Consider the following 95757-nt stretch of genomic DNA (forward strand, 5'->3'; position numbering starts at 1 on the left):
ACGTCGTCGAGCGCTGCTTCAACCGGCTGAAACAGTTCCGCGCGATCGCCACTCGCTACGACAAAACCCGCGAGTCCTACCAGGCAGCCGTCACCGTCGCATCCCTGTTCCTCTGGCTAAAGCCCCTTTGAAGACACTGCCTAGGCCGTGTCGTCACCGGACGCCGCCGGGCCCCCGACACACCGCAGGGGCAGCCGACGCCGTCGTCGACTGCCCCTGTCCTGCCGCTTGGCGTCAGAACGCGCCGAGGTGCGCGAACTTCGCGAACTCGCTCTCGCCTTCCTTCGCACAGGTCGAGGTGTAGGCGGGGCCGAACGCCGCCGGGACCGCAGCGGCGGACGAGCAGTTGGACGCGTAGCTCTTGTGCCCACCGGCGAAGCGGTCGAGCTCGACGCCGCCGTCGGCCAGGGCGGCGCCGGCGCCACCCAGCAGGATGCCCGCGGCCAGGACGGAGGCGGTGAGGGCGGAGCGCATACGCATGGTTTCTCCCAATGATCTCTGGACGACGCGCCAGGAAAGGTGCGCGTTCTGGCCGTTCAACGTGACGGTGAGGTCACGGGAAACGGCACGTCACTCCAATGGCCCGCCACGGTCCTGACGGCCCGTCCGCAGGTCCCGTCAGTCCCGCAGCAGCAGCACCAGGACCGCCAGTACGACCGCGAGGGCGAGGGCGAGGAAGCCGTGGACCAGCCGGTGGTCACGGAGCACCGGCAGGAACCGGTCCAGGGCGTAGCGGCCCGGGCCGGTGAGGGCGAGGGTGACGGCCGCGGCGATGATCAGGGACTCGAACTCGACGCCGGCCTGGCCGATCACGTCGCCGGCCCATTTGACGGAGATGGCGTTGATCATGACGCCGACGATGGCGGCGGCGGACAGCGGCGTGAGCAGGCCGAGGATCAGGCCGATGCCGCCGAGCGTCTCGGTCAGGCCCGCGATCGCCGCCATGGTCTCGCCCGCCGGATAGCCGGCCTTGCTGAAGAACATGCCCGTGCCCTTGATGCCCGGGCCGTCGAACCAGCGGAACAGCTTCTGGGTTCCGTGGACGGCCATGATGCAGCCGAGCACCAGGCGCAGCACGGGCAGGCCGACGTCGAAGGGGGTGGTGCTTCCGGTCGGGGTGCGGCGGGGGGCGGGGAAGGCGGTCGTGGCCATCGGGGCCCTTTCTGTGGGGGCGGAAGGAGGCGGGCGGCGTGCCCTCCGGTGGCGCCGGTCCTGCCCAGAGTGACGAAGAACGGGGCGAAATGCCCGGCACGCGGATGTGCGAGTCGGCCGCCCGGCCCCTTCGCCGGGCCGACCGCGACGGTTTCGCCCGCCCCCGGCTCACACCGACGGAGTAGCCCCCACAGACGGCGACGGCGACGGCCACTGCCACCGGTACGGCGGGGCGCAGCCCGCTCAGCGGGTCGGGGATTCGGGCAGGAAAGGCGGATCCGGCCGGATTCGAACCGGCGTCCTCGCGGTTTTGGAGACCGCGCGCGACGACCTCTGCGCTACGGACCCGCCCTCCCGGCCATCCTAGAGACTTCCTAGCCCCGCCTGTCCACCACCGTGAGGAGCTTGCCGCTGGTCGGGCTGCGGTCCAGGGACGCCCCGTCGACCGCCTCGACCGTCAGGTCCAGCAGTCCTTCCGCCACCGCCGAGCGGAGTTCCGGATAGCCGGCCAGGAAGACCTCCCGCAGCCGTTCCGGGTCCGTCCGCCCGGTCCGCTCCACCCGTACGGTCAGCCGCTCGCGTGCCGCCGCCCCGTCGAGCCGGATCTGCAACTCGCCTCCGTACCGGCCCGGTTCCTCGGCGAGGGCCAGGAAGCGGCGGTGGTTGAGGAAGTACGTCGCCACCCGCATCACGTCACCCGTGCGCCCCCTCAGTTCGAAGCGCGGCGCGTGCCGGCCGCAGGGGCAGCGGCCGGGGACCTCCCGGCCGAGGTCGCCTATCAGGTAGCGGCCCAGATGCTGGCCGCGCCGGGCGTGCGTGGTGAACACCAGCCGCCCCGTCTCGCCCGGCGCGACCGGCCGGTCCTCGGCCAGGTCCAGGATCTCCATCGTGTGGAGGTCGGCGTGCAGGTGGTGGACGCCGCCCGTGCTCTCGGCGCACTGGTAGCCCAACGGGCCGAGGTCGGTGCTGCCGTAGGTGATCGAGCGAACGGTCTCGATGCCGAACTTCGCCTTCAGCGTGCGCTGTTGCTCCGGCGTGAAGTGCTCGCCGCCGTAGAAGACCTTGCGCAGGCCGCCGTACGCGCGCAGCGCTTCCTCCTCCGCGTGCAGCAACTGCCACAGGTAGGACGGCATGCCGAAGAGGGTGTCGGCCCCGAGGTCGATGACGGCGCGGGCCGTGGCCCGGTGGTCGGGCCCCGCGGAGAGCGGCAGCTGGACCCCGCCGAGGCGCTCCAGTACCGAGAAGAAGCTGATGAAGCTGCCGTACATGGCTCCGCAGTAGAAGAGGTTGGCCGTGCGGTCCGAGGACGGGTCGTGGCCGGCGGCGAGCAGGCCGCGCGCGGCGGCGTGCATCTGGGTGTCGTAGTCGTCGTAACTGAACACCGACAGCGCGGGCGCGCCGGTGCTGCCGCCGCTGTGGAAGTACAGCTCGGCATCCGCCCGCGCCAGCTCCCGCGCCGGCTGCTGTACGTCCTCCTTGCCGCGCAGCGGGCCCGTGGGCCGCGGCAGGACGACGGGCCGGGCCAGGTCGTCCAGGCAGGCGGTCGTGGCGAAGCGGGCCGGGTCGGCCCGGACCGCGACGCGGCGGCTGTAGCGCTGGAGGGCGTAGACGCCGTCGTGCGGCTCGCCCGCGTAGCTCTCCAGCATGGAGCCGACCGGCGTGACCCGGGTGACGCCCGCGGCCAGCGCGGTGCGGGACAGCTCGGCGATGTCCGTCCGGCTGCCCGCGATGCCCGCCGTCTGGAGGTAGCGGCGCATCGGGCGCAGGGTGGCGATCATCCGCTCGCGGGGCAGCGGTTTGACCCACACGCTGCGGTGCAGCGGCGACGCCGTGAGCGGGGAGCGGGTGTCGGCCATGACCCGCCACGAGCCGTCGGCCGCCGCGAACACCCGGGTCAGACCAAGGTGTTCCTCCAGCCGGGCCATCAGCTCCGTGGTGGTCAGCTCGGCGTCCTCGGCGGGATCCGGTGCGCCCGCCGCGGCGGGGGCGACGGCCGGCGGCCGGGCCCCGAGGACCACGGCGAACCGCTCGGCGAACGCGAACACCTCCTTCTCGTCCCCGGTGTCGAGGTACACCACCTGGGGGCTGGAACAGGCCTGCTGCTCGTGCAGGCACACGTCGGCCGCGAGGGCGTCGAGCGTGCGGGTGTCCGTCCAGGCGTCGCGCGTCAGGTACGCGAAGGAGATCCGGTGCCCCCACTCCACCAGCCGGCAGCCGGCCGGCACATGGGGGGCCACCCCCGCGACGGCTCCTTCCCCGCCCCACACGGCGACGGCGTCCGCGGGCGCGCACATGAGGCGCAGCCACTCCTGCCGGGAGGAGGGGAAGCGCAGGACGACGGTCCGGGCGGCCAGCGCCCCACTGGGGTCCAGGGCCGCGAGCTCGGCCATCAGGTGCTGCGTCAGGAGCGTGTCGTCGCCGCTGGTCTTGAGCACGTTGACGTTCCCGGCGAGCAGGCCCTCGACGATGCTCAGCGGTGCGACCGTCGCGGCGTTGCCCGGGGCGACGTGTGCGACCAGGCCGACGGGCGCCCACGCCTCGTAGACCGTCTCGCGCGGATCGGCCCGGTTCAGCCGGCCCGGCGCCGCGTCGCCCAGTTCGCGGCGCAGTTTGCGGGTCAGCTCCCGCCGGCCGAGGAGCCCGCCGAGCTCGGTCAGGACGGCCGGGTCCTCCCCTTCGGGCAGGTGCGCGGCGAGCCGGGCGCGCACCGGGTGCGCCGGGTCGCGCAGGGCGGTGGCGAGGGCGTCGCAGGCGGCCAGGACGGTCTCGGTCTCCAACTCCGCCGTCAGCGCGGCCTCGACCGCGGCCGGGAGGCCGGCGAGACGACGCCCGGCCTCCTCGTCGCCGATGAAGGCGCCCTGCCAGAAGTGGTGCGCGCCGGGGGCGCCGTCGCCGGTCCGCCCGTCGGCGGCCTTGGTCTCCGTCACGGTCACGCCATGCCCTTCATCAGTTCCGCTGCGGCCACCGCGCAGCTGCGGTTGCGGCTCACCCCGGCACGGCCGTGCACGGTGAACCAGGGGGTTTCCAGCTCGCACCCGCAGGCGTCTCCCGGCTGGAGGGAGGCGAGGTCGCCCATGACGACGCTCTGCGCCGGCACGGAGGTGATGTACGGCGACACGAGGTGCAGGTAGCCCCGCTCCCCGTACGGCAGGGGTTCGAGGGTGCGGGTGGAGCGGATCGTCACCCGGGACCACACGGGTGCGTGCAGCCGGTGGTGGTCGCATTCGATGTACGGGATGCAGTGCTCCACCGACCCGAAGGTGTCCCGGATCCGCTCGCCCGGGATGCCGAGCTGCTCGGTGACGCGCGCGTACAGCTCCTCCTTGCCGATGCGCCGGTCGGCGTGCCCCTTCCAGCCGCCGCCGAGGACCACGAGGGAGCCCTCGGGCAGGCGCAGCGGTGGCAGCCCCATGGCCCGCATCCGCTCCAGGGTGAAGAACAGGAAGGCCGGGAAGCCGAGGATGCGGACCGGGGCGTCCTCCCGCTCGAAGCGCCGCAGGGCTGCGATGCAGCCGAAGGGGTCGAACTCGTGGTCGCCGCCGGTGTTGCGCAGCGCGTACGCGACGCTGCGCGCGGGGGCGAAGTCGCACAGGTAGTTGTCGGTGAAGGCGGTCCCCAGGTTCAGCGAGGGGGCCGGCTCGTAGCTGTACAGGAGGTAGTTGACCTCCTGGTCCGGGGTGATCCAGCCGTTGCGTTCGAAGATCCGGGCGACCATGCGCTGGGCGGAGCGGATCGTCCAGTGGTCGAAGAACATCTGCGACTTCTGGCCGGTGGTTCCGGAGGAGGTCAGATGCAGTTCGACGTCCTCGCGGGGGATGGAGAGCACCTCGTGCCGCTTGAAGAAGTTCGCGTGGACGAGCGGGGTGCGGTACGGCTCCGCCGAGGGAGTGGCCTCGTACAGGGAGCGGAAGAACGGGGAGCGTTCGGTGTGCCAGGCGTTGGTCTCCGCCATGGCGGCGGCGAACAGTTCGTCCGCCGCGGGACCGTGGGCGTAGGGGTCGGTCAGGTCGCACAGACGTTGTACGTGGGGCAGGAGGGCCGGGTCGGGTACGGCGACCGGCGCGAGATGGGGGTTCATGGGGCAACCTCGGATGATGTGGGCAGGTGTGCCGACGCCCAGGCCGACACGTAGCAGTCCAGATAGGGCTGGAGGGGCGGTTCGACGGCGACGCCGCGGAAGTCGATGCGCTCGCTGGAGCGGGACAGGACGGCGTAGTCGTGGAAGCCCTCGCCGTCCGCGCGCATCGCCGGGTAGAGCGCCCCGGCGACGAACCCCTGGGCCAGGAAGGAGGAGAGGGCCTCGTGGTGCGCGAGCGGTACGAGGGCCTCGACGTAGCCCGCTCCCGCGCGGGCCAGGGCCCGGGTGACGGGTTCGAGGTACCCGGCCGCGGCGGCCGGGTCCGGGTGGGCGGTCAGCAGGGAGCAGTACCCGCCGGCGCGGTTGAGGTAGGCGTAGACCTCGAACCGGCCGTCCTCGGGGGTGAGCAGCACGTTCGGGGTGTGCAGCGGGTAGAACCAGCCCTCGGCGCCGGGGAACCGCTCGCGGAAGCGGCGCCGTACGAAGGCCGGTGCCTCTATCATCTCCAGCCGTTCGGCGGCTCCGCGGGCTGCGGGCGCCGGGGGCGGCGCGGAGGTGGCGCGGACCCCGGGGTAGCGGATGCCGAGCGCGGACTCGGTGGTGCGCAGCAACGGCAGCAGCGGGGCGGGCACTTCGGTGACGGGGATGCGGCGGTCGAGCACTCCGGCGGAGTGACGCGCGTAGAGCGCGAGGCTTTCGCGGCTGCGGAGATCCACCGCGTTGGGCAGGATGCCCAGCGGGCGGAACCCGTTGCGGGCCACGACGCGCTGGGGGCCGGCGCTGACGGTGCGTACGGTCGCGTACACCGAGTCCAGCCGCCCCGTGTCCAGCATCCCGGCGCACAGCGCCTCGGTGAGGGCGGCGGCGAGGCCCGCCGAGCGGTGCCCGGGGTGTACGGCGATGCCCTCCAGGCGGCCGATGCGGCTGCCCTCCTCGCCGTGCACGGCCGCGGACGCGGTCAGCGCCCCGGAGTCAGCGCAGCGGGCGACGAGCCACAAGGAGTGCGGGTCCGCCATCAGGCGGGCCATCTCGGCCGGGTCGGTGCCGAGGGCCACGGGGTAGTGCGGTCCGTAGACGGCGTAGTAGAGCTGGCGCAGTTCGGCGATGTCCGCGCCGGTGGCCGGGGCGATCACGGGGCTCACCGCTCGCCTCCCGCTGCGGCTGCGGTGGGCGGTGGGGGCGTTCCCGGGCCGAGCAGGGCCAGCGCGCAGACGGCGGGGACCAGGCCGGCGCCCTGCACGAGGCACAGAGTCCGCGGCGAGAGGAGGTCGCCGGCCGCGCCGAACAGCAGGGACGCGACCGGCAGCGAGGCACCCAGTACGGCCTGCATGACGGCGAAGAAGCCGGGCTTGTCGGCGGCGGGCACCAGCCGCTGGAAGAGGGCCACGAACCGGACGCTGACGGCCCCGGCGCACCAGCCGGCCACGGCGAGGCAGCCCGCGACGACGGGACGGTGTGCGACCAGCCCGGGCAGCGCCAGGGCGACGGCCATCAGCCCCAGGCAGCAGGCGCCCGCGACCGTGGGCCGTCCCGGTACGAGGGTTCCGGTGAAGGCGCCGATGAGCGCGCCGGCGCCGAGGGAGGCCTCCAGCAGGGCCACGGTGCCGCCACCGCCGTGGAGCACCGAGCGGGTGTAGAGGGGGATGACGACGAACACGGCGGTGGTGAAGAGGTTCGCCGCGGTGAAGCAGATCAGGATCCGCCGCACGTAGGGGAGTTCGCCGAGGATGCGGCGCAGGGTGCGCCGCTCGGGCGTGGGTGCGGTCGCCGGGTCGGGTGCGGTGCTCGCGGTGCGGAAACGGGCGCTCGTGATGAGCAGGGCGGCGCCGAGGTAGGCGGCGGCGCAGCCGGCGGCCAGGCCGGCCACACCGGCCCGGTCGACGGTCAGGGCGCCGAGCAGCGCTCCGCCGAGGCCGGCGAGGGACTGGGTGGACAGTTCGAAGCCGGTGGCCGTCTCGATGTCGGCGTCGTCGACGAGTTCGGGCACCGAGGTGGTCAGGCAGGGGTCGAAGAACGCCTGGCAGGTGGCCAGGGCGAGGGCGGCGGCGTACACGGCCGCGAGGGGCGGGCCGCCGCCGTGCGCCCACAGCGCGAGGGCGGCGGAGGCGGCCCCGGCCAGTGCGGCGGCGGTCCGCAGCACCGAACGGTGCGCGAACCGGGCGACGGCCGCGGCCACGACGGGCGCCAGTGCCACGGCGGGCAGGGTGCACGCGGCCATGAACAGACCGGAGGCCAGTCCGGGCGCGTCGCGGACCGCGCGGGAGACGATCCACCAGGACACGCCGACCTGGAACATGCGGACGGCGGCCTGGGCCAGGACCTGGCCGAGCCACACGGCGCCGAAGGCGCGGTTGCGCAGGACCAGCGGGGCGCGCCGGACGCCGGTCGCCCCTTCGGTTCCGGGCTCGGCGTGGGCCCCGCCTTCGGGGTGGATCCCGGCTTCCGGGCGGGCCTCGGCTTCGGGCCCGGTCCCGGTCGGGTTCGCTGTCGGGGAGGGGGCGCTCACGCCGTCGGCCTCTCGTCGAGGACCCGGACGAGCTTGCCCGAGCGCGGGTTGACGGCGAGGTCGCGGTGGCGCGCCCACTCCACGGACAGCGGGTGCACGAAACCGGCGCGCACGCTGTCCGGATACAACGGGCGTGCGGTCTCCAGCTCCGTGACGACGGCCCTGGCCAGCGCCGCCCGGCCGGCCGCGGCCTCGCCCGGGGCGCTGTCGCCGGGGGCCGTCGCCAGCCGCAGGACGAGCCCGTCGCGGCCCTCCCAGCGGCGGACCACGAGCTGTACGCCGACCACGCGCCCGGCGGTGTCCGCCGTGGCCACGGCGTCCTGGGCGTCCTGGGTGTACAGGGACACGGGTCCCACCCGTACGCCTTCCTCGGCGCGGCCGAGGATCCGGAAGTGCCCGGGCCCGGTGCCGGTCCATTCGGCCCGGTCCCCGGCCGGATAGCGGATGACCGGCATGAGGCGGCGGAACAGGCTGGTGACGACCACCCGGCCGGGCCGCCCCGGTTCGGTGATCGGCTCGTCGGTGGTGTCGTCGAGGATCTCGACGACCGCGTACGGGGTGAACGCCCGGTGCACCCGGGCGTCCTCGCCGGGTACGGGGCGGCCGAGGAGCCCGGCGTCGACACTGGCGTACCCGACGGAACGGGCCTCGGCCCGGGGGAACGCGGCCGCCAGCAGGCGCCGTTGGTCGTCGAAGAGGGCTTCGCCGCCGAAGAGGAGCAGTTCCACCGCGTCGAGCCGGGCCCCGGACGAGATCACCTGTTCGGCGAGCCGGCACAGGGTGGTGGGCGTACCGGTCAGCACCTGGGCGGCGAGGTCCCGCAGGGTGGGGATCGTGGACTCCAGCGGAGCGCCGCCGCCGATGGGCAGGCGCACGTTGTCCACGGGTGCGTGGGCCAGGGAGTCGAGGACGAAGAGGAAGCTCGCGTACAGCTCCCCGGCGTAGAAGAGGTCGGCGACGCGGTGGCCGGGTCGCAGACCGGTGTCGACGAGGCCCTGGCCGAAGGAGGTGACGAACGTGCGCCACTCGTCGCGGGTGTACACGGAGAACTTGGGGGACCCGGTGGTGCCGCCGGTCTTGTAGACCGTGGCCTCGCTGAGCGGGCCGGTCAGCACGCGGTTGTCGTGGAGGGTGTTGGCCGCCCAGAACTCCTTCTGGTCGACCACCGGCAGGTCGGTGAGGCGGTCGGTGAGGGGCGGGAGGGACGCGTAGAGGTCCCGGTAGAACGGTGAGTTGTGACGGGCGAAACGTATGAGGTCCGAGAGTTGCAGGGCGGACATGGGCCTTTGCCTAGGTGACGGGAGCGGGACGGGAGCCACGACGGTGCGCACGGCGGAAGTGGGAACTCGCCTGCGGGACCGGCCGGTTGAACGGGGGACCCCCCGGCGCCCCCGCCTCCTCGACGCACGTCGAGAACTGACGTGCGGTCACAATGATGAAACATCACCGCTCGTGCCACCAAATTGACCAAAGACTTCCGGCCAATGTGTCTTTAGCGGTCAGTTTCTTCTGTGCGCGCTCAGGGCAGGGGTACCGGGGCGCCGACCGTCGCGCCCGGGAGGCGGGCGGCGTCCTGGCTGGGCGGCGCGCCGAAGAGGCGCCGGTACTCGCGGCTGAACTGGGACGGACTGTCGTAGCCCACGCGGTATCCGACGCCCGCGACGTCCTTGGGGTGCGCGGCCAGCAGGAGCCGGGCCTCCTGGAGCCGGATCCGCTTCTGGAACTGGATCGGGCTCATGGCCGTGACGGCCTGGAAGTTGCGGTAGAAGGCGGACGGGCTCATGCCGATGAGCTGCGCCAGCTCCTCTACCCGGAAGGACGTCGCGTGGTTCTCGCGGATCCACTTCACCGCCCGGGAGACGTGGGCCAGGTTGCTGTCGGCGAGACCGAGCTGGCGGACGGTCGCGCCCTGGTCACCGGTGATCAGCCGCCAGAGGATCTCCCGCTTGACGAGCGGCGCGAGCACCTCCCTGTCGCGCGGCTGGTCGAGCAGGCGCAGCAGCCTCACCACCGCGTCGAGGAGCGGTGCGGAGGCGTCGCTCACGGCGATGCCGAGGGGTGCGTCGGCGTGGCGCGGGACGGCTCCCGCCGGGGCCTGCAACAGCAGCTCGGCGATCGCGGACGACCGCAACGTCAGGCCGAAGCCCAGCGCGGGCCGCTCCGGGCTCGCCTCGGTGAAGTGGCCCGTCACGGGGAGGTCCACCGAGGCGACGAGGTACTGCCCGGCGCGGTACTCGTACACGCGCGGGCCGAGCGCCAGCCGTTTCGCGCCCTGCGCGATCAGCGCCATCACCGTGCCCGTCATCGACGCCGAGGGGTCCCCGGGCTCCTCGACGCGGGAGATCAGCACGTCGTCGACGGCGGTGGTCAGCTCCGGGCCGGCGTGCCGGGCCAGGAGGGAGCGGAGCTCATCCAGGGGCATGTCCCGATGGAAGCACCAGGGGGTGACCGAGTCCAGCGCAGGGTCCGGGAAAAAGTAGGATCGTGCAAGCACGCAGGAGCATCGTTCTTTCGATCGCGCAGGTCATGGTGGTTCGATGAAGGAGTCGAGATTCCCCAGTGGCGCCGCCGGCGCCACTCATGTGCAGGAGGAACATCATGAAGGTAGCGATCATCACCGGTGGCAGCTCCGGCATCGGACAGGGCGCGGCGATCGAGGTCGCGAAGCGGGGCGTGGGCGTGATCCTCACCTACAGCAGCAACCGGCAGGGCGCCCTGGACACCGTCGCGGCGATCGAGGAGGAGGGCGGCACGGCGGTCGCACTGCCGCTGGACGTCGGTCGGAGCGCCGGCTTCCCGGCCTTCCGCGAGGCGGTGGCCGGCGCGCTCCGCGACACCTGGCGGCGCGACACCTTCGACCACCTGGTCAACAACGCCGGATTCGCGCAGATGTCGATGTTCCAGGACACGACCGAGGAACTCTTCGACGCGCTGTCACGCGTCCTGCTCAAGGGGCCGTACTTCCTCACCCAGACGCTGCTGCCCCTGATGGAGGACGGCGGGGCGATCGTGAACACGAGCAGCAACTCCGCACTCTCCTCGGGCATGACGGAGGGCTTCTCAGCGTACGCGACCATGAAGGGCGGCCTGAACGTACTGACCCGCTACATGGCCAAGGAGTTCAGCGGGCGCGGCATCCGGGTCAACGCCGTCTCGCCCGGATCCACCCGCACCCGGCTCGGCGACGACGCCTTCGAGCGGTTCCCGGAGGTGATCCCGGAGCTCGCGGCGAAGACCGCGCTCGGCCGGGTGGGCGAACCCGAGGACATCGGCATGGTCATCGCCTCCCTGCTCTCCGAGGAAGGCCGCTGGATCACCGCGCAGAACATCGAGGTGTCCGGCGGCTACAACCTCTAGGCCGGACCCCGGGCCGGTGGCCGGGCCGCGCACGTGCTCGTGACAGGGTGAACGGATGACGACGCGCGGCGAACACCCATCCCGTCCCCGACCGAACGCACGGACACCGTGGCCGGACACCACCGGGACCCACCCCGATCTCCTCGCGGCGAAGGAACTCGTCTACGACCCCTGCGGGTTCACGTGCTCGCAGCCGGTCCCCGAAGCCGAGAGCGCGGAGTACGCGGCCCACACGTTCACCCTGGACGGCCTCGCCATCCGGTTCCGCGCGGCCAGGACGACGCCCACCAAGGTCGGCCAGTTCGTCACCGTGTGGAAGAGGAACCCGGGCGGCCCCATCCAGCCCTTCGACGCCGCGGATCCCGTCGACCTGTTCGTCATCAGCTGCCGGGACGCCCACCACTTCGGCCAGTTCGTCATTCCGATGCACGCCCTCCGTCGGCACGGAGTCGTATCCGAGGGCGGTTCCGGCGGGAAACGAGCCTTCCGCGTCTACCCGCCCTGGGTGACCACCACCAACCGCCAGGCCCGGAGCGCACAGGCGTGGCAACTGGACCACTTCCTGGACCTGCGCCCGGACAGCCCCCTCGACTCCGCCCGAGCCGAAAGGCTGTACCACCCCTCGGCATGACGGTGTCTAGTGCTCTGACCACATCGGTTCGCCGGGTTCAGGCAGGTGGACACGGGCTCGCGCTGGCGACGGTGCCAGTCCACCAGTCCGGTTGATTGGGTTCGTGCCAAAGGACCTCAAGCTGTCGGCGGGTGAGTTCCTCGGCCTTGTGCAGGAGGGCCGCCTGCGCGATATCCGGCTCGGAAGAGGAGGGAGGATCAGCGAGTGCGCCGTCGGCAACGCCGGCCGGTCCGGTGAAATAGACGGCGTACCGCCACCTGTCCGGGGTTCGGTACAGGACCAGGGTTGCTGGTGTCCCGAGGGTGCGCCAGAACGGCTGTCGCTTGTTTGTCATGTCGGCACGGTACTGCTCCTGGCCGCCCCATCTGATCGCCTTCTCACTGCGGATGCGGGCCCGCTCCTTCCGCTGGGCGGCGAGGACGTCGGGGTGGCGGGCGTTCTTGTTGCGCCAGCGCAGGTAGGCGTGCAGGGCCCGGGTCTGCACGGTGTGGTTGCGGTGGTGGGAGTTGGCGACGGTGAACTGTCGCAGCGGCCCGAAGTGGGCCTCGATGGGGTTGGCCCAGGACGCGTAGGTCGGGGCTTGGCGTCGCGCTCGGGGTCGGGCGACTCCTTCCACGTCTTGGTTCGCTGGAAGGTGATGCCGCGGCGGCAAGTAGGGACCGTAACGCCTCGCGGCCGATCCGGAATACGCGGCCGTGGACTTTCCGCAGGTAGGCGGCGAGTTTGCGGATGGACCAGCGGGTGGAGGGCTGGCCGAGCTTGGTCGGGCGGGTGATGGCCGTCCCGACGAAGTCCTCGTCGTCAGGACTGAGAAGGCGGGGACGGCCTCCCGCCCAGCGAGGGTCCAAGCAGGCCAGGCCGATCTCGTTGAACCGGTGGATCACGTCGCGGACGGTGTCCTCGTCGGCGTGCACCAGTTGGGCGATCACCGGTACCCGGTTCCCGCCGGCCGAAGCCGGCAGCATTATCGCGCGCCGGTAGCGCACCGAACTGGTGCTGCCCCGGCGCACGATCTGCTGCAGCTTCCGCCCCTCCTGGTCGGTCCACCTGCGCACACGGACAGGCTCAGCCACCACACCCCCAACGAGCGGACGAACATCACCGCACATCCAACCGCCCCGACCACCCACCCGGCCAACCTATGTGGCCACGGCACTAGCGGACCGGGCGGGTGGTGTCAGTCCGGAAGGTTCCGGGTGCTGCCGGGGAGGGGGCTCCGCTAGGTTCCGGACCGGTGGTCGGACGGATCCGTCGGACCCCGTGCCCGGCCGGTGCCGTACGCACGCCCCCCGCGGGCGGGCGCGGCGGGCGACCCCGTTGGTTCGTCATGCTCCCGACCAGGAGGCCGCGTTGACCGCGCACCGCCCGATCCGCCGCGCCCTGCACGTCGTCCTCACGGCGACGGCCGCCCTGCTGCCGGCGCTGGTGCTGGCGCCGGCGACGCCCGCCGCCGCCCGGCCGGCCGGCTTCCCCGGCTCGTGCCCGACGTCCGGCTCCGTGACCCAGTACCACGGTGGTGACCACGACGGCATCGACATCGCCGCCGACCACGGCACCCCCATCCACGCCGTCGGCGACGGCGAGGTGATCAACTCGGGGCCGGCCGACGGATACGGGCAGTGGATCCGCATCCTGCACGCCGACGGCACCGTGACCGAGTACGGGCACATGTACCACCGGGACGTCTCCGTGGGCGACCGCGTGGTGGCCGGACAGCGGATCGCCCTGATGGGCAGCGAGGGTCAGTCCAGCGGCCCCCACCTGCACCTGCGGGTGCGGCCCGACACGTCCATGAACCACGGCATCGACCCCGTCCCCTACCTCGAAGAACGCGGTGTGCGACTGCCCTGCACCCCCGGGACCACCCCCCAGCCGGTGCCGCTGACCTACCCGGCGGAATCGGGGCGGGTGGTGTCGGCCCGGTCGGCGGACGGTCGGTTGGAGGTGTTCGTGGCGGGTGGGGACGGGGTGTATCACGCGTGGCAGTTGGGGGTGAATGCGGGTTGGTCGGCGTGGGAGGCGTTGGGGGGTCCGGCTGGTGCGGAGTTGGGGATCGCGGCGAACGGGGACGGGCGGTTGGAGCTGTTCGCGGTGAACGGGGAGGTGTTGCAGCACCGGTATCAGCTGGCGGCTTCGGGGGGCTGGTCGGGGTGGGAGCCGTTCGGTGGGGGCGGGCGGGATCTCGCGGTGGGGGCGAACGGGGACGGCCGGCTGGAGGTGTTCGCTTCGGGACCGGTGGGGGTGTTCCACCGGTATCAGACGGTGGTGAACGGCGGCTGGTCGGTGTGGGAGGCGACGGGCGGGGGTCCGGTGGCGGGCCGGCTGGAGATGGAGAAGTCCGCTGACGGCCGGTTGGTGGTGTTCGCGCTGAACGGCGAGGTGTTCCGGCACCAGTACCAGACGGCGGTCAACGGTGGCTGGTCGCAGTGGGAGGAGTTCGGTGGGGGCGGTCGTGATCTGACGGTGGACCACAACGCGGACGGGCGGCTGGAGGTGTTCGCCTCCGGACCGGTCGGGGTGTTCCACAAGTACCAGACGGGGCCGTCGAGTTGGTCCGGCTGGGAGGCGGCCGGCGGACCGGCGGACTCTCAACTGGCGAGTGACCGCACCCCGGACGGGCGGGTCGAGGTGTTCGCCATCAACGGGAGCACCGCGATGCACGCTTGGCAGACCGGGGCGAACGGACCCTACGCGCAGTGGGCGCCCTTCGGAGACGGCGGTACCGAGATCGCGGCCGCGACCAATGCCGACGGCCGCATCGAGGTGTTCGGAGCCGGCGCCGCGGGCGTCTTCCACAAGTGGCAGACCGGCGCCTCCACGTGGTCGGAATGGGCGTGGGTCGGCGACACCTCCGGCCCCGCCGTCAACTGACATCCCGCCCGCGGCCGTTCCTCGCGCCCGGTCGCACCGCTCCGCTCCGGCCTTCTCACCGTGTGACGCCCCGGGGCGCGGGGACCCCCCGGTCCGGGGCCCTGCCCTGCGGCTCGCTCCCGTCGGGCCGACGGCGCCGAGTTCCGGCCAGGCAAGGTCACAGGGCCGTCAACGGCCCCCGCACGGCCGCCGCGTGAGCCCGTAACGGCTGCCGCACGGCCACCCTCCCCGCGTACCGGACGGACCATTCGCCCCGGATTCGACGCCTTGCCCGGCGCACCGGCGGGCCAGGAAGTGGCCGATGCCGCGCGGTGAACTTCCGTGTGCGGGCGGTAGCGTTCGGTGTGTATGACAACTGTCGACGCGCGGGACCGGGGACGGGGACAGGGGGAGCGGTGAGCGGCGTAGTCGTCCATCTGCCGCAGGGGAGCGGAGGCGCCGCCGACGGGGAGCCGTACGGCGGGGCGGTGACCCTCAGGCTCGGCCCGGGAGAACGGGCCCGCTTCGGGCGCGGCTCGTCGACGAGGCCGGTCGAGCTCCGGCTCGCCGACGCCGCGATCTCACGGCTCGCCGGTGAGATCCGGGTGACCGACGACCACTGGCAGCTGAGCAACCACAGCACCACCCACAGCTACCTGGTGGAGAACCCGGAGGGGGCCGGGGAATACCTGCGGGTGCCGCCCCGGCGCGCCGGGGCGCCCATCCCCTTCGAGTTCTCCCGCGTGGTGCTGCCCACGCGCCGCGACACCACCGTCTCCTTCCAGGTGTTCGCGCCGGACCACGTCTACCTGGACCCGCCGGGCACCGGCGGGCCGTGGGAGAGCCGTACGGTCACGGCGTACTCCCTCGACGAGACGGCCACGTACTTCCTGGTGCTCGTGGCCCTGTGCGAACCCTGGCTGCGCGACCAGTCACCGGTCGCCGTACCGACCACCCCCCAGGTGGTGGAGCGGCTCCGGGGCCACACCGCCTACGCCAGGCTGACGCCGCGCGCGGTCAGTTCACACATCGACTACCTCGCCGAGGAGAAGCTGCGGACCGGCGCCCCCCGGAGTGCCGAGACGGCCAGGGGGGACCGCCGGAACGGGAAGCGCGAGGCCGTGGTCGGCCTCGCGCTGCGGTTCGGCATCGTACGGGAGGAGCACCTCGCGCTGCTGCCGCCCCGGACCGAGCCGGCCGCGCGGGGACGGTAGGGGCTGTGGCACCGGTACGGGGCCCGGGCGCCTCGTGGGGAAGCGAACGGACGGAACTCCTTCCCCCGGGGCACCGGGTGGGGCAATGGGAGGTCACCGGGCCGATCGGGGCCGGAGGCTGGGCCACCGTGTACGCCGGACGGCCCGCCGCCGACGGCCCGGACGGCCCGGACGGCCGGAACCCGACGGACCGGCGGCCCGGCCGGGACGGTGACCGGCAGCCGGGCGAGGTCGCCCTCAAGGTCATGCCGACCGCCGGGCTCGCTCCCCGCCAGGCCCGGGGCGTCGCCGAAGCCGCCCGCCGGGAGGTCGACCTCGCCCGCCGCACGGGGCATCCCCGGCTCGTCCGGCTGCTGGACTCGGTGGTCCTCTGCGCACCCGACCACCCCGCCCTCGACGGGGCGATCGTCCTCGTCATGGAACGGGCCAGGTGCAGCCTGCGCGACCTGATCGACGCCGGGGTGACCGAGGCCGAGGGCGGCCGGCTGATCGCCGGCGTCTGCGAGGGACTGGCCCACCTGCACCGCGCGGGCTGGGTGCACTCCGACCTCAAACCCGAGAACGTCCTCATCGGCGCCGACGGCTCCGTCAAACTCGCGGACTTCGGCCTCGCCACCGAACTGACCGGCACGCACGGCCACGGACCCCCGATGGGCACCCTGGGCTACCTCCCGCCCGAGCGCTGGCGGGCCCCGCTCGGCGAACTCGGCGTACAGGTCCGGCCGAGCGCCGACGTCTGGGCCCTCGGCATCGTCATCCACGAGGTGTTCGCCTCCGGAGCCTCACCCTTCCCCGGGGCCACTGCGGCCGCGCGCGGCGCCGCGGTGCAGGAGTACGCCGAGGGGCGGGCTCCGTTACGGATGGACACCGCGGTGCCGGAGTTCTGGCGCGCGCTGGCCGCCGACTGCCTGGCCCCCACCCACACCGCCCGCGCCGCGCACACGGCCGACAGCCTCCTGCGGCGGATCGGCGCCGAGGGGTCGGGAAGGCCGCGGACCGCGCCCCGGCGCCCCCCGGTCCGCGGATGGCGCCGCACCCGGGCCGCTCTCCTCGCCGTCACGGTGTGCGGCGCGGCGGGCGCGGCGCTCTGGTCGTACTCCGGACGGGCCGCCCCGGCCGCACCCCCGGCCGGGACCGGTGAACCACCCGTTCGGGTAAGGGTGTTCAATGCCGAGCGCGGATGCCAGGAACGGGCGGACCGGGACCCGCAGTGCAGTCTCGGCCTGGCGATCGACCCGATGCGGCCCTACGCCGCCGAGAACGTCGTACCGACCCGGGTGTGGCACGGTGACGTCCTCGACGCCGAATGCCAGATGCCCGGCGGTCAGGCCGTCATCGACGAGGAGGACCTCCAGTCCACCGGCTGGTTCCGCGTACGGCTTCCCCAGCCGGGCGCCGCCCGGGCCACGGCCTGGCTGCCGGCCGTCCGGACGAAGGACCGGCCGGAACTCCCGAGGTGCCCGCACCGCACCACGGCGGCCCGCTGACCTCCGCCGCCGGGCCCGGACGGGGCCCGCCCGCCCCCGTACCGCATGGCGGAGGCCCGTGGGAGCATGAACCCGTGTGGTCACGAATGCCGTTCGGGGACGGGCTGCGGGCCGAGCTGGGGCCACCCGGGCGCTCGCGCCGACTGGGCAGCAGCCCGCGCTCGCGGGTGTGGCGCGTGGAGCTGCCGCGGACGACGGCGGTGGTGAAGCAGATCGTCGACGGCCCGGACGCCGACGGGCGCTACGCCCGGGAAGTGACCGCCCTGCGGCTCGCCGCACGGGTGCGGCCCCCCGTGGTGCCCGCGCTGCTGGCCGCCGATCCCGGCGAGCGGGTGCTCGTGCTGGAGCACCTGGACCACCGGCGCCCGGCCGGGGACTGGACCGTCGGCTACGCGGCCGCGCTGGCCCGCCTGCACGCCGCCGCAGGCCCGCAGGACGCGGGGGCACTGCCCCGGTGGAAGGGCCCGGACCGGGGCGACGTCCACTCCTTCCTCGCACTGGCCGAAGCCCTCCGGGTCCCCGTCGCGCCCGGCGTCGCCGGTGAACTCGACGACCTCGTGGAGCGGCTCGGCCAGGCATCCGGCCACGCCCTCCTCCACGGGGACCCCTGCCCCGGGAACGACCTCCACACCCCCGAGGGCATCAGGTTCGTCGACTTCGAGCAGGCGTCCCTGGGCAGCGGCGTGATGGAGCTGGCCTACCTGCGCATCGGGTTCCCCACCTGCTGGTGTGTCACGGCGGCGTCCGAGCCGCTGCTGGAACGGGCGGAGCGCGCCTACCGGACCGCGTGGCGCGACGCCACCGGGGCCGAGCTGCGGGACGGCCTCGCCGACGCGTGCACCGGCTGGCTGCTCCGGGGCGACGCGCTGGTCGAGCGGGCCCGCCGGGAAAGCACCGACCACCTGGCCCGGATCCCGCACCGGGACTGGAAGTGGGGTACGGCGACGGCGCGGCAGCGGCTCCTCCACCGCCTCGGGGCCGTCAGCCGGATCACCGCCGGTCACACCCCTCTCGCCGGAGTGAGCGGCCTGACCGCCGGCATGCGCCGGCAGGTACTCGTCCGGTGGCCCGCACTTCGGTCAGTACCGACAAAACGGCCGTAGTGACCGCCCGGCACGACGATCTTGATCCCCGACTGGTCCCCGACGGATCTCGGTCAAGATCCCCGAGTTCGGAATCAGTGTTCGTTGCTCTCTGGTGATAGGCGGTTCCGGCGTGTAGCTTCAGCTCAGCTGTCGTGGTTCGCAGTACCTGCCCGCGCCCTGGCGTGGGCGTTTTGCTGTGCAGTGCATGCCGGACCAGGGCGATCACCTCCGGGTCCGCGCGGTGCGGATCCGACATCGACTGAGAGGCATGACCATGGCCAGCGGGACCGTGAAGTGGTTCAACTCCGAAAAGGGCTTCGGCTTCATCGCGCAGGACGGCGGCGGACCTGACGTCTTCGCCCACTACTCCAACATCAACTCCACCGGGTACCGCGAGCTCCAGGAAGGCCAGGCCGTGACCTTCGACATCACGCAGGGCCAGAAGGGCCCGCAGGCGGAGAACATCACCGCCGCCTGACCCGTGCAGCCGTAGTCACCCGCCCCGGAGCCCCACGGCCCCGGGGCGGGTGACTGCTCTGACTCCCTAGGCGGAGAACCGCCCGCAGAGCCAGTTGCCCGGTTCCGCGGGATCGTCACTGGTCCAGAACTGGTGCCACAGCAGCGCGAATTCCTCGCGGCTGAGGTGGCCGTCGCCGTTCAGGTCGAGCAGTTCGAAGACGCCCGTCATGTCCACGGGCCGGCCGTTCCAGGTCTCGACGAGCCTGCGGTGTTCCTCGGGGGAGATCCGGCCGTCACCGTTGGAGTCCACGGCGTCGAAGACGGTGTCCGCGGTCGCGGTCACCTCCGCGGCCATGGCGGGCAGCCTGTCGACGAGGGAGAGCAGTTCGCCCATGTCGACCGCACCGTCACCGTTGGCGTCACCGGCCTCCAGCAGGGCGGCCCACCAGCCCATCAGCAGTACCTCCACCCGCGCGCGGAGCTCGGTCCCGGGCCCCACCCCCGGCAGGCGGCTCCAGCGGGCCACGAGCGCGGTGAAGTCCTCCTCGCGCAGGTAGCCGTCGCCGTCCGCGTCGAACGCGGCGAACATCCCCGTGAGCTTGCGCTCCTGAAACACGCTGGCCATGAGCGGCCTCCCTCGACGCCGAACCGAACCGAACCGTGAACCGCCGCCGGCCGCCCCGCGAGGTGGCGGACAGCGCGTAACTATAGGTCGGAGCGCGCTCACCGCCCCACGGGCACATGCGCGCGAAGCGTCACCCGCAGCCCGGCGTTCGCCGGCGCCCGACGGCCGTTCGCGCGGGTTCCACGACGGGGACGTGCTCACGAAGACGACCGCAGGCCGCAGTTGACGTCACCCGCCCCGGCCCGTTCCACGTGGGGGAAGCGGTGACCCTCGTCGAGGGCGAGGACGTGCTTGAGGGCTTGCCCGCCCAAACCCCGCCCCCGTCATGGGCGTTGGATCCGCCGTTCGTCGGGGAAGAGCCCCGGATCGCGCGCCGGCCGGCGCCGCACGGCGTCGGTACCCTCTGGGCATGGAGGCATTGGCCGAACGGTTGTCGCACCTGGACCCGCACGTCGAAGGCGCGATCCGCGTCGTCGCGTTCTACGACACGCTGATGCGCCGGCGGGTGGACGTGCCGGCGCTGGCCCGGTCCTCGGCGGGGCTGGCCGAATGCGTGGCCGGCATCCGGCTGCACGGCACGGGCCGGGTGATCCGCGTGTCGCCCGACGGCGGGGAAACCGCCGGCCCGCGGCCACCCGCGTCCAGCACCACACCGGTCACCCTCGACGAGGAAGAGATCGGCACGGTGTGGCTGGAGCGCACCGGGCCGCCCCATCCGCTCGACGAAGTGCTGCTGGAGCGGCTCGCCCTCGCCACCGCGGCCGTCGTCGAGCGGTACGGTCCGACCCGTACCACCATGGCCGACCCCGCCCTCGTCGAGCTGGCGGTCAGCTCCGACGGCGACGAGGCGTCCAGAGCCCGGGCGCTGCGGCTCCTGGGGTTTCCCGCCGGGCAGCCGGTCCGCGTCGTCGCCGTCCGGTCGCGGCTGCCGCTCGACCGGATCGGCGGTCTGCTCTGCCCGGCCCGCCCGGTGAAGGCGGCCTCCCTCACCGACGTGGGCGTCATCCTGGCCACCACCGTCGACCGGGACCGGTTCCCGGCGGGCGTCAGGGCGGGCATCGGCGTCGCCGACGCCCCCGACCGGTCGTGGCGGGAAGCCCGCACGGCCCTGCGCTTCACCACCTCACGCCGGCCGGTCGTCCGCTACGACGACCTGGGAGCGCTGGCGCTGCTGGCCGTGGTCCCCCCGGACGCCGTGCGGGAGAACACCGACGTGGCCGCGATCGGCCGGATCGCCGACAGCCCGGAGGACCTGGAGACCCTGGACGCCTACTGCGCCACCGGCTCCCTCCGCCGGGCCGCCGCCCGGCTCCACCTGCACCACAGCAGCGTCGCCCGCCGGCTGGAACAGATCGGAAGGACCCTGGGCATCGAACTCACCGATCCCACCGGCCTGATGCGGGTCAGGCTCGCCCTCACCGCGTGGCGGCTCCTCGACGACACACCGGTGCCGTGACCCGGGCGGACCTCTCCGGTCACGGAACCGGGTTTGTATCGGTCGGGTATCAGGGAGCGCTTCGTTGGCCATCGGTGGTTCCGGGCCCCACGGCCCGGAGCACCCGGAACCGGCGGCCGTACGAGCCCTGTCGTACGGGCTGACCTGGGCTCGAACGGGCGGAAGGGGCCGTGCGGGGCTTCGGGCGGGCCCGCCGCGAGGTGGCCGACGTGCCCGGTGTCTGTCATATCGTTCCTTTCGGGCCCCGCCGCGCGTGACCGTACGGGACCCCCGCCCGGCCGCCGCCCGAACCACCGACCAGGAGTCATCCGCCCGTGTCCTCGTCCGCCCCCGCTCCGGCCCCTCCGCGCCCCGTTCGCGTGCTGCTGGTGGAGGACGACGCCCTGATGCGCCGGTCTTTCACCGTCGCCCTGGAGCGCTACGGCTACCGGATGGAGACCGCCGCCGACGGGCTGACGGGGCTCGAACTCTTCCGCGACGAGAGCTTCGACCTGCTGATCCTCGACGTGATGCTGCCCGGCCTCGACGGGATCGGCCTCTGCCGCAGGGTCCGGGAGACCAGCCTGGTGCCCGTGCTGATGATGTCCGCCCGCGGCGACGGGCTCGACGTCGTCGCGGGGCTGGAGGCTGGGGCGGACGACTACGTGGTCAAGCCCGTGGACACGTACGTGCTCGTGGCCCGCATCCGCTCGCTCCTGCGGCGGGCGACCTACGCCCCCGCACCCGAGCCCGTACCCGGAACTCCGGGGGACGGCGCGCCGTCGCGGCCCGAGGGGGAACCGCTGGTCTTCGGGGACCTGACCATCGACACCGGCGGCCTGGAAGTACGCGTCGCCGGCAGCCCGGTGGCACTGACCCCGACCGAGCTGAAGCTCCTGCTGGAGTTCGCCGCCCACCCGGGCATCGTGCTGGAGCGGCACACCCTCCTGCGCAACGTGTGGGACTACGGCTGGGACGGCGACAGCCGGGTCGTGGACCTGTGCGTGCAGCGGCTGCGCGGCAAGCTCGGCCGCGACCGGATCGAGACGGTCCGCGGCTTCGGCTACAAGCTCAGGCGCTGAGGCCGGTGCGCCGTCTCCGCCGGCCGAGGCCGGACCGCGTGCCCCTGCGCTGGAAGATCGCCGCACTGGCCGCGGCCACGGCCTGCCTGGTCGCGGCGGCCGTGGGCGTACTGGTCCACCTGTGGACCGCCCAGGACATCCACAGCCGGGCCGAAGCACGCGCCGTCAACACGCTGTACTCGGCCATGGACGTCTACCGGCGCACCGGAACCCTCGCCGATGGTGCCGAACTCGATCCTCCCGGCCTGCCCGCCACCCTGGACCGTCCGTCCGACGGCGACCGGCACACGGCCCGCGACGCCCGCGTCGACGGAAACGTGGGCCCGAGCGTCTGGGCCGCCCAGCGGACCGACGGCCCGGGCAGCCGGGTGCTGGCCGTCCAGATCAACATGAGCTCCGAGCTATACGACCTGCGACGCCTCGACGTGATCATGGCGGTCGCCTCGCTCGTCGCCCTCGCCGCCGCCACGCCCCTCGCGGTCTACGGAGCCGGGCTGCTCGCCCGCCGCCTGCGGCAGGTCTCCGAGACCGCGGACCGGATCTCCGCCGGTGACCTGGACGCCCGGACCGGTCCCACCAAGGGCCGCGACGAGGTGGCCGACATCGCCGCCACCGTCGACCTCATGGCCGACAGCCTCAGCCGCAGGCTCCGCACCGAACGCCAGTTCACCGCGGACGTGGCCCACGAGCTGCGCACCCCCGTCGGCGGCCTGCTGATCGCCGCCGACCTGCTGCCGCCCGGAGAGACGGAGGACCTGCTCCGGGCCCGGGTGCGGGACCTGCGCGCCCTCGTCGAGGACCTGCTGGAGATCTCCCGGCTGGACGCCGGCGCCGAACAGCCCGTACGCGCCCGCGTCCCGCTCGGCGCGGTCGTCGCCGAGGCCGTGGCCCACACCGGCCTCGACACCGAGACCACCGTCACTGTCACCGACGCCGACCCCAACGCCGACGCCCGGCTCGCCGGGACCGGGCCCGCAGGGACCGGGGAGACCGTGGAGACCGATCCGCGCCGCCTCGAACGCATCGTCGGCAACCTCGTCGTCAACGCCCACCGGCACGGGCACACCCCGGTGGTGGTCACCGTCGAGGGCCGTACGGTCGTCGTCCGCGACCACGGCCCCGGCTTCCCCCGGGAACTGCTGCTCGACGGCCCCCGCCGCTTCCACACGGGCGCGAAGGAACGCGGTACGGGCCACGGCCTGGGCCTGACCATCGCCCTGGGCCAGGCCAGGGTCCTCGGCGCCGAGCTGCGCCTGGACAACGCCCCGGACGGGGGAGCGGTGGCCATCCTGCGCCTGCCCGCGACCTGACCCGGGAGCCCGCTACAGAACCGCTACACGGCGGAGCGGCGGCCGATACACGGTGGCCCCGGTCCCGATACGTCCCCCGGACACCCTTCGAAGTGCACCTCCACGCGTCTCCACGCGCCGTCCGCACCCGAAGAGGAGTCCTCCGTGACCGCCGACCCCCTTGCCCCGCACACGCCGTACGCGCCGACCGGGGCCGCGGCCGCCACCACCGACCTGTCGAAGGTCTACGGCAGCGGCGACACCCGCGTGGTCGCCCTGGACCGCGTCAGCATCTCCTTCCGGGAGGGCGAGTTCACCGCGATCATGGGCCCCTCCGGCTGCGGCAAGTCCACGCTGATGCACTGCGCCGCCGGCCTCGACTCGATCAGTTCCGGCTCCGTCCGCATCGGCACCACCGAACTGAGCACGCTGAACGACCGGCAGCTCACCCAGCTGCGCCGCGACCGCATCGGCTTCGTCTTCCAGGCGTTCAACCTGCTGCCGACGCTGACCGCGCTGGAGAACATCACCCTGCCGCTGACCATCGCCGGGCGACGGCCCGACCGGGCGTGGCTGGACCGCGTCGTGTCCATGGTCGGTCTCTCACAGCGCCTGGGCCACCGGCCCGGACAGCTGTCGGGCGGGCAGCAGCAGCGCGTGGCGGTGGCCCGCGCCCTGGTGTCCCGCCCCGCGATCGTCTTCGGTGACGAGCCGACCGGGAACCTCGACTCCCGCGCCGGCGCGGAGGTCCTCGGCTTCCTGCGCGACTCGGTGCGCGAGCTCGGCCAGACCGTCGTCATGGTGACCCACGACCCCGTGGCCGCCGGCTACGCGGACCGCGTGGTCTTCCTCTCCGACGGCCGGCTGGTCGACGAGATGGACCGGCCCACCCCGGACCGGGTCCTGGACCGGATGAAGGCGTTCGACACCCGCTCCCGCACGAGCTGACCGCCGCTCAGCCCTTCCGGCGACGCCCCCGCCCCTTCCCGGGACGCCCCGGCTCCTCCCGCGGCGCCCCTTCCCTTCCCGCGACGCACCCGTTCCCTCCCCGCGAGGCCCCGGTCCGCACCAGCCGTCCGCTCGCATCCGCCGAGCCCGCCAGCCAGGATCCCCACCCATGTTCCGTACCGCCCTGCGCAACGTGTCCGCGCACAAGGCCCGCCTCCTGATGACCGCGTTCGCGGTCATGCTCGGAGTCACCTTCATCTCCGGCAGCCTCGTCTACGGCGACAGCCTGGGCCGCGCCGCCGCCGCCCGGGCGGTTGACGGCTACGAGCGCATCGCCGTCAGCGTCTTCCCCGAGGATTCCCGGGGCACGGGCGCGGGCGGCGGCCCCGCCGGACTCGACGCCGGCCTCCTGCCCACCCTGACCGGGGTGCCCGGCGTCGCCGCCGCCACGGGCCGGGTCGACGGCTTCGCCGCCGTCGCCGGCCGCGACGGGCGGCTCCTCGGGCACGGCCCGTCCCACCGGGGCGGCAACTTCGCCCCGGGAAGCAACGGGACGGACCCCGCCTACCGCTTCACCCACGGGTCCGGCCCGACCGGCGACCACACGATCGCCCTCGACGAGACCACCGCCGCCGCGGGCGGATACCGCGTCGGGGACGGCGTCCGCGTCGGAACGAACCAGGGCGCCGCCACGTACACCCTCAGCGGAACCTTCCGTACCGACGGCACCAAGCTCCCCGCCGGCGGCAGCCTGACGCTGTTCACCGACGCCACCGCCCAGCGGCTCTTCCTCCAGCCCGGCCGCTACCAGAACGCCGAGGTCACCGCCGCCCCCGGCACCGACGCGCAGCAGCTCCTGGCCCGCGTCGAAGCGGTACTGCCCCAGGGCGCCGGCGCGGCCACCGGCGCCCAGCTCGCCCGGATCCAGGTCAACCTCGCCACCGGCGACAGCGACACCATGAGCCAGATCCTGCTGGGCTTCGCCGCCGTCGCCCTGTTCGTCGCCACCTTCCTCATCTCCAACACCTTCACCATGCTCGTCGCCCGGCGCACGAGGGAGCTGGCCCTGATGCGCGCCGTCGGCGCCTCGCGCACGCAGGTGCGCCGCATCCTCCTGACCGAGTCCCTCCTCGTCGGCGCGGTCGCCTCCGCGGCCGGTCTCGCCCTCGGAACCGGGGTCGCCGCCCTGCTCCGTACGCTGTTCACCTCCGCAGACAGCCCGGCCGGTCCGCTGGTCCTCACACCGGGCACCGTGATCACGGCCCTGCTGGCCGGCACCGCGCTGCCCATGATCGCCGCATGGCTCCCGATCCGCCGGGCCATGGCCATCCCGCCCGTCGCGGCCCTCGGCGCCGCCGAACCCACGGAGCCCGCCCGCGCCGGCTCCGCGCGCACCGTCCTCGGGGCCGCGCTGCTGCTGACCGGCGTCGCCGCCGCCGCGTACGGGGCCCTCACCACGGGGAAGGACGCCCGCACCGTCATCGGCGTCGGCGCGGCCCTCACCGTGACCGGGACCATCGTCCTCATCCCGCTGCTGGCCCGGCCGTTCGTCGCCCTGGTCCGGCCGCCGCTGACCCGCCTCCACCCGGTGTACGGCAACCTCGCCGCCCGCAACACCGTGCGCGACCCGCGCCGTACGGGCGCCACCGCGGCCGCGCTCGCCATCGCCCTCACCCTCGCCTCGGGCCTGTCCGTGCTCGGGGCCTCCGCCGCCCGGTACCTCGACCGCGCCACCACCCACGACTTCACCGCCGACTACCTGGTCAAGCCCGCCGAGGGCGCCATGCGGATGACCCCCGCCACCGCGGAACCCCTCCGGAAGCTGCCCGGTACCGCCTTCAGCCCGCTCAACCAGTCCACCGAATACCGCCTGGCCGGCGTTCCCTCAGTCCTGACCGGAGTCGACCCGGCCACCATCGGCCGGCTGCTGAGGTACGACGTCGTCGAGGGCTCCCTCGACAGCCTGGCCAGGGGACACATCGCCGTGGCCGACTTCAAGGCCAGGGCGGCCGGCTGGCGCGTCGGCCAGACCCTCCCCCTGGAACGCCAGGAGGGGCAGCGCGGCGCCGTCACCATCGGCGCCGTCTACCGGGCCGACGAACAGAGCAACCTGCTGCCCAGCATCACCGCCCCCGACTCCCTCGTCGCCCGCTACGACCCGAACCCGAACACCGCGGGGATCCTCGTCGCCACCGACGGCGGACCCGGCCGGGCCGCGCTCGCCGGCCTCACCCACGCCCTCGGCGACAACCCGGCGCTGGCCGTCCGCGACGAAGCGGCGATCCGGGCCGAGGACAGCGGCTCCATCGGCGACCAGCTGAACGTCTTCTACGCGCTGCTGAGCATGGCCCTCGTGATCGCCGGGCTGGGCATCGCCAACACCCTCGCCATGTCCGTCCTCGAACGCCGCAAGGAGATCGGCACCCTGCGCGCCCTCGGCGTGGACCGCGCCGGCGTGACCCGGATGATCCGGCTGGAGGCCCTGCTCCTCGGCGGGCTCGGCGCGACGCTGGGCACGGCCCTGGGCGTCTTCCTCGGCTGGGCGCTCGGCCGCACCCTTCAGGAGAACGTCGCGGGCTACACGCTGGTCCTGCCCTGGGGCCGCCTCGCCCTCGGCGTGCTCATCGCGCTCGCGGGCGCGCTGCTCGCCTCGCTCTGGCCGGCCCGCAGGGCCGCCCGCGTCGACATCCCCGCCGCCACGACGGCCCAGTGACGCGGTCCCCCTCCGGGCCGTGGTGGGGTGCGTCGCCGTGAGCCGGCCGCCCGGCTCGCCGCGCCTCCCCCGGACGGGCGAGCGGGAGGAGCCGTGTCCGGCCGGCCGGCCGGGCCCCGCGGGCCCGAGTCCGCGCGGTTCGCCGGGCCTGGGGGCGCGTCTCATTTGGCCGGGCCCGTCGGACCGGCCCCTGTCGCCCGTCCCGTCGGACCGGCCCGGTGGCCGGGGGGTCCGCCGGGCCAGGTTCCGGATGACGGTGCGCTGCCACCGGCGGAGCTCCCGCTCGCGTTCCTCCTTGTGCAGGAGGTGACGCAGCCTGGGCCAGACCCGGGCGCGGGTCCATTCGGTGAACCGCCGGTGCGCGGTCGGGCCGGACGGTCCGAAGGAGGGCGGGAGCTGGCGCCACGTGCAGCCCGAGGTGGTCACGAACACGATCGCGGCCAGGACTTCACGGTCCCCGTAGCGGCGCCGCCCACCGCCCTGGCGGCGTTGGGGCGGGCGGGGCACGACCCGCTGGAACAGGTTCCACATCTCATCGGGCACCAGCCGCTCCACGAGCTCCACACCGCGCGAGTCTAGTTCCGGTCAGGGCACCGGAGCCGAAATGAGACGGCCCCGCGGCCACCGGAGCGGTCGGCGCCCGGGGTTGCGAGGGGTGACGCTGGCTCCATCCGGGCCCGGCAGGCCGCCGGGCCGACTCCGAGGAAGGAGCTGGTGCGCGATGAGCGTCGACGAGGCAACCGCGACCGGCAGTGCGCCGTACGGGACGGGACCCGCGGCGATCCACGAGGTGACGCCCCGTGAGGGGAGCAGCGGCGACTTCAGCACCGTCGCACCGCAGGTCGTCCTGCACGGCGCCGGCCCGTACTGGGAACGGAACACCGCGGGCGCCCCGGCCCGCATACCCCGGCTCGCGGTGCTCGTCTGCCGCGACATCGACCCCCGTACCGTGCCCGGCCGTCGGGCCGCCGGTACCGCACCCCGGCGCATGCTCGAAATGGGCTGGCACACCTTCACCGAGGTCATCGCGCCCCCGCACCGACTGCCGTCACTCGTCGAACCGGCCGCCGCCGCCGGCCTCCAGGACCGGCCCGGGGACCCGTACCCGTCGGCAGCCGGCCTCGTGCGCGTCCGGGCCCACCGCATGCCCCGCACGCCCGGCGGCTACGTCGCCCACCTCGTCTCGCTCGAGGACTGCGCCCCGTACCTGACCTCCCCCCACGGCCCGCGCGAGCGGACGGTGCGTCTGGAGTCCCTCCACTCCTGGTCCTTCCACCACGTGGCGACACCGACGGAGACCCGCACGCACCCGTAGACGGGGAGGGGGCGGTGCGGCCGGAGCCGCCTCCCGGACACGTGGCCGGGCGGCGGGCCCGTTCAACCGAGAACGAAGGGGAGTCCGTCGGCGAGCCCGCCCAGTTCGGCCGTCTCCGCGTCCGTCGGGGCGCGCCGGCCGGTGCCGACGAGGAGGGCGTCCGTGTCGGAGAACGACGCGGGGAACGCGGTCCCGGCGATCCCTTCGAGCAACGCGCGCGCCCCGGCCAGGCCCTCGGCGGGCGGTCCTGCCGCGTCCGGCAGGTGCGCGACCAGGTCGAGGTGGTGCAGCGTCCACTCCAGGACGTACGCGTGGAGGTAGTCGCCCGCGAGGAGGACCATGTCCTGCGTACCGACCGGGAGGGCGGGGTCGGCGAGCCGGGCGGCGCGGCCGGCGGCCGAGCCGACGTCGTCCAGGTGGAACCGGAGCAGCCCCGGGTCCTCGTACGCGGCCGCCAGCCGGACGACGAGCGCGTCGAGCGGGTCGTCACCGCTCGGCGGGGTCCGGGAGACCTGCCAGTAGGTCACCGCGTCACGGGTCGGGGCCGTTTCGGCGGGGGTCACGAGGGTGATCAGTACGTCCTGGGCGTCGATGACGAGATGGCACACCAGGTCCCGGACGAGCCAGCCGGTGCAGCCGGACGGCCGTGCGAAGTCCTCGTCCCGGAGTGCGGCGACCGTCGTGCGCAGCGCTGTCCAGCAGCGTGAGAAGAGGTCCACGGCGGGCACGGTAGCAGCGTGCCCGCACCAGGGGGCCCGTCCCGGTTCTCCCGGAGGGCGGGGAATCGCGGTCGTCGGCAATGAGAAAGGGATATCCGTTCGCGGGACCCGCCGGGGCGGATCTCGGGGCCGCCGTTCGTCCGTCTCGCGTGGTACCGCCACTCGTTTTTCCACGGTTTCCTCCCGGCTGCCCCGATGAAACAAAGAGGCAATCTTCATTTCACAATCGAGCGGCCCGGCAAGGGATCGACGGCGGGCGGCGACCCCCGGAGCGGGCGGCGGGGGCTTGCGCCCGCGAAGGCCCTCCAGCGATCTTCGAGCGGTGCTCCGCCACGCCGTGGGACGGGCAGGAGGGGCGGTTCACCCCCCTCAAGGTTTTGACCAGCTGTTTACCCGAATGTGGTCGAACCCATTCCGTTACCAGCCTGCGACCCCCGGTACGTGCAGTGGTGCCGGGGGTCCGGTGCAAACGGTGAACGCTCCGCTTCGGGCCCCTCCCGGGGGTGCCCCGGCGGCGACCCGGCGTCGCTTCCCGGGGGAAGGTGACGACCCGCGAAACTCGCCTTGACAGATCCGTCGGCCGGTTGGCAGGGTCTGGAACGAAGATCGATGGTGGCTGAAACAATCCTCTGGGTTGCCAATCTCACCGCCATCGACAACGGGGGAGAGGGTTCGGTGAAGTTAGCGCAGTTATTGGTATTGGACGTTGCCACGTGGATTCCCGGCGACCGGGAATACGTGAGCGAGATGATTGCCGCCGGCCGGTTGACGGCCGGTGATGCCGAGGGCCTGGCACTCACGGAGGTGCCGGTCTCGAAGGACCTCGCGGCGCCCGAGATGGCCGTCCGGGCCGCGGGCCGGGTCCTCGCCGACACCGGGTGGGATCCCGCCCGCATCGGCCTGGTCGCCCATGGCTGGACGTACCACCAGGGGCACGACTTCTGGTCGCCCGCCCACTACGTGGCCCACCAGATCGGCGCGGGCTCGGCCCTGCCGGTCGGGGTGCAGCAGATGTCCAACTCCGGGGCGGCCGCCCTCGGGATCGCGGCGGAGAAGCTGATCGCGGACCCCGGCGCCGAATCGGCCCTCGTCACCACGGCGGACCGGTTCTGCCTACCCGGATTCGACCGCTGGTCCGCCGACTACGGAGTGGTGTACGGCGACGCGGGTACGGCGGCGCTGCTGCGCCGCCGGCAGCCGGACGAGCGCCCGGGGGCCCTGCTCCTGCGCTCGCTGGCCTTCGCCACGGACGCCTCCTTCGAGGAGATGTACCGGGGGCGCGACCCCTTCGGCGCCGTCCCCCTCGCCCACGGCGGCGGCCGCATCGACGTCAAGCGCCCCAAGAAGGCCTACCTCGAAATCCACGGCGGCATGGAGGAGTTCCGGCGCGCGGCCGCGCGGTGCGTGGAGCGGGCCCTCGGGCTCGCCCTGTCCGACGCCGGCGTCGAGGCGGGCGACCCCCGCATCGTGCGCGTGGCGCTGCCCAGGCTGAGCGACAGCGTCCTCGACCTCATGTACCGCCCCGTGCTGGACGGCGCCGTGCGGGCGGAGGTGCTCGCCCTGCGCGAATCCAGCGGCCACCTCGGCGCCGGCGACCTGCTGGCCAACGTCGAGCACATCGCCGCGTCCGGCGCGCTGAAGTCCGGCGACCTCGCCCTGGTGCTCGGCGGAGGCGGCGGCTTCACCTGGTCGTGCGCCGTCCTCGAAGCCCTGTAGCCGCAAGGCCGGGCCACGCCGGAGCAGTTCTGCCGGCGTCTCCATCTCTCCTTCCCGGCGGGCGCGTGCGCCCCGAGCCGGATCGAAAGGAAATTCGAAGCAGTGAGCAGCAACGCATACGACGTGATCATCAACGGAGCCAGCGTCGCCGGATGCACCGCGGCCATCCTCTACGCACGGCAAGGGGCCCGGGTGGCCCTGCTGGAACGCCGCTCCGACATGGACGCCCACAAGGTGCTGTGCACCCACTACATCCAGGCGTCCGCGTACCCCGTCATGGTCGCGACCGGCCTGGACAAGGCGCTGGAGGAGGCCGGAGCCATCCCCAACACCGCGCACTACTGGACCCGTTGGGGCTGGATCAAGCCGCCGCACGAGGCGGACGGCGCACACGGCTACAGCGTGCGCCGGCAGACCCTCGACCCGCTGCTGCGGCGCCTGGCCGCCGGCACCGAGGGCGTCGACCTGATGCTGGGCCACACGGTGAACGAACTCCTCGTCGAGGACGGCCGTGTCGTCGGCGCCGCGGGCACCACCGGGGACGGGACCTTCTCGCTGCGCGCCCGGCTCGTCGTCGGCGCGGACGGCAAGGAGTCGACGGTCGCCCGCCTCGCCGGAGCCCGGACCGAGACGACCGAGAACGGCCGCTTCAGCTACTTCGCCTACTTCAAGGGCCTCGCCCGGCAGGCCGGCGACGCCGCCCGCGTCTACTACCTCGAACCGGACAACGCGTACGTCATGCCGATGGAGGACGACGTCACCGTCATCGCGGCCGTGGTCTCCAAGCCGCGCCTGGACGAGTTCAAGGCGGACCTGGAAGGCGCGTACCTGAACTTCGTGCGCTCCCTGCCCGAAGCCCCGGACATCGACGGCGCCGAACGCATCTCCAAGATCATCGGAACGGTGAACTACCCCCTCGTCTCCCGCGAGCCGGCCGGCGCCGGATACGCGCTGATCGGCGACGCGGCCCTGGCGAGCGACCCCCTGGCGGCCGTGGGCTGCGCCTGGGCCATGCAGTCCGCCCACTGGCTGGTGTCGCGCAGCGCCCCCGCCCTGGTGGGTACCGACGCCGCCGTCGACACGGCCCTGGCGGAGTACGCCGCCCACCACGCCGCCGAGACCGGGCCGCACCACCACCTGATCGCGGACTTCGCGACGGCCCGCCCGTTCAACGAGATCGAGGAGTTCTCCTTCTCGGCCGCCGCCCGCGACCTCGCGATGGCCGCCCACTTCCACACCTTCGGCTCCCGCCTCATGACGGTCGAGGAGTTCCTGTCACCCGAGATCGTGGAGCAGATGGAAAAGGTCAACGGGCACGGCCTCTCCGAGGCGGTGCTCCGGCAACTGGCGGGCGAGGACCTGCCGGACCACGGCAACGGGACCGCCGGGAACCAGCTCGAAGGAGCCGCGCGATGAGCCGCACGACCGGCACGCACCACTCGCCCCAGGAACTCTGGGACGCCTGGAACCGGCTCTGGAACGGCGACTACGCCATCGCCGACGACTACGTCTCCCGGACCATGCGGGTCAACATCCCCGAGTTCGGCATGCCCGATCCCGCGACGCTGGGCGACGGCCCGCAGATCGCCGCCTGGATAGCGGCCTTCCGGTCCGGCTACGACGAGGACGCCGCCATCACCGGCGAGCTCGGCCCCTTCTTCGTGGGCGACTACGCCATCGGCCGCTGGGTCTTCCGCGGTACGTGGACCGGTGGCCGGCCCGCGACCGCGACGGCCGACCCGGGCACCGAGGTCACCTTCCGCGGAGTGGACATCCTCCGCTTCGAGGACGGCCGGATCGCCGAGTACTGGCTCAGCGACGACCAGCTCGACCTCTACGCCCAGCTCGGCGCGGTGGCCGGCACCGGGGCCGGTACCGCGCAGTCGGCCGCGGCGCTGCCCGCCCGCCTGGCGGACCTCGGCCCGGAAGCGGCCCGCACCGTACTGCTGGAGCGGGTCCTGGAACTGGTGGCCGAACTCGTGGAGGACGCGGAAGTGGGTGACGCCGCCGGTACCCAGACCTTCCTCTCCCTCGGTCTCGGATCCCTCGGCGCCGTCGCACTGCGCAACTCCCTGGAGGAGGAGACCGGCCTGAGGCTGTCCTCCACGCTGACCTTCGACTTCCCGACCCCCCTGGCCCTGGCCGGCCGGCTGTGGTCACAGCTGGACGGGACCACGCCCGCCACCGGCTCCGCGGACCCGTTCGACGCCCTCGCCCGGCTGGAAGAGCTCGCGCCCGCCCTCGCCGGGCCCGGCCGCGAAGCCCTCCGCGCCGAGCTGGCCGACCGCCTCGGCAGCCTGGCCAAACGCCTCGCCCCGGCACCGGCCCCGGCCCAGGAACAGCTCGAAGAGGCCTCCGCCGCGGAACTGTTCGCCTACCTCGACAGCAGGCTCGGCCCGGCCGAGCACACCGGATGACCCGTCACCGCCCGACGCGTCAGCCCGCCCCCACGCCGAGCAGAGAGATGAAGAGCATGTCCGACGAAGCCAAGTTGCTCCAGTACCTCAAACGCACCACCGCCGAACTGAACCAGGCCGAAGCCCGCCTGCGCGAGGTCGAGGACCGCGCCCGCGAACCCCTCGCGATCGTGGGCATGAGCTGCCGCTTCCCCGGCGACGTGAACACGCCCGACGAACTGTGGAAGCTGGTCGACGAAGGCCGGGACGCGATCACCGGCTTCCCCACCGACCGCGGCTGGGACCTCGACAACGTCTACGACCCCGACCCGGCACGCGTGGGCAAGACCTACGTCCGGGCCGGCGGGTTCCTGCACGACGCGTCCGAGTTCGACCCGGCCTTCTTCGGGATCTCGCCCCGCGAGGCCCTCACGATCGACCCGCAGCAGCGCCTCCTCCTGGAGACCACGTGGGAGGCGTTCGAGGACGCCGGGATCGTCGCCGACGACATGCGCGGCAGCGACACCGGCGTGTTCGTGGGCATCATGTGCGACGAGTACGGCCTGCGCTTCCTCAAGACGCCGATCGAGGGCATCGACGGCTACCTCGGCGTGGGCAGCGCCGGCAGCGTCGCCTCCGGCCGCATCTCCTACACCTACGGCTTCGACGGCCCGGCCGTCACCGTCAACACCGCCTGCTCCTCCTCGCTCGTGGCCCTCCACCTCGCGGGGCAGTCGCTGCACCGCGACGAGTGCTCGCTCGCCGTCGTCAGCGGCGTGATGCTGATGGCGACGTCGTTCTCCTTCACCGAGTTCAGCCGCCAGCGCGGACTCGCCCCCGACGGACGGGCCAAGTCGTACGCGGAGGGCGCCGACGGCACCGCGTGGGCCGAAGGCGCCGGAACGCTGATCGTCGAGCGACTCTCCGACGCCCGCCGCAACGGCCACCGCGTCCTCGCCGTCATCCGGGGCTCCGCCGTCAACCAGGACGGCGCCAGCAACGGCCTCACCGCCCCGCACGGCCCCTCCCAGGAGAAGCTGATCCGCGAGGCCCTGAGCTCCGCCGGCCTCACCTCCGCCGACGTGGACGCCGTCGAGGGACACGGCACGGGCACCAAGCTCGGCGACCCGATCGAGGCCCAGGCGCTGCTGGCGACGTACGGACAGGGACGCGGGGGAACCCCCCTGTGGCTGGGTTCCCTGAAGTCGAACGTGGGGCACACGCAGTCCGCGGCGGGCATCGGCGGCATCATCAAGATGATCAAGGCGATGGAGCACGGGCGGCTGCCCAAGACCCTCCACGTCGACGCGCCGAGCTCGCACGTGGACTGGGAGAGCGGCGACGTACGGCTGCTGACCGAACCGGTGCCGTGGCCCCGGGCGGACCGCCCGCGCCGAGCCGGCGTCTCCTCGTTCGGCATCAGCGGCACGAACGCCCACGTCATCATCGAGGAACCGGCGACGTACGAGACCGCCCCCGCGCCCGAGCCCGTCGACGGCGCGCTGGTGCCGTGGATCCTCTCGGCCCGCAGCGCCGACGCCCTGCGCGGCCAGGCGGCCAAGCTGCACACGGCGCTCACGGCCCAGCACACCGCGGACGCCGCGCTCACCCTCGCCACGGCCCGCACGCCGATGGAGCACCGCGCGGTCGTCATCGGCAGCGACCCCGCCGAACTCTCGCGCGGCGTGGAAGCCGTCGCGGCCGGGGCATCCGCCGCCCACGTCGTCCGCGGCACCACCCGCAACACCGGCCGCACCGCCTTCCTGTTCACCGGCCAGGGGAGCCAGCGACTGCGGATGGGCCTGGAGCTCCACGCCGCCCACCCCGTGTTCGCCAAGGCCTTCGACGCCGCGTGCGACGCCCTCGACCCGCACCTCGACGTACCGCTGACCAAGGTCCTCTTCGCCGACGAGGATCCCGAACGGCTCCTGAACCGGACCGAGTTCACCCAGCCGGCCCTCTTCGCCGTCGAGGTCGCGCTGTACCGGCTCGCCGAGTCCTGGGGCATCCGCCCCGACTACGTCACCGGACACTCCATCGGCGAGATCGCCGCCGCCCACGTCGCCGGGGTCCTGTCGCTGACGGACGCGGCCGAGCTGGTCGCCGCCCGTGGCCGCCTCATGCAGGCACTGCCCGGCGGGGGCGCGATGACCGCCGTCCAGGCGACCGAGGAGGAGGCGCTGGCCGCCCTCGCCGGCCGTGAGGAGCAGGTGTCGATCGCCGCGCTCAACGGCCCGCGGTCCGTCGTCCTGTCCGGCGACGCGGACGCCGTCGCGGAGATCGCGGCGCGGTTCCGCGAGCAGGGCCGCAGGACCAAGGACCTCCCGGTCAGCCATGCCTTCCACTCCCCCCACATGGACGGCATGCTGGACGAGTTCGCCGCGCTCGTGGCCGGACTCTCCTTCTCCGCTCCCCGGATCCCGCTGGTCTCCGACGTGACCGGCGAACTCGCCACCGCCGAAGAGCTGTGCCGCCCCGGCTACTGGGCCGAGCACGTGCGCCGCCCCGTCCGCTTCGGCGACGCCGTCGAGACCCTCTACGCGGAGCGCGTGCGCACCTTCGTGGAGATCGGCCCGGACGGAACCCTGTCCGGCCTGGTCAAGGCCTGCCTCGGCGACGAGCGCCAGGCACTGGTCGTACCGCTCCTGCGGCGCGGCCGCACCGAGCCCGCGGCGGCCCTGACCGCCCTCGCCGAGCTCTTCGTCCACGGCTTCGCCCCCGACTGGGAGGCGGTCCTCGACGGTCTCGGAGGGCGCCGCGTCGACCTGCCGACGTACGCCTTCCAGCGCGAGCGGTACTGGCTGGACGAACCCACCACCGCGGGCGACATCGCCTCCGTCGGCCTCAGCTCCGCCGAACACCCGCTGCTCGGAGCCGTCACGCACCTCGCCGCCGACGACAGCGTGGTGTTCACCGGCAGGCTGTCCCGGCAGTCCCACCCGTGGCTCGCCGACCACGTCGTCCACGACACGGTCCTGGTGCCCGGCACCGCACTGCTGGAACTGGCCACCCGGGCCGCCGCCCACGTCGGCTGCGACCTCGTGGAGGAACTGACCCTCCAGGAGCCGCTGGTGCTCCCCGCACAGGGCGCCGTCCGTCTCCAGCTCACCGTCGGCGCGCCCGAGGAGGACGGCCGCCGCCCGGTCGTACTCCACTCCCTGCCCGACGACGGGCCGGACGACAACGGCTGGACCCGGCACGCCGCCGGCTGGCTGGCCCCCTCCCACGCCGCGGGCACCCCCGAGGGACTGGCGGACTGGCCCCCGCACGACGCCACCGAGGTGGAGCTGGACGGTCTGTACGACCGGCTGGCCGACACCGGCTTCGCGTACGGACCGGCCTTCCAGGCCCTGCGCGCCGTGTGGGAGCGCGGCGACGAGCTGTTCGCCGAAGTCGCCCTGTCCGCGGAACAGCAGGCCGAGGCGGGCGCCTTCGGCCTGCACCCCGCCCTCCTCGACGCGGCCCTGCACGCCCTGGCCTGGGACGCGGTCCGCAGTGGCGCGGCCGAGGGACGGCTCCCGTTCTCCTGGAACGGCGTACGCCTGCACGCCGTCGGCGCCGACTCGCTGCGCGTGCGGTTCTCCCGCGAGAACCCCGACGCGATCGCCCTCACCGTCGCCGACCAGGAGGGCAACGCCGTCGCCTCGGTGGACTCCTTCGTCTCCCGGCAGGTCGCCGGGGACCGGATCGGCGGGGACCGCCGCACCTTCAACGACGCACTGTTCCAGGTCGACTGGACGGCCGTACCCGCCGCCGCGGCCCCCGCGGGCGAGGAGGGCGTCCAGTACTTCGCCTCCCCGGCGGAACTGCTCGATGCGCTCGCCGGCGACACCGTCGGCGCCACGACCGCGGTCGTCGACTGCGTCTCCACCGCCGCGGACGACCTCGCCGCCGCGGTCCGGACCACCACCGGCGGGGTACTGGCCCTGCTGCAGCAGTGGCTCGACCGGGGGCCGGAAACCCCCGCCCGGCTCGCCCTCGTCACCCGCCGGGCCGTCGCGGCCGGCCCCGAGGAGGACGTCACCGACCTGGCCGCCGCTCCCGTGTGGGGGCTGGTCCGCTCGGCGCAGTCCGAGGCTCCCGGACGCTTCGTCCTGATCGACCACGACCAGCCCGGCCCCGCCGGCCCCGACGACCCCGCCCTGTCCGCGGCCCTCGCCACCGGTGAGGCCCAACTCGCCGTGCGCGACGGCGGGCTGCTGACACCCCGGCTGAAGACCAAGACCGTACGGGCCGCCGACACCGGCCCCGCCGCCTGGCAGGGCACCGTCCTGATGACCGGCGGCACGGGCGGGCTCGGCGCGCTGCTCGCCCGCCACCTGGTGACGGAGCACGGAGCACGACGTCTCCTGCTCGTCAGCCGCCGCGGCCCGCAGGCCGCGGGAGCCGAGGACCTCGTCGCCGAACTGGCCGGACTCGGCGCCACCGCGACCGTGGTCTCCTGCGACGTCACCGACCGCGCGGCCGTGGCCGGCCTGCTCGCCACGGTCCCCGCGGAACACCCGCTGACCGCCGTCATCCACACGGCGGGCGTCCTCGACGACGGGATCCTGACCTCGCTGACCCCCGAGCGCCTCGACAAGGTGCTCGCCCCCAAGGTCGACGCGGCCCTGCACCTGCACGAGCTCACCCAGGACATGGACCTGGGAGCCTTCGTGCTGTTCTCCTCGGTCGCCGGTACCCTCGGCAGCCCGGGCCAGGGCAGCTACGCCGCGGGCAACGCCTTCCTCGACGCCCTCGCACAGCACCGCGCCCGGCGCGGCCTGGCGGCGACCGCGCTGGCCTGGGGCGTGTGGGAGCCCACCGGAGGCATGGCCGACACCCTGCAGGACGCGGACCTCAAGCGGATGGAGCGCTACGGCGTCCTGCCCGTCTCCGCCGAACTGGGCATGGCGCTCTTCGACGCGGCGTGCGGTGACCCCGCCGCCGCCCTGGTTCCCGTACGGCTCGACCGCAAGGCCCTGCGCACCTCGGGGCAGCCCCTGCCGCCGCTGCTGCGGGGACTCGTCAGGACCGCCGCACGGCGCGCCGGCAACGGGGCACAGACCTCCCCGTCGGCCTCCGCCGGATCGGCGGCCTCGGCCGAGTCGCTCCGCGAGAAGCTGGCGGCGCTGCCCGAGGACCGGCGCCTCAAGGCGGTCGCCGACACGGTGCAGGACATCGTCGCCGCCGTCCTCGGCCACAGCAACGTCGATGCCATCGACTCCGAAACCCCCTTCCGGGACCTCGGTTTCGACTCGCTGACCTCGCTGGAACTTCGCAACGCCCTGAACCAGGCGACCGGCCTGCGGCTGCCGGCGACCGTCGTCTTCGACCGCCCCAGCGTCGGCGACCTGTCGGAGCACGTCTTCGGCCAGCTGGGCACCCTCACACCGGGCGCCCCCGCCCCGGCCGCCGCGGCCGGAGGCACCCTGGTCTCGCTCTTCCGCGCGGCGCACGAGGGCGGGCACCTCGACCGCGCCATCGACCTGCTCGTCTCGGCGGCCGGGATCCGTCCGCGCTTCGAGGACGCGGAGCAGTTGCCGTCGTTCCCGCAGGCCTCGGGCCCGGCCGGGGAACCGGTCGTCGTCTGCTTCCCGTCGATGATCGCCATCTCGGGTCCCCAGGAGTACGACCAGTTCACCGCGCACGTCGTCGGCCGGGCCGTCTCGGTGCCGCCGCTCCCCGGGTTCACCCCGGACCAGCCCCTGCCGGCCTCGCTGCCGGCCCTGGTCGACGCACTCGCCGACGGCGCGGCCCGGCTCGCCGACGGCAGGCCGCTGGTGCTGCTGGGCCGCTCCACCGGCGGCTGGATCGCCCACGCCGTCGCCCAGCGGCTGGCCGAGCGGGGAACGGCCCCGCGGTCCGTCGTACTGATCGACACCCTCGCGGCGCCGCTGGACATCAGCGACCTGTCCATGGTCGCCGACCAGATGCTGGACGCGCACAGCAGCCAGTGGCTCGACGACGACCGGCTCATCGCGATGGGCGGGTACATCCAGCTCTTCGACGGGTGGACGCCGCAGCCGCTGCCCGTCCCCACCCTCCTCGTACGGGCGGCGGAGCGCACCGCCACGCACGACCGGCCGCGCTGGCCGCTCGCGGACACCACGGTGGACGTGCCCGGCGACCACTTCACCATGCTGGCGGAGCACGCGGGGACGACCGCGCAGGCCGTCACCGGCTGGCTGGACCCGCTCCTCGCCGACGGCGCGGCCCGGGACGGGGCCCGGTCATGACCGCTCCGATCGCCACCCTGGAGCGGGTGGAGAGCCACCTGCCGGACCGCCGGGTCGCCATCGAGGCCCTGTCGGAGCAACTCGGCCTGAGCCGGGCGAAGCTGGCCCTGTTCCGCAAGGTCCACGGCCTGCACACCCTGCACCAGGACCCCGCGGCTTCGCTGTTCGACCTGCTCCTGCCGGCCGCCCGGCAGGCCGTGGCGGGCCTCGACGACCCGCTCCGGATCCGGTTCGTGGTCTACGCGCACGCCATCCACGAGGTCGCCCCCGCCGGGTTCGACACGGCCGCCGCACTGCGCGACGCACTCGGGCTCCGGCACGCGGAGGCGTTCGCCCTGAGCCAGCAGAACTGCGCCGGCGGCCTCGGCGCCGTCGAGGTCGCCGCCCGGCTCCTCGCCGGCGGCGACCCGGGCGACCGGACCCTGCTCGTGATCGGTGACAAGCCGTACTCGCCGCTGATCCAGAAGGTGCCGAACACGGCGCTGATGGGCGAGGGCGCCGCGGCCTGCCTCATCGCCGCGGCGGGGCCCGGAGACCCCGTCCTCTCCCACGCCAGCCGCACCCTGGGGGAGTTCGCGCAGCTGATCTCCCTGCCGCCGGAGGAGGCCGCGCTGTACGGAAAGGCGTACGCGCCCGTCCTCGCCGACGTCATGCGCGCGGCGGTGCGGGAGGCCGGACTCGTCCTCGACGACATCGACCTGGTCATCCCGCACAACGTCAACATGATGGCCTGGCGCAACACCATCGCCGAACTGGGCATCCCCGCGGACCGGGTGTTCCTGGACAACATCGCCCGCTACAGCCACTGCTTCGCCGCCGACCCGTTCGTCAACTACACGACCCTGCGGGACGCGGGACGCCTCGTCCCCGGACACCACTACCTGATGGCCGGGGTCGGCGCCGGCGCGACGTTCACCGCCCTGGCACTGACCCACCGGGGAGGTGCGGCATGACGGCCACCGCGCGGACCCGGACCAGCCCGACCACCTGCCCGACGAACCTGGAGTGTGTGCGATGACCGCGCCCGTCACGACCCTGGAGGCCGTGGAGTCCTTCACACCGGAGCGGATCGTACCGATCGCTCAGCTCGCCGACAGGCTCGGCCTGCGCCGGACCAAACTCCGCCTCTTCGAGCGCGTCCACGGGCTCAAGGAGATCCGCTTCGACCAGGAACTCGACCTCTTCGACGTGGTCCTGCCGGCGGCCCGCCGCATCACCGCCGACCCGCGGGTCCGCGAACGCATCAGGTACGTGGTGTACGCGCACACCACGCAGGCGGTCGCGCCGGCCCACGTCAGCCCCGCCCAGGAGATCAAGGACCGCCTCGGGCTGGCCGGTGCCGAGGCCTTCGCCCTCAGCCAGCAGAACTGCGCCGGCGGCATGGCCGCGATCGACACCGCCGCGGAACTGCTCAGGGCCGAGGGCGGCCCGGGCGACTGCGCCCTGGTCGTCACCGGCGAGCAGGCCTTCTCACCGAAGATCCAGCTCATCCCCGACGTCGCCATCATGGGCGACGCGGGTGCGGCCTGCCTGGTGACGCTCGACGGACGCGGCCCGGACCGGGTGCGCTCGTACGCCACCCGCACCCTGGGCCAGTTCTCGGCGGCCATGCTCCTCGACGAGGAGAAGTCGCTGGAGGTCAGCAAGTTCTACGCCCCGGTGCTCGCCGAGGTCGTACGGGAGGCGGTGGCACGGGCGGGGATGACCCTCCCCGACATCGACCTGATCATCCCGCACAACGTCAACCTCCAGTCGTGGCGCCAGACCATCGGCGAACTGGGCATCGACCGCTCCCAGGTCTTCCTCGACAACGTCGAGCGGTACAGCCACTGCTTCGCCTCGGACGTGTTCCTCAACTACACCACCCTGCGCGACGCCGGCCGCCTGACCGCCGGACGCAACTACCTGTTCGCCACGGTCGGCCTCGGCGCCACCTTCGCCGCCATGGTGATCACCCACCAGCCGACCGACGACACCGACCCGACAGGGGAGACGGCATGACCACCACCGGCGAATTCCAGGTGCAGGGCCTGCCCGTCTCCGCGATCGCCGCGGAATTCGGCACGCCGCTGTACGTGTACGACACGGACGTGCTGCGCGACGTCTACCAGGGACTGCGGACCCGGATGCACCCCGGCGTCGACATCTTCCTGTCCCTCAAGGCCAACCCCAACATCAGCGTCATCGGCTTCCTCGGCACCCTCGGTGCGGGAGCCGAGGTCTCCTCGCTGGCCGAACTGGAAACGGCCCGCCGCGCCGGGATCGCCCCGCAGGACACGATCTTCCTCGGGCCGGGCAAGACCCGCGCCGAACTGGAAGCGTGCGTGGCCGCCGATCTGCACGCCGTCGTCGTCGAGTCGCTGGAGGAGCTCGAAGCCCTCGACGACCTGGCCGTCGCCACCGGACGCGACCGGCTCCCCGTGATGCTCCGGGTCAACCCGGACTTCCGCACCAAGGGCTCCGGCCTCGCCATGGGCGGCAAGCCCCGCCAGTTCGGCATCGACGTGGCCGAAGTGCGCGCGGCGCAGCGGCTGCTGAAGGGACTGCGCCGGGTCCACGTCATGGGCCTGCACGCCTACATGGGCACCCGGTTCCTCAACCACGAGGACCTGGTCCACAACACCCGGGAGATCCTTGCCACGGCCGAGTCGCTGTCCCGGGAGACCGGCATCGAGCTCAGGACCGTCGACTTCGGCGGCGGCTTCGGCGTCCCGTACTTCGACAACGAGACCGGCCTCGACCTCCCCGCGCTGACCGCGGGCATCAACGACGCCGTCTCGGAGTTCCTGGAGCGGCACCCCGGATGCCGGCTCGTCAACGAACTCGGCCGCTACCTCACCGCCCCCTGCGGCACCTACGTCACCCGGGCGCTCTTCGTGAAGGAGTCGATGGGCGAACAGTTCGTCGTCGCCGACGGCGGCACCAACCACCACATGGCCGCGGTGGGCGTCGGCAGCTTCGTCAAGCGCAACTTCCCCATCCGCTCACTGACCCGGTACGCGGAGGAGCCCACCGGCACCTACACGGTCACGGGACCGCTCTGCACGCCCAACGACGTCATCGGCAAGCGGGTGGCACTGCCCCCCGTCGCCGCCGGCGACCTCATCGGGGTCGAACTGTCCGGCGCGTACGGCCCCTCCGCCTCGCCCGGGCTCTTCCTGAGCCACGGATTCCCCGCCGAGGTCATGGTCCACGACGGCACCGCCCGCCTGGTGCGCAGCCGGGACACCGTCGAGGACCTCCTCGGCAAGCAGCGGCTCATCGAGTTCTGATCATGCCCCCAGCCATACCCACAGCCGTACTCACAGCCATCCCCGCAACGATCCCCACAAGGAGCACGACCATGGACAACACCACCATCGTGGCGCAGGTCGAGACCGCGCTCAGCGAGGTACTGGAGCGCGAGGTCACCGGACTGACCGAGGACATCCGCCTCTTCGAGGACCTGCACCTGGACTCCACCTCCGTGATGGAGATGCTGATGGAGCTCGAGGACAGCATGAAGATCGTCATCGACCCCGAGAACCTCGACATGGACGACTTCCAGTCCATCGGCACCCTCACCGGATACCTGCGCCGGATCAGCCCCGCACCGCAGGGCGCGGGTGAGTGACGTGACGACCGTAGCCGCATCCTCCCTCGTCGTTTCACCGGACGGCGGTCCCTTCCACGAGGACCCGGCCATCCTCGGCTTCTACCGCGACCTGGTGGAGCCGTTCGGCTCCACCGTGGACGAGCAGTTGCTGCGCGACGGACGCAACGTGTTCCACAAGGACCTCGTGGACCGGCTCGTCGGCAGCGAGGACATCGACGTCGCCGCCGACCTGGTCGTCGTCACCCACGCACTGCCCGACGTACACCCCTTCACCGCCGTCGCCTCACACCTCAACATGCTGCTCGGCGGCGGTGCGCAGAGCTTCAGCATCAGCGAACAGGGCCTGGCGGCCCCGTTCACCGCACTGCGGATCATCTCCGCCTACCAGAGCGGCGGCCGGTCCGCACGCGCGGTGCTCGCCGTACTGGAACAGACCACGCTGCCGACGCCGCACCCCCTGGTGGACTCCGGGGAACTGGTGGACTCCGGCGCGCTGCTCGTACTGGAACCCGGCGAGGGCCTGCGGGTGGGCGGCGTCGAGTCCTTCGACGACGCGGAAGCGACCGCCGACCGGCTGCGGGCCCTCGCCGGGGACGGCAGTACCGGCACCCTGTTCGTCCTGGGCCCCTGGGTCGGCGAGCAGACGTTCGGAGCCGGGGCCCACGTCCACCGGGTCGCCCCCGGCAGCTACTGCACCAGCGTGTGGCTCGACCTGGCCCGCCACTGGCGGGACTGGCAGCGCGACCACGAGCGGGTCGTCCTGTGCGACATCGACCCGCTGTCCGGCCGCGGACACCTCGCCCTGCTCACCGCCGCCTAGATCGAGTCAACGAAGTCCTGCCCGCCCGGAAGAAAGGAACGGACGCGCACATGCGCATCGGGGTCGACGTGCTCGCCATCGGCGAACTCGACCGGCTGCACACCCGCGGCTGGTTCCGGCAGCACACCTACGACCAGGAGGAACTGGCGCTCGCCGAGTCGCTCTCGCCCAGCCGGGCACGGGAGTTCCTCGCGGGCCGGTTCGCCGCCAAGGAAGCCGTCCTGAAGGTCCTGGGAACGGGCTTCGGCAAGGGGATCCGCCCCGCCCACGTCCGCGTACTGCGCGACGACCGCTCCGCGCCCGTCGTCCGGCTGGCCGGAGCGGCCGCGCGGCGGGCGGCCGAGCTCGGCATCGGCGCCATCGCGGTCTCCATCGCACACAAGGACGAGTCCGTGATCGCCGTGGCGATCGGCGGAGCCGCCCACGAGGACGCGGCACTCGGCCCCGACCGGGCGGCAGAGGCCACCCGGATCGCCGTACAGAAGATCGGCCGCCCACGAGCCGGCATCGGAAAAGCGAGGAACGGCAATGCCTGAGGAAGTCACCGCCACCCTTCGGGTGCGCATGAGCCAGCAGGACGCCCACTACGGCGGCAGCCTGGTCGACGGCGCCCGGCTGCTGCAGCTGTTCGGGGACCTGGTCACCGAGGTCACCATCCGCAGCGACGGCGACGAGGGCCTGCTCACCGGGTACGAGCGGGTCGAGTTCCTCGCCCCGGTGCACGCGGGGGACTTCATCGAAGCCACCGCACGGCTCGTCGGCCGCGGCCGACTGCGCAGAACCGTCGAGTTCACCGCGCACAAGACCATCGCGGCCCGGTACGACCTCGGACCCACCCGGGCCGAGGCGTCGGCGGAACCGACCCTGGTCTGCCGCGCCCTCGGCACCGCGGTCGTCCCGCCGGCCGCCGTACGACGCAAGACCCGTGAGGCCGCCCCCACGCAGGACCCGGCCCACGACACCCCGTCCCGGGTCTGACCGGACAACCCAGCAAGACGACCGAAGGACAGTTCCCATGACCACCCCCACACCGGCCGCAGCCCTGCCGGGCCGTGTGCTGGCCGTTGCCGTGTGCAGCGCGTTCCTCGTCGGACTCGATTCGATGATCACCGTGCCGCTCATCCCGGAGATCGCGGCCGACACGAACACCGCCGCCCGCGCCGGCGGTCTGTTCGTCAGTGCCTACGCGCTGCTCTTCGCCCTGGTGGCACCGCTGTGCGGCGCCATGTCGGACCGGCTCGGCCGCCGCCGGATCCTCTGCACCGGCCTGGTGATCTTCGCCCTGGCCAACGTGCTCACGGGCCTCGGCGGCGACTTCACCCTGATCCTGGTCAGCCGCGCCGTCGCCGGCCTCGGCTCCGCCATGATCATGCCGAGCGTCTACGCCATGATCGCCGAGAGCTTCCCCTTCGAGCAGCGCGGCAAGATCATGGGCATCGTCGTCGCCGGCCTGCTCAGCTCCACCGTGCTCGGCGTCCCGCTCGGTTCCTACCTCGCCTACCTGATGAGCTGGCGCGCCGCGTTCTACGCCGTCGCGGTCGTCGCCGCGGCCGTCTACCTCATGGTCCTCCTGCGCCTCCCGGCCGTGGCCCCCAAGGCCCCGCAGGACCTGGCCCCGGGCAACCCCGTGGCGACGTACCTCGGCATGATCCGGCGGGCCGTCACCACGCCCGCCCTGCTGTGCGTGCTCGGCTCGACCCTGCTGTGGAGCGCCGCCCTCTACGGCATGTTCTCCAACATCGGCATCTTCTTCGCCGAGCGATTCGACTTCAACGAGGCCCAGACCGGCTTCGCGATCATGGGCTCCGGAGCGGGCAGCATGACGGGCGCCCTCCTCGGCGGACGGATCGCCGACCGGCTCGGCAAGCGCCGCGTCCTCGTCGTCGCCGCACTGGTGGCGGCCGCGGGGGTGAGCGCCGTACCGCTGATCGGCCATCACCTCGTGCCCACCCTCGTCGTGTTCATCCTGTGGGGCACCGCCGTCGGCGTCGGACAGCCCGCCCTCAACGCCCTCGTCAGCGAGCTGCGCCCGGAGATGCGCGGCACCGCACTCGCCCTCAACGGCTCGGCGCAGTACGCCGGAATGATGCTGGCCACCAGCATCGCGGCGGCCCTGCTCCAGGGCAGCTTCTCCTTCACCGTCATCGGCGTGCTCTGCGGACTCTGCGCCCTGGCCGTCCTGCCCCTCCTCATCGGCGTACGCGTCACCGCGGCGGCCCCGGCCCAGCCCACGACCCGGACGGAGACCTCGGCATGAGCAACCCCGCAGCACCGGAACCGGACCTCGGAAAGATCCTCTTCGAGCGGTTCGTCGACCTGTGGAACGGCGACGTCGACTTCGCCGACACCCCGGAGTTCATCGCCGACGAGTTCACGGTCCACAGCGCCGAACTCGCCCGCTACCTCGGCTTTCCCGACTCCAACCGCATCACCACCCGCGACGGGCTGCTCGACTGGGTCCGCGCCGTGCGCGGCCTCCTCCACGACGTGCGCTTCACGACCGACCCCGGCCCCCTGAGGGACGGCGACTACGTGGCCGGCGGCTACACCGTCACCGGTACCTACGCCGGCGGCGCCCCCACGGCGACCGTCGAGCCCGGCACACCGGTCCGGTACGCGGGCATGTCCATCGTCCGCCTTCAGGACGGCAAGCTCGCCGAGTACTGGGTGCTCTCGGACGGCCTCGGCCTCCTGTCCCAGCTCGGAGCCGTGCCCACCCCCTGACCGCCCGCACCCCAAGGACTTCGCCCCATGTCTGAGACATCACTGCTGCACGACGTGCTGGACACGGCCGCCGAACGGTGGCCGGACCGGCCCGCCGTGTCCCGCCTCGACTCCACCGCCACCTACGCCGAACTGCGGGACGCGAGCCTGCGCCTCGCCGCGTGGCTCCACTCCGAGGGCGTCTCCCGCGGCCGCCGGCTCGTCGTGTCCCTCCCGCCCGGCCCGCTCGTGCCCGCGCTCGTCTTCGCCGCCTCACGCGTCGGCGCGCTCTACACGGTCCTCCACGAACAGGTCGTCGGCACACCGCTGGAGCACGTGCTCGGTGACTGCGAGCCCACCCTGGTCGTGGCCCACGACGCGTCGGTGCTCGACACCGCCCGCGCCCGCGGGATCAAGGCGGTTCCCGCACCCCTGGCCGAGGCCGAGGCCTTCCCCGCCACGGCCGCACCCGTGCCGTCCCCGGAAGCGCTGCCCGCCCCCCTCGCCGTCGACCCGGTCTCCCTGATCTACACCTCGGGCACCACCTCGGCGCCCAAGGCCGTCGTGAGCACGCACCAGCAGGTCGTGTTCGCCGCCCGCGCCATCCAGCAGGTCCTGGACTACCGCCACGACGACGTCGTCTACTGCCCGCTGCCGCTGTCCTTCGACTACGGCCTCTACCAGCTGTTCCTCGGAGCACTGAGCGGAGCCCACGTCGTGCTGGGCAGCGCCGCCGAAGCCGGCCCCGCCCTCCTGCGCAACCTCCTCGACAGCGGTGCGACCGTACTCCCGGCCGTCCCCTCGGTCGCCGAATCACTGGCCTGGCTGCTGAAGCGGGCCTCCCGGCGTCCCGCCCTGCGCCTGGTCACCAACACCGGAGCGGCCCTGTCCACCGAGACGCTCAACGCGCTGCGCGCGGCAATACCCGAGCTCACGGGGCAGGTGATGTTCGGGCTCACCGAGTGCAAGCGCGCCACCATCATGCCGCCGGACGGCGACCTGCTGCGCCCCGGATCCTGCGGCCTGCCGCTGCCCGGTACCGAGGTCTTCGCCGTCGACGAGGAGGGCAACCGGCTGCCCGCCGGGGAGACCGGCGAGATCACCGTCCGGGGACCGCACGTCATGTCCGGCTACTGGCGGCGCCCCGAGCTGAACCTGGCGAGGTTCCCGCAGCGCGACGGCCTCTTCCCCGAGCTGCGGACCGGCGACTACGGATGGCTGGACGACGACGGCTACCTGTACTTCTCCGGGCGCCGCGACGACCTCTACAAGGAGCGCGGCTTCCGGGTCAGTGCCACCGAGGTGGAGGCGGCCGCCCACCGCATCCCGGAGGTGGTGTCCGCCGCCGTCCTCCCGCCGTCGGGCAAGAAGTCGGCGCTCCTGGCCGTGGTCACGGACCTGGAGCCCCACGTCGTGCTGGAGCGGATGCAGGAGCAGATCGAGGAGTTCAAGATCCCGCGCCGGTGCGTGGTGCTCGACTCCCTTCCCCTGAGCCGCAACGGGAAGGTCGACCGCAAGGAACTGGCGGCCCTCCTGGAGAACCGGACCCAGCCCTCCGCCACCGCCCGCTGAACCGCCCCCGCCCCCGGCGCCGTCCCGCGCCGCCCGGCCCGCCTCAGCCGAGGTAGTACGGGCGGTTGTGGGCGGCGACGGGGGGAGACTGGAACGTCCAGGCCCCGGCCGCGGGCACCTCGCCGACGAGACGGAGCAGGTCCTCGCCGACACCGCTCGCGGGGTCGTGCACGGTGAGCCGCGAACGATCGGCGCCCGGGCCGCTGAGGTCGTACCAGCGGTAGGGCTGGTAGACGTTCATCGGACCGGCGAGCGCGACGCCCGCGGAATCGGTGCCGTACCCGGTGATCGGGGTGTTGTTCGCGGGAACGGACGCGAGCCGCCCCAGCTGGGCGCGGAAGGAGAACAGCGCCGTGTCGCGGCGTGCGATGCCACCGTCGGCCGCGGCCTCGGCCGCGAGGCAGCGGACGTCCCAGGTGTCACCGGCCGGGCCGTTGAGGGAGGGCATCTCCACCTCGAACCAGCCGGGGTACTTGGGTTCCGCGTACAGCGTGCGCCCCGCGTCGATGGCCAGCGGGTTGTCGCACACCACGTGGATGCGGGCGATCCCGAGCAGCTTGGTCTGGTCGTACCCCTGGGCGTACTGCGGATAGCTCACCCGCGGGAGGCGGCGCGCCGCCTCCGTGGGGTGGGCGACGATGTTGACCTCGATCTCCTGCGTGATGCCCCCGCCGGACGGGTACTGCGCGAAGTACAGCTGGTAGTTGAGCGAGACCAGGCACCGGCCGTCGAACTCCGCCGCGGTCAGCGCCGGATGGTGCTTCGCCAGGACCTCCCGCACCGGCCCGGGGTCCACCAGGTAGTCCAGGCCGATGTTGTGCAGCGCCCCGTAGTGGAAGGGGAGCTGGTAGGGGGCCGCGACGGGCGGCAGGGGCAGGGCGTTCACGAGGCGGCTCCGAGGGCTCGGGAGGCGGTCAGGGTGACGGGCCGGTCGCGTTCCGCCAGATCGGCTTCGACGCGTTCGGCGCTGCGCAGGGCCAGGGCGGCCATGGTCAGGGTCGGGTTGGAGGTCGCCACCGACGGCATGCTGCCGCAGCCCACCGCGTACAGGCCGGGGTGGTCCCAGCAACGCTGCCAAGGGTCGACGACCGACGTGTGCGGGCTGTCGCCCATGACGTGGGTGCCGGCGGCGTGCCCCGCGCCCCGGTAGCCGTACATCAGGCCCCGGTGTTCGAAGCGGCCGGGCCAGGCTTCGGCGTCGAAGGTGGTGTGGTCCTCGGCGCCCAGCAACGCGAAGATCCGGTCGGACACCGCTTTCGCGGCCGCGATGCCGTCCTTCACGTGCGGGGACAGGTCGTACGTCACCACCGGGCGCGGCAGGCCGAGCGGGTCGCGGTGGCGGGGGTCGAGGGTGACCCGGTTCGCGGGGTCGGCGCCCTGCTCCATCTCGAACTGCAGCGTGAACTGCCGTCCGACGCGGTCGGCGAGCGCCTCCCGCAGTGCGGCTCCCCGCAGCCCGCGCCGGCCCGGCCCCGGCGCACGGGTCAGCTCGGCGACGTCCGTGTCGACGGGCCCCTTGGCCCACACCCAGCCCCAGTTGCCGATCTCGATCCGGAACGGCGCCCGCGCACGGCGGGCCGGACCGGCCCGGAACCCTTCGAGACCCGAGGTGGAGCCGGGGCCGCGGTACGGGCCGACCCGCTCGGGAAGGAGTCCCCAGGTCAGCAGCACCGGATGGTCCATGAGGTTGCGTCCGACCAGGTCGCTGCGGTTGCCGAGCCCGGACAGGAGAAGCAGGCGGGCGTTCTCGATCGCGTGCGCCGCCAGGACCACCACGTCCGCGTGCACGGTGACGGCCGGCCGCCCCGCCCGCCCGCCGCCGGTCCGCGAGCAGTCCAGGTAGGTGACCCCCGTGGCCCGGCCTCCCGGACCGACGAGGACGCGGCTGACGACGGCCCGGTCCCGGAGCGTGACCGAAGGCCCCCAGCCCGCCTGCGTCTTGAGGGGCGTGTACTTGGCGTGCGAGGGGCAGTGGGGGATGCAGCTGGCGCTACCCACGCAGCGGCTGCCCGGGTCGGGCCGGCCGTGCGCGCCGAGGGGCTCGTAGCCCGCCCCGCCCCCGTAGCGGGGGTCCGGGACGCCGTTGCGGCCCTGCGGGGTGCCCACCACGCGCAGCTCCACCGGCTCCCGGCCGCCCGGCTCGCTCACCCGCCGGCCGTCCAGCCGCCCGGCCAGCACCGCGTCGACGCGGCTCGGCGGCAGTGCCCGCATGGGGTAGACGTACCCCTCGGGGAACGGCAGGCCCACCGCGGTGCGCTGCTCGTCGACGTCGGCGGACACCCCGATCGCGTGCTCGGCGGAGCGGTAGTGCGGTTCGAGGTCCGCGTACGTCAGCGGCCAGCTGCGGCCGTAGCCGAACGCCTCGGTGTCGAAGTCCTCCGGCAGCATGCGCGGGGTGAGCCCGGTCCAGACGTTCCCCGTGCCGCCGTTCACCCGTACGTACCCGCTGGCGTAGGGGAGCGGGCCGCGCTGGACGAAGTACCCGTCGGAGCGGTAGCCGGCGCCGTCACCACCGGTGCCGGTCAGATCGGTCACCTCGGGCCACGGAGCCGTGCCGTCCATGGGGTACGGGGAGCCCGGCACCTTCGCCGAGGCCGTCAGGAACCGTTCCAGGGCCTCGCGGTGCCCCCGTTCGGCGTCGGTGGCGCGGGCACCGGCCTCCAGCACCAGGACGCGGCGGCCGCGGTCGCCCAGGTGCCGGGCGACGAGGGAGCCGGCGATGCCACCGCCGACGACGATCACGTCGTACCGTTCCGCTCCGTTCACCGGCGTCCCCCGGATTCCCGGCCGCCCGCACCCGCGGGCTCGGCCCAGCTTCCGAAGCCCGGCGCGGACGTACCCGGCGCGCGCCCGCCGACGGCCCGCCACACCAGCGCGCCGGCGTAGGCCCGCGGCGACACCACGAAGGGCCCGCCGCCGTCGGCGGACCCCGGCCAACTGCCGGTGTACCAGAGGCGGATCACCGCCTCCGCCGCCGCCTCGACCTCCGCGTCGCGCGCGTCGGGCGCGCGGACGAGCCGCCGGTAGCCGTCGGGACCGAGCCGGTCCAGCACCACGGCCAGGAGAACGGACGCCAGGCCGTCCTCGCGTAATTCGTCCGGGCTGAAACCGGTCAGACCGCTGGAGAGCACGAGGAACTCCTCGATCTCACCGGCACCGGCGTCCTCGCTCGCACTCACTGACACCCCTCCGTGACACGCCCCGGGCTTCCGCCACCGCACGGCGGTCAGCCCTGCCCCGGTGAGCACCCCGGCAAGCGCTCCGGCCGCCCGTCGGCCTGAACTCTCCTGATCTCGACCGGAATCGCGATGTGTCCGATGAGCGGCGCGGTTCAGCCGGCGGGCGGCTGCGGGGGAGTGACCCGGTGCGCCGTGAGCAGGAGGTACTCCCACTCCATGACGCCGTCCCGGGTGTTCTCCTCGGCCAGGGCGTCCAGTTCGCGGTCCAGTGCCGCGGTCCGGTCCTCGTCGTCGCCGATGGCGCGGTAGACCGCGACCGTCGGTCCGTAGCAGGCCTTGAAGAACGTGCGGAAGTCTCCCGGCCGGGGGAAGGCGTCCACCCGGACGGTCCGCCGGCGGGCCTCCACGTCCGTGACGTGGTCGCCCAGGAGCCCGTACACGTGCTCCTCCTCGCCCCAGAGGGGCGGCGGCTGGGCTCCGGGCGGCGGGGGCGGAGCGTACGGCTTCATCGTCGCGAACATCCGGCCGACGAACCCCTGAGGGGTCCAGTTCGCCAGGCCGACCGTCCCGCCGGGCCGGCAGACGCGGACCAGTTCGTCGGCGGCGGCCTGGTGGTGCGGGGCGAACATCACGCCGAAGCAGGACATGACGACGTCGAACTCCCCGTCCGCGAACGGCAGGTGTTCCGCGTCGGCTTCGCGCCACTCCAGACGGGCCCCGCGCACCGCGGCCTTGCTCCGCCCGACCTCCAGGAGCTCGGGGGTCAGGTCGCTCGCCACCACGTCGGCCCCGGCGAGGGCCGCGGGGATGGCGGCGTTGCCCGCGCCCGCTGCCACGTCCAGTACCCGGTCGCCCTGCTGCACGCCGCACTCCGCGACGAGTTCGGCCCCGGCTTCCGGGATGACGTGGGATGCCACGGACGGGTAGTCGCCGAGTGCCCACATGGCCCGGTGGCGGGCCTTCAGCGCGCGGTCAGCCGTCACCGGGTCGTTCGCCTCGGACATGACCCACCTCCAGGGCTCGGTCCGACCCCTTCCCCGAGCGTAGGCGCTGTCGCCCGGACCCGCAGTCCGGCCGTGGGGCCCCGCCCCCGGCACCGGATCCGGTCAATCCGCCGCCGCTTTGGCTGATATGGACCAACTGATGCGGTTTCAGGCAAATCTGACCGAAGATCATCCCACTTCCCGTGCTCCGTCCCTCCATGATTCCTTACGGGCGGCCACCGGGCCGTCACGGTCGGCACGCGGCCGCCGAAGGCAGTGTGGGAGGCCTGACGTGACACAGGTACTGGTCGAACGGGAAGACGTGCTCCGGGCCGCGGCCACCGCCCTGACCAGGGCGCGCTCCGGGACCGGCAGCTGGCTGATGCTGGCCGCGCCGCCCGGCCGCGGCCGCACCGCCGTGCTCGACGCCGTCGTCCGCGGGGCGGACGCCGACGACGGGATACGGGTGCTGTCGGCACGCTGCGCACCCGAGGAGACGGGCTTCCCCTTCGCCCTCCTGCGCCAGGTCTTCCCGACCGCCGACGGCATACCCTTCGCCGATCCCGCCGCCGAGCAGGAGCAGCGGGTCTTCCACCGGCTGCTGGAACTGCTGTCCCGGACCGCCGGGACCCGCCCGGTGCTGCTGGCCGTGGACGACCTGCACTGCGCCGATCCGGTGTCGCGCCGCTGGGCCGGGTACCTGGCGCGCCGGATCGCCGGGCTCCCGGTGCTGCTTCTGGCCACCGAATGCCGCGAGCACACCGACGCCGTCTGGCTGCCCCCGACGACCGGCGTGTGCCTCCCGCTGCCCCCGCTCAGGCCCGACACCGTCGAACGGCTCGGGCGCGAACGCGGGCTGGCCCCCGACCGACGCGCCCTGTGCCGCGAGGCAACCGGCGGCAACCCAGCCCTCGTCCAGGCCCTCCTCACCGACCTCACCGAGGCCACCGGCTCCGCCAACCGAGCCGGGGGCGCCGGCTTCGCCGGGGGCGCGGTCCGTACTGGCTGCGCTGAGGGCGTGGTCCATACGGGCCTGGCCGCGGGCGCGGCTCGTTCCGGCTTCGGTGAGAGCGCGGTCCTTACCGGCTCCGCCGAGGCCACCGGCTTCACCGGCGATGGCGAGGGCACCGGCTCCGCCGACCGCGCCGGAGGCGCCGGCTTCGCCGGAGGTGCGGCTCATGCCGGCTTCGGCGAGGGCGTGGTCCCGACCGGCCTCGGCGATGCCTCCGGCTCCACCGGCTTCGCCGAAGCGACCGCCGTCACCGGCTTCGTCGAAGACGCCGACCGCGCCGACCGCACCGGCCTCGCAGGGTCCCAGGGCGCCGCTTTCGCCGCGCCGCCCGGCGCCCCTGCCCCGGGTCCCGGCCGACCCCCGCACCACCCCGCCCCCGGGCCCGGGGCCGGGCCCGCCGTCTCGGTCACCCGGTACCGGGACGCGCTCGCCCGGTGGATCCGGGAGCGCGCCGACGCCGGGACCCGCCACACGGCCCTCGCCCTCGCCGCCACCGCCCAGTGCTCTCCCGCCACCGGCGCCGCCCTGCTCCAGGAGGCGCGCGAGCTGTGCCCCGCCCGCCCCGCCGCCCCGCCCGGCGCGCCGGGACTGGCCCGGATGCTCTCCCACCCGCTCGCCCGGGAAGCCGTACTGGACGCCGCCGACCGCGCCGAACTGGCCGCCCTCCACACCCATGCCGCCCGCCTGCTCCACGACCGCGGCGCCCCCGCCGGGGCCGTCGCCGCCCGGCTGCTGCACCTGGATCCCCCGACCGAGGCATGGATGGCCCGCTGCCTGGAGGACGCCGCCGACGCCGCCGTACGGGCCGGGCGCACCGAAGAGGCCGCCGGGCTGCTGCGCCACGCCCTGCGCGGGCAGCCGCCCCTGGCCCCGGACCGGCATGCCGAGCTCACCCTGCGCCTGGGGTCCCTGGAGTTCCCGTACAGCGCCGAGGCCGGCATCCGCCGGCTCCGCGCGGGCCTCGACCTGCACCCCGACCGTCAGGAACGCGCCGCCGCCGCACCCGCCCTCGGCGCGGCCCTCGCCGCCAGCGGCCGTACGGACCGTGCGCTGAGCGTCCTGCACCGGGCCGGCAGCGCCACGGACGACGACGAGCTGGCGCACATCCTGAGGGCCGTCACCGCCCTCATCTCCTCGCACGACGCCGTCGCCTGGCGCAACGCCGTGGCGGACCTGCGGGTCCTCGCTCCCACGGCCCCGGCCGGCGTCGAACCCCTGGTCTGCGGTCTGATCACCGAGTACGAGACCGGTGCCGGACTCCTCTCCGCGACCGAGGTCCTGGCCCGGATCCGGCCCCGGCTCGCCGCCGCCCCGGTCCACCCGCAACTGCGCACCGCCTGGCTGGGCAGCGCCGCCACCCTGCTCCAGTGGGCGGACCGGCTGGAGGACGTCCGTACCCTCGCCGAGCAGGGGCTGCCCGTACCGCCCGCCACACCGGACCTGACGGACGTCGGCCTGCAATGCCTGCTCAGCGCCCGGGCGGAAGCCGCCCTGTGGGCCGGTGACTTCCGGCGCGTCATCGCCGAGAACACCCTCCTGGCGCACACCTGCACCGGACGCGGCATCCGCGCGCCCCACCTGGTCTCCATGGTGGCGCTCGCCCGCTACGAACTCGGCCTGCGCGACCAGGCCTGGCAGCTCCTCTCCGCCCCCGACCCGTCCACCGCGGACAGCTCCTGGGAGTGGAACGAACTGAGCTACGCGCGCGCCCTGCTCCACGGCATCGAAGGACGCTGGCAGGCCGCGCTCGACGGATACCTCTCCTGCGGCACGGGGCAGAGCGCCCGCGACTTCGTCAGCCCCGTGGCCACGCCGTGGCGCTCCGGAGCGGCCCTCGCCCTGGCCCGCCTCGGCCGGGCGGCCCGGGCCCGGGAGCTCGCGGAGGAGGAACTGCACCACGCGCGCCGCTGGGGCACCCCCCGTACGGTCGGCAGGGCGCTGCGGGCCCACGCCGCAGCCGTCGGCGGCCGGAGGGGCCTGGACTCGCTCGTCGAGGCGGCCGCCCTCCTGGAGGGGGCGCCCGCACCGGTGGAACGCATCGAGACGCTGATCGACCTCGGCCGCGCGCGCATCGAGGCCGGGTTCGGCCGCCGGGGCCGCGACGACCTGCGCGCCGCCGCCGCCGGAGCGGACCGCCTGCTGTACCCCCCGGGCGCCGGCGACGCTCCGTACGACGACCCCGGCGACGGCCCCACCGGCCACTCCCGGGGCGGCGGCGGCCCCGGCCCGGCACCACGGCCGAGGCTCCTGCAGGCGACGCGGGCGGCGCTGCGCGACGCGAACGCCCGCGCCACGACACGGGCCAGGACCGGCCCCGGCGCACTGACCGGAGCGGAACGCAGGGTCGTCGACCTCGCGGCCCGCGGGCACACGAACGCGCAGATCGGCGAGGCGCTCCACCTGACCCGGCGCACGGTGGAGTCCCACCTCACCAGCGCCTACCGGAAGCTGGAGGTGACCCGCCGCACCCAGCTCGCGGTCGGCCTGGCCGGAACCGGCACCGCCGGCAGCGGGCCGGAGGGCTGACCACGAGACCGGGCGGAGCGCCGTGTCCGTGGACTTCCACGATGTGTACGGACCCGGCCGCCGGACAGAGTGGGCACCGCGCCGGGCCCGCCCCCACGGCCCGGCGCCACCTCCATTCCACCGGCGCCGCCGCACCCGGGCGGGGCCGCGTACGAAAGGCACCGAGCATGAACTTCACGCAGCGCACGTCCGCCCGCTCGGCCCTGGTGGCCCTGATGGCCGTGGCGGGGACGACCATCCTCCCCGCAACCGCAACCGCAACCGCAACCGCAGCCGACGCCCTCCCCGCCCCCGTACCCGCCGCGCAGACCGCCTCGGACCTGGGGGCCACCCTGGCCCCCAACCAGCTCTGGGCGCTGCGCAAGCGCGGCAACCGCTACGAGATCGCCAACTCGCACAGCGGCCTGTGTCTGAAGGTGAAGGGCGGCTCGAACGACAACGGGGCCGCCGTGGTGCAGTCCGAATGCGGCACCGCGAGCGAGGGGTTGTGGAAGGCGGAGGCCACCGACGGCGGTACCTTCATCCAGCTCCGCAACGCCAACTCCGGCCGGTGCCTGGACATCAGCGGGGGCGTGGCGTACCAGGGCGCCAAGGTCATCCAGTACGACTGCAACGGCGGCCTGAACCAGAAGTGGTGGGACACGGACGGCATCGACGGCAACATCGGCTACTGGATCAGCGGCACCACGCCGACGGGCGCACCCACCTGGATGTGCCTGGACATGCCCGGCGCCAGCACCAGCGCCGGCACCCAGGCCGCCATGTGGAAGTGCAGCTAGGGCGTGTTCGGAAAGGTCCACCGGGTCGCGGCACCAGGTTCCTGAACACCCGCCTGCCCGGCAGGGGAGGGCAGGACCGCGGGCAGGTGGCGTGGAGAGTGCCGGCCGCCCCGTCCCCGACGGTCGGGGCGGCGAACGACGAAGGCAAGGAGGGAAACCCACTCCTTGCCACTCTCAAGTTATAGCCCGCCGGGGGGCTTGTGGCAAGGCCCGGGTCGTGCCGCAGAATCGTCCACCAAAGCCAGGACCTGCGGAAATGAGGCTCGTGTGGTGGACGTGACGGTGGTCGGCGGCGGTCCGACCGGTTTGATGCTCGCCAGTGAGCTGCGGCTGCACGGCGTACGCGTGGTCGTGCTGGAGAAGTCCGCCGAGCCGACGGAGCAGTCCCGCGGGCAGGGCCTGCACGCGCGCAGCGTCGAGGTGATGGACCAGCGGGGCCTCCTCGACCGGTTCCTCGAGGTCAGCGAGAAGTTCCAGGTCGGGGGTCTCTTCGGCGGCATCGTGAAACCGTGGCCGGACCGGCTGGACACGGCCCACGCGTACGGCCTCGCCACCCCGCAGCCCGTCACCGAGCGGCTGCTGAACGAGCGCGCCCTCGAACTCGGCACCGAGATCCGGCGCGGCCGCGAAGTGGCCGGGCTGAGTCAGGACGGGGACGGGGTCACCGTCGAGCTGACGGACGGTACGCGGCTGCGTTCGCGCTACCTCGTCGGCTGCGACGGCGGCCGCAGCACGGTGCGCAAGCTGCTCGGCGTCGGATTCCCCGGCGAGCCCGCCAAGGTCGAGACGCTGCTGGGCGAGATGGAGGTGACGGAGGACCCGGCGACGGTCGCCGCCGTCGTCGAGGAAGTCCGCGGGACCCAGCTGCGGTTCGGGGTCGCCCCCATCGGGGACGGCGTGTACCGCGTGGTCGTGCCCGCCGACGGGGTGGCCGAGGACCGGGCGGCGGAGCCGGTCCTGGCGGACTTCCGACGGCAGCTGCGCGCCTTCGCGGGCACGGACTTCGGCGTGCACTCCCCGCGCTGGCTGTCCCGGTTCGGCGACGCCACCCGGCAGGCCGAGCGCTACCGGTCCGGCCGGGTGCTGCTGGCCGGTGACGCGGCGCACGTCCACCCGCCGACCGGCGGGCAGGGACTCAACCTCGGCGTGCAGGACGCGTTCAACCTCGGCTGGAAACTGGCGGCGGAGGTGGCCGGCTGGGCGCCGGAGGGGCTGCTGGACAGCTACCACGCCGAGCGGCACCCGGTGGGCGCCGCCGTGCTGGACAACACGCGTGCGCAGATCACGCTGCTGGGGGCCGATCCGGGCGCGGCTGCCCTGCGGGCGCTGCTGTCGAAGCTGATGGACTTCGAGGAGGTGAACCGGTACGTGACCGGGATGATCACCGCCGTCGAGGTCCGCTACGACTTCGGCGAGGGACACGAACTGCTGGGCCGGCGCATGCGGGACCTGAACCTGAAGCGGGGCCGTCTCTACGAGTTGACGCGCGGCGGGCGCGGCCTGCTCCTGGACCAGACCGGCCGGCTCTCGGTGGCGGGCTGGGCGGACCGGGTCGACCACGTGGTCGACGTCAGCGAGGAACTGGACGTCCCCGCCGTGCTGTTGCGGCCCGACGGCCATGTGGCGTGGGCGGGCGAGGACCAGCGGGACCTCCTCCGTCACCTGCCCAGGTGGTTCGGCGCCACCTCCGGCTGACCGGCGGGCCGAAGGACGCCCCCGGTACGGTGCCGCGCCGGGCCGCCCGGGCCGTGAGCGGGGGACGGGCCGGCGCCGGGCCGTGAGCGGGGGACGGGCCGGCGCCGGGCCGTTCGGCACCACAGGTCCGGGGATCGTCCCGGCCCGGCAACAACTTCCCTGATTGCGCAGCCCGTTGGAGGTCACCCGCATACGATCACCGGCATGAGACCAGTGATCGCCCCCTTACCGGGCGGCGCGCCCGCGCAGCTCGGAGGCCACCGGGTCCTGGGGGTCCTCGGGTCCGGAGGCATGGGGACGGTCTACCTCGCCCGCCGCCGCGGCCGGCCGGTCGCCCTCAAGACGATCAGGCCCGAACTCTTCCGCGACGCGGACCTGCGGGAGCGGTTCACCCGCGAGGCCGCGGCGGCGGCGGCCGTCCGCAGCCCCTTCGTCGCCACGGTGCTCGGTTCCTCGACCGACGGTCACATACCCTGGCTGGCCGCCGAGTTCGTCCCCGGAACCACCCTCGCCGACGCCGTCCTGCGCCACGGCCCGCTGCCGGAACCGGCCGTGTGCCTCCTGGCCGCCGCGCTCGGCCGCGCCCTGACGGCCCTGGCCGCGGCAGGCGTCGTACACCGCGACCTCAAGCCGTCGAACATCATCCTCGGCGCCGACCGCCCCCGCGTGGTCGACTTCGGGATCGCCCGGGTCACGGGCGACGCCACCTTGACCGCCACCGGGCAACGCCCCGGCACCCCCGGCTACATGTCACCCGAGCAAGTGGTGAAGGGCCCCCTTGGACCGGCGAGCGACGTCTTCTGCCTCGGGGCACTGCTCGTGTTCGCGGTGACCGGCCGGCACGCCTTCTACGACGGGGACCCGGCCCGCGCGGACTTCCGCATCGCCTACGAAGACCCCGACCTCACCGGTGTACCGGCCGGGCTGGAGCCCGTCGTCCGCGGCTGCCTGGAGAAACGGCCCGCCGACCGGCCGACCGCCGCGGAGGTGACCGCGGAACTCGACCCCGGGGGCTCGGTCCTGCGCCCCGCCGCCCGCTGGCTCCCGCCCGCCGTGACCGCAGACGCCGCCGAGATCGGACGGGCCGCCGCCGCACTGGGCGCCGGCCCGCGCCTGCCGTCCCGGCGCAGGCTCCTCACCGGATCCGGCGCGGCCGTGCTCCTCGCCGCGACCGGCGCCACCGCCCTCCTGCGCCTCCAGGAGGGCGACGGCTCCGCCCGGACGCCCGCCCCCCGCTGGAGCGGCCCGCCCGGCACAGTGCCGCAACCCCTGTGGTCGTACGACGGCGCCGCCGCGAAGCCCGGGTTCGGGCCCGCCGCCGCCGACGGACGGGTGTACTTCGCGGACGGCGGCGGCGAGATCGCCCTCCACGACCCCGTCTCCGGCGAACCACGCGGACACGGCCCCGTGGCGAGGGACCTCCTCGGCGGCTCCCGCCCGGTCGCCCTGGACCGGGAGGGCACGCTCCTGTTCCTGGACGCCGCCACCGGCACGGTCCGCCACCGCGCGGCCCCGGGTGCGACCGCGCTGCTCGCCGCGGACGGGGACCAGGTGTACGTGCTCGACGACGCCGGCCGCGTGGCCGCGCTCGGGCGGTCGGACCGCGCGGTGCGCTGGCGCGTGCCCGCCCCGGTGCCGGGACCGGGGTTCTTCGGGCTCGCCGGACGAGGACTCGTACTCGTGGCCTCCGCCGCCGGCGGGGCGGCGGCCCTGTCCGCCGCCGACGGCAGCCCCCTGTGGCGGCGCCCGGCCGGAACCGACGGCGGGCGGGCGGTCCTGTCGGAGCACGCCGTCGTGGTGGGCGGCGGCAACCGGACCCTGAGCTGCCTGCGCCGGACCGACGGCGGACAGCTGTGGACCCTGCCGGCGGACGACAACGCCGGATTCGGTGCGCCCGCGCTCGCCGGAGACACCGTGTACGTGGTGGACGGCCGGCAGCTCCGGAGCGTCGACGCGAAGACCGGAGCCCCCGCCTGGACCGTACCGGCCGCCGAGGAACTGGCCCAGGACCAGGCCCCGTTGGTGGCGGGATCCGGAGTCTTCGTGCCGCTGCGCAAGCCGGAGCTCGGCATCCTCGTGGTGCACACCGGGCGGGCGGCCGAACAGTACGTGTTCGCACCCGCCCCGGCGGGAGACGTCCCCGCGGACGTTCCCTGGCGGGGCGCGGTCGCGGGAGGCGGCGTGATCTGGCAACGCGGCAGCGCGGTCCGCGCCCTGCCGGGCATGTGACCGGCCCCGGCCGGGACGCACGAGGGGGAGGGGGACGCATGGAGGGCGGACGACTGGGGGAGGGGCTGCTCCCCGGGGACCCGCGGTCGGCGGGACCGTACCGGCTGCTGGCCCGCTGGCCGGGACCACGGGCGGTCCCGCCGCTGAACGGCATGTACGCCGGCCGCGACCGGGACCACGGGCACGCCGTGGTCTGCCTGCTGCCCCCGGCCGCGTACGCGGCGGCCCAGGCGCTGCACCGGGAGCCCGCGCCGGGAGTTCCGGCCGTACTGGGCCTGCGGACCGGAGCCGGACCCTCGTGGGCGGCCCTCGCCTACACCCCCGCCGTGTCCCTCTCCGACGTGGCGGGCCGGCGCCCCGGCGCGGAGTCCGGGGCCCTGTCCGCGGAGCAGTCGCTACGGCTCGCCGGGACGGTCGCCGACACCCTGGCGGCCCTGCACGCCCGGGGCATCGGCTACGGGGCGGTGGCACCCGACGGGGTCTGGCTCACCACGGGCCGGCCGCTGCTGATGGCCCTGCACGCCTGCCGCACGCTTCCCGGTTCCGAACCCGAGCCGGGACCGGCCCAGGCCCCGGAGCCGGCCCGGGACGGCCGGCCGCCGCGCCTCGGCGCAGACCCCGGTCCGCAGCCGCAGAGCCGCGTGGCGACCGTGCCCGCCGCCTTCATGGCCCCGGAAGTGGCCGCCGGCCGGCCCCTCACCGCGGCCGCCGACGTGTACGCCCTGGCCGTGCTGCTGATCCACACGGCCACCGGCCGGCTCCCCTTCGGGGACGGCCCGCCACCCGTCCTGGCCTACCGGGCCGTCCACGACCGGCCCGAACTGCCCACCCTGCCCGCCGGCGTGGGGGAGGCCGTCGCCGCGGCGCTGGCTCCCGCCCCCGCCGACCGCCCCACCGCCGCCGAACTCCGCCGGACGCTGGCCCGGACCGGGGACGACCCGGACCGGCCCGCGGCCCCGCTGCCCGGCCGGATCGTCGCCGCTCTGGCCGTACGCGCGCAGGAGATGGCAGACCTGGAGACGGACGGCGCGCCGGAAACCCCGTCCTCCGCGCCGGCCGGCGGAGCGGACCGGCCGGACGGCGACCGGGCCCCGGAGCCGCGGCCCGCCACCGCCCAGGCCCCGCGCCGCGGCCCGGCGCCGGCCCCCGCCGCCCCGCCCGCGCCCCCCACCCGCCGCCGGGTCCTGACCGGCCTGCTGACCGGCGCGGCCGGCGCGGCCCTCGGGGTCTCCGGGACGCTCGCCTGGTCGGCCCTGGCCCGGGACCCCGGCCGGCCCGCGGCACCGCCCGCGCCCGGAGCCGGCGGCGGTACGAGCCCCCGCGTGCCCGGGACGCCGCCGGCCGCCCTGTGGCGCTTCGACGACAACACGGCCCGCACGCAACTCCTCCCGGTGAGCGGCGCCGACCGCTTCCTGACGGTGCGCGGCGAGATGCTGTACGGGCACGACCTGCGCACCGGCAAGGAGGTGTGGCAGCTGCCGGGCACGTCCATCGGCAGCCCGCCCGTGCAAGTACCCGGCGACCGCTTCCTGCTGAGCACCCGCGAAGGGCTGTCGCTGTGCTCGCTGCGCGACGGCCGCACCCAGTGGCTGCAGCGCTACGACGACCTCTCGGAGGTGCTCGCCGTGGAGGGCACCACCGCGTGGCTGAGCGTGGGGGACGGCACCCCGACCGGCGGACACCTGCTGGCGGCGTTCGACCTGAAGGAACGCAAGGAGAGGTGGCGGACCCCGATGCCGGACGGCTTCGACTTCTCCCTGTCCGTCGCGGTCGGCCCCGAGATCGTCGTCGTGGAGGTGCAGGTTCCGCAGCAGCGGCACCGCGACGTGCGGGCCGTCCGCACCCTGGCGATCGCGGGCTTCGACCGCAACGGCGGACGCATGCTCTGGCACCGCACCTACCCCGACGTGCACGGCGGCCCCTCCTCCGCGGTCGATCCGGCGGGCGGCGGACGGCTGTTCCTCCTCTCCGCGGGCCGCGCCCACGCCTACGAACTGGCCGGCGGCACCCGGCTGTGGGAATCGCAGGCCATCGTCGCCGGCACCAACGCCCCGCCCCTCTTCACCGGCGGCACCCTGTACCTCGTCGACGACGGCACGGGCCCCATCGTCGCCGTCGCACCCGACACCGGCCGCACGCTGTGGGACCAGACGCTCGACGAGAACCTGGAGTGGTTCATGCTCGGGCGCATGGCCGCCGGCGCCTCCGGGCGCAGCCTGTACCTCGCGACCCTGAACCGGGTCACGGCGACCGACCTGCCCTCGGGCAAACGCCTGTGGCAGACCGGGCTCGCCGGGGTCGAGGCCCGCGAACCGTTCCAACTCGCCACCGCCCCCGGCGTCCTGCTCATGGCCCGGCCGTCCGCCGTCGTCGCCCTCCCCGCGGACTGACCCGCCCCCATCCCCGCCCCGGGCCTTCCCCTCCTACCCGCCGACACCCCGTACAGGCCACCCCGCGCACCGCGTCCCGAAGGGTCCCACCGGTCATGTCCACGCTCCTGCCCCTCCTGCCCGACGATCCCGAACAGCTGGGGGAGTACACCCTCCTCGGCCGGCTGGGCGGTGGCGGCATGGGAACCGTCTTCCTGGCCCGCACCCCCGGCGGCCGCCTCGCGGCCGTCAAGACCGTACGGGCGGACCTGCGCGACCGGCCCGGCTACCGGGAGCGCCTGACCCTGGAGGCCGAGGCCGCGCGCTCCCTGGGCGCGGAGCACACCGCCGCGTTCCTCGGCGCGGACCCGGACACGGCGCGGCCCTGGCTGGCCACCGCGTACCTCATCGGGCCCTCGCTGGCCGAGGCGGTGGCGGCCGCGGGCCCGCTGAGCGAAGGGGCCGTCCGCCGGCTCGGCTCCGCCCTCGCCGCAGCCCTCGCCGCCCTGCACCGCGCCGGACTCGTCCACCGCGACCTCAAGCCGTCCAACGTGCTGATCACCGCCCGGGGCCCCCGGCTCATCGATTTCGGACTCGCCCAGGCCCCGGGCAGCCCCCGCCTCACCGAGGCCGGGGGCGTGGCCGGCACCCCGGCGTACATGTCACCCGAGCAGGCGCGCGGCGGACCGCCCGGCCCGGAGGGCGACGTGTTCGCCCTCGCCGCCGTCCTCGTCTTCGCGTCGTCCGGCCACGGCCCCTACGACGCCCGCGGCCGCCAGAGCACCCTGCAACTGCTGCGCGACGGCGCGGCCCCCGACCTGACCGGCGTACCGGAGGGACTGTGCGAGGTGCTCACCGCCTGTCTGTCACCGCAGCCGGGCGAGCGGCCGTCGCCCGACCGGCTGCGGGAGCGCTGGGGGCCGTTCGACCCGGGGGAGTTCGCCGACCTGCTGCCGCAGGCGCTCCTCGCCGACCTGTCCCGCCGGATCGGGGACGTCGCCACGCTCGCTCCGGCGCCGCTGCGCGGCCCGGCCCCGCGCCGCGAGCTCTCCCGGCGCGCCGTGATCTCGGGTACGGCGGCCGCTGCGGTCACCGTGGCCGCGGGCGGCGCCTCGGCGCTGTGGTTCACCGGCAACCTTCCCGGCTCGGGTTCCGGCTCGGGCCGGGGCGGGCCGACGGCCTCTCCGGCTCCCGGCCGGACCACCCGCCCTCCGGGCACCGCACCGGCGCCGCTGTGGTCGGTCGCCACCCCCTTCACCGCCTCCCCGGTGGTGGTGGCCGACGAGGTCCTGATCCACCGGAACGACGTCCTGCGCGGGATCTCGACGGCCGACGGCCGGGTCCTGTGGGAGGCCCAGACCACCAGGGCCGATGTCACCGTGGCCGGCGACCGCCTGGCGGGCATCGTCTTCGACGAAGACGGCGACGCGAGCGCGGGTCCCGTCGACGCGCGTACCGGCCGCCTCACGGCCGAGGCCGCCGGCCCGGCCGTCCTCGGCGAACTCGCCTTCACCACCGACCTGCTGGCCGCCGACGCCGAGTGCCTCTACCTCCAGGCGTACTACCGGGCCGAGGACCAGAAGGGCCAGCCGTGGCTGTTCTCCTACGACCTCGGGGCCCGCAAGCTGCGCTGGCGCCAGCGCGTCGAGGGCTGGGCGCCCGACTCGAACGGGGCCCTGACCATGTCGGCGATCGTCTCCGGCGGCCGCCTGATCTGCTCCGATCCCGCGCGCGTCTTCGCCGTCGACCTGCGCGACGGCCGGCAGTTGTGGGCGGCTCGGGTCCGCACCGACCAGGAGGCGGCGTCACCGACGGAGTCGGGAGGCATCAACGCCCCCGTCGTCTCGGAGCGTTACGCCCTCGACTTCGAGGAGCGGATCACGGCGGTGGACCTGGCGACGGGCGCCGTGGCCTGGAGGCTGGAGCCCGAAGGGGAGAAGCTGATGAGCGCGCCCGTGTGCGCGAACGGCACGGTGTACGTCGCGGACGGATCGCTCCAGGCCCACGACGAGGCGACCGGGAAGAAGCTGTGGACGCACGACCCGGGTGCGTACGTCTCCATGCTGGCGCCTCCCGCCCCGTTCCGCGGCGAGATCCACGCCGCGGTCGGCGGTGGCGGGCAGGCGGTCGTCGCCGTGGACGTGGAAGGGCGCCGCACCGCGTGGACCCTGTCGGCGGGCTCCGTGAACATGCCGGACGGCCCGAACATGATCGGCCGGCGCGGCAACCGCCTCTACGCCCAGAGCACCGACCGCATCGCGGCGGTACCGCTCGACTGACCCGGTCAGGGCCGGTAGCGCAGGGGGTGGTCCTCCGGTACCTCCACCACGGCGATGTGCACGCCGTCCGGGTCGGCGATCCACATCTCGATCAGCCCCCACGGCTCGCGCAGCGGAGGCCGCAGGATCTCGGCTCCCCCGTCGCGGAGTTCCTCATGGGCGGCCCTCACGTCCGCGACCTGGAGCCACAGCCGCAGACCCGGCGCGGGCGGCGCGTCCGCGCGACCCGACACCTCCAGGAAGCCGCCGCCGAGGAAGTACACGGTCCCCCGCTCGGGACCGGTGCCGAACTCCCGGTAGACGGCGAGGCCCAGGGTGTCGCCGTAGAAGGAGCGCGAACGCTCGGGGTCGGTGGGACGCAGCAGAATCCGGCTGCCCAGTACGTGCACCATGCCTCCACTGTGACGCATGTGCCCCCGCGCCGGGCGCGAACACGGCCGGTTCGGTGCCGCGTCAGGACGTGTCCGCGAAGACCAGCTCGTATTCGACCTGCTGGAGGGGCAGCCCGTCACCGAAGTCGTGGGGCCGCGCCGCTCCGGTCTCGGAGAATCCGGACTTGGCGTAGAAGCGGCGGGACCGGGGGGTGTCGCGCAGGGTCCACAGGTGCGCGCCGGCGGCTCCCCGCTCGCGCAGGTGGTGCAGCGTCGCCTCCATCAGCGCGGTGGCGATGCCGCTGCCCCAGCCGTCGGGGTGGCCGTAGAAGCTGTGGATCTCCATGAGGCCGGGCCGGTCCGCGGAGGGCCCGAAGAACGCGAGCGCCAGGGGGCGGCCGTCGAGTGCGGCGAGGAGCACCGTGTCGGGGCCTCCGTTGACGCGCGCGTGCCAGCGGGTGAGCCGGTCGCGGACCGCCCGGGCGGCGAATTCCGGGGCGAAGAAGGGAGCGTAGGCGGCCTGCCAGGCCGCGACGTGGATCTCACCGAGCACGTCCCCGTCCTGCGGGGCCGCACGACGCACTTCGATCATGCGGCCATGGTAGGGGGTGTCCGCGGGGCGCGGCCGTGTCCGCCGGTCAGGCCCCGTCGGTGAACGGACCGCCGTCGCCGAAGGCGAGGCGGGCGAAGCGTGCGCCGATGCGCCGGTGGGTGGCGGGGTCCGGGTGCAGGTCGTCGGGCAGGGGCAGTTCGGCGTGGTCGTCCTCGCCGTAGAGGTCGAGGCCGTCGAGGTAGTACAGGTGGGGGTCGCTCGCGGAACGCTGCCGGACGATGCGGGCCAGTTCCTCCCGGATCACGGTGAGCGTCAGCTTTCCGGCGGCGGTCTCGGCGGGGTCACCGGTGGCCACGAACCGCAGGCGCCCCTCCCGCATCGCGCCGAGGTCCGGCGCGCTGGGCCCGGGGGTGTCCTCGTGGATCGGGCAGTGGATGGGGGAGACGACCAGCAGCGGAGTTTCGGGGTGTCCGTCCCGGACGGTGTCGAGGAAACCGTGCACGGCCGGTCCGAAGGCGCGCAGGCGCATCAGGTCGGTGTTGACGAGGTTGATGCCTACCTTGACGCTGATCAGGTCGGCGGCGGTGTCGCGGATCGCGCGGGCCGTGAACGGGTCCAGCAGAGCGCTGCCACCGAACCCCAGGTTGATCAGCTCCGCCGCGCCGGCGGCCGCGGCCACGGCGGGCCAGGTCCCGGTCGGAGTGGCCGCGTTGGAGCCGTGGCTGATCGAACTGCCGTGGTGGAGCCAGACCTTGCGCCCGCCGGGCGGCAAGGCGTGGACGGCGGCGTCGGTCCGGAGGGCGACCAGCAGGGTGGTCTCGTCGTGCGGCAGCCAGATCGCGACGTCCTTCTCGTCGCCGGACAGGCCGGTGAACCGCAGTGTCTCCACGGGGCCGGAGCGGAGCTGTGTGGTCCCGGCCGTCATGTCGACGGTGAGGGTGTCGCCGTCTGCCGCGGACGCCCGGCCCGCGAGCCGGCCGTCGACGAGGAGTTCGTACACGCCGTCCGGACGCGGCGGGGCACCGGCGTAGATCCGCTTGGTCGCCACGACGTCCAGTTCGACGGCGGTCGCGCGGGTACGGAAGACCAGCCGTACGCCGGAGGGCTGCGACTCGGCCATGGCCAGCTGAGCGTCGGGGATCTGGAGCCGGGCCCGAGCGGGCAGCCGGTGGGGCAGTACACCCCGTTCGGTGTGCTCCAGGTCGAGCGCGCCGCGCAGCAGGGCGGCGGTGACGGGGGTGGTGGTCCAGGCGTGCCCGGTGTTCATGTCCTCGGCCTCTGCGATCGGGTACGGGGGGCGGTCGGGCGGGGCTGGTCAGGAGGCGGCGGCCAGGAGCGCAGCAGGGCGTCGAGCGCGTGGAGGATCTCCGACCAGCTCTCCTGCGCACCGGGGGCGCTGTGGCTGAACCCGCCGGCGCCCTCCAGGCGGGCGTAGCCGCTGAAGACGCTGCCCAGCAGTCTCACCGCGTGCGTCTGCTGGGGCTCGGCCAGGTCGTAGCCGCGCAGGACGGCCCTCATCAACTGCGCGTGCCGTACTCCGGCGCTCGCCGCCGCCGTTTCCGCGTCGAGCCGGAACTGCGAGGCGGCGAAGCGGCCGGGGTGTGCGAGGGCGTAGTCGCGGTAGGTGTCGGCGAAGGCGGTCAGCGCGTCCTTGCCGGCCCGGCCGGCGACGGCTTCGGAAGCCCGGTCGGCGAGTTCCTCCAGGGCGAGCAGGGCGATCCTGGTCTTGAGGTCGTGGGCGTTCCTCACGTGCGCGTACAGGCTCGCCGTCCTGACGCCGAACCGCCGGGCGAGCTCGGTGGGGGTCGCCTGCTCAAAGCCGATCTCGTCGGCGAGTTCGGCGCCCGCCCGGACCAGCCGCTCCGTCGTCAGCCCTACCCGCCCCGTCCGCTCCACGACCGTTCCCGTCCCTCCGGACCGCCCTCACCCTTACCAGAATGGATTATTCATTCACCTAAGCCGATTAGGCAAATCGGATCGGTCTGTGGCCGACGGCCGGCGGCCGGCGCCCCCGGCTCCCGGTCGACACGCGCGAGCGGGCGGAGGACGATGGAGGGGACGGACTTCCCCGGGGTGGACCGGTACGTGCGTGGGGAGCGCACCCGTCGCGCGCGCTGTGAGGGCGCGACTGCCCGGTCGCCCGAGTCCGTGAGTCCGCCATGCCGCGGTCCTTCCGGTCCTTCACACCTTTCCCACCATCAGGTGAGGACAACGAAGATGAACAAGCGCACTCGAATCATGCTGAGCACCCCCCTCCTGGCCTTTTCGCTCGCCCTCGGGCCCGCCGCCGCGGCGGTATGGGCCGCGGCCCCGCAAGCCCTGCCCGCCGCGGAATGTCTCGTCGAAGGCAAAGCGGGCGACGCGACCAAGGTGATCGTCACCGGCGAAGGCTTCACGAAGGGGACCAAGGTCACCGTCGACCAGACCGACGGCGTCGGCGGCGTGCTGGTCACCGTGGGCGAGGACGGCAAGTTCGCCACGGGTGACCTGCCGGCCGGCAAGTACGCCGCCGTGGGCGGCGAGCTCAAGGCCACGTGCCTGGGCGGCCAGGCGGCCCAGGACTCCGTCAACCAGAAGGCCATCACCGCGGCGCAGAAGGCCGGGGCCATCGAGGGATGGACCATCGGCAAGGAGCTGGCCCAGGCCGGCAACTGTGACGAGAAGCCGATGGCGAAGAAGGTGCCGCAGGGCCTCGTGGCCGATGCGGCAGCCCAGAAGGCGGCCCAGGAAGCGAAGCAGAAGGCCTTCGACACGGCCTTCTTCGCGGCCATCAAGAGGTACTGCACCGACTAGTCGGCGGCGCAGCCCACCCGGCGGCCACGAGCCGCGATCCGACCCGTCCACCACCCCGCGCGCGTGCCGTTGCCGTGACCACGGCAACGGCACCGTCACGTCGGCACCGTCACGTCGGCACCGACCGGCCGGCGTCGGGGCCGGCCTCCCTTCTCCGACGCGGCGGGCGTCGGGCCCGACGCCTAGAATGGAAGCGTCTCCCTTGCTGCGTTCGCCCTGGTCGCCAGCCGCCCGCGCGCACCGCGCCGGGGACCGGCTGCGACGTCACCGAGGAGCGGCACCGGACTACGGACCGGGGCCGCCGCCAGGGTCCCGTGAGCGGGCCGCGAACGGGCAACGCCCGGGCGGGACCCGCCGGTCCGAGAGGACGACCACGATGCAGTTCAGCCGACGGCGCGCGCTCATCCCGCTCGCCCTGCTCTCCGCCCCCACGTTGCTGTTGCTGACGGTCGTTCCGGCCGCCGCCCAGTCACCGGCCGCGGTTTCCGCGGCCCCCGCCGCCGTGACCGCGCCGACCGTCTGCCACGGCCTGACGACCGGCGCCCAGGACCCCTATCACCGGGGTTGCCGCGAAGGCTACCTCCAGGGTTCCAGCTCCGGCTTCCGCGACGGCAAGCCGCCCATCTGCCGCAAGGTCCTTCCGCCGCTGACCCCGCCCAACCCGAGCGCTTTCGTCCAGGGCAAGGCCCAGGGCTACAAGTACGGTTACGACCAGGCGTACGCCAAGTCCGAGGCGGCCAACCGGGCCGCGTGCCAGGCCATGAACAAGCCGCAGGCGCCCCCGCCTCCCGCCAAGCAACCGCCCCAGCAGACCGCGAGCAGCATGGCCGCGGCCGGACAGGCGGCGGGGAAGGCCTGGGGCACCCAAGAGGGCACGGCCTGTGTCACGGCCCGTACGAACGCCCGCCTGGTGCCGCCGAAGCCCCCGGCCGACCCCCTGATCCTCGCCTATCAGAACGGCTACGCGGTGGGCTACGACACCGCCTACGACGAGGCGTTCCGCCAGAACTGCCTGAACAAGTGACGGCCTCGTCGGGGCGCCCGCGGGTCCGCTCCTGAGCGGCCGGGCGCGGGGGCGGGGTACGGTGCCGCGCGGCTGCCGTCGGGCCCGCTGCCCGGGGGCGGCGGTCCGAGCGTCGCTGCCGGGGGTCTGCCGGGCCGCCCCCGAGGGCCGGCGGGGAAGTACTCCGGACCTCGGGGTGGCCGGCTGCCGTGCGGATCCCGGACGGCAGTCCGATGGTGCGGCGGCCCGGTCGCCGTGCCGGGGGGACGGCAGGGGCGACGCGGGGCCGGACGACGGGGACCGGTTCGCTGTCGGCGTCGATCCCCGTCGCCTACGCGTATGACCCGAAGGGCGGCGCACAAACGCGCGAGCACCGCCCGTCTGAAACACCGTCCGCCTGACCCGGCGTCAGCACGGCGCTCGGGAGCACACGCGCGGTGCCCCCCGCGGACACCGGCGGGGCACGGTCCGAAAACCGGTGGTCCCGGAGGATCGGGTGGATATCCTCACTTTCCATCGCGCGGGCGACGTACTCCTGGAGGCATCATGAGCGAGCGGCCGGTCCTTCTGCCCTACGCCGATCCGGCCTTCGTCGCCGACCCCTTCCCGCTGTACCGGCAGCTGCGCGAGGACGGCCCCGTGCGCCGCGCCGTCGTCGCGGGCGGCCTGGAGGCCTGGATCGTCACGCGCTACGAGGACGGACTCGCGGCCCTGTCCGACTCCCGCCTCAGCAGTGACGTGCGCGACGCCTCCGACACCCGGCTCCTGCGGCAGCTGCCCGACACCGAGCGCGAGTCGATGCTCAGCAACATGCTCCGCAGCGACCCGCCAGACCACACCCGCCTGCGCCGCCTGGTCTCCAAGGCGTTCACCGCCCGCCGGGTGGCCGGGATGCGGCCCCGGATCCAGGCCGTCACCGACCGGCTGCTGGACGCCGTCGTCCCGGCCGGCCGCGCCGACCTCGTCGCGGAGTTCGCGCTGCCGCTCCCGGTCACGGTGATCAGCGAACTGCTGGGCGTGCCGGTGGACGACCGTCACGACTTCCAGCGCTGGACCGACCGCATGATCATGCGCGGCGCGGAGCCGCCGGACGCGGCCGTGGTGAACGAGGCCTGGCAGCACATGCGCGCCTACGTGACCGAGCTCATCCAGGCCAAACGGGCACACCCCGGCGACGACCTGCTCAGCGACCTCGTCACCGCCCGGGACGAGGAACAGCAGCTGACCGAGGACGAGCTGATCGCCATGGTGTTCCTGCTGCTGGCCGCCGGGTACATCACCACGGTCAACCTGATCGGCGGCGGCATCGCCATGCTGCTCGCCCACCCCGCCGAGCTCGACCGGCTGCGCTCCGATCCCGGCCTGCTGCCCGGAGCGATCGAGGAGTTCCTCCGCTACGACGGCCCCGTCAGCCCCGGCATCGCCCGGTTCGCCCGCGAAGACGTCGAGATCGCCGGCGTCACCGTCCCGCGCGGCGCGACCGTGCTGATCGCCTCGGCCATCGCCGACCGCGATCCGGCCCGGTTCCCCGACCCCGACCGCCTCGACATCACCCGGCAGGACAACGCCCACCTCGCGTTCGGGCACGGCATCCACTACTGCCTGGGCGCGCCGCTGGCCCGGCTGGAGGGTCAGATCGCCATCGGCACCGTCCTGCGCCGGCTCCCCGGCCTGGCCCTCGCCGTGGCGCCGGACGAGATCCCCTGGCGCCCCGGCGGCCTGCGCGGCCCCCAGAGCCTGCCGGTGACCTTCACGCCCGGCGGCTGACACCGCCGGCCGGGCCGCCCGCCCGGCCGGCGTACGGGAACCGCCCGCGTCACCACCCCGCCGGGGACCCGGCCAGTGCGGCGCTCAGGCGCCGGGCCTCGGCGGCCGGCCGGGACGACCCGGGTCGGGCCGCGACCGCCGCCACCGCGGCCGGGACCGGGCCCGTGGCCCCGGACCGCTCCACGCACTCGGCGGAGACGGCCAGGACCTCGCCCGCGCCCCGCACCGAGGGCAGCAGGGCCGGCAGCACCTCGGCGAGGACGGCCCACACGGTGGCGTACGCGCCGGCCGCCGCGGCCGAACGGGCCGCGTCCGCCAGCCGGTTGGGCTTGACCGTACCCAGGGCCGTCATCGCGGCCAGCTCGCGGCCGAGCAACGGGGCGTCGAGGTCACCGCGTGCGGCCAGGACCAGCAGGGCATCCACCGCCGGGCGCCGGCTCTCCGGGTACCGCCCGCCCAGCCCCGCCGCCACGGCGGCGTGCAGGCCCGGGCCGGCGGGCCCGCCCAGCCGGGCGAGGTGCGGCAGCATCCAGGCGCCGCCGTGGTCACCGGCCGTCGCGGCCAGCGTCACGTCCGGCAGCAGCCACGCGGCCTGGCCGTCCCGGTCCTCCGGCAGCACCGCCGCCCGTACGGCGTGCCCGTCGTGCCAGTGGTAGCAGCGGGTGAACCCCTCGTGCGGGCGGCCCAGCCAGTGGAAGGCCTCCGGGAACTCCCGCCGCAGAACCGGCCGTTCAGCCGTGGCGTACACGACCTGCGGCGCGGCGGCGCCGGTCCGCGACCACGCCCGGTGCGCCTGCGGATCGGGCGCGACGACCCGGCGGAGTGCCGGGCCCGGCTCACCCTCCCCGCCGATCCAGGCGGCCAGCCGATCGCCCTCGCGGGTCCCGAGCCGGGCCGCCGCCCCGGCGGCCGCCGACGCCGCCGGACCTCGACGGCGTACGCGCAGCAGCGCCTGCCCGAAGTCGGCCGGCCCGGGCCGGACGCCCAGCCGCCCGTACTCCACGAGCCGTTCGACCAACTCGGCCGCCTCCAGCGCGCCCGTCTCCCAGGTCGGCGTCGCCAGCAGGAACGGCAGGGGGTGGCCGGACAGCAGCGCGTACCCGATCTCGCGCACCCGCGCCGCCGTGACCAGCTCCAGTCCACCCTGCGCGCACTCCTCGTGCCCGCGGTGCCGGCGAACGTACTCGGGCTTGAGGCTGTACCCCGGCACCCGCCACAGCAGGGTGGCCACCACCACGTCCAGCGGGGCGAGTCGGTGCGCCTCCGTCTCCTCCTCCGTGTAGCGGTGCCCCAACGCCGTGGACAGGGCCTCCGTGAGCGCGTGCCGGTTCCGGTTCGCCTGCCGTACGAGCCCGTCGAGAGCACGCTCGAAACCGTCCACGGTGTGCGGGCGGGCGTCGAAATGAGCTGCCGTCAGCCCGACGGTCTCGGCGAGCCCCGCGGGCGCGGCGGCGAGCCGACGCACGGGCGGCACGGGCGGGAGGGCGTCCTGAGCGGCGGTCCAGATCATGCGGCCACGCTAAACGCCTCCACTGACACGGCCCCCGGCCGGGGGCCGGAACGCTCCACCGCTGCCCGTCGGCCAGGAGCTGACGCAATCAAGCCCTTCTCCACGGATCCCGCCGCCCGGTGGGGGAGGGCCGCCGGATCCCGGGCAGACGGGGCCGGCGGGCGCGCGGCTGCGGCCGCAGGACGGTCGCCGCGCGTGCCCGCAGGGCCCGCCCGTACGCGAACGTCCGATGTGCCGATGTCCCGATGTCCGATGTCCGATGTCCGAAGGAGAGAACGCCCATGCTGATCACCGTGACCCGCTCGGGGGGCTTCACCGGTGTGGAGAAGACGCGGGAGGTCGACACCTCCGCCCGCCAGGACGCCGCGGAATGGGAGGGGCTCGCGCGCCGCGTGCTGGCCCCGCCGGTGGCGGACGCGTTCCACTACCGCATCACGGTCGACGACCAGGTGCTCGACGTCGACGAGACGGCCCTGACCCGGGAACAGCGGGAGCTGATCCGCGCGGTCCTCGCCGACGGATCCTGACCCCAACCCGGTCCGACCCGGTCCACCCCGGGCACTCCGGTCCGCCCCGCGGCGGAGGGCGTGCGCCGGGCGGGGCGCCGGTACGACGTCACGCCTCCGGTCTGGGAGGATGAGTCGCATGGGTGTCCGGAGCAGGAATCAGGTGAGCGTGAGCGGCCGGGCCGGGGGCCCGGTCGTGGTGCTGGCCCACGGTTTTGGTTGTGACCAGCACATGTGGCACTCGGTGGTGCCGGCCCTGGAGCGCGACCACACGGTCGTGCTCTTCGATCACGTGGGGGCCGGCCGCTCCGACCTGTCGGCGTGGAGCCGGGAGCGGTACTCGACGATGGACGGGTACGTCGAGGACGTACTGGACGTCTGCCGGGAGGTGGGGCCCGGCCCGGTGGTGTTCGTGGGCCATTCGGTGAGCGCCACCATGGGCGTACTCGCCGCGGCGCGGGAGCCGGAACTCTTCGCGGGGCTGGTGCTGCTCGCTCCCTCGCCGTGCTTCATCGACGATCCGGCCACCGGCTACCGCGGCGGGTTCAGCGCCCCGGACATCGAGGAGCTGCTGGAGTCGCTGGACGCGAACTACCTCGGCTGGTCGGGGGCGATGGCCCCGGTCATCATGGGCAACCCGGAGCGCCCCGAGCTGGGGGAGGAGCTGGCGAACAGCTTCTGCCGCACCGACCCCGAGATCGCCCGGGTCTTCGCCCGGGTGACCTTCCTCTCCGACAACCGCGCCGACTTGGAGAAGGTGACCGTTCCCACGCTCGTCGCGCAGTGCTCCCACGACGCCATCGCCCCGCCGGAGGTGGGCGCGTTCGTCCACGACCGGATCCCCGGCAGCCGTCTGGTCACGCTGGCCGCGACGGGACACTGCCCCCAGCTCAGCGCTCCCGACGAGACCACGGCCGTGATCAGCGCGTTCGTGCGCTCGCTCGCCTGACGTGCCGGGCCTACCGGTGCACGGGGCCGACGCCCCGGAGCCCGAGCGCAACCCGCCCGAGCGCAGCGAGGTCCCGCCGCCGGAACCGTTCACCGCCCTCCTGGAGGACAGCGCCGAGGAGCTGTACGAGCAGGCCCCCTGCGGCTACCTCTCCACCCTGCTCGACGGACGGATCGTCAAGGTCAACGGGCGGCTGCTCGAATGGCTCGGCTACGACCGCGACGAACTGGTGGGCCGCCGCAGCTTCTCCGACCTGCTCACGGTGGGCGGCCGCATCTACCACGAGACCCACTTCGCACCCCTGCTGGCCATGCAGGGGGAGATCAGCGGGATCGCCCTCGAACTCAAGGCCGCCGACGGCAGCCGCATGCCGGTCCTGGTCACCTCGGCCGTCAAGACCGGCAGCGACGGACGGCCGATGCTGATCCGCACCACCGTCTTCGACGCCCGCGAGCGCCGCGCCTACGAGACCGAACTGCTGCGCGCCCGCCAGGAAGCAGACCGGGAGCGCGAGCGGCTGGGGCGCCTGAACGTCATCCTGCAACAGACCCTGCTGCCCCCGGCCCTCGCGAACGTGCCCGGACTGGACGTCGCCGCCCACTACCACGTGGCCTCCGCGGACGAGGTCGGAGGCGACTTCTACGACCTCTTCCCGCTCGCGTCCGACCGCTGGGGCATGTTCCTCGGCGACGTCTGCGGGAAGGGCGCGGGAGCCGCCGCCGTGACCTCCCTGACGCGCTACACCCTGCGCGCGGCGGCCGTCTACGACCCCGACCCGGCGGCGGTGCTCGGCAACCTCAACACGGTCCTCACCCACGAGTACCACCACCACGACCCGCGCTTCTGCACCGTCATCTTCGGACTCCTCACCCCCGACGGAGACCGGGGCGGCTTCCGGATCACCCTGGCGGGCGGCGGCCACCCGCCGGCCCTGCTGCTGCGCGCCGACGGCAGCGCCGCCTACCTGCCCACGCCCGGAGGACAGCTCATCGGGGTCCTGCCGGACCCGCAGATCGCCACCACCACCGTCCACCTGGCACCCGGCGACACCCTCCTCCTCTACACCGACGGCCTGACCGAGGCCCACACCGCCCTGGCGGGCGACCGCTACGGCGACGAGGCCCTCCTCGGCTTCGCCGCCGCCCTGGCCCCGGCCACCGCGGACGAAGCGGTCGGGGCGATCCGGGGCCTGCTCGACGTCTTCGGCGCCGGTGTGGACGACGACACGGCCGTCCTGGCCGTCCACGTACCCCGACCCACCAGTGAAGAGCAGCCGTGAACCAGCTGATCATCCACACGCGCACCACCCCCGCGGGGCCGGTCATCGAACTCGCCGGGGACCTCGACCACCACAGCGCCCCCCGGGTACGGGCCGTGCTGCCCGGCCTCGCACTCGAGGCCGGGCAGCAGCTGGTCATGGACCTGTCCGGCGTGACGTTCTGCGACTCCACCGGCATCACCGTCATGATCGCCGCCCGGAACCACGCCGCCGGGGCGGGCGCGGGCATCGCCCTGGCCGCCGTGCCCGACCGGGTCCACCGGATCTTCCGCATCGTCGGCCTGGACCGGGTGTTCACCACCTACCCCACCGCCCTGGCCGCGGAGGCCGCCTGGCAGCCACCGGCTCCCTGAGGGCCGTCCGCTCAGGGAGCCGGGTACGGGGCGGCCTTGAGGCGGCGGGCGAGGTGCGCCGTGTTGGCGGCGAGGGTCGCCGTGGTGCCGGCGGTGGCTTCGGGGGTCTTGTCGAGGTCCTGGTAGTCGGTGCCCTGCATGGCCTCCCCGACCCAGTAGGTGACGGCGTTCGGCGCGAGGGAGAAGCCGACGTCGTTGAGGCCCTGGAACAGGTCGGCGCTGACCTTGTGGGCGCCGTCCTCGTTGCCGACCACGCACACCGCCGCGACCTTGCCGTAGGTCAGCATGCGGCCTTCGCCGTCGGTCTCGGAGATCTCCGCGTTCAGGCGTTCCAGGACCCGCTGGGCGATGCTGGAGGCGTGCCCCAGCCAGATCGGTGTCGACAGGAGGAGGATGTCGGCGCCCAGGATCGTGTCCCGGATCTCCGGCCAGGCGTCACCGTCACCCATGTCGGTCTCCACACCGGGCTTCACGTCGTGGTCGGCGATGCGGATGGTCTTCCCCGTCACCCCGTGCTCGGAGAGCGCGGCCATGGCCTGCTCGGCCAGCAGCTGGGAGCTCGACGGAGCGGGGGAGGGGGACAGGGTGCAGACGAGGGCGACGGCGCGCAGCGGGGTGGTTCCGGTGGTGTCCATGGGGTGCGGCTACCCGCGCGCGTCGCTTTGATGTCCCACGTGCCGGGAGGGTCAGGTGCCCGCGGAATGCCCGAGGAAGGTCAGCCGCACCTGGCGCCGCGGATTGTCCCCGTTGGTGTCGACGAGGGTGACGGACTGCCACGTCCCCAGCTGGAGCTCTCCGCCGATCACGGGGAGGGTCGCGTGGGGCGGCACGATCGCGGGCAGGACGTGGTCCCGTCCGTGTCCGGGGGAACCGTGCCGGTGCCGCCAGCGGTCGTCGGCCGGCAGCAGGGTGCGCAAGGCCTCCAGGAGGTCCTCGTCGCTCCCCGCGCCGGTCTCGATGACGGCGAGGCCCGCCGTCGCGTGGGGGGTGAAGACGTTCAGGAGTCCGTCCCGGCCCCGGGCGGCCTCGCGGAGGAAGGACGCGCAGACCTCGGTCAGGTCGAGGACGGTTTCCCCGGCCCCGGTGGTCACGTCGACGGTGCGCGAAACGAAGGTGTCGGCCATGGATCCATCCTCGGGCCACGGGTCCGTACGGGTACGCAACCGCGGCCGGTGTCGGCGGTCTACGTCGTGGTCGCCCACGGGGGCGGGGCCGCGAGATCGGTCCAGGCGGCCAGGGCGTCGCCGTCGACGCAGAGTATCCCGCACGCGGCGGCGTACTCCGCGGCGGGCGCGGTGAAGGAACTGGTGGTGACGACGACCGCGACGTCCGCCTCGTGGACGGCGAAGCAGGTCCCGCCGAACCGCTGGAGGTCCTGCGAACCGACCCGGTTGTCCTCGGCGTAGTGCTTGCACTGGAGGACGACGCGCAGCCCGTCGGCGGTCGTCGCGACCACGTCGGCGCCCAGGTCGCCCGCGCCGCCGACGACCTCCACCGAGGAGCAGCCGTCCCGTACGCACAGCGCGGCCACCGTGTGCTCGAAGCCGTCGGCGTCGACCGCGGCGTGGTCCAGGGCCTCGGCCCCGACGTCGGGAAGGTCCGCGGGCGGTGTCCCGTACCCGTCCGGGCCGGCCGGAAGCCGGGGGCGGGAGCGGCGCCGGACGGGCGCCACGCCCCATTTCGCCAGGTAGATCCCGACCGCGAGCAGGGCCACCGTGGCGACCGGCGTCACCGGCAGCCCGGTCCCGGCCTCCGCGGCGGTCTTGACGAAGACGGCCAGGCCGCCGGCGCAGATGGCCACCAGCCCCACCGCGAGCACCATGTCACGGCCCACGGACGCGGGCCCCCGCACGGATCCCCTCGCGTTCTCCTCCGGTGTCGTCATACGACGGTCCCCCCTCTTCCGTTCCCGCGCACCAGCAGGGCGCTTTTCCTCGTCTGGCCGCGAAGCCGCGCCTCAAACTCCTTGAACGGGGGACGGAGGAACGGGCCGGGGAGGAGTCAGGGCCGGTCCGGGGGGCCGTCGGGCGTCGCCGCCGCGTCGAGCGGCATGACCACCTCGATGCGTTTGCCCCCCTGGGGCGTCGGCCGGATCGTCACGCTGCGCGTGAGCCGGCGGACCAACGGCCAGCCGAACCCGCCCGCGCGGACCGCGCCGGCGGGCCGGGGGAGCGTGACGGGGCGGTCGCTGCTGGCGTCGGTGATCGCCAGGCGGAGCCCGTCGGCGGAAACGGAGGCACTGAAACCGACGAGCCCGCCCCCGTGCCGGATCGCGTTCGTCACCAGCTCCGAGGTCACGAGCAGCGCGTCGGTCAGGACGTGGTCGGCGGCGGTGGAGCCGTCAGGCACGATCCCGGAGGTCTCGATGAGCGACCGCACACGGTCCCGCGCCTGCATCGCGTTCTGCGGGACCGGGTGCACCGGCCGGCCATGTTCGGGCGGCACCGTTCACCTCCTCGTCGGACTCGTCACGGGCGGACCGTGTCCGTCTGCCCCGCTCCGGCCGCGGCAATCGCAGAGGCAAACGTCTTCGTCGTCCTCGTCGGTCGGGACACGGCTCAGCGCCGCCGCGGCGGGAGCGCCATGACCGTGGCCTCGGTCACACCGGGAGCGGTGGCGAACGCCCGGCCCGCGCCCGTGACCTCCAGCAGCCGTGCCAGCCGGTCCGGCACCTCGCCCGCCAGTACCACCGGCCGGTTCAGGGCGGGTTGCAGCATGATGCTGAGCGCGGTCGAGTCCACGAAGGTCACGCCGGAGACGTCCAGGACGAACCGGTCGATGCCGGTGACCTCCGGATCCATCGCCGTGCGCAGTTCCCCCACGGTGTCCATGTCGAACTCGCCCGCCATCACGACGATCCGCACGCTCCCGGCGGACCGCGTCTCGACGTAGTTGCGGGCGTCGCCGCTGTGCGTGTCCATGTTCCCCACTTCCTCTCCAGTGTTGTCAGAATGCCCGGGGCAGTTTCACCACGGTGACGAAGAAGTCGTCGATCTGCTGGATCGCCCGGATGAACTGGTCGAGGTCCACCGGCTTCGTCACGTACGCGTTGGCGTGCAGCTTGTAGCTCCGCAGGATGTCCTCCTCGGCCGCCGAGGTGGTGAGGACGACCACGGGGATGTGGCTCAGATCCGGATCCGTCTTGATCTGTTCGAGCACCTGCCGGCCGTCGTACTTGGGCAGGTTCAGGTCCAGGAGGATCAGGTCGGGACGCGGCGCGGCGGTGTGTTCCCCCCGACGGTAGAGGAAGTCCAGCGCTTCCAGACCGTCCCGCACGACGTGCAGCACGTTGCCGATCTTGTTGTCCTCGAACGCCTCGCGGGTCATGAGCTCGTCACCCGCGTCGTCCTCGACGAGCAGGATCTCCGCGGGGGCGGGCCGGGTGGGCATGGTCATCGGCTGGTTCCTCCGTCGGCTGCGGGCAGGGTGAACACGATCCGGGTGCCCGGGGCGTGGTCGGTGTCGATCCGGATGCGGCCCCCGGCATTCTCGACGATCTTCTTGCAGAGCGAGAGGCCGATCCCGGTGCCCCCGTACGCCTCGCGGCCGTGCAGCCGCTGGAAGATGACGAACACCTTCTCGGCGAACTCGGCGGGAATGCCGATGCCGTTGTCCGTGACGGCGAAGGTGTGGAAGCCGGGCTCGGCCGCGTCCCCGCCCAGCTGCTCGACCTCGACGCGCGGAGTGCGTCCGGGCGAGCGGAACTTCACGGCGTTCGCGACCAGGTTCTGCCAGAGCATCGTCAGCAGTGTCGGATCGCCCAGCACCTCGGGGAGCCGCTCCGGGCGCGTGACCTCGGCCTCGCTCTCCTCCACCGCGGCGGCCAGGTTGTGCAGGGCCCGGTCCAGCGGGCCGTCCAGGGCGACCGGCTCGCGCGCGTCCTGGACGCGGCCCACCCGGGAGAAGGTCAGCAGGTCGTTGATCAGCACCTGCATCCGCTTGGCACCGTCGACGGCGAACGCGATGTACTGGGTGCCGCGCTCGTCGAGCTGGTCCCCGTACCGCTTCTCCAGCAGCTGGCAGAACGAGGCGACCTTGCGCAGCGGCTCCTGGAGGTCGTGCGAGGCCACGTACGCGAACTGCTCCAACTCGGCGTTCGAGCGGCGCAGCTCACCCGCCTGCGCGTCGAGTGCCGCGGCCGTGCGCTTCAGCTCGTCGGCGTTGCGCCGCGAAGCCGTCAGCTCCGCGACGGTCCGCCGGCGCATGGCCTCCACCGCCCGGGCGAGCGAGCGCAGGTCGGACGGCCCGCGCTCGGGTATCTCCTCGTCGAAGGCCCCGTCCGCGACCCGCTGGGACGCCGTCCGTACCGAGCCGAGCGGCCGCAGGACGCCCACGTGGAGCAGGATCCCGAGGCAGGCGCCCGCCAGCAGGAAGGCCACGACGATCGCCAGGAGGACGTGGTCGCGTTCCGAACGCGCCTGCCCGAACGTGCTGCGGGCATCGGTCTGGACGCGCTCCAGCCGCGACTGCTGCGCCTCGATCCGCCGGCGCACCTCGTCGAACTTCTCCTTGCCCGCCTGGACCGAGGGCGGGGCGCCGCCGCCGCGCACCGACGCGACGGCCGGGGTCGCGAACTCGTCCCGCCAGACGCGCGCGGCGTCCTCGACGGCCAGCAGGTCGCTCTGCACGCCCTGGTCGTCGGCGAGGACCCGCGACAGCTGCCGCACCGCGCCGACCTCGCTGACCAGGCCGCGCTCGTACGGCTCCAGGAGCGCCGGATCCCCGGCCAGCAGGTAGCCGCGCACTCCCGTCTCCTGGTCCAGCAGGGCCGCCTCCAGCCGCAGCGCGTCCCGCTGGGCCGGGAGGATCCCGTCGACGAGCCGGTCTCCCGCCTCGGTGGTGTTCGACAGCAGGGCGGCGCCCACCGCGCCGGTGCCGAGGACCATGAGGGCCAGCACGGCGAGGACCGCCGTGAGCCAGGCCCGCAGGCTCGGTCCCCGACGGCCGGACCCGGTGCGCGGGGCGGCGGGAGGGGGCGCTGTCCGGTCCGTGGTGCTCACGAGGAGGATTTCCATTCGAGGTGGAGTACGGCGACGTCGTCGGCCAGCCCGCCCCAGTCCGAGGCCAGGTCCTGCGCCGCGTGGATCAGGGTGTCGACGAACGGATCGGCGGACAGACCGGCGTGCCGGCGGGCGATGTCGAGGAGGCCCGTCTCGTCGAGGCGTTCGGAGCCTGGACCGACCCGGCCCTCGATCAGCCCGTCGGTGAAGAGCATGACGGCGCCGTCCGGCTCCAGGGCCACCTCGGTGACGGGCCAGTCCGCGCCCCAGCCGGGCATGATGCCGAGCGCGGGTCCCCCGGGGACCTCCACCAGGTCCACCCCCGCCGCGGACCGGACGAGGAAGCCGGGGTGCCCGGCGCGCTGTACGGATATCGCGTCGCTGCCCGGGGGCCGGGTGACGGCGATGAGGGTGGCGAAGGTCTCGGGTCCGGAGCGCTCCGCGAGGAGGATCTCCTCCAGGAGCCCCAGCAGGGTCTCGCCGCGTGCGCCGGCCATGACGAAGGCCCGCCACGCCACGCGCAGGCACACCCCGAGGGCCGCCTCGCCCGGCCCGTGCCCCGACACGTCGCCCACGACGGCGTGCGTGGCCCCGTCCCGGGTCTGCACGACGTCGTAGAAGTCTCCGCCGAGGAGCGCCTGGGCGCGGCCCGGCCGGTACCGGGCGCACACCGTGACCGTCTCGTCCAGCAGGAGCGGCGTCGGCAGCAGGCCCCGCTCCAGGCGGGCGTTCTCCTCGGCGCGCAGCTTGCCCGCCTCCAGGGCGACGGCGGCGAGCTCGGTCCGCTTGCGCTGGATCGCGTAGCGGATGGCCCGCATGAAGACGTCCGCCTCCAGCCGCCCCTTGACCAGGTAGTCCTGGGCCCCCGCCGCCACGGCGGCGAGCCCCGCCTGCTCCTCCGAGAGCCCGGTGAGGACGACCACGGCGGCTTCGGCGCACGCGGCCAGCACCTTGGTCAGCCCGTCGAGCCCCTGCGCGTCGGGGAGGTGCAGGTCGAGCAGGACGCACTGGGGCGGTTCGGCGTCGAGCCGCGACAGGGCGTCCGCGAGGGAGCGGGCGCGGCCGAGACGGACGTCGACACCGCTGTCCTCCACCAGCGCTTCGACGAGGAGCGCGTCGCCCTCGTCGTCCTCGATGAGCAGGACGTACGGCGGAAGGCCGCTCCACAGGGCGTGGGACGGGTCGTGTTCGACGGCCGAGGCCTGCCGTGGTGTGCGGCCGGCGGGGTGAGGCGGCCCCAGGCCGAGCGTGCTCCCCATGGCGTCGCGTGTCCCCTCTCACCACGGAGCGCGGACGCCCGGGGGACGCCCGGTTGCGTCGGAGGTGAGCTTAGAATGATCATTTGCCGTTAGGCAATATTTGAACCGGTCAATTATCCTGCGCGCCGTCCCCGGGCCCTTCTGCCCCGGCCCGGCCGTGCCAGTCCAGGCAGACCACCATGGCGTCGTCCGAGGCCCGGACCCCGCCCCGGTGTCCGGCGAGCTCCTCCAGGACCGCCTGGGGCACCTGCGCGGGCGGCAGCAGCCGGGTGTTCGTGATGGCCCGGGCCAGCGCGCGCCGGCTGTACGGCTCCCCGCCGGGGGAGAGGACGTCGTAGACCCCGTCGCTCAGGAAGAACAGCCGGTCGCCGGGCAGTACCCGGAAGCGCTGGCAGGCGTAGACGGTGTCCTCGAACATGCCGAGCGGGAGCTGGGCCTCCAGCTCCACGGCCTCCACCGCACCCTGCCGGAGCCGCCAGATCCGGGGCGATCCCGCGTCGATGACCTCCACCTCGCCGGTGCGCAGGCAGAAGCGGAGCAGCAGCATCGCCAGGTGCAGGCGCCCCTGGTACTGGCCGTAGACGGCCTGGTCCGCCAGCGAGGCCTGGTCGACGAGGGAGAGACCGCCCCGGCGGGCGTTGCGCAGGGCACTGACGGCGAGGCTGGTCAGCAGGGCCGCGTCGATCCCCTCGCCCATCCCGTTGTTGACGGTCAGCGTGAGGTGCTCGGCGGAGGCCGACCAGTCGAAGCTGTCCCCGTAGATGGCGTAGGCGGGCTCCAGATGCCCGCCGAGCGCGTACTCGGGCCGGGTACAGGAACGGCCCGGCAGGAGCTCCCACTGCATCTCCGCGGCGAGCGTGAGCCGGGTGGCCCGCCGCGCCCGGAGGAACAGGTCGGTGTCCCGGTCGGCGACGAGGATCGCGTGCGCCAGGGCGTCGGCCACCTCCCGCAGCTCCCCGAGGAGCCCGGGCGCGTACGCGTCCGCCGGGAAGTCCACGCTCAGCACCGCCAGCCGGTCCCCGCGCACGCTCACCGGCAGGTGGACGGTCACCTCGGATTCCCGGGCGACCACGTGGGCCTCCTGCGAGCCGAAGGCCCGGCCCGCGGCACTGGTGCGCACCGGCACCGGCTCGGCGCCGTCCGCGGCCCCCGTGACCGGCCGGAGGCTGTCCAGGGCGTAGTCGGCCATCAGCAGTTCGGCGGCGTGCGCGCCGTACCGGCGGTACAGGACCTGCCGTACCTCGTCGAAGAGTTCGTGCGGCGCGGCATGCCGCAGAATGTGCTCCACTGCCTCGGGTCGTGCCACCGGCTTGGGTCCTGCCTCTCTCGGAACTGTTTAGATGGGGGTGCCACGAAGCCGCCGGGTCCGCCGGGGGACGGGCACCTCGTCCGTCCGGTAGGGAGTGTCACATGAGCCAGGGGCCGATCCACTCCCCCCGCGCCACGACGGCGGTCGCCGGGATGAGCGATCTCATCGAACTGCTGGAGATCGTCTGGGAGCGGGGCCGCGAGACGGTCTCCGCCCCGCCCGTCTCCTCCGCCCAGGCCAGGGTCCTCTTCCTCATCGAGCGGAACGAGGAGATGAACCTGCGGATGCTCGGAGAGCTGCTGGGGGCGGCTCCGCCGTCGGTGACCCGGCTGTGCGACCGCCTCCAGGCCGCCGGGTTCCTGGAGCGGCGCACGCGGCCCGACGACCGCCGCGAACTGCGGCTGGAGCTGACGCCGGCGGGCCGCAAGTACCTCGGACAGCTGCGGGCGCGCCGGGAAGAGGCCCTGACCGAAGCGATGGCCGCCATGCCGGCCGCGTCCCGGGCCGCCCTGGCCGTCGGACTGACCGACTTCCGCACGGCCGTCGCCGGCCCGCTGCGGCTGCCGTCCCCGGACGGCCTGGCGGCCCGGACCGCCTGAGCGGCGGTTCAGCCGGCGGTGCGCAGGCCCCGCGTGTGCTCCCGCACCTGAGCCGGTGTCAGGTAGCTGTCGGTCTGCTCGAACTCCCGCAGCGTGGGCGGCTTCGCGGACTGGAAGCCGGTGCGTACGAAGTCGTCCCCGGCGACGGCGTTGAGCAGCCAGTTCGTCATGACCCGCGTCTTGGCCACGTTCGTGCGCAGCGCCGACCAGTGGTACCCGCGGGCCACCGCCTGGGCGGGGAGGCCGCGCAGCGGGATGCCCAGCGGCTTGGACACGGCGTCGGTGCCCCCGAGGTCGACCACCAGACCGAGGTCCTTGTGCACGTACGGGCGCAGCGGCCGGTGCCGCAGCGAGGCGATCACGTTGTCGGCCAGCGTGCGGCCCTGCCGCAGGGCGTGCTGCGCCGTGGGCGGGCAGATCGCACCGCTCCCGCCCTGGGCGAGGTCCGGTACCGCCGCCGCGTCCCCGAGGGCGAAGACGCCGGGCGCGTCCGGCACCGTCATCTCCGGGGTCACCACCAGGCGCCCCCGTTCGGTCTCCGCGTCCATCGTGCCGATCAGCGGACTCGCGGCCACGCCGGCGGTCCAGATGAGGGTCCGGCTGGGCAGGACGCGCCCGTCGGTCAGCGTCACCTCCTCGGGCCCCGCCTTGGCGACGCTCACCCCCAGCGACACCTGGATGCCGCGGCGGCGCATGATGTCCAGGGCCGTGCGCCCCAGCGAGTCCCCGAGTTCGGGCATCAGCTTGGGCGCCATGTCCAGGAGGTGCCAGCTGATCTGGCGGCGGTCCAGCCTCGGGTAGCGCTTCACCGCGTGGTCGGTCAGGCGCTGGAGGCACGCCGCCGTCTCGGTGCCCGCGTACCCGCCGCCGACCACCACGAAGCACAGCCGCGCGGCCCGCTCCGCCTCGTCCTGGCTCGCGTCCGCCAGGTCGAGCTGCGCGATGACGTGGTCGCGCAGGTACGCGGCCTCGGCCAGGGTCTTCATGCCCCGGGCGTGCTCCAGCAGCCCGGGGACGTCGAAGGTGCGCGTGACGCTGCCGGGCGCCAGCACGAGGTGGTCGTACGCGTGGTCGGTCACCTCACCGGTGATCTTGCGGACGATGCAGACCTTGGCCTTGGTGTCGACGCCGATCGCCGCCCCGGGCACGATCCGGGTCCGGTGCCGGCTGCTGCGGCGCAGGGAGACGGCGATGGACTGCGGCGTCAGGACACCGGAGGCCACCTGGGGGAGCAGGGGCAGGTACAGCTGGTAGGAGTTCGGTGTCACCACGGAGATGTCGGCCTCGCCGGGGGACAGCCTGCGCTCCAGACGGCGTACGCACTCCACTCCGGCGAAGCCTGCGCCCACCACGAGGATCCTCGGTCGTGTCACGGTTTCCGTCCTTTCTCGGGGCCGCCACGTCACCTGCCCCCCTGCCCAGTCCGGCGGGTTTCAGCTGCCGGGCCGCACCACGAACGCCACGGCGTCCACCGGCCCGCTGCGGCGGAAGCGCAGGACGAACGGGACGGTGTCCCCCTCCCGCAGGCGGCCCTTCACCGTCATCAGCACGTCCACGGAGTTCGGCGTCATGGTCACGGTGCGGCCCGCCGGGACGGTCACCGACGGCACCGTGCGCGTCGTACCGGCACCCCCGCCGGCCCGCACGTGCCGGTTCAGCACGAGGTCCTCGGCGACCGGGGAGGTGACGGAGACCAACTGGTCGTCGGCGCCGCCGGTGTTCGTGATCCGGAAGAACGCGGTGGTGCGCCCCCCGTCGGCGGCGGCGGGGAGGAGGAGGTGCGCGACACCGGGCTCGATCCGGGGCGGACTGCCCGCGGCCCCCGTCGTGGTCCAGGCCGTCAGGCCGACCAGAGCCGCCAGACAGGCCAGCGCGGGGACGAGCGCGGCCGTCACCCCGTCGCGCAGGCGCCCGCGGCCGGCGCGCCACCCGTCCGCCGTCGTGGCGGTCGGCGCCGCCGCCGTTGCCCCTGTCGTGGTGGGCGCGGGGGAACCGGTCATCGTCCGAAGTCCTTTCGTACGGGGGCGGCGAGGCGTTTCGGGGCCGGCTGCCAGGTGCGCAGGCGCAGGCTGTTGGCGACGACGAGGACCGAACTGGCGGACATCGCCGCGGCGGCGACCATCGGGTTCAGCCACCCCACGGCGGCCATCGGGAGGGTGACCGCGTTGTAGCCGAACGCCCAGACGAGGTTGAGGCGGATCGTCGCCAGCGTGCGGCGGGCGAGGCGGACCGCGTCGGCGACCGCCTCGATGTCGCCCCGCACCAGCGTCACGTCGGCGGCCCCGATCGCCACGTCCGTACCGCTGCCCATCGCGATACCGAGGTCGGCCTCGGCCAGGGCCGCGGCGTCGTTGACCCCGTCCCCGATGACGGCGACCCGGCGGCCCCCGTCCTTCAACTCCCGTACCAGCGCCGCCTTGTCCTCGGGCGTGCAGCCCGCCCGCACCCGCGTGATGCCGAGCTCCGAGGCGACGGCCCGGGCGGTCGCCCCGCGGTCGCCGGTGGCCAGGACCGGCTCCACACCCAGCTGCCGCAGCCCGTCCACGGCCCGGTGACTGCCGGGCCGCAGGGCGTCCCCCAGTGCGAGGAGGGCCGCGTCGACGCCGTCCACCCGGACCAGGACCGGTGTCAGCGCGCGGGCCTCCGCCTCGGCCAGACCCGCCGCCAGCGCGCCGGACAGACCGTCTCCCGGGGCGCCGACCTCGACCCGCCGGCCTTCGACGACACCGGTGACGCCCGCGCCGGGGGTGGCCCGGAAGCCGGTGACCCCGGGCAGCCGCGCACCGGGCGCCGCCTGCCGCGCGTACGCGACGACGGCCCGGCCCAGGGGGTGCTCGGAGCCCTGCTCCACCGCCCCGGCCAGCCGCACGGCCGCGTCCCGGCCGGTACCGCCGTCGGCCGGGGTCACCCGTACGACGGACATGCGGCCGGTGGTCAGGGTGCCGGTCTTGTCCAGGATGATCACGTCGACGTGCCGCAGGGTCTCCAGCGCCCGCGGCCCCCTGACCAGGATGCCGAGCCCGGCGCCCCGCCCGGTGGCGGCCATGAGCGCGGTGGGGGTGGCCAGGCCCAGGGCGCAGGGGCAGGCGACGACGAGGATCGCCACGGCCGCCGTGACCGCCGACTGCGGATCCGCGCCCGCGCCCAGCCAGAAGCCGAGGACCGTGACGGCCAGGGTGAGGACGACGGGTACGAAGACGCCCGCCACCTTGTCGGCCAGTCGCTGGGCGCGCGCCTTCCCCGCCTGGGCCTCGGCGACCAGGTGCGTGATCCGGGCGAGCCGGGTGTCGGCGCCGACCGCGGTGGCGCGTACGAGCAGCAGCCCTCCCGCGTTGACGGCGCCGCCGACCACCGACCGGCCCGGGCCCACCTCGACGGGATCGCTCTCCCCGGTGACCAGGGAGAGGTCGAGGGCCGAGCTGCCCGAGACCACCACGCCGTCGGTGGCGACCCGTTCACCGGGCCGGACGACGAACTCCTGCCCCGGCAGCAGCCGTTCGATCGGCAGCCTGCGTTCCCGGCCGTCCTCCCGCACGGTCACGTCCTTGGCCGCCAGTCCGGCCAGGGAACGCAGCGCGGCGCCGGTGCCGCGCCGGGCCCTCGCCTCCAGGTGGCGTCCGGTCAGGACGAACAGGGGGACGCCGACCGCGGCTTCGAGGTAGACGTGCGCGACGTCGGAGCCCGCCGAGGGCAGGAGCGTGAACGGCATCCGCATGTCCGGCTCGCCCGCACCGCCCAGGAACAGCGCGTACAGGGACCAGCAGAACGACGCGAGGACCCCGAGGGAGACCAGCGTGTCCATGGTCGCCGCCGAGTGCCGCAGCCCGCGTGCCGCCCGCACGTGGAAGGGCCAGGCGCTCCAGGCCACCACGGGGGCGGCGAGTACGAGGCACAGCCACTGCCAGGAACGGAACTGGAGGGCGGGCGCCATCGACAGCACGAGGACCGGCAGGCAGAGCGCGGTGGTGATCAGCAGCCGCCGGGGGTCGGGTGCGTCGTCGTGCGGCGGCGCCGGAGCCGGCGGTGCCGCGGCCGGCTCCGGTACGGAGCCGCCGTCGGCCGGCGCGGCCGGCGGCAGCGGCCGCGCCGTACAGCCGGCGCGCTCGACGGCGGCCACCAGCTCCTCGGCGGTGACCTGCGCCGGGTGACGTACCCGGGCCCGGCCGGTGGCGAGGTTGACGGTGGCCGTCACGCCGTCGAGCCGGGCCAGCCGCTTCTCCACCCGGTTCACGCAGGCCGCACAGGTCATGCCGCCGACGGCCAGGTCGGTCGTCGTCAGGGCGGTCCGCGCCGCGTCCGCGGTGTCCGCCGTCATCGCGCACCCCCGCCCGGGCCCGCCCCGTCGGCGCCGTCCGTCCCGCCGTCCGTCCCGCCGTGCGGAACGGAGTCCCCGGGGGAGCCGGTGCGATCCGGGCGCATGCCGGGAGCCACCGGACCGGCGGCCGCGCCGACCCCGTAGGACAGGGCGAACACGGCCGCCAGCAGCAGGACGAACCCGGTCAGGGCCGGTGGCGGCGCCCACCGCCGGCTGCTCGTGGACGCCTGGGCTGCGGACGGTTGCTCTTCGGCCATCGACGTTCCCTGGTTCGAGGATGCGAACGCGGAACCCCCACCCGGCGGGCTCCGGGCACGTGGTCGTCGTAGGGCTGCGAAGAGTTCCCGCCGGTGTTCAGCCGGTGCGGCGGCCGCCCCGGGGCCCGGCGGCGGTGTCGACGTGGAACCAGTAGTCACCGGCGGCGAGCGGGCGGACGGCCGGGACCGGAGCGGCTTCGCGGGGCAGCGTGACGGCCCGCGTGTCGCCGGGAGGGACGACGGAGATGGCGGTGTGGTACTGGTTCTGCGGTCGTTCCGGCACGCTGCGCTCCTAGGGGAAACGGATCGGGTGCGGAGCACCCGGCTGTCACTCCGTGTGTCACCCCAGTGTGCGCTCTGTGACTTTCCGTGTCAGTTTGGAGACCTCGACCGCTGACCGCTGGAGCATCAAGGAGCACCCGATGGGCGGCACGCACGACGCGCTCACCGACGGCGCCGTCGACGACGACGCACGGCGACGCGACGACGACGACCTTCCCCTCGATCCCGAAGACGACGGCCGGGATCCCTACGACGCTTCGTGACGCACCCCGATCCGGGTGCCCGGCCGGCGCCGACCACCCGGCCGGGCATCCGCTGCGCCGGGCCGGCGGGGCGCGGAACATTCCGTAAAGGGTGACGGGAACTGTCACCTTTGACGTGCACCGTGGTGACATGCGAACCAACACGGACCCGAACACGAACACGGACGCGAGCCCGAGCACGAGCGCGAGCGCGAGCGCGGACACCCAGGACGCCGGGCACGCCCACCGGCCGGGCCCGCTCGCCGGGCGGATCGCCCTCGTCGCCGGCGCGACCCGCGGTGCCGGACGCGCCCTCGCCGTCGAACTCGGCCGCGCCGGCGCCACCGTCTACGTCACCGGCCGCACCACGCGCGAGCACGTCAGCGAGGTCGGCCGGGCCACGGAGACCATCGAGGAGACCGCGGAACTGGTCTCGGCGGCCGGCGGCACGGGCATCGCCGTCCCCACCGACCACCTCGACGAGGACCGCGTACGCGCCCTCGTCGAGCGGATCGACCGCGAGCAGGGCCGGCTCGACATCCTCGTCAACGACCTGTGGGGCGGCGAACACCTCCTCTCCGGTTCGGTCTTCGGAAAGAAGAGCTGGGAGACGCCGCTCGCCGACGGCCTGCGCATCCTCGAACTCGGAGTGCGTTCACACGTGATCACCGCGGCCCTCGCCCTGCCGCTCCTGATCCGCTCGGACGCGCCCCTGCACGTGGAGGTCACCGACGGCACGGCCGTCTCCAACCGCCGCTACCGCGAGAACCTCTACTACGACCTCGCCAAGAACGCCCCGATCCGGATCGCCTTCGGGCTGGGCGAGGAGCTCGCCGAGTACGGGGGCACCGCGGTCGCCGTCACGCCGGGCTTCCTGCGCTCGGAGCAGATGCTCGCCCACTTCGGTGTGACCGAGGAGAACTGGCGCGACGCCGTCGCCCAGGAGCCGAGCTTCGGCATCGCCGAGTCCCCGCACTACCTCGCCCGCGCGGTCGCCGCGCTCGCCGCCGACCCGGACCGGGCCGCCCGCTGGAACGGGAAGTCCACCTCCAGCGGGGAGCTCGCCCGGACCTACGACGTCCGGGACGTCGACGGCAGCCGGCCGGACGCCTGGGGGTACTTCGAGGAGGTCGAGTACGGCGGGAAGGACGCCTCACCCGACGACTACCGCTGATCCTCCGGCCCCGCGCCGTACAGGGCGGCCAGGGCCCGCGCGTGCTCGCGGAGGCGGGCCCGCAGGCCCTCCGGGGCCAGGACCTCCGCGTCCGCGCCCAGCCCGGTCAGCTGGCCGAAGGCGACGTCCTCGGACTCCACCGGCAGGTCGAGCGTGACGCGCCCGGCCGCGTCCGGCGCGCTCGCGGAGGCCAGCGCGTCACCGATGCCGGCCGGGTCCGCCACGGCGGGCAGGCACCGCAGGCCCCGCCCGGTGAGCCGCAGAGTGACGGTCGTGCGCAGCAGCGCCCGGGCGAACCCGGCGGAGTGGGCCTGCCAGTGCGCGGCCAGGTCGAAGGACGGGTCACGGACGAAGGGCACGAAGGCGCCGTCCGCCCCGGGGGCGGGGGCGGGAGCCGGGGCGATGGCCGTGACGCGGTCGACGCGGTAGGTGCGCCAGGCGCCGGCGCCGGTCCCGTCCGCCCCCTCGCCCGGGACCCGGCCCACGACGTACCAGACCCCCGCCTTCAGGACGAGCCCGTACGGTTCCACCTGCCGGGTCACCGTGCGGGGCGGCGCGCCGTCGTCCCGGGCCGGCCGCGCGTACGTCAGCTCGACGGTGCGGTCCGACCACACGGCGCGGGCCAGCTCGGGCAGCAGTTCCGGCGCCGACGGCTCGCGGAACCAGGCCGGGGCGTCGAGGTGGAAACGGCGCGCGGACGACTCGGCCGCCGCGCGCAGGGACGGCAGCATGGTGGCCGCCAGCTTCAGCCGGGCCGTGCCCGCCGCGTCCGAGAGGCCGAGGTCGCGCAGGGCGCCGGGCAGCCCGGACAGGTAGAGCGTCTCCGCCTCGCTGGGGTGGAGCGTGGTCAGCCGGGTCCGGTGGCCCGGTGCCAGGTGGTAGCCGCCCGTGCGGCCGAGCTCCGACCGGATGGGGACGCCCGCCTCCTGAAGGGCCTGGGCGTCGCGGATCACGGTGCGCTCGGAGACCTCCAGCTCGCGGGCGAGCGCGGCGGCGGTCAGGCCGGGGCTCGACTGGACGAGGAGGGCCATGCGGATCAGACGGGCGGCGCGCATGACCTCATGATCGTGGATCCGGCGCCCCGCCGGTGCCCGGGCGGAAGCCGGCGAACAGCCGGAAGCCGGCGCCCGGGCGGAACCGCTCCGCGCCGTCGCTCAGAACGTCCACCGCGTGTGGGAGTAGACCCCGTCGTCCCGGCCGAAGCCGTACGCCGTGGCCGGGGCCACTCCGAACACCACCGCCTCCCCCCGCCGGAACGAGTCCCCCATCCCGTGGAAGGTGCCCTCGGGCGAGGTGATGTGCGCCCCGTACTTCGTCTCGTACGCCGCGATCACCTCCTCCAGCAACGCCCGGTCGGCGACCTCCTCCGCCTCGCCCTCGACCACGAGGTCGAGGCCCTCGGTGAGGGAGTTCCCGCCCGTGGTCAGCGCGCAGTGCCCGTCGTGGGCGAGGTTGCGCGCCTTCTGCTCCGTCTTGCCGGTGGAGAAGTACAGGACGCCGTCGTGCCAGGCGGCGATCACGGGAGTGACGTGCAGCCGGCCGTCGGGCCGCACCGTGGACACCCAGAAGATCTCGGCGGCGTCCAGCTGCCGCAGGGCCTCGGCCCAGTCGGTGGCGGTGACCTCCTCGGCACCCGGGCGGGGGTTGAGCGCCGAGCTGTAGCGGGCGTCGAGCTCGGCCGTGGGCTGCTGGGCGGATCCGTGCGTCTGCATGGCGGATCTCCTTCCTCTCTCCATGGTGACCGGCCCGGGGCGCCGGACTCATCGGCGAAGCGGGCACGGTTCAGCGGCGGTGGATCCGGTCGACGCCGTACCACTTCGACATGCAGGCGGCGACCCAGTCCCGGTCGTAGGTCCGCGTGAAGAACGGCTCGGCGAGCGATCCGATGTACAGGGGCCGGTAGCCCACGTCCGTGGCCCCCCGCGCGGCCTCGGCGCGGATGCGGGAGTTCTGGGCGTCCCACGCCACGGAACGGGTGACCGTCTCGGTCGTGAGCCGCTGGACGTTCGGGACGAGCGCGGCCACCGACGCCAGCGTCAGGCAGCCTGCCGCCACGGCGCAGGTCACCAGGGCCGCGCCGGCGGGGCGCCGGTCCGCGAGCCATCGCCCGCCCCGCGCCCCGAGCAGCGCCCCGTAGCCGCAGAGCGCCAGCAACATCGGCACGAGGAAGCTCGTCCACGTACGCGCGTACGTCCACCCGCCCGGGCCGTATCCGCTGCGCAGGCCCACCGCCACCGCGAACGAGCCCAGCACCACCACGGGCACCGGGAGCAGCAGCAGGGCGGTCAGCGCCTTGCGCGGGACGGCCCGGGGCGGCTCCCGGTGTCCGGGCGAGGGCCGGCGGAGCCCGCACGCCAGGCCCAGCAGGACACCGACGGCGGCGGCTCCGAGGTAGGCCCACTGGCCGGTGACGGAGTCCCACATGTGCAGCCAGTCCTCGAAGGTGCCCTTGAGTTCGCCCGCGGAGAGCAGCGACTCCTTGTCCGGCTGCTGGGCCCGGCGCCACCGGGCGCCGGGGGAGCTGTACAGCACGGCCAGACCGCAGACGAGACCGGAGCACCAGAGCAGGCACCAGGTGAACGGACGCCGGTCGCGCGCCAGACCGGGGCGGGGCAGGCACAGCAGCCCGACCAAGGCGGCGAGCAGCCCGCTGACGAGCGCGAACGGCTCGCTCAGGGTGCCCAGCGCGAAAGCGATCAGGAACGCCGAGACGAGGCCGGCCCGGCGGACGACGGCACGCGGATCGTTCACCGTCCGCACGGCCAGCAGCAGCGCCCACACGCCGATGACGCTCGGGACGGTGTGGGAGATCGTGGCGGGGGCCCACAGCAGTACCTGGTAGCTGCGGGTCCCCGCGAAGTAGAGCAGCGCCTGGACGACGAGGGCGCAGGCGGTCAGGACCAGCACCCGGGGCCGGCCGCCCAGGAAACGGACGAAGTGACGGCCCAGCAGGACCAGTCCGACGGTGAAGGCCACGGCGATGACCGTCGGCAGCACCTTCGTCCCGGCCGGTCCCTCGCCGTAGACGACACCGCTGAGGAAGGCGTTCGCGATCCGGCCGTTCTGGGTCAGGTAGAAATCGGAGGTGATGCCGAGGACCCCCAGGTCACGGGTCTTCCACGCGGCGCACCAGTCGTCCGAGGTGGGCCGTACGTAGAGCCCGAGGAAGCATCCGACGGCGACCAGGGCGCCCGCCGCCGCGACGAGCACCGCCCCGGCCGCGGGCAGGATCCCGCCCACGAGGGGGCGGCGGACGGTTCCCCGGCCCACCGCGGAAGGAGGGGGCCGGACGTCCTCGCCCCCGTCCGCAGCAGTGCTCATTCACCACCCCTTCGCAGCGGGGCCCGGCCGGGAGGGACGGAGGGCGCGCCCCCGTCGGCCGCGGTGACCGCACGGGCCCGCGAACACCCATGATGTGCACGGCTCCCCGCCCCCGGCATCCCGGGTGGGCCAGGCCGGGTACGCGCCCTCCCGCCCCTGCGGACCGCCCGCCTCACCCGGGCGGCGGGCCTTCCGTGGCGGTCTCCGTCCGGCTCTCCCAGGATGGGGAAGCCGGGTCCGCGCCCGTACGCGCCCGGCGGAGGGAGTGCCCGCGATGCCCCGTGTCCCGCTCGGCCGCTGGGCGGTCGTCACGGCGGCCCTGGCGAGCGTCGCCGTACCCGCGTGTACGGCCGGCCAGCCGGTGGGGCGGGACGGAGGCACGGCACGGCCGGTGCTCGTCCGCCCCGTGGGCCACCAGAGCCGGGGCGAGGCCGAGGGCAGTTACGCACCCCAGGCGATGGCCGTCGCCCCCTCCGTCGGCCTCCTGTCCAACACGACCGCCGTCGAAGGCGTTCCGCGGTCCGTGGCCACGGGCGCGCGGTACGTCCGGGGGAGCAACGTCCTGCTGCTGGCGTCCGGTCGGTGGATGTACCTGCCCGCCGCCGGGACGACGTCCGTGGTGGTCGCCCCCGGCCATCCGCCCGCACGGCTGCAGATCGCGCAGAGCCGCGCCTGGCTGGGCTCCGGCCGGATCCCGGGCACGACGCCCGCGCAGCGGGCCGCGGCCGAACGGGCCCTGCTGTCCCTGCGCGCCCTGCTCCGGCCGAACGGCGCCGTGGCCGCGGGATGGAGTCCGGGCTGGCAGTACTCCTGGCCGCGCGACTCCAGCTTCGTCTCCGCCGCCTTCGCCCACACCGGCCACGACGCCGAGGCCTACCGCATCCTGCTCCACACCGCCGCCACCCAGCGCGCGGACGGCACCTGGGAGGCGCGGACGAAGCTCGACGGATCCGGCCCGCCCGACCGCAGGAGATGGCAGCTCGACGCCAACGGCTGGGTCCCCTGGGCCACCTGGCAGTGGTACCGGACGGCCCCCTGGGCCACCCGCCAGGCCCGGCTGACCACGCTCTACCCGATGATCCGCAAGGCCGCCGACCACGCGGCGGGCTCCCTGCGGACGGACGGACTGCCCCCGGCCTCCCCCGACTACTGGGAGCTGATGACGACCACCACGAACATCGGCACGGCCGCGCCCCTGCTCGCCGGGCTCAACGCCGCCTCGGACCTCGCCCGCGAGACCGGCCGGCCGGACGACGCGGCCCGCTGGGGCCGGGCCGCGCGGCGGCTCTCCGCCGCGGTCTCCGCGCACTTCGCCCCCCTGGGCTACCGGCGCACCGCCGACGGCCGGCACGGGCACGACAGCGCGGTGGCGTTCCTGGCACCCCCCTTCAACGCGGCCCCCGCCGACCTGCCCCGGGCACTGGACGGCACGTACCGGGCGCTGCTCCTCCCCAACGGCGGCCTGACCCCCGGCAACGACCCCTCGGCGCCCTGGGGCGGCAACGCCTGGACGCCGAGTACGGCGTTCTTCGCGCTCGCCTGGGCCACCACGGGCAAGACCGCGAAGGCCGGACAGGTCCTGGACTGGGTCCTGTCGAAGCGGAACCCGCTCGGCGAGCTGCCGGAGAAGGCGGACAGGGCGGGCCGGCCCGCCGCGGTCGCGCCCCTCGCGTGGACGGGCTCGATCGTGCTCCTGGCCCTCACGGCACTGGACGGCACCCCGCTCCCCGCACCACCCCTCGCCCCGCTGTGGCCTTAGGCAGTGTCTTCAAAGGGGCTTTAGCCAGAGGAACAGGGATGCGATGGTGACGGCTGCCTGGTAGGACTCGCGGGTTTTGTCGTAGCGAGTGGCGATCGCGCGGAACTGTTTCAGCCGGTTGAAGCAGCGCTCGACGACGT

The 95757-nt window shown here is 74.1% G+C and carries 80 protein-coding genes, 1 tRNA gene and 4 pseudogenes; 45 read left to right on the top strand and 40 right to left on the bottom strand.

Annotated elements, in window-relative coordinates; translation table 11 throughout:
• Window positions 1–131 (top strand): annotated as a pseudogene (locus ABZZ17_RS22540) (IS5/IS1182 family transposase); the annotation flags it as partial.
• Between the two features lie 103 nt (window positions 132–234).
• Here the strand turns inward: ABZZ17_RS22540 and ABZZ17_RS22545 are convergent.
• From ABZZ17_RS22545 to ABZZ17_RS22585, 9 genes are all read right to left on the bottom strand, one after another.
• Window positions 235–480: a hypothetical protein gene (locus ABZZ17_RS22545; protein ID WP_356878094.1), complete on the bottom strand. Its 246-nt coding sequence runs from the start codon at window positions 478–480 to the stop codon at window positions 235–237.
• 138 nt (window positions 481–618) lie between these two features.
• A complete protein-coding gene (locus tag ABZZ17_RS22550) occupies window positions 619–1152 on the bottom strand; it encodes a DoxX family protein (protein ID WP_356878095.1) in 534 nt (177 codons plus the stop codon).
• Window positions 1153–1425: 273 nt separating this feature from the next.
• Window positions 1426–1500: transfer RNA gene (locus tag ABZZ17_RS22555), tRNA-Trp, on the bottom strand.
• Between the two features lie 26 nt (window positions 1501–1526).
• The gene (locus tag ABZZ17_RS22560; protein ID WP_356878096.1) at window positions 1527–4085 is read right to left on the bottom strand and encodes an acyl-CoA reductase; all 2559 of its coding nucleotides are present in this window, start codon (window positions 4083–4085) and stop codon (window positions 1527–1529) included.
• Window positions 4082–5230, bottom strand: a complete 1149-nt coding sequence (locus tag ABZZ17_RS22565; RefSeq protein ID WP_356878097.1) for an acyl-protein synthase — start codon at window positions 5228–5230, stop codon at window positions 4082–4084. The genes ABZZ17_RS22560 and ABZZ17_RS22565 overlap by 4 nt, the downstream gene beginning before the upstream one ends.
• Entirely contained in the window at window positions 5227–6372 is a 1146-nt protein-coding gene (locus ABZZ17_RS22570; protein WP_356878098.1) for a GNAT family N-acetyltransferase, read from the bottom strand. The genes ABZZ17_RS22565 and ABZZ17_RS22570 overlap by 4 nt, the downstream gene beginning before the upstream one ends.
• Entirely contained in the window at window positions 6369–7736 is a 1368-nt protein-coding gene (locus tag ABZZ17_RS22575; protein WP_356878099.1) for an MFS transporter, read from the bottom strand. The genes ABZZ17_RS22570 and ABZZ17_RS22575 overlap by 4 nt, the downstream gene beginning before the upstream one ends.
• On the bottom strand, window positions 7733–9016 hold the full coding sequence (locus ABZZ17_RS22580; protein WP_356878100.1) for a phenylacetate--CoA ligase family protein: 1284 nt from the start codon (window positions 9014–9016) through the stop codon (window positions 7733–7735). Before ABZZ17_RS22580 ends, ABZZ17_RS22575 begins: the two co-directional genes overlap by 4 nt.
• 239 nt (window positions 9017–9255) lie before the next feature.
• The gene (locus ABZZ17_RS22585; RefSeq protein ID WP_356878101.1) at window positions 9256–10158 is read right to left on the bottom strand and encodes an AraC family transcriptional regulator; all 903 of its coding nucleotides are present in this window, start codon (window positions 10156–10158) and stop codon (window positions 9256–9258) included.
• A 176-nt stretch (window positions 10159–10334) separates the two neighbouring features.
• Between ABZZ17_RS22585 and ABZZ17_RS22590 the strand changes: the two genes are divergently transcribed.
• Window positions 10335–11093, top strand: a complete 759-nt coding sequence (locus tag ABZZ17_RS22590; protein WP_356878102.1) for an SDR family oxidoreductase — start codon at window positions 10335–10337, stop codon at window positions 11091–11093.
• A 55-nt stretch (window positions 11094–11148) separates the two neighbouring features.
• Window positions 11149–11724: a MepB family protein gene (locus tag ABZZ17_RS22595; protein WP_356878103.1), complete on the top strand. Its 576-nt coding sequence runs from the start codon at window positions 11149–11151 to the stop codon at window positions 11722–11724.
• Window positions 11725–12076: 352 nt separating this feature from the next.
• Here the strand turns inward: ABZZ17_RS22595 and ABZZ17_RS22600 are convergent.
• Window positions 12077–12797, bottom strand: a pseudogene (locus tag ABZZ17_RS22600) (helix-turn-helix domain-containing protein); the annotation flags it as partial.
• 277 nt (window positions 12798–13074) lie between these two features.
• Here ABZZ17_RS22600 and ABZZ17_RS22605 point away from each other — a divergent pair.
• The 5 genes from ABZZ17_RS22605 (at window position 13075) to ABZZ17_RS22625 (ending at window position 18838) form a co-directional block, all read left to right on the top strand.
• Window positions 13075–14595, top strand: coding sequence for a peptidoglycan DD-metalloendopeptidase family protein (locus ABZZ17_RS22605; protein ID WP_356878104.1), 1521 nt, complete (start codon window positions 13075–13077; stop codon window positions 14593–14595).
• 395 nt (window positions 14596–14990) lie between these two features.
• The gene (locus tag ABZZ17_RS22610; protein ID WP_356878105.1) at window positions 14991–15788 is read left to right on the top strand and encodes a serine/threonine protein kinase; all 798 of its coding nucleotides are present in this window, start codon (window positions 14991–14993) and stop codon (window positions 15786–15788) included.
• A 77-nt stretch (window positions 15789–15865) separates the two neighbouring features.
• Entirely contained in the window at window positions 15866–17275 is a 1410-nt protein-coding gene (locus ABZZ17_RS22615; RefSeq protein WP_356878106.1) for a serine/threonine-protein kinase, read from the top strand.
• 74 nt (window positions 17276–17349) lie between these two features.
• A complete protein-coding gene (locus ABZZ17_RS22620; RefSeq protein ID WP_356878107.1) occupies window positions 17350–18378 on the top strand; it encodes an aminoglycoside phosphotransferase family protein in 1029 nt (342 codons plus the stop codon).
• 256 nt (window positions 18379–18634) lie between these two features.
• Window positions 18635–18838, top strand: coding sequence for a cold-shock protein (locus ABZZ17_RS22625; protein ID WP_328929665.1), 204 nt, complete (start codon window positions 18635–18637; stop codon window positions 18836–18838).
• Window positions 18839–18904: 66 nt separating this feature from the next.
• Here ABZZ17_RS22625 and ABZZ17_RS22630 read toward each other — a convergent pair whose 3' ends face one another.
• Window positions 18905–19444 carry an EF-hand domain-containing protein gene (locus tag ABZZ17_RS22630; RefSeq protein ID WP_356878108.1) on the bottom strand — a complete coding sequence of 180 codons (540 nt, stop codon included), beginning with the start codon at window positions 19442–19444 and terminating at the stop codon, window positions 18905–18907.
• Window positions 19445–19853: 409 nt separating this feature from the next.
• On the opposite strand from ABZZ17_RS22630, the gene ABZZ17_RS22635 reads away from it, so the two are divergent.
• From ABZZ17_RS22635 to ABZZ17_RS22655, 5 genes are all read left to right on the top strand, one after another.
• Window positions 19854–20900 carry a helix-turn-helix domain-containing protein gene (locus tag ABZZ17_RS22635; protein WP_356878109.1) on the top strand — a complete coding sequence of 349 codons (1047 nt, stop codon included), beginning with the start codon at window positions 19854–19856 and terminating at the stop codon, window positions 20898–20900.
• Between the two features lie 314 nt (window positions 20901–21214).
• The gene (gene cseB, locus ABZZ17_RS22640) at window positions 21215–21961 is read left to right on the top strand and encodes a two-component system response regulator CseB (protein WP_356878110.1); all 747 of its coding nucleotides are present in this window, start codon (window positions 21215–21217) and stop codon (window positions 21959–21961) included.
• Between the two features lie 38 nt (window positions 21962–21999).
• Window positions 22000–23271 carry a HAMP domain-containing sensor histidine kinase gene (locus tag ABZZ17_RS22645; protein ID WP_356878111.1) on the top strand — a complete coding sequence of 424 codons (1272 nt, stop codon included), beginning with the start codon at window positions 22000–22002 and terminating at the stop codon, window positions 23269–23271.
• A 213-nt stretch (window positions 23272–23484) separates the two neighbouring features.
• Window positions 23485–24198 carry an ABC transporter ATP-binding protein gene (locus tag ABZZ17_RS22650; RefSeq protein WP_356878170.1) on the top strand — a complete coding sequence of 238 codons (714 nt, stop codon included), beginning with the start codon at window positions 23485–23487 and terminating at the stop codon, window positions 24196–24198.
• A gap of 169 nt (window positions 24199–24367) precedes the next feature.
• Window positions 24368–26911 carry an FtsX-like permease family protein gene (locus ABZZ17_RS22655; protein ID WP_356878112.1) on the top strand — a complete coding sequence of 848 codons (2544 nt, stop codon included), beginning with the start codon at window positions 24368–24370 and terminating at the stop codon, window positions 26909–26911.
• 300 nt (window positions 26912–27211) lie between these two features.
• Here the strand turns inward: ABZZ17_RS22655 and ABZZ17_RS22660 are convergent.
• Window positions 27212–27442, bottom strand: a pseudogene (locus ABZZ17_RS22660) (transposase); the annotation flags it as partial.
• A 190-nt stretch (window positions 27443–27632) separates the two neighbouring features.
• Between ABZZ17_RS22660 and ABZZ17_RS22665 the strand changes: the two are divergent.
• Window positions 27633–28226, top strand: a complete 594-nt coding sequence (locus ABZZ17_RS22665) for a hypothetical protein (RefSeq protein WP_356878113.1) — start codon at window positions 27633–27635, stop codon at window positions 28224–28226.
• A 62-nt stretch (window positions 28227–28288) separates the two neighbouring features.
• On the opposite strand, the gene ABZZ17_RS22670 is transcribed toward ABZZ17_RS22665, so the two are convergent.
• Window positions 28289–28945, bottom strand: a complete 657-nt coding sequence (locus ABZZ17_RS22670) for a maleylpyruvate isomerase N-terminal domain-containing protein (protein WP_356878114.1) — start codon at window positions 28943–28945, stop codon at window positions 28289–28291.
• A gap of 747 nt (window positions 28946–29692) precedes the next feature.
• Here ABZZ17_RS22670 and ABZZ17_RS22675 point away from each other — a divergent pair.
• The 14 genes from ABZZ17_RS22675 (at window position 29693) to ABZZ17_RS22740 (ending at window position 47965) form a co-directional block, all read left to right on the top strand.
• Window positions 29693–30661, top strand: a complete 969-nt coding sequence (locus ABZZ17_RS22675) for a 3-oxoacyl-[acyl-carrier-protein] synthase III C-terminal domain-containing protein (RefSeq protein ID WP_356878171.1) — start codon at window positions 29693–29695, stop codon at window positions 30659–30661.
• A 102-nt stretch (window positions 30662–30763) separates the two neighbouring features.
• Window positions 30764–32077 carry an NAD(P)/FAD-dependent oxidoreductase gene (locus tag ABZZ17_RS22680; protein WP_356878115.1) on the top strand — a complete coding sequence of 438 codons (1314 nt, stop codon included), beginning with the start codon at window positions 30764–30766 and terminating at the stop codon, window positions 32075–32077.
• On the top strand, window positions 32074–33078 hold the full coding sequence (locus ABZZ17_RS22685) for an ester cyclase (protein WP_356878116.1): 1005 nt from the start codon (window positions 32074–32076) through the stop codon (window positions 33076–33078). Before ABZZ17_RS22680 ends, ABZZ17_RS22685 begins: the two co-directional genes overlap by 4 nt.
• A gap of 56 nt (window positions 33079–33134) precedes the next feature.
• Window positions 33135–39275 (top strand): type I polyketide synthase, encoded by a 6141-nt coding sequence (locus ABZZ17_RS22690; RefSeq protein WP_356878117.1) that lies wholly within the window; start codon window positions 33135–33137, stop codon window positions 39273–39275.
• The gene (locus tag ABZZ17_RS22695; RefSeq protein ID WP_356878118.1) at window positions 39272–40228 is read left to right on the top strand and encodes a 3-oxoacyl-[acyl-carrier-protein] synthase III C-terminal domain-containing protein; all 957 of its coding nucleotides are present in this window, start codon (window positions 39272–39274) and stop codon (window positions 40226–40228) included. Before ABZZ17_RS22690 ends, ABZZ17_RS22695 begins: the two co-directional genes overlap by 4 nt.
• Window positions 40229–40289: 61 nt before the next feature.
• The gene (locus ABZZ17_RS22700; protein WP_356878119.1) at window positions 40290–41276 is read left to right on the top strand and encodes a ketoacyl-ACP synthase III family protein; all 987 of its coding nucleotides are present in this window, start codon (window positions 40290–40292) and stop codon (window positions 41274–41276) included.
• Window positions 41273–42547, top strand: coding sequence for a type III PLP-dependent enzyme (locus tag ABZZ17_RS22705; RefSeq protein ID WP_356878120.1), 1275 nt, complete (start codon window positions 41273–41275; stop codon window positions 42545–42547). The genes ABZZ17_RS22700 and ABZZ17_RS22705 overlap by 4 nt, the downstream gene beginning before the upstream one ends.
• Window positions 42548–42618: 71 nt before the next feature.
• Window positions 42619–42888, top strand: a complete 270-nt coding sequence (locus ABZZ17_RS22710; RefSeq protein ID WP_356878121.1) for a phosphopantetheine-binding protein — start codon at window positions 42619–42621, stop codon at window positions 42886–42888.
• A 1-nt stretch (window position 42889) separates the two neighbouring features.
• The gene (locus tag ABZZ17_RS22715; protein WP_356878122.1) at window positions 42890–43690 is read left to right on the top strand and encodes a hypothetical protein; all 801 of its coding nucleotides are present in this window, start codon (window positions 42890–42892) and stop codon (window positions 43688–43690) included.
• Window positions 43691–43740: 50 nt separating this feature from the next.
• The gene (acpS, locus tag ABZZ17_RS22720; RefSeq protein ID WP_356878123.1) at window positions 43741–44226 is read left to right on the top strand and encodes a holo-ACP synthase; all 486 of its coding nucleotides are present in this window, start codon (window positions 43741–43743) and stop codon (window positions 44224–44226) included.
• Complete coding sequence (locus ABZZ17_RS22725; RefSeq protein ID WP_356878124.1) at window positions 44219–44668, top strand: 3-aminobutyryl-CoA ammonia lyase; 450 nt, start codon at window positions 44219–44221, stop codon at window positions 44666–44668. The genes acpS and ABZZ17_RS22725 overlap by 8 nt, the downstream gene beginning before the upstream one ends.
• A 37-nt stretch (window positions 44669–44705) precedes the next feature.
• Entirely contained in the window at window positions 44706–45947 is a 1242-nt protein-coding gene (locus ABZZ17_RS22730; protein WP_356878125.1) for an MFS transporter, read from the top strand.
• Window positions 45944–46414, top strand: a complete 471-nt coding sequence (locus ABZZ17_RS22735) for a nuclear transport factor 2 family protein (protein WP_356878126.1) — start codon at window positions 45944–45946, stop codon at window positions 46412–46414. Before ABZZ17_RS22730 ends, ABZZ17_RS22735 begins: the two co-directional genes overlap by 4 nt.
• 27 nt (window positions 46415–46441) lie before the next feature.
• Window positions 46442–47965, top strand: a complete 1524-nt coding sequence (locus ABZZ17_RS22740) for a class I adenylate-forming enzyme family protein (RefSeq protein ID WP_356878127.1) — start codon at window positions 46442–46444, stop codon at window positions 47963–47965.
• A gap of 43 nt (window positions 47966–48008) precedes the next feature.
• Here the strand turns inward: ABZZ17_RS22740 and ABZZ17_RS22745 are convergent, their stop codons facing one another.
• The 4 genes from ABZZ17_RS22745 to ABZZ17_RS22760 all read right to left on the bottom strand — a co-directional run bounded on the left by ABZZ17_RS22745 (window position 48009) and on the right by ABZZ17_RS22760 (window position 52148).
• Complete coding sequence (locus ABZZ17_RS22745; RefSeq protein WP_356878128.1) at window positions 48009–48851, bottom strand: hypothetical protein; 843 nt, start codon at window positions 48849–48851, stop codon at window positions 48009–48011.
• On the bottom strand, window positions 48848–50731 hold the full coding sequence (locus ABZZ17_RS22750; RefSeq protein ID WP_356878129.1) for a GMC family oxidoreductase: 1884 nt from the start codon (window positions 50729–50731) through the stop codon (window positions 48848–48850). Before ABZZ17_RS22750 ends, ABZZ17_RS22745 begins: the two co-directional genes overlap by 4 nt.
• The gene (locus ABZZ17_RS22755) at window positions 50728–51144 is read right to left on the bottom strand and encodes a hypothetical protein (RefSeq protein ID WP_356878130.1); all 417 of its coding nucleotides are present in this window, start codon (window positions 51142–51144) and stop codon (window positions 50728–50730) included. Before ABZZ17_RS22755 ends, ABZZ17_RS22750 begins: the two co-directional genes overlap by 4 nt.
• A gap of 152 nt (window positions 51145–51296) precedes the next feature.
• On the bottom strand, window positions 51297–52148 hold the full coding sequence (locus ABZZ17_RS22760) for a class I SAM-dependent methyltransferase (protein WP_356878131.1): 852 nt from the start codon (window positions 52146–52148) through the stop codon (window positions 51297–51299).
• 271 nt (window positions 52149–52419) lie between these two features.
• Between ABZZ17_RS22760 and ABZZ17_RS22765 the strand changes: the two genes are divergently transcribed.
• The 6 genes from ABZZ17_RS22765 to ABZZ17_RS22790 all read left to right on the top strand — a co-directional run bounded on the left by ABZZ17_RS22765 (window position 52420) and on the right by ABZZ17_RS22790 (window position 65016).
• Window positions 52420–55665, top strand: a complete 3246-nt coding sequence (locus ABZZ17_RS22765; protein WP_356878132.1) for an AAA family ATPase — start codon at window positions 52420–52422, stop codon at window positions 55663–55665.
• 167 nt (window positions 55666–55832) lie between these two features.
• A complete protein-coding gene (locus ABZZ17_RS22770; RefSeq protein ID WP_356878133.1) occupies window positions 55833–56444 on the top strand; it encodes an RICIN domain-containing protein in 612 nt (203 codons plus the stop codon).
• Window positions 56445–56711: 267 nt separating this feature from the next.
• On the top strand, window positions 56712–58139 hold the full coding sequence (rox, locus tag ABZZ17_RS22775; RefSeq protein WP_356878134.1) for a rifampin monooxygenase: 1428 nt from the start codon (window positions 56712–56714) through the stop codon (window positions 58137–58139).
• Between the two features lie 204 nt (window positions 58140–58343).
• Complete coding sequence (locus ABZZ17_RS22780; RefSeq protein WP_356878135.1) at window positions 58344–60368, top strand: PQQ-binding-like beta-propeller repeat protein; 2025 nt, start codon at window positions 58344–58346, stop codon at window positions 60366–60368.
• A 38-nt stretch (window positions 60369–60406) separates the two neighbouring features.
• The gene (locus ABZZ17_RS22785; RefSeq protein ID WP_356878136.1) at window positions 60407–62758 is read left to right on the top strand and encodes a PQQ-binding-like beta-propeller repeat protein; all 2352 of its coding nucleotides are present in this window, start codon (window positions 60407–60409) and stop codon (window positions 62756–62758) included.
• Window positions 62759–62853: 95 nt separating this feature from the next.
• Complete coding sequence (locus ABZZ17_RS22790) at window positions 62854–65016, top strand: PQQ-binding-like beta-propeller repeat protein (protein WP_356878137.1); 2163 nt, start codon at window positions 62854–62856, stop codon at window positions 65014–65016.
• Between the two features lie 5 nt (window positions 65017–65021).
• Here the strand turns inward: ABZZ17_RS22790 and ABZZ17_RS22795 are convergent, their stop codons facing one another.
• The 4 genes from ABZZ17_RS22795 to ABZZ17_RS22810 form a co-directional block, all read right to left on the bottom strand.
• Window positions 65022–65408 (bottom strand): VOC family protein, encoded by a 387-nt coding sequence (locus ABZZ17_RS22795; RefSeq protein WP_356878138.1) that lies wholly within the window; start codon window positions 65406–65408, stop codon window positions 65022–65024.
• A gap of 61 nt (window positions 65409–65469) precedes the next feature.
• Window positions 65470–65979, bottom strand: a complete 510-nt coding sequence (locus ABZZ17_RS22800) for a GNAT family N-acetyltransferase (RefSeq protein WP_356878139.1) — start codon at window positions 65977–65979, stop codon at window positions 65470–65472.
• A gap of 46 nt (window positions 65980–66025) precedes the next feature.
• Window positions 66026–67207: a GDSL-type esterase/lipase family protein gene (locus ABZZ17_RS22805; protein ID WP_356878140.1), complete on the bottom strand. Its 1182-nt coding sequence runs from the start codon at window positions 67205–67207 to the stop codon at window positions 66026–66028.
• Complete coding sequence (locus ABZZ17_RS22810) at window positions 67204–67836, bottom strand: TetR/AcrR family transcriptional regulator (RefSeq protein ID WP_356878141.1); 633 nt, start codon at window positions 67834–67836, stop codon at window positions 67204–67206. Before ABZZ17_RS22810 ends, ABZZ17_RS22805 begins: the two co-directional genes overlap by 4 nt.
• A 321-nt stretch (window positions 67837–68157) precedes the next feature.
• Between ABZZ17_RS22810 and ABZZ17_RS22815 the strand changes: the two genes are divergently transcribed.
• The 3 genes from ABZZ17_RS22815 (at window position 68158) to ABZZ17_RS22825 (ending at window position 71503) form a co-directional block, all read left to right on the top strand.
• Complete coding sequence (locus ABZZ17_RS22815; RefSeq protein WP_356878142.1) at window positions 68158–68733, top strand: hypothetical protein; 576 nt, start codon at window positions 68158–68160, stop codon at window positions 68731–68733.
• Window positions 68734–69109: 376 nt separating this feature from the next.
• The gene (locus ABZZ17_RS22820; RefSeq protein ID WP_356878143.1) at window positions 69110–69757 is read left to right on the top strand and encodes a hypothetical protein; all 648 of its coding nucleotides are present in this window, start codon (window positions 69110–69112) and stop codon (window positions 69755–69757) included.
• A gap of 525 nt (window positions 69758–70282) precedes the next feature.
• Window positions 70283–71503 carry a cytochrome P450 gene (locus tag ABZZ17_RS22825; RefSeq protein WP_356878144.1) on the top strand — a complete coding sequence of 407 codons (1221 nt, stop codon included), beginning with the start codon at window positions 70283–70285 and terminating at the stop codon, window positions 71501–71503.
• A 49-nt stretch (window positions 71504–71552) separates the two neighbouring features.
• On the opposite strand, the gene ABZZ17_RS22830 is transcribed toward ABZZ17_RS22825, so the two are convergent.
• Window positions 71553–73013 (bottom strand): DUF6493 family protein, encoded by a 1461-nt coding sequence (locus ABZZ17_RS22830; protein WP_356878145.1) that lies wholly within the window; start codon window positions 73011–73013, stop codon window positions 71553–71555.
• 281 nt (window positions 73014–73294) lie between these two features.
• Between ABZZ17_RS22830 and ABZZ17_RS22835 the strand changes: the two genes are divergently transcribed.
• The 4 genes from ABZZ17_RS22835 to ABZZ17_RS22850 all read left to right on the top strand — a co-directional run bounded on the left by ABZZ17_RS22835 (window position 73295) and on the right by ABZZ17_RS22850 (window position 76100).
• Window positions 73295–73540, top strand: a complete 246-nt coding sequence (locus tag ABZZ17_RS22835; RefSeq protein WP_356878146.1) for a protealysin inhibitor emfourin — start codon at window positions 73295–73297, stop codon at window positions 73538–73540.
• A 118-nt stretch (window positions 73541–73658) separates the two neighbouring features.
• Window positions 73659–74468, top strand: coding sequence for an alpha/beta hydrolase (locus ABZZ17_RS22840; RefSeq protein WP_356878147.1), 810 nt, complete (start codon window positions 73659–73661; stop codon window positions 74466–74468).
• 1 nt (window position 74469) lies between these two features.
• Window positions 74470–75747 carry a SpoIIE family protein phosphatase gene (locus tag ABZZ17_RS22845; RefSeq protein ID WP_356878148.1) on the top strand — a complete coding sequence of 426 codons (1278 nt, stop codon included), beginning with the start codon at window positions 74470–74472 and terminating at the stop codon, window positions 75745–75747.
• The gene (locus tag ABZZ17_RS22850) at window positions 75744–76100 is read left to right on the top strand and encodes an STAS domain-containing protein (RefSeq protein ID WP_356878149.1); all 357 of its coding nucleotides are present in this window, start codon (window positions 75744–75746) and stop codon (window positions 76098–76100) included. Before ABZZ17_RS22845 ends, ABZZ17_RS22850 begins: the two co-directional genes overlap by 4 nt.
• Window positions 76101–76111: 11 nt before the next feature.
• Here the strand turns inward: ABZZ17_RS22850 and ABZZ17_RS22855 are convergent, their stop codons facing one another.
• The 9 genes from ABZZ17_RS22855 to ABZZ17_RS22895 all read right to left on the bottom strand — a co-directional run bounded on the left by ABZZ17_RS22855 (window position 76112) and on the right by ABZZ17_RS22895 (window position 83665).
• The gene (locus ABZZ17_RS22855) at window positions 76112–76735 is read right to left on the bottom strand and encodes an NAD(P)H-dependent oxidoreductase (RefSeq protein ID WP_356878150.1); all 624 of its coding nucleotides are present in this window, start codon (window positions 76733–76735) and stop codon (window positions 76112–76114) included.
• A 51-nt stretch (window positions 76736–76786) separates the two neighbouring features.
• The gene (locus ABZZ17_RS22860; RefSeq protein WP_356878151.1) at window positions 76787–77224 is read right to left on the bottom strand and encodes a YjbQ family protein; all 438 of its coding nucleotides are present in this window, start codon (window positions 77222–77224) and stop codon (window positions 76787–76789) included.
• Window positions 77225–77283: 59 nt separating this feature from the next.
• Window positions 77284–77985 carry a restriction endonuclease gene (locus tag ABZZ17_RS22865; RefSeq protein WP_356878152.1) on the bottom strand — a complete coding sequence of 234 codons (702 nt, stop codon included), beginning with the start codon at window positions 77983–77985 and terminating at the stop codon, window positions 77284–77286.
• A 116-nt stretch (window positions 77986–78101) separates the two neighbouring features.
• Window positions 78102–78545 carry an ATP-binding protein gene (locus ABZZ17_RS22870; RefSeq protein WP_356878153.1) on the bottom strand — a complete coding sequence of 148 codons (444 nt, stop codon included), beginning with the start codon at window positions 78543–78545 and terminating at the stop codon, window positions 78102–78104.
• Window positions 78546–78658: 113 nt separating this feature from the next.
• Window positions 78659–79021 (bottom strand): STAS domain-containing protein, encoded by a 363-nt coding sequence (locus tag ABZZ17_RS22875; protein WP_356878154.1) that lies wholly within the window; start codon window positions 79019–79021, stop codon window positions 78659–78661.
• A 25-nt stretch (window positions 79022–79046) separates the two neighbouring features.
• Entirely contained in the window at window positions 79047–79490 is a 444-nt protein-coding gene (locus ABZZ17_RS22880) for a response regulator (RefSeq protein WP_356878172.1), read from the bottom strand.
• 2 nt (window positions 79491–79492) lie between these two features.
• Entirely contained in the window at window positions 79493–81100 is a 1608-nt protein-coding gene (locus ABZZ17_RS22885) for an ATP-binding protein (protein ID WP_356878155.1), read from the bottom strand.
• Complete coding sequence (locus ABZZ17_RS22890; protein ID WP_356878156.1) at window positions 81097–82359, bottom strand: SpoIIE family protein phosphatase; 1263 nt, start codon at window positions 82357–82359, stop codon at window positions 81097–81099. Before ABZZ17_RS22890 ends, ABZZ17_RS22885 begins: the two co-directional genes overlap by 4 nt.
• A 109-nt stretch (window positions 82360–82468) precedes the next feature.
• The gene (locus tag ABZZ17_RS22895) at window positions 82469–83665 is read right to left on the bottom strand and encodes a PP2C family protein-serine/threonine phosphatase (protein WP_356878157.1); all 1197 of its coding nucleotides are present in this window, start codon (window positions 83663–83665) and stop codon (window positions 82469–82471) included.
• 104 nt (window positions 83666–83769) lie between these two features.
• Between ABZZ17_RS22895 and ABZZ17_RS22900 the strand changes: the two genes are divergently transcribed.
• The gene (locus tag ABZZ17_RS22900; protein WP_356878158.1) at window positions 83770–84267 is read left to right on the top strand and encodes a MarR family transcriptional regulator; all 498 of its coding nucleotides are present in this window, start codon (window positions 83770–83772) and stop codon (window positions 84265–84267) included.
• 8 nt (window positions 84268–84275) lie between these two features.
• Here ABZZ17_RS22900 and ABZZ17_RS22905 read toward each other — a convergent pair whose 3' ends face one another.
• From ABZZ17_RS22905 to ABZZ17_RS22925, 5 genes are all read right to left on the bottom strand, one after another.
• The gene (locus ABZZ17_RS22905) at window positions 84276–85640 is read right to left on the bottom strand and encodes an NAD(P)/FAD-dependent oxidoreductase (RefSeq protein ID WP_356878159.1); all 1365 of its coding nucleotides are present in this window, start codon (window positions 85638–85640) and stop codon (window positions 84276–84278) included.
• 60 nt (window positions 85641–85700) lie between these two features.
• Entirely contained in the window at window positions 85701–86267 is a 567-nt protein-coding gene (locus ABZZ17_RS22910; protein WP_356878160.1) for a copper chaperone PCu(A)C, read from the bottom strand.
• Complete coding sequence (locus ABZZ17_RS22915; RefSeq protein ID WP_356878161.1) at window positions 86264–88582, bottom strand: heavy metal translocating P-type ATPase; 2319 nt, start codon at window positions 88580–88582, stop codon at window positions 86264–86266. The genes ABZZ17_RS22910 and ABZZ17_RS22915 overlap by 4 nt, the downstream gene beginning before the upstream one ends.
• Window positions 88579–88839 (bottom strand): hypothetical protein, encoded by a 261-nt coding sequence (locus tag ABZZ17_RS22920; protein ID WP_356878162.1) that lies wholly within the window; start codon window positions 88837–88839, stop codon window positions 88579–88581. Before ABZZ17_RS22920 ends, ABZZ17_RS22915 begins: the two co-directional genes overlap by 4 nt.
• A gap of 97 nt (window positions 88840–88936) precedes the next feature.
• Window positions 88937–89122 (bottom strand): hypothetical protein, encoded by a 186-nt coding sequence (locus ABZZ17_RS22925; RefSeq protein WP_356878163.1) that lies wholly within the window; start codon window positions 89120–89122, stop codon window positions 88937–88939.
• Window positions 89123–89261: 139 nt separating this feature from the next.
• Here ABZZ17_RS22925 and ABZZ17_RS22930 point away from each other — a divergent pair, with 139 nt between their 5' ends.
• Both ABZZ17_RS22930 and ABZZ17_RS22935 read left to right on the top strand, forming a co-directional pair.
• The gene (locus ABZZ17_RS22930) at window positions 89262–89384 is read left to right on the top strand and encodes a hypothetical protein (protein ID WP_356878164.1); all 123 of its coding nucleotides are present in this window, start codon (window positions 89262–89264) and stop codon (window positions 89382–89384) included.
• Window positions 89385–89514: 130 nt separating this feature from the next.
• Complete coding sequence (locus tag ABZZ17_RS22935) at window positions 89515–90537, top strand: SDR family oxidoreductase (RefSeq protein WP_356878165.1); 1023 nt, start codon at window positions 89515–89517, stop codon at window positions 90535–90537.
• On the opposite strand, the gene ABZZ17_RS22940 is transcribed toward ABZZ17_RS22935, so the two are convergent.
• The 3 genes from ABZZ17_RS22940 to ABZZ17_RS22950 form a co-directional block, all read right to left on the bottom strand.
• Window positions 90528–91592, bottom strand: a complete 1065-nt coding sequence (locus tag ABZZ17_RS22940; protein ID WP_356878166.1) for a WYL domain-containing protein — start codon at window positions 91590–91592, stop codon at window positions 90528–90530. The genes ABZZ17_RS22935 and ABZZ17_RS22940 overlap by 10 nt on opposite strands.
• A gap of 99 nt (window positions 91593–91691) precedes the next feature.
• A complete protein-coding gene (locus ABZZ17_RS22945; RefSeq protein ID WP_356878167.1) occupies window positions 91692–92249 on the bottom strand; it encodes a pyridoxamine 5'-phosphate oxidase family protein in 558 nt (185 codons plus the stop codon).
• A 70-nt stretch (window positions 92250–92319) separates the two neighbouring features.
• A complete protein-coding gene (locus ABZZ17_RS22950) occupies window positions 92320–93858 on the bottom strand; it encodes a DUF6056 family protein (protein WP_356878168.1) in 1539 nt (512 codons plus the stop codon).
• A 274-nt stretch (window positions 93859–94132) separates the two neighbouring features.
• Between ABZZ17_RS22950 and ABZZ17_RS22955 the strand changes: the two genes are divergently transcribed.
• On the top strand, window positions 94133–95617 hold the full coding sequence (locus ABZZ17_RS22955) for a hypothetical protein (RefSeq protein ID WP_356878169.1): 1485 nt from the start codon (window positions 94133–94135) through the stop codon (window positions 95615–95617).
• 9 nt (window positions 95618–95626) lie between these two features.
• On the opposite strand, the pseudogene ABZZ17_RS22960 reads toward ABZZ17_RS22955, so the two are convergent.
• Window positions 95627–95757, bottom strand: a pseudogene (locus ABZZ17_RS22960) (IS5/IS1182 family transposase); the annotation flags it as partial.

This window comes from Streptomyces sp. NPDC006512, from assembly GCF_040611935.1.
Taxonomy (GTDB): domain Bacteria; phylum Actinomycetota; class Actinomycetes; order Streptomycetales; family Streptomycetaceae; genus Streptomyces.

Bases quoted from the DNA above. Each gene is read 5' to 3' on its own strand.
- ABZZ17_RS22780 (WP_356878135.1), top strand. From the start codon at position 58,344: ATGAGACCAGTGATCGCCCCCTTACCGGGCGGCGCGCCCGCGCAGCTC.
- ABZZ17_RS22770 (WP_356878133.1), top strand. From the start codon at position 55,833: ATGAACTTCACGCAGCGCACGTCCGCCCGCTCGGCCCTGGTGGCCCTG.
- ABZZ17_RS22625 (WP_328929665.1), top strand. From the start codon at position 18,635: ATGGCCAGCGGGACCGTGAAGTGGTTCAACTCCGAAAAGGGCTTCGGC.
- ABZZ17_RS22690 (WP_356878117.1), top strand. From the start codon at position 33,135: ATGTCCGACGAAGCCAAGTTGCTCCAGTACCTCAAACGCACCACCGCC.
- ABZZ17_RS22930 (WP_356878164.1), top strand. From the start codon at position 89,262: ATGGGCGGCACGCACGACGCGCTCACCGACGGCGCCGTCGACGACGAC.
- ABZZ17_RS22700 (WP_356878119.1), top strand. From the start codon at position 40,290: ATGACCGCGCCCGTCACGACCCTGGAGGCCGTGGAGTCCTTCACACCG.
- ABZZ17_RS22695 (WP_356878118.1), top strand. From the start codon at position 39,272: ATGACCGCTCCGATCGCCACCCTGGAGCGGGTGGAGAGCCACCTGCCG.
- ABZZ17_RS22655 (WP_356878112.1), top strand. From the start codon at position 24,368: ATGTTCCGTACCGCCCTGCGCAACGTGTCCGCGCACAAGGCCCGCCTC.
- ABZZ17_RS22590 (WP_356878102.1), top strand. From the start codon at position 10,335: ATGAAGGTAGCGATCATCACCGGTGGCAGCTCCGGCATCGGACAGGGC.
- ABZZ17_RS22550 (WP_356878095.1), bottom strand. From the start codon at position 1,152: ATGGCCACGACCGCCTTCCCCGCCCCCCGCCGCACCCCGACCGGAAGC.
- ABZZ17_RS22855 (WP_356878150.1), bottom strand. From the start codon at position 76,735: ATGGACACCACCGGAACCACCCCGCTGCGCGCCGTCGCCCTCGTCTGC.
- ABZZ17_RS22580 (WP_356878100.1), bottom strand. From the start codon at position 9,016: ATGTCCGCCCTGCAACTCTCGGACCTCATACGTTTCGCCCGTCACAAC.
- ABZZ17_RS22910 (WP_356878160.1), bottom strand. From the start codon at position 86,267: ATGACCGGTTCCCCCGCGCCCACCACGACAGGGGCAACGGCGGCGGCG.
- ABZZ17_RS22880 (WP_356878172.1), bottom strand. From the start codon at position 79,490: ATGCCCACCCGGCCCGCCCCCGCGGAGATCCTGCTCGTCGAGGACGAC.
- ABZZ17_RS22665 (WP_356878113.1), top strand. From the start codon at position 27,633: ATGAGCGTCGACGAGGCAACCGCGACCGGCAGTGCGCCGTACGGGACG.
- ABZZ17_RS22760 (WP_356878131.1), bottom strand. From the start codon at position 52,148: ATGTCCGAGGCGAACGACCCGGTGACGGCTGACCGCGCGCTGAAGGCC.
- ABZZ17_RS22945 (WP_356878167.1), bottom strand. From the start codon at position 92,249: ATGCAGACGCACGGATCCGCCCAGCAGCCCACGGCCGAGCTCGACGCC.
- ABZZ17_RS22565 (WP_356878097.1), bottom strand. From the start codon at position 5,230: ATGAACCCCCATCTCGCGCCGGTCGCCGTACCCGACCCGGCCCTCCTG.
- ABZZ17_RS22800 (WP_356878139.1), bottom strand. From the start codon at position 65,979: ATGATCGAAGTGCGTCGTGCGGCCCCGCAGGACGGGGACGTGCTCGGT.
- ABZZ17_RS22630 (WP_356878108.1), bottom strand. From the start codon at position 19,444: ATGGCCAGCGTGTTTCAGGAGCGCAAGCTCACGGGGATGTTCGCCGCG.
- ABZZ17_RS22955 (WP_356878169.1), top strand. From the start codon at position 94,133: ATGCCCCGTGTCCCGCTCGGCCGCTGGGCGGTCGTCACGGCGGCCCTG.
- ABZZ17_RS22950 (WP_356878168.1), bottom strand. From the start codon at position 93,858: ATGAGCACTGCTGCGGACGGGGGCGAGGACGTCCGGCCCCCTCCTTCC.
- ABZZ17_RS22940 (WP_356878166.1), bottom strand. From the start codon at position 91,592: ATGCGCGCCGCCCGTCTGATCCGCATGGCCCTCCTCGTCCAGTCGAGC.
- ABZZ17_RS22805 (WP_356878140.1), bottom strand. From the start codon at position 67,207: ATGAACACCGGGCACGCCTGGACCACCACCCCCGTCACCGCCGCCCTG.
- ABZZ17_RS22785 (WP_356878136.1), top strand. From the start codon at position 60,407: ATGGAGGGCGGACGACTGGGGGAGGGGCTGCTCCCCGGGGACCCGCGG.
- ABZZ17_RS22705 (WP_356878120.1), top strand. From the start codon at position 41,273: ATGACCACCACCGGCGAATTCCAGGTGCAGGGCCTGCCCGTCTCCGCG.
- ABZZ17_RS22820 (WP_356878143.1), top strand. From the start codon at position 69,110: ATGCAGTTCAGCCGACGGCGCGCGCTCATCCCGCTCGCCCTGCTCTCC.
- ABZZ17_RS22710 (WP_356878121.1), top strand. From the start codon at position 42,619: ATGGACAACACCACCATCGTGGCGCAGGTCGAGACCGCGCTCAGCGAG.
- ABZZ17_RS22865 (WP_356878152.1), bottom strand. From the start codon at position 77,985: ATGACGACACCGGAGGAGAACGCGAGGGGATCCGTGCGGGGGCCCGCG.
- ABZZ17_RS22900 (WP_356878158.1), top strand. From the start codon at position 83,770: ATGAGCCAGGGGCCGATCCACTCCCCCCGCGCCACGACGGCGGTCGCC.
- ABZZ17_RS22935 (WP_356878165.1), top strand. From the start codon at position 89,515: ATGCGAACCAACACGGACCCGAACACGAACACGGACGCGAGCCCGAGC.
- ABZZ17_RS22545 (WP_356878094.1), bottom strand. From the start codon at position 480: ATGCGTATGCGCTCCGCCCTCACCGCCTCCGTCCTGGCCGCGGGCATC.
- ABZZ17_RS22635 (WP_356878109.1), top strand. From the start codon at position 19,854: ATGGAGGCATTGGCCGAACGGTTGTCGCACCTGGACCCGCACGTCGAA.
- ABZZ17_RS22675 (WP_356878171.1), top strand. From the start codon at position 29,693: ATGATTGCCGCCGGCCGGTTGACGGCCGGTGATGCCGAGGGCCTGGCA.
- ABZZ17_RS22825 (WP_356878144.1), top strand. From the start codon at position 70,283: ATGAGCGAGCGGCCGGTCCTTCTGCCCTACGCCGATCCGGCCTTCGTC.
- ABZZ17_RS22685 (WP_356878116.1), top strand. From the start codon at position 32,074: ATGAGCCGCACGACCGGCACGCACCACTCGCCCCAGGAACTCTGGGAC.
- ABZZ17_RS22815 (WP_356878142.1), top strand. From the start codon at position 68,158: ATGAACAAGCGCACTCGAATCATGCTGAGCACCCCCCTCCTGGCCTTT.
- ABZZ17_RS22735 (WP_356878126.1), top strand. From the start codon at position 45,944: ATGAGCAACCCCGCAGCACCGGAACCGGACCTCGGAAAGATCCTCTTC.
- ABZZ17_RS22595 (WP_356878103.1), top strand. From the start codon at position 11,149: ATGACGACGCGCGGCGAACACCCATCCCGTCCCCGACCGAACGCACGG.
- ABZZ17_RS22740 (WP_356878127.1), top strand. From the start codon at position 46,442: ATGTCTGAGACATCACTGCTGCACGACGTGCTGGACACGGCCGCCGAA.
- ABZZ17_RS22915 (WP_356878161.1), bottom strand. From the start codon at position 88,582: ATGACGGCGGACACCGCGGACGCGGCGCGGACCGCCCTGACGACGACC.
- ABZZ17_RS22875 (WP_356878154.1), bottom strand. From the start codon at position 79,021: ATGGACACGCACAGCGGCGACGCCCGCAACTACGTCGAGACGCGGTCC.
- acpS (WP_356878123.1), top strand. From the start codon at position 43,741: ATGCGCATCGGGGTCGACGTGCTCGCCATCGGCGAACTCGACCGGCTG.
- ABZZ17_RS22585 (WP_356878101.1), bottom strand. From the start codon at position 10,158: ATGCCCCTGGATGAGCTCCGCTCCCTCCTGGCCCGGCACGCCGGCCCG.
- ABZZ17_RS22790 (WP_356878137.1), top strand. From the start codon at position 62,854: ATGTCCACGCTCCTGCCCCTCCTGCCCGACGATCCCGAACAGCTGGGG.
- ABZZ17_RS22860 (WP_356878151.1), bottom strand. From the start codon at position 77,224: ATGGCCGACACCTTCGTTTCGCGCACCGTCGACGTGACCACCGGGGCC.
- ABZZ17_RS22725 (WP_356878124.1), top strand. From the start codon at position 44,219: ATGCCTGAGGAAGTCACCGCCACCCTTCGGGTGCGCATGAGCCAGCAG.
- ABZZ17_RS22840 (WP_356878147.1), top strand. From the start codon at position 73,659: ATGGGTGTCCGGAGCAGGAATCAGGTGAGCGTGAGCGGCCGGGCCGGG.
- ABZZ17_RS22730 (WP_356878125.1), top strand. From the start codon at position 44,706: ATGACCACCCCCACACCGGCCGCAGCCCTGCCGGGCCGTGTGCTGGCC.
- ABZZ17_RS22890 (WP_356878156.1), bottom strand. From the start codon at position 82,359: ATGGGGAGCACGCTCGGCCTGGGGCCGCCTCACCCCGCCGGCCGCACA.
- ABZZ17_RS22920 (WP_356878162.1), bottom strand. From the start codon at position 88,839: ATGGCCGAAGAGCAACCGTCCGCAGCCCAGGCGTCCACGAGCAGCCGG.
- ABZZ17_RS22835 (WP_356878146.1), top strand. From the start codon at position 73,295: ATGCTGATCACCGTGACCCGCTCGGGGGGCTTCACCGGTGTGGAGAAG.
- ABZZ17_RS22795 (WP_356878138.1), bottom strand. From the start codon at position 65,408: ATGGTGCACGTACTGGGCAGCCGGATTCTGCTGCGTCCCACCGACCCC.
- ABZZ17_RS22830 (WP_356878145.1), bottom strand. From the start codon at position 73,013: ATGATCTGGACCGCCGCTCAGGACGCCCTCCCGCCCGTGCCGCCCGTG.